This window comes from Cryobacterium sp. Y11, assembly GCF_002929535.1.
Lineage (GTDB): Bacteria > Actinomycetota > Actinomycetes > Actinomycetales > Microbacteriaceae > Cryobacterium.
The window spans coordinates 173,015-285,511 of sequence record NZ_PJJO01000057.1 but is presented as its reverse complement, the minus strand read 5'-3'; the positions used below and the strand labels follow the sequence as shown (position 1 = coordinate 285,511).

The 112,497-nt window shown below is 64.0% G+C and carries 109 protein-coding genes and 1 tRNA gene (2 of these 110 only partly in view); 36 read left to right on the top strand and 74 right to left on the bottom strand.

What is annotated here, in order from left to right; genetic code table 11:
• The 15 genes from dapF to thyX form a co-directional block, all read right to left on the bottom strand.
• Nucleotides 1–668 carry the 5' portion of a diaminopimelate epimerase gene (gene dapF / locus CXY75_RS11995; protein WP_104083034.1) on the bottom strand. The gene continues 214 nt to the left of window position 1, outside the view, so only the first 668 of its 882 coding nucleotides appear in the window; its start codon is at nucleotides 666–668; its stop codon lies off the left edge, out of view.
• Nucleotides 669–709: 41 nt separating this feature from the next.
• The gene (gene miaA / locus CXY75_RS11990; RefSeq protein WP_104083033.1) at nucleotides 710–1,657 is read right to left on the bottom strand and encodes a tRNA (adenosine(37)-N6)-dimethylallyltransferase MiaA; all 948 of its coding nucleotides are present in this window, start codon (nucleotides 1,655–1,657) and stop codon (nucleotides 710–712) included.
• A gap of 65 nt (nucleotides 1,658–1,722) precedes the next feature.
• Nucleotides 1,723–3,330, bottom strand: a complete 1,608-nt coding sequence (gene miaB / locus CXY75_RS11985) for a tRNA (N6-isopentenyl adenosine(37)-C2)-methylthiotransferase MiaB (RefSeq protein ID WP_104083032.1) — start codon at nucleotides 3,328–3,330, stop codon at nucleotides 1,723–1,725.
• A 61-nt stretch (nucleotides 3,331–3,391) separates the two neighbouring features.
• Nucleotides 3,392–4,039, bottom strand: a complete 648-nt coding sequence (locus CXY75_RS11980) for a regulatory protein RecX (protein WP_233201860.1) — start codon at nucleotides 4,037–4,039, stop codon at nucleotides 3,392–3,394.
• Between the two features lie 137 nt (nucleotides 4,040–4,176).
• Nucleotides 4,177–5,322 (bottom strand): recombinase RecA, encoded by a 1,146-nt coding sequence (gene recA / locus CXY75_RS11975; RefSeq protein ID WP_104083031.1) that lies wholly within the window; start codon nucleotides 5,320–5,322, stop codon nucleotides 4,177–4,179.
• Between the two features lie 344 nt (nucleotides 5,323–5,666).
• Nucleotides 5,667–5,891 carry a DUF3046 domain-containing protein gene (locus tag CXY75_RS11970; RefSeq protein WP_104083030.1) on the bottom strand — a complete coding sequence of 75 codons (225 nt, stop codon included), beginning with the start codon at nucleotides 5,889–5,891 and terminating at the stop codon, nucleotides 5,667–5,669.
• Between the two features lie 100 nt (nucleotides 5,892–5,991).
• Nucleotides 5,992–6,300 (bottom strand): helix-turn-helix domain-containing protein, encoded by a 309-nt coding sequence (locus tag CXY75_RS11965; protein WP_104083029.1) that lies wholly within the window; start codon nucleotides 6,298–6,300, stop codon nucleotides 5,992–5,994.
• A 155-nt stretch (nucleotides 6,301–6,455) separates the two neighbouring features.
• Nucleotides 6,456–6,974, bottom strand: a complete 519-nt coding sequence (locus CXY75_RS11960; RefSeq protein ID WP_233201859.1) for a CinA family protein — start codon at nucleotides 6,972–6,974, stop codon at nucleotides 6,456–6,458.
• Complete coding sequence (gene pgsA / locus CXY75_RS11955; protein WP_104083027.1) at nucleotides 6,967–7,560, bottom strand: CDP-diacylglycerol--glycerol-3-phosphate 3-phosphatidyltransferase; 594 nt, start codon at nucleotides 7,558–7,560, stop codon at nucleotides 6,967–6,969. Before pgsA ends, CXY75_RS11960 begins: the two co-directional genes overlap by 8 nt.
• Before the next feature lie 2 nt (nucleotides 7,561–7,562).
• The gene (locus CXY75_RS11950; protein WP_104083026.1) at nucleotides 7,563–10,469 is read right to left on the bottom strand and encodes a DNA translocase FtsK; all 2,907 of its coding nucleotides are present in this window, start codon (nucleotides 10,467–10,469) and stop codon (nucleotides 7,563–7,565) included.
• Nucleotides 10,470–10,572: 103 nt separating this feature from the next.
• Nucleotides 10,573–11,802: an ABC transporter permease gene (locus tag CXY75_RS11945; protein WP_233201858.1), complete on the bottom strand. Its 1,230-nt coding sequence runs from the start codon at nucleotides 11,800–11,802 to the stop codon at nucleotides 10,573–10,575.
• Nucleotides 11,799–12,494: an ABC transporter ATP-binding protein gene (locus CXY75_RS11940; RefSeq protein ID WP_104083025.1), complete on the bottom strand. Its 696-nt coding sequence runs from the start codon at nucleotides 12,492–12,494 to the stop codon at nucleotides 11,799–11,801. The genes CXY75_RS11945 and CXY75_RS11940 overlap by 4 nt, the downstream gene beginning before the upstream one ends.
• A complete protein-coding gene (locus CXY75_RS11935) occupies nucleotides 12,491–13,546 on the bottom strand; it encodes an efflux RND transporter periplasmic adaptor subunit (RefSeq protein ID WP_199182444.1) in 1,056 nt (351 codons plus the stop codon). The genes CXY75_RS11940 and CXY75_RS11935 overlap by 4 nt, the downstream gene beginning before the upstream one ends.
• Nucleotides 13,547–13,825: 279 nt before the next feature.
• Complete coding sequence (dapA, locus tag CXY75_RS11930) at nucleotides 13,826–14,803, bottom strand: 4-hydroxy-tetrahydrodipicolinate synthase (RefSeq protein ID WP_104083024.1); 978 nt, start codon at nucleotides 14,801–14,803, stop codon at nucleotides 13,826–13,828.
• A gap of 93 nt (nucleotides 14,804–14,896) precedes the next feature.
• On the bottom strand, nucleotides 14,897–15,607 hold the full coding sequence (gene thyX, locus CXY75_RS11925) for an FAD-dependent thymidylate synthase (protein WP_104083023.1): 711 nt from the start codon (nucleotides 15,605–15,607) through the stop codon (nucleotides 14,897–14,899).
• Nucleotides 15,608–15,780: 173 nt separating this feature from the next.
• Between thyX and CXY75_RS11920 the strand changes: the two genes are divergently transcribed.
• The 4 genes from CXY75_RS11920 to CXY75_RS11905 all read left to right on the top strand — a co-directional run bounded on the left by CXY75_RS11920 (nucleotide 15,781) and on the right by CXY75_RS11905 (nucleotide 18,276).
• Nucleotides 15,781–16,272 carry a thioredoxin family protein gene (locus CXY75_RS11920; protein WP_104083022.1) on the top strand — a complete coding sequence of 164 codons (492 nt, stop codon included), beginning with the start codon at nucleotides 15,781–15,783 and terminating at the stop codon, nucleotides 16,270–16,272.
• On the top strand, nucleotides 16,259–16,762 hold the full coding sequence (locus tag CXY75_RS11915; RefSeq protein WP_104083021.1) for a DUF4395 domain-containing protein: 504 nt from the start codon (nucleotides 16,259–16,261) through the stop codon (nucleotides 16,760–16,762). Before CXY75_RS11920 ends, CXY75_RS11915 begins: the two co-directional genes overlap by 14 nt.
• 184 nt (nucleotides 16,763–16,946) lie before the next feature.
• Nucleotides 16,947–17,378 carry an OsmC family peroxiredoxin gene (locus tag CXY75_RS11910; protein ID WP_104083020.1) on the top strand — a complete coding sequence of 144 codons (432 nt, stop codon included), beginning with the start codon at nucleotides 16,947–16,949 and terminating at the stop codon, nucleotides 17,376–17,378.
• A 7-nt stretch (nucleotides 17,379–17,385) separates the two neighbouring features.
• On the top strand, nucleotides 17,386–18,276 hold the full coding sequence (locus CXY75_RS11905; RefSeq protein WP_104083019.1) for a TIGR01777 family oxidoreductase: 891 nt from the start codon (nucleotides 17,386–17,388) through the stop codon (nucleotides 18,274–18,276).
• A gap of 104 nt (nucleotides 18,277–18,380) precedes the next feature.
• Here CXY75_RS11905 and CXY75_RS11900 read toward each other — a convergent pair whose 3' ends face one another.
• Entirely contained in the window at nucleotides 18,381–18,824 is a 444-nt protein-coding gene (locus CXY75_RS11900; RefSeq protein ID WP_104083018.1) for a hypothetical protein, read from the bottom strand.
• A complete protein-coding gene (gene dapB / locus CXY75_RS11895) occupies nucleotides 18,821–19,582 on the bottom strand; it encodes a 4-hydroxy-tetrahydrodipicolinate reductase (protein WP_104083017.1) in 762 nt (253 codons plus the stop codon). The genes CXY75_RS11900 and dapB overlap by 4 nt, the downstream gene beginning before the upstream one ends.
• A 57-nt stretch (nucleotides 19,583–19,639) precedes the next feature.
• Here dapB and CXY75_RS11890 point away from each other — a divergent pair, with 57 nt between their 5' ends.
• Nucleotides 19,640–20,161, top strand: a complete 522-nt coding sequence (locus tag CXY75_RS11890) for a GNAT family N-acetyltransferase (RefSeq protein ID WP_104083016.1) — start codon at nucleotides 19,640–19,642, stop codon at nucleotides 20,159–20,161.
• Nucleotides 20,162–20,168: 7 nt separating this feature from the next.
• On the opposite strand, the gene CXY75_RS11885 is transcribed toward CXY75_RS11890, so the two are convergent.
• Complete coding sequence (locus tag CXY75_RS11885; protein ID WP_104083015.1) at nucleotides 20,169–20,771, bottom strand: histidine phosphatase family protein; 603 nt, start codon at nucleotides 20,769–20,771, stop codon at nucleotides 20,169–20,171.
• 65 nt (nucleotides 20,772–20,836) lie between these two features.
• A complete protein-coding gene (locus CXY75_RS11880) occupies nucleotides 20,837–22,180 on the bottom strand; it encodes a pitrilysin family protein (protein ID WP_104083063.1) in 1,344 nt (447 codons plus the stop codon).
• A 255-nt stretch (nucleotides 22,181–22,435) separates the two neighbouring features.
• Between CXY75_RS11880 and CXY75_RS11875 the strand changes: the two genes are divergently transcribed.
• Nucleotides 22,436–23,026 (top strand): TetR/AcrR family transcriptional regulator, encoded by a 591-nt coding sequence (locus CXY75_RS11875; RefSeq protein ID WP_104083014.1) that lies wholly within the window; start codon nucleotides 22,436–22,438, stop codon nucleotides 23,024–23,026.
• 33 nt (nucleotides 23,027–23,059) lie between these two features.
• On the opposite strand, the gene CXY75_RS11870 is transcribed toward CXY75_RS11875, so the two are convergent.
• Nucleotides 23,060–24,058: an aldo/keto reductase gene (locus CXY75_RS11870; protein ID WP_104083013.1), complete on the bottom strand. Its 999-nt coding sequence runs from the start codon at nucleotides 24,056–24,058 to the stop codon at nucleotides 23,060–23,062.
• Between the two features lie 357 nt (nucleotides 24,059–24,415).
• Here CXY75_RS11870 and CXY75_RS11865 point away from each other — a divergent pair, with 357 nt between their 5' ends.
• Nucleotides 24,416–26,029 carry a peptide chain release factor 3 gene (locus CXY75_RS11865; protein ID WP_104083012.1) on the top strand — a complete coding sequence of 538 codons (1,614 nt, stop codon included), beginning with the start codon at nucleotides 24,416–24,418 and terminating at the stop codon, nucleotides 26,027–26,029.
• Between the two features lie 69 nt (nucleotides 26,030–26,098).
• On the opposite strand, the gene CXY75_RS11860 is transcribed toward CXY75_RS11865, so the two are convergent.
• Together CXY75_RS11860 and CXY75_RS11855 are read right to left on the bottom strand one after the other, a co-directional pair.
• Nucleotides 26,099–27,784 (bottom strand): ribonuclease J, encoded by a 1,686-nt coding sequence (locus CXY75_RS11860; protein WP_104083011.1) that lies wholly within the window; start codon nucleotides 27,782–27,784, stop codon nucleotides 26,099–26,101.
• Between the two features lie 279 nt (nucleotides 27,785–28,063).
• Nucleotides 28,064–28,282, bottom strand: coding sequence for a hypothetical protein (locus tag CXY75_RS11855; RefSeq protein ID WP_146069456.1), 219 nt, complete (start codon nucleotides 28,280–28,282; stop codon nucleotides 28,064–28,066).
• A gap of 301 nt (nucleotides 28,283–28,583) precedes the next feature.
• Between CXY75_RS11855 and CXY75_RS11850 the strand changes: the two genes are divergently transcribed.
• Nucleotides 28,584–29,087: a glutathione peroxidase gene (locus CXY75_RS11850; protein WP_104083009.1), complete on the top strand. Its 504-nt coding sequence runs from the start codon at nucleotides 28,584–28,586 to the stop codon at nucleotides 29,085–29,087.
• A gap of 89 nt (nucleotides 29,088–29,176) precedes the next feature.
• Here the strand turns inward: CXY75_RS11850 and CXY75_RS11845 are convergent, their stop codons facing one another.
• From CXY75_RS11845 to CXY75_RS11820, 6 genes are read right to left on the bottom strand one after another with little or no spacing between them, the layout of a single operon-like run.
• Nucleotides 29,177–30,040 carry a MurR/RpiR family transcriptional regulator gene (locus tag CXY75_RS11845; protein WP_104083008.1) on the bottom strand — a complete coding sequence of 288 codons (864 nt, stop codon included), beginning with the start codon at nucleotides 30,038–30,040 and terminating at the stop codon, nucleotides 29,177–29,179.
• Nucleotides 30,041–30,044: 4 nt separating this feature from the next.
• Nucleotides 30,045–30,836 (bottom strand): phosphonate ABC transporter, permease protein PhnE, encoded by a 792-nt coding sequence (gene phnE, locus CXY75_RS11840; protein ID WP_104083007.1) that lies wholly within the window; start codon nucleotides 30,834–30,836, stop codon nucleotides 30,045–30,047.
• Nucleotides 30,833–31,660 (bottom strand): phosphonate ABC transporter, permease protein PhnE, encoded by an 828-nt coding sequence (gene phnE / locus CXY75_RS11835; protein WP_104083006.1) that lies wholly within the window; start codon nucleotides 31,658–31,660, stop codon nucleotides 30,833–30,835. The genes phnE (CXY75_RS11840) and phnE (CXY75_RS11835) overlap by 4 nt, the downstream gene beginning before the upstream one ends.
• Nucleotides 31,657–32,412: a phosphonate ABC transporter ATP-binding protein gene (phnC, locus tag CXY75_RS11830; protein ID WP_233201867.1), complete on the bottom strand. Its 756-nt coding sequence runs from the start codon at nucleotides 32,410–32,412 to the stop codon at nucleotides 31,657–31,659. The genes phnE (CXY75_RS11835) and phnC overlap by 4 nt, the downstream gene beginning before the upstream one ends.
• Before the next feature lie 56 nt (nucleotides 32,413–32,468).
• A complete protein-coding gene (gene phnD / locus CXY75_RS11825) occupies nucleotides 32,469–33,437 on the bottom strand; it encodes a phosphate/phosphite/phosphonate ABC transporter substrate-binding protein (protein WP_104083004.1) in 969 nt (322 codons plus the stop codon).
• An 11-nt stretch (nucleotides 33,438–33,448) separates the two neighbouring features.
• Nucleotides 33,449–34,177, bottom strand: coding sequence for an HAD family hydrolase (locus CXY75_RS11820; protein ID WP_146069455.1), 729 nt, complete (start codon nucleotides 34,175–34,177; stop codon nucleotides 33,449–33,451).
• Nucleotides 34,178–34,309: 132 nt separating this feature from the next.
• On the opposite strand from CXY75_RS11820, the gene CXY75_RS11815 reads away from it, so the two are divergent.
• Nucleotides 34,310–35,020, top strand: coding sequence for an amino acid deaminase (locus CXY75_RS11815; RefSeq protein WP_104083002.1), 711 nt, complete (start codon nucleotides 34,310–34,312; stop codon nucleotides 35,018–35,020).
• Between the two features lie 105 nt (nucleotides 35,021–35,125).
• On the opposite strand, the gene CXY75_RS11810 is transcribed toward CXY75_RS11815, so the two are convergent.
• The 5 genes from CXY75_RS11810 to CXY75_RS11790 are packed head-to-tail and all read right to left on the bottom strand — an operon-like array spanning nucleotide 35,126 to nucleotide 41,405.
• The gene (locus tag CXY75_RS11810) at nucleotides 35,126–36,049 is read right to left on the bottom strand and encodes a CoA ester lyase (RefSeq protein ID WP_104083001.1); all 924 of its coding nucleotides are present in this window, start codon (nucleotides 36,047–36,049) and stop codon (nucleotides 35,126–35,128) included.
• Nucleotides 36,046–36,555, bottom strand: coding sequence for a MaoC family dehydratase (locus CXY75_RS11805; RefSeq protein ID WP_104083000.1), 510 nt, complete (start codon nucleotides 36,553–36,555; stop codon nucleotides 36,046–36,048). Before CXY75_RS11805 ends, CXY75_RS11810 begins: the two co-directional genes overlap by 4 nt.
• 22 nt (nucleotides 36,556–36,577) lie before the next feature.
• Complete coding sequence (locus CXY75_RS11800) at nucleotides 36,578–37,744, bottom strand: acyl-CoA dehydrogenase family protein (RefSeq protein ID WP_104082999.1); 1,167 nt, start codon at nucleotides 37,742–37,744, stop codon at nucleotides 36,578–36,580.
• On the bottom strand, nucleotides 37,741–39,801 hold the full coding sequence (locus CXY75_RS11795; protein ID WP_104082998.1) for a biotin carboxylase N-terminal domain-containing protein: 2,061 nt from the start codon (nucleotides 39,799–39,801) through the stop codon (nucleotides 37,741–37,743). The genes CXY75_RS11800 and CXY75_RS11795 overlap by 4 nt, the downstream gene beginning before the upstream one ends.
• On the bottom strand, nucleotides 39,798–41,405 hold the full coding sequence (locus CXY75_RS11790; protein WP_104083062.1) for a carboxyl transferase domain-containing protein: 1,608 nt from the start codon (nucleotides 41,403–41,405) through the stop codon (nucleotides 39,798–39,800). Before CXY75_RS11790 ends, CXY75_RS11795 begins: the two co-directional genes overlap by 4 nt.
• Nucleotides 41,406–41,518: 113 nt before the next feature.
• Between CXY75_RS11790 and CXY75_RS11785 the strand changes: the two genes are divergently transcribed.
• Nucleotides 41,519–42,121, top strand: a complete 603-nt coding sequence (locus tag CXY75_RS11785; protein WP_104082997.1) for a TetR/AcrR family transcriptional regulator — start codon at nucleotides 41,519–41,521, stop codon at nucleotides 42,119–42,121.
• A gap of 425 nt (nucleotides 42,122–42,546) precedes the next feature.
• On the opposite strand, the gene CXY75_RS11780 is transcribed toward CXY75_RS11785, so the two are convergent.
• From CXY75_RS11780 to pdhA, 4 genes are all read right to left on the bottom strand, one after another.
• Nucleotides 42,547–43,209 carry a VOC family protein gene (locus CXY75_RS11780; RefSeq protein WP_104082996.1) on the bottom strand — a complete coding sequence of 221 codons (663 nt, stop codon included), beginning with the start codon at nucleotides 43,207–43,209 and terminating at the stop codon, nucleotides 42,547–42,549.
• A 319-nt stretch (nucleotides 43,210–43,528) separates the two neighbouring features.
• The gene (locus tag CXY75_RS11775) at nucleotides 43,529–44,977 is read right to left on the bottom strand and encodes a dihydrolipoamide acetyltransferase family protein (protein WP_104082995.1); all 1,449 of its coding nucleotides are present in this window, start codon (nucleotides 44,975–44,977) and stop codon (nucleotides 43,529–43,531) included.
• Nucleotides 44,974–45,999, bottom strand: coding sequence for an alpha-ketoacid dehydrogenase subunit beta (locus CXY75_RS11770; protein ID WP_104083061.1), 1,026 nt, complete (start codon nucleotides 45,997–45,999; stop codon nucleotides 44,974–44,976). The genes CXY75_RS11775 and CXY75_RS11770 overlap by 4 nt, the downstream gene beginning before the upstream one ends.
• A gap of 32 nt (nucleotides 46,000–46,031) precedes the next feature.
• Entirely contained in the window at nucleotides 46,032–47,120 is a 1,089-nt protein-coding gene (gene pdhA / locus CXY75_RS11765) for a pyruvate dehydrogenase (acetyl-transferring) E1 component subunit alpha (protein WP_104082994.1), read from the bottom strand.
• A 131-nt stretch (nucleotides 47,121–47,251) separates the two neighbouring features.
• On the opposite strand from pdhA, the gene CXY75_RS11760 reads away from it, so the two are divergent.
• From CXY75_RS11760 to CXY75_RS11730, 7 genes are all read left to right on the top strand, one after another.
• A complete protein-coding gene (locus CXY75_RS11760) occupies nucleotides 47,252–47,716 on the top strand; it encodes an Lrp/AsnC family transcriptional regulator (protein ID WP_104082993.1) in 465 nt (154 codons plus the stop codon).
• 195 nt (nucleotides 47,717–47,911) lie between these two features.
• The gene (locus CXY75_RS11755; protein ID WP_104082992.1) at nucleotides 47,912–48,397 is read left to right on the top strand and encodes an NADH-quinone oxidoreductase subunit B family protein; all 486 of its coding nucleotides are present in this window, start codon (nucleotides 47,912–47,914) and stop codon (nucleotides 48,395–48,397) included.
• Complete coding sequence (locus tag CXY75_RS11750) at nucleotides 48,394–50,472, top strand: proton-conducting transporter membrane subunit (RefSeq protein WP_233201857.1); 2,079 nt, start codon at nucleotides 48,394–48,396, stop codon at nucleotides 50,470–50,472. The genes CXY75_RS11755 and CXY75_RS11750 overlap by 4 nt, the downstream gene beginning before the upstream one ends.
• Before the next feature lie 82 nt (nucleotides 50,473–50,554).
• On the top strand, nucleotides 50,555–51,511 hold the full coding sequence (locus tag CXY75_RS11745; protein ID WP_104082991.1) for a respiratory chain complex I subunit 1 family protein: 957 nt from the start codon (nucleotides 50,555–50,557) through the stop codon (nucleotides 51,509–51,511).
• Between the two features lie 9 nt (nucleotides 51,512–51,520).
• Complete coding sequence (locus CXY75_RS11740) at nucleotides 51,521–52,180, top strand: hypothetical protein (RefSeq protein WP_104082990.1); 660 nt, start codon at nucleotides 51,521–51,523, stop codon at nucleotides 52,178–52,180.
• Nucleotides 52,180–53,628, top strand: a complete 1,449-nt coding sequence (locus tag CXY75_RS11735) for a proton-conducting transporter membrane subunit (RefSeq protein ID WP_104082989.1) — start codon at nucleotides 52,180–52,182, stop codon at nucleotides 53,626–53,628. Before CXY75_RS11740 ends, CXY75_RS11735 begins: the two co-directional genes overlap by 1 nt.
• The gene (locus CXY75_RS11730) at nucleotides 53,628–55,229 is read left to right on the top strand and encodes an NADH-quinone oxidoreductase subunit C (protein ID WP_104082988.1); all 1,602 of its coding nucleotides are present in this window, start codon (nucleotides 53,628–53,630) and stop codon (nucleotides 55,227–55,229) included. The genes CXY75_RS11735 and CXY75_RS11730 overlap by 1 nt, the downstream gene beginning before the upstream one ends.
• Nucleotides 55,230–55,815: 586 nt before the next feature.
• Here the strand turns inward: CXY75_RS11730 and CXY75_RS11725 are convergent.
• The 5 genes from CXY75_RS11725 to CXY75_RS11705 all read right to left on the bottom strand — a co-directional run bounded on the left by CXY75_RS11725 (nucleotide 55,816) and on the right by CXY75_RS11705 (nucleotide 61,434).
• The gene (locus CXY75_RS11725) at nucleotides 55,816–56,151 is read right to left on the bottom strand and encodes a helix-turn-helix transcriptional regulator (RefSeq protein ID WP_199182442.1); all 336 of its coding nucleotides are present in this window, start codon (nucleotides 56,149–56,151) and stop codon (nucleotides 55,816–55,818) included.
• Nucleotides 56,152–56,197: 46 nt separating this feature from the next.
• A complete protein-coding gene (locus CXY75_RS11720) occupies nucleotides 56,198–57,055 on the bottom strand; it encodes an SGNH/GDSL hydrolase family protein (RefSeq protein WP_158251190.1) in 858 nt (285 codons plus the stop codon).
• 166 nt (nucleotides 57,056–57,221) lie between these two features.
• Nucleotides 57,222–59,513 (bottom strand): polyribonucleotide nucleotidyltransferase, encoded by a 2,292-nt coding sequence (locus tag CXY75_RS11715; RefSeq protein ID WP_104082986.1) that lies wholly within the window; start codon nucleotides 59,511–59,513, stop codon nucleotides 57,222–57,224.
• A 125-nt stretch (nucleotides 59,514–59,638) separates the two neighbouring features.
• Nucleotides 59,639–60,256, bottom strand: coding sequence for an FMN reductase (locus CXY75_RS11710; protein WP_199182441.1), 618 nt, complete (start codon nucleotides 60,254–60,256; stop codon nucleotides 59,639–59,641).
• 2 nt (nucleotides 60,257–60,258) lie between these two features.
• Nucleotides 60,259–61,434, bottom strand: a complete 1,176-nt coding sequence (locus tag CXY75_RS11705; RefSeq protein WP_104082984.1) for an LLM class flavin-dependent oxidoreductase — start codon at nucleotides 61,432–61,434, stop codon at nucleotides 60,259–60,261.
• Between the two features lie 172 nt (nucleotides 61,435–61,606).
• Here CXY75_RS11705 and CXY75_RS11700 point away from each other — a divergent pair, with 172 nt between their 5' ends.
• Nucleotides 61,607–62,827 carry an SGNH/GDSL hydrolase family protein gene (locus CXY75_RS11700; RefSeq protein ID WP_104082983.1) on the top strand — a complete coding sequence of 407 codons (1,221 nt, stop codon included), beginning with the start codon at nucleotides 61,607–61,609 and terminating at the stop codon, nucleotides 62,825–62,827.
• Here the strand turns inward: CXY75_RS11700 and CXY75_RS11695 are convergent.
• From CXY75_RS11695 to rpsO, 3 genes are all read right to left on the bottom strand, one after another.
• Nucleotides 62,824–64,353: an amino acid permease gene (locus CXY75_RS11695; protein WP_104082982.1), complete on the bottom strand. Its 1,530-nt coding sequence runs from the start codon at nucleotides 64,351–64,353 to the stop codon at nucleotides 62,824–62,826. The two genes, CXY75_RS11700 and CXY75_RS11695, sit on opposite strands and share 4 nt — an antisense overlap.
• A 54-nt stretch (nucleotides 64,354–64,407) precedes the next feature.
• The gene (locus tag CXY75_RS11690; protein WP_104083058.1) at nucleotides 64,408–65,502 is read right to left on the bottom strand and encodes an LLM class flavin-dependent oxidoreductase; all 1,095 of its coding nucleotides are present in this window, start codon (nucleotides 65,500–65,502) and stop codon (nucleotides 64,408–64,410) included.
• A gap of 566 nt (nucleotides 65,503–66,068) precedes the next feature.
• The gene (gene rpsO, locus CXY75_RS11685) at nucleotides 66,069–66,338 is read right to left on the bottom strand and encodes a 30S ribosomal protein S15 (RefSeq protein WP_092112143.1); all 270 of its coding nucleotides are present in this window, start codon (nucleotides 66,336–66,338) and stop codon (nucleotides 66,069–66,071) included.
• 208 nt (nucleotides 66,339–66,546) lie between these two features.
• On the opposite strand from rpsO, the gene CXY75_RS11680 reads away from it, so the two are divergent.
• Nucleotides 66,547–66,879 (top strand): ATP-dependent DNA ligase, encoded by a 333-nt coding sequence (locus CXY75_RS11680; protein WP_104082981.1) that lies wholly within the window; start codon nucleotides 66,547–66,549, stop codon nucleotides 66,877–66,879.
• Nucleotides 66,880–66,902: 23 nt separating this feature from the next.
• Here CXY75_RS11680 and CXY75_RS11675 read toward each other — a convergent pair whose 3' ends face one another.
• From CXY75_RS11675 to CXY75_RS11665, 3 genes are all read right to left on the bottom strand, one after another.
• A complete protein-coding gene (locus tag CXY75_RS11675) occupies nucleotides 66,903–69,854 on the bottom strand; it encodes an aminotransferase (RefSeq protein ID WP_104082980.1) in 2,952 nt (983 codons plus the stop codon).
• A 36-nt stretch (nucleotides 69,855–69,890) separates the two neighbouring features.
• Nucleotides 69,891–71,012 carry an AI-2E family transporter gene (locus CXY75_RS11670; protein WP_104082979.1) on the bottom strand — a complete coding sequence of 374 codons (1,122 nt, stop codon included), beginning with the start codon at nucleotides 71,010–71,012 and terminating at the stop codon, nucleotides 69,891–69,893.
• Between the two features lie 76 nt (nucleotides 71,013–71,088).
• Nucleotides 71,089–71,994: an LLM class flavin-dependent oxidoreductase gene (locus CXY75_RS11665; protein WP_104082978.1), complete on the bottom strand. Its 906-nt coding sequence runs from the start codon at nucleotides 71,992–71,994 to the stop codon at nucleotides 71,089–71,091.
• Between the two features lie 69 nt (nucleotides 71,995–72,063).
• Here CXY75_RS11665 and CXY75_RS11660 point away from each other — a divergent pair, with 69 nt between their 5' ends.
• Both CXY75_RS11660 and CXY75_RS11655 read left to right on the top strand, forming a co-directional pair.
• Complete coding sequence (locus CXY75_RS11660) at nucleotides 72,064–73,269, top strand: M4 family metallopeptidase (RefSeq protein WP_104082977.1); 1,206 nt, start codon at nucleotides 72,064–72,066, stop codon at nucleotides 73,267–73,269.
• A 9-nt stretch (nucleotides 73,270–73,278) separates the two neighbouring features.
• Nucleotides 73,279–73,545 (top strand): protealysin inhibitor emfourin, encoded by a 267-nt coding sequence (locus tag CXY75_RS11655; RefSeq protein WP_146069453.1) that lies wholly within the window; start codon nucleotides 73,279–73,281, stop codon nucleotides 73,543–73,545.
• 400 nt (nucleotides 73,546–73,945) lie between these two features.
• On the opposite strand, the gene CXY75_RS11650 is transcribed toward CXY75_RS11655, so the two are convergent.
• Nucleotides 73,946–75,187 (bottom strand): MFS transporter, encoded by a 1,242-nt coding sequence (locus CXY75_RS11650; RefSeq protein ID WP_104082975.1) that lies wholly within the window; start codon nucleotides 75,185–75,187, stop codon nucleotides 73,946–73,948.
• A gap of 246 nt (nucleotides 75,188–75,433) precedes the next feature.
• On the opposite strand from CXY75_RS11650, the gene CXY75_RS11645 reads away from it, so the two are divergent.
• Both CXY75_RS11645 and CXY75_RS11635 read left to right on the top strand, forming a co-directional pair.
• On the top strand, nucleotides 75,434–75,709 hold the full coding sequence (locus tag CXY75_RS11645) for a type II toxin-antitoxin system Phd/YefM family antitoxin (RefSeq protein WP_104082974.1): 276 nt from the start codon (nucleotides 75,434–75,436) through the stop codon (nucleotides 75,707–75,709).
• Between the two features lie 305 nt (nucleotides 75,710–76,014).
• The gene (locus CXY75_RS11635) at nucleotides 76,015–76,305 is read left to right on the top strand and encodes an antibiotic biosynthesis monooxygenase (protein ID WP_104082973.1); all 291 of its coding nucleotides are present in this window, start codon (nucleotides 76,015–76,017) and stop codon (nucleotides 76,303–76,305) included.
• Here CXY75_RS11635 and CXY75_RS11630 read toward each other — a convergent pair.
• Complete coding sequence (locus CXY75_RS11630; protein ID WP_104082972.1) at nucleotides 76,211–76,831, bottom strand: GNAT family N-acetyltransferase; 621 nt, start codon at nucleotides 76,829–76,831, stop codon at nucleotides 76,211–76,213. The genes CXY75_RS11635 and CXY75_RS11630 overlap by 95 nt on opposite strands.
• Nucleotides 76,832–77,818: 987 nt before the next feature.
• On the opposite strand from CXY75_RS11630, the gene CXY75_RS20540 reads away from it, so the two are divergent.
• On the top strand, nucleotides 77,819–78,091 hold the full coding sequence (locus tag CXY75_RS20540; RefSeq protein WP_233201856.1) for a helix-turn-helix transcriptional regulator: 273 nt from the start codon (nucleotides 77,819–77,821) through the stop codon (nucleotides 78,089–78,091).
• Nucleotides 78,092–78,484: 393 nt separating this feature from the next.
• Here CXY75_RS20540 and CXY75_RS11620 read toward each other — a convergent pair whose 3' ends face one another.
• From CXY75_RS11620 to CXY75_RS11605, 4 genes are all read right to left on the bottom strand, one after another.
• Nucleotides 78,485–78,832, bottom strand: coding sequence for a DUF3140 domain-containing protein (locus CXY75_RS11620; protein WP_104082970.1), 348 nt, complete (start codon nucleotides 78,830–78,832; stop codon nucleotides 78,485–78,487).
• A 405-nt stretch (nucleotides 78,833–79,237) separates the two neighbouring features.
• Nucleotides 79,238–80,548, bottom strand: a complete 1,311-nt coding sequence (locus CXY75_RS11615; protein ID WP_233201865.1) for a PhoH family protein — start codon at nucleotides 80,546–80,548, stop codon at nucleotides 79,238–79,240.
• Between the two features lie 271 nt (nucleotides 80,549–80,819).
• Nucleotides 80,820–81,941, bottom strand: a complete 1,122-nt coding sequence (locus tag CXY75_RS11610) for an aminotransferase class V-fold PLP-dependent enzyme (protein WP_104082969.1) — start codon at nucleotides 81,939–81,941, stop codon at nucleotides 80,820–80,822.
• A gap of 36 nt (nucleotides 81,942–81,977) precedes the next feature.
• On the bottom strand, nucleotides 81,978–82,763 hold the full coding sequence (locus CXY75_RS11605) for an isoprenyl transferase (RefSeq protein ID WP_104082968.1): 786 nt from the start codon (nucleotides 82,761–82,763) through the stop codon (nucleotides 81,978–81,980).
• A gap of 57 nt (nucleotides 82,764–82,820) precedes the next feature.
• Here CXY75_RS11605 and CXY75_RS11600 point away from each other — a divergent pair, with 57 nt between their 5' ends.
• Nucleotides 82,821–83,522, top strand: coding sequence for a hemolysin III family protein (locus CXY75_RS11600; RefSeq protein WP_104082967.1), 702 nt, complete (start codon nucleotides 82,821–82,823; stop codon nucleotides 83,520–83,522).
• Nucleotides 83,523–83,547: 25 nt separating this feature from the next.
• Here CXY75_RS11600 and CXY75_RS11595 read toward each other — a convergent pair whose 3' ends face one another.
• Both CXY75_RS11595 and mca read right to left on the bottom strand, forming a co-directional pair.
• On the bottom strand, nucleotides 83,548–83,832 hold the full coding sequence (locus CXY75_RS11595) for a hypothetical protein (RefSeq protein ID WP_199182440.1): 285 nt from the start codon (nucleotides 83,830–83,832) through the stop codon (nucleotides 83,548–83,550).
• A complete protein-coding gene (mca, locus tag CXY75_RS11590) occupies nucleotides 83,829–84,677 on the bottom strand; it encodes a mycothiol conjugate amidase Mca (RefSeq protein ID WP_104083056.1) in 849 nt (282 codons plus the stop codon). The genes CXY75_RS11595 and mca overlap by 4 nt, the downstream gene beginning before the upstream one ends.
• A 100-nt stretch (nucleotides 84,678–84,777) precedes the next feature.
• On the opposite strand from mca, the gene CXY75_RS11585 reads away from it, so the two are divergent.
• Together CXY75_RS11585 and greA are read left to right on the top strand one after the other, a co-directional pair.
• Nucleotides 84,778–85,263, top strand: coding sequence for a DUF4307 domain-containing protein (locus tag CXY75_RS11585; RefSeq protein ID WP_158251189.1), 486 nt, complete (start codon nucleotides 84,778–84,780; stop codon nucleotides 85,261–85,263).
• Nucleotides 85,264–85,361: 98 nt separating this feature from the next.
• Nucleotides 85,362–85,853: a transcription elongation factor GreA gene (greA, locus tag CXY75_RS11580; RefSeq protein WP_104082965.1), complete on the top strand. Its 492-nt coding sequence runs from the start codon at nucleotides 85,362–85,364 to the stop codon at nucleotides 85,851–85,853.
• 111 nt (nucleotides 85,854–85,964) lie between these two features.
• On the opposite strand, the gene ilvA is transcribed toward greA, so the two are convergent.
• From ilvA to CXY75_RS11550, 6 genes are read right to left on the bottom strand one after another with little or no spacing between them, the layout of a single operon-like run.
• On the bottom strand, nucleotides 85,965–87,200 hold the full coding sequence (gene ilvA / locus CXY75_RS11575; protein WP_104082964.1) for a threonine ammonia-lyase: 1,236 nt from the start codon (nucleotides 87,198–87,200) through the stop codon (nucleotides 85,965–85,967).
• Nucleotides 87,201–87,203: 3 nt separating this feature from the next.
• A complete protein-coding gene (locus tag CXY75_RS11570; RefSeq protein WP_233201855.1) occupies nucleotides 87,204–88,613 on the bottom strand; it encodes an AI-2E family transporter in 1,410 nt (469 codons plus the stop codon).
• 21 nt (nucleotides 88,614–88,634) lie between these two features.
• A complete protein-coding gene (locus tag CXY75_RS11565; RefSeq protein WP_104082962.1) occupies nucleotides 88,635–89,738 on the bottom strand; it encodes an ABC transporter ATP-binding protein in 1,104 nt (367 codons plus the stop codon).
• Complete coding sequence (locus CXY75_RS11560; protein WP_104082961.1) at nucleotides 89,735–90,583, bottom strand: ABC transporter permease; 849 nt, start codon at nucleotides 90,581–90,583, stop codon at nucleotides 89,735–89,737. Before CXY75_RS11560 ends, CXY75_RS11565 begins: the two co-directional genes overlap by 4 nt.
• Nucleotides 90,580–91,428 carry an ABC transporter permease subunit gene (locus CXY75_RS11555; protein WP_104083055.1) on the bottom strand — a complete coding sequence of 283 codons (849 nt, stop codon included), beginning with the start codon at nucleotides 91,426–91,428 and terminating at the stop codon, nucleotides 90,580–90,582. The genes CXY75_RS11560 and CXY75_RS11555 overlap by 4 nt, the downstream gene beginning before the upstream one ends.
• Before the next feature lies 1 nt (nucleotide 91,429).
• Nucleotides 91,430–92,560 (bottom strand): ABC transporter substrate-binding protein, encoded by a 1,131-nt coding sequence (locus CXY75_RS11550; RefSeq protein WP_104082960.1) that lies wholly within the window; start codon nucleotides 92,558–92,560, stop codon nucleotides 91,430–91,432.
• 170 nt (nucleotides 92,561–92,730) lie between these two features.
• On the opposite strand from CXY75_RS11550, the gene CXY75_RS11545 reads away from it, so the two are divergent.
• Entirely contained in the window at nucleotides 92,731–93,936 is a 1,206-nt protein-coding gene (locus CXY75_RS11545; protein ID WP_104082959.1) for a winged helix-turn-helix domain-containing protein, read from the top strand.
• Between the two features lie 35 nt (nucleotides 93,937–93,971).
• Here the strand turns inward: CXY75_RS11545 and CXY75_RS11540 are convergent, their stop codons facing one another.
• The 4 genes from CXY75_RS11540 to CXY75_RS11525 form a co-directional block, all read right to left on the bottom strand.
• Nucleotides 93,972–94,856, bottom strand: coding sequence for a M48 family metalloprotease (locus CXY75_RS11540; RefSeq protein WP_104082958.1), 885 nt, complete (start codon nucleotides 94,854–94,856; stop codon nucleotides 93,972–93,974).
• Nucleotides 94,857–94,869: 13 nt separating this feature from the next.
• A complete protein-coding gene (locus CXY75_RS11535; RefSeq protein ID WP_104082957.1) occupies nucleotides 94,870–95,436 on the bottom strand; it encodes a LemA family protein in 567 nt (188 codons plus the stop codon).
• A gap of 138 nt (nucleotides 95,437–95,574) precedes the next feature.
• Nucleotides 95,575–96,030, bottom strand: coding sequence for a VOC family protein (locus CXY75_RS11530; protein ID WP_199182439.1), 456 nt, complete (start codon nucleotides 96,028–96,030; stop codon nucleotides 95,575–95,577).
• Nucleotides 96,027–96,518, bottom strand: coding sequence for a GNAT family N-acetyltransferase (locus tag CXY75_RS11525; RefSeq protein ID WP_199182438.1), 492 nt, complete (start codon nucleotides 96,516–96,518; stop codon nucleotides 96,027–96,029). Before CXY75_RS11525 ends, CXY75_RS11530 begins: the two co-directional genes overlap by 4 nt.
• Before the next feature lie 435 nt (nucleotides 96,519–96,953).
• Here CXY75_RS11525 and CXY75_RS11520 point away from each other — a divergent pair, with 435 nt between their 5' ends.
• From CXY75_RS11520 to CXY75_RS11515, 3 genes are all read left to right on the top strand, one after another.
• A complete protein-coding gene (locus tag CXY75_RS11520) occupies nucleotides 96,954–97,484 on the top strand; it encodes an ATP-binding cassette domain-containing protein (protein ID WP_369826718.1) in 531 nt (176 codons plus the stop codon).
• Between the two features lie 57 nt (nucleotides 97,485–97,541).
• Complete coding sequence (locus tag CXY75_RS21045) at nucleotides 97,542–97,706, top strand: hypothetical protein (protein WP_369826717.1); 165 nt, start codon at nucleotides 97,542–97,544, stop codon at nucleotides 97,704–97,706.
• Nucleotides 97,707–97,842: 136 nt separating this feature from the next.
• The gene (locus CXY75_RS11515; RefSeq protein ID WP_369826716.1) at nucleotides 97,843–98,355 is read left to right on the top strand and encodes an ABC transporter permease; all 513 of its coding nucleotides are present in this window, start codon (nucleotides 97,843–97,845) and stop codon (nucleotides 98,353–98,355) included.
• A gap of 116 nt (nucleotides 98,356–98,471) precedes the next feature.
• Here the strand turns inward: CXY75_RS11515 and CXY75_RS11510 are convergent, their stop codons facing one another.
• Entirely contained in the window at nucleotides 98,472–99,938 is a 1,467-nt protein-coding gene (locus CXY75_RS11510) for a glycoside hydrolase family 1 protein (RefSeq protein WP_104082956.1), read from the bottom strand.
• 187 nt (nucleotides 99,939–100,125) lie between these two features.
• On the opposite strand from CXY75_RS11510, the gene CXY75_RS11505 reads away from it, so the two are divergent.
• The 4 genes from CXY75_RS11505 to CXY75_RS11490 are packed head-to-tail and all read left to right on the top strand — an operon-like array spanning nucleotide 100,126 to nucleotide 104,352.
• Nucleotides 100,126–102,408 carry a hypothetical protein gene (locus CXY75_RS11505; protein WP_104082955.1) on the top strand — a complete coding sequence of 761 codons (2,283 nt, stop codon included), beginning with the start codon at nucleotides 100,126–100,128 and terminating at the stop codon, nucleotides 102,406–102,408.
• Nucleotides 102,409–102,434: 26 nt separating this feature from the next.
• Nucleotides 102,435–103,361 carry a Ppx/GppA phosphatase family protein gene (locus CXY75_RS11500; RefSeq protein ID WP_104082954.1) on the top strand — a complete coding sequence of 309 codons (927 nt, stop codon included), beginning with the start codon at nucleotides 102,435–102,437 and terminating at the stop codon, nucleotides 103,359–103,361.
• Nucleotides 103,362–103,395: 34 nt separating this feature from the next.
• A complete protein-coding gene (locus CXY75_RS11495; RefSeq protein ID WP_104082953.1) occupies nucleotides 103,396–103,947 on the top strand; it encodes a dihydrofolate reductase family protein in 552 nt (183 codons plus the stop codon).
• Nucleotides 103,948–103,959: 12 nt separating this feature from the next.
• The gene (locus tag CXY75_RS11490) at nucleotides 103,960–104,352 is read left to right on the top strand and encodes a RidA family protein (protein ID WP_104082952.1); all 393 of its coding nucleotides are present in this window, start codon (nucleotides 103,960–103,962) and stop codon (nucleotides 104,350–104,352) included.
• 173 nt (nucleotides 104,353–104,525) lie between these two features.
• Here the strand turns inward: CXY75_RS11490 and CXY75_RS11485 are convergent.
• The 7 genes from CXY75_RS11485 to hisS form a co-directional block, all read right to left on the bottom strand.
• Nucleotides 104,526–104,599: transfer RNA gene (locus tag CXY75_RS11485), tRNA-Leu, on the bottom strand.
• 74 nt (nucleotides 104,600–104,673) lie between these two features.
• A complete protein-coding gene (locus CXY75_RS11480) occupies nucleotides 104,674–106,161 on the bottom strand; it encodes an NAD(P)/FAD-dependent oxidoreductase (RefSeq protein ID WP_104082951.1) in 1,488 nt (495 codons plus the stop codon).
• Nucleotides 106,162–106,183: 22 nt separating this feature from the next.
• A complete protein-coding gene (locus CXY75_RS11475) occupies nucleotides 106,184–107,530 on the bottom strand; it encodes a S8 family serine peptidase (RefSeq protein WP_369826715.1) in 1,347 nt (448 codons plus the stop codon).
• Nucleotides 107,527–108,084, bottom strand: a complete 558-nt coding sequence (locus tag CXY75_RS11470) for a DUF501 domain-containing protein (RefSeq protein WP_104082949.1) — start codon at nucleotides 108,082–108,084, stop codon at nucleotides 107,527–107,529. Before CXY75_RS11470 ends, CXY75_RS11475 begins: the two co-directional genes overlap by 4 nt.
• Nucleotides 108,081–108,713, bottom strand: coding sequence for a septum formation initiator family protein (locus CXY75_RS11465; protein ID WP_233201854.1), 633 nt, complete (start codon nucleotides 108,711–108,713; stop codon nucleotides 108,081–108,083). Before CXY75_RS11465 ends, CXY75_RS11470 begins: the two co-directional genes overlap by 4 nt.
• Before the next feature lie 184 nt (nucleotides 108,714–108,897).
• Nucleotides 108,898–110,178 carry a phosphopyruvate hydratase gene (eno, locus tag CXY75_RS11455; RefSeq protein ID WP_104082946.1) on the bottom strand — a complete coding sequence of 427 codons (1,281 nt, stop codon included), beginning with the start codon at nucleotides 110,176–110,178 and terminating at the stop codon, nucleotides 108,898–108,900.
• A gap of 147 nt (nucleotides 110,179–110,325) precedes the next feature.
• On the bottom strand, nucleotides 110,326–111,594 hold the full coding sequence (gene hisS / locus CXY75_RS11450; protein ID WP_104082945.1) for a histidine--tRNA ligase: 1,269 nt from the start codon (nucleotides 111,592–111,594) through the stop codon (nucleotides 110,326–110,328).
• 74 nt (nucleotides 111,595–111,668) lie between these two features.
• Here hisS and CXY75_RS11445 point away from each other — a divergent pair, with 74 nt between their 5' ends.
• Nucleotides 111,669–112,497, top strand: the 5' portion of a protein-coding gene (locus CXY75_RS11445; RefSeq protein WP_233201853.1) for an ABC transporter ATP-binding protein. It continues 173 nt past the right edge of the window; the window shows 829 of its 1,002 coding nt (coding positions 1–829); its start codon is at nucleotides 111,669–111,671; its stop codon lies off the right edge, out of view.

Genomic DNA, 112,497 nt, shown 5'->3' with positions numbered 1-112,497 from the left:
CGCTCGTGTACCCGCATGCGGAAACGGCCAACGCCGTTTACGACGAGAGGGTCGTTCGGCACAACGAATTCAATGTTGACCCCGCCGACCGGTTCGGGGTCAAGCTGGGGAATGAAGGTGAGGTCAGCAGCATCCAGCTCGTCGTCATCGGCAAGAGCGACCACCGTGTGCGGGTTACCGACATTGATGCCGAGGCCGGGGCGGGCGACCGGCAGGTTCTTGGTGCGCACGAGTGTCTCAGTGCCGTCCAGCTTCCACCGGCCGAGGTCAACCTGAAAGCCGCTGGCATTGCGCTGCACGTCGCGCACGCCGCCGCGAGTGCCGATGGTGAGGGTGTCGCCCGGCAGCAGCTCGGCGAGGTTGTTCTCAATCAAAAACTTGGCGTAGACGCGAATGCCGTTGCCGCACATCTCCGAGACCGTGCCGTCGGCGTTCCAGTAGTCCATGAACCACTCGGCGGCGTCGTCTTCGGCGAGGGCGGCGGCGCCGTCCACCAGGTTCTTGCTGCGCACGGCGCGGATGATGCCATCGGCGCCGACGCCGAACTTGCGGTCACAGACGGCGCGAATCTGCGCGGGGGTGAGCTCCATCTGTCCATCCGGATCAGCGAACAGCACGAAGTCGTTGCCTGTGCCGTGGCCCTTGGTGAAGTTCAACGTGATGCCCATGCTGCCAGTTTACGGGGCAGCCGCGCAGCGCATTCCCGAACTCAGGGCGCACTACCCCGATCGACGTGCGCGAGGGCATCGTCGACCCGGTCGGCCGCGTCGGATTCGAGCCACTGAGTGTGGGCGTAGCGCTTGAACCAGCTGACCTGCCGACGAGCGTAGCGGCGGGTGAGCTGCTGAGTAGCTTCAATTGCCTCGGCCTCGCTGAAAGTGCCGTGCACCTGGCCGAGGGCCTGAGCGTAACCGATCGCGCGGCTAGCCGTAACACCACTCTCAATGCCGGCAACGAGCAGGCCGCGCGCTTCATCGACGATGCCGGCCGCCCACATCCGCTCCACCCGAGCATCAAGCCGGGAGGTGAGCAGCTCGCGTGGTGTGCGTAATCCGAGTAGCACGCTGGCGCGCCAGTACACCGGCTCGTCCGGCAGGGCGGCCAGGTGCGGGGCCCCGGTGAGCTCGACGATCTCGAGCGCGCGCACCAGCCGACGACCGTTGCTCGGGCCGATGCGCAGCGCGGCTTGCGGGTCGATCTTCTGCAGCCGGGCGTACATCAGACCCGGACCAACGACGACCAATTCGGCTTCGAGGCGGGCGCGCAGAACCGGGTCCGTTCCCGGAAACCGAAAGTCGAATACGACCGAGGACACGTAGAGCCCTGAGCCGCCGACCAGGATCGGCACAGCGCCGCGGCTGAGGATGTCGGTAACAACAGCGCGGGCATCCGCTTGGAAGTTGCTGACCGTTGCCTCGTCGGTCACGTCGAGAACGTCGAGCAGGTGGTGCGGAATGCCGCGACGCTCGGCGGGGCTGAGCTTCGCGGTACCGATGTCCATGCCTCGGTACAGCTGCATGGCATCGGCGTTGACAATTTCGGCTGGCTGCCCACGCTGAATTAAACGTTCAGCCAGGTCGAGGGACAACTCAGACTTGCCGGTGCCGGTCGACCCGACGATCGCAATCAGAACGGGCGTTGCTGCGTGGACCGACATTGCGCTTGGAACCGGCGCAGCTGCCTGTGATACGGCTCGCGCCGGTGGTTCAGGTGACACCGTTCCTAGCGCTCGTCGTCGTTCACGTTGTAAATGGGGATGGTGCTCGAGCCGCTCTCGAACCGCAGGCCGATGGTCGGCAGGCCGAGGGAGACTGGGCCGGTGCCGCCGGCCGTTCCGCCGTGCGCCGGAACTCCACAGGATTCGGCGTCGATACGGTCCCAGGCATCGCCGGCGCGGGTTGAACGGATGCGCAGGGGCGCCCCGTCGGTCGAGTCGGCGATGAGGTGGAACGGCGCTGCCTGAGTGACTACAACCGTGACCATGTCGCCGGGCCGGGGCCGGGCTGAGCCGGCCGGCACGTCGAAGTGCACGAGGCGGCTGTCGGGGGCGCGCCCGCTCATGCGGTGCGTGTCGCTGTCCTTGCGACCCTCGCCGTTGGCGACAAGCAGTTCAACCTCACGGCCGATGATCGTCTGGTTCTCTTCGAGGGAGATGCGCTCCTGCACGGCGGCCAGGCGTTCGTAACGGTCCTGCACGACGGCCTTAGGAACCTGGTCTGGCATGGTCGCGGCGGGGGTGCCAGGGCGAATCGAGTACTGGAAGGTGAACGCAGTCGCAAAACGGGCCTGCTCGACCACGCGTAGGGTTTCTTGAAAATCATCCTCGGTTTCGCCGGGGAAGCCGACGATAATGTCGGTGCTGATGGCCGCGTTCGGCATTTGTGCGCGCACGCGGTCGAGGATGCCAAGGAATTTCGCCCCGCGATAGGAGCGGCGCATCGACTTGAGAATGCGGTCAGACCCGGACTGCAACGGCATGTGCAGCTGAGGCATGACGGCGGGCGTCTCGGCCATGGCATCGATGACGTCGTCGGTGAAGGCCGCGGGGTGCGGGCTGGTGAAGCGAATGCGTTCCAGCCCCTCGATCTTGCCCGCTGCACGCAGCAGCTTGCCGAAGGCGAGGCGGTCGCCGAACTCAACACCGTACGAGTTCACGTTCTGCCCCAGCAGGGTGACCTCGATGGCACCGTCGTCGACGAGTGCCTGGATCTCGGCAAGGATCTCGCCTGGACGGCGGTCCTTTTCCTTGCCGCGCAGGGCAGGAACGATGCAGAAGGTGCAGGTGTTGTTGCAGCCGACCGAGATGGAGACCCAGCCGCTATAGCTGGAGTCCCGCTTGGTGGGCAGGGTTGAGGGGAAGGTCTCCAGGGAGTCAAGAATCTCGAGCTGAGCCTCACCGTTGTGGCGGGCGCGTTCGAGCAGGCTCGGCAGGGACCCCATGTTGTGGGTGCCGAAGACGACATCCACCCACGGGGCCTTCTCGAGGATGGTGTTCTTGTCTTTCTGAGCGAGACAGCCGCCAACGGCGATCTGCATGCCTTCGTGCTTACGCTTCACCGATGCCAGGTAGCCGAGGTTGCCGTAGAGCTTATTGTCGGCATTCTCCCGCACGGCGCAGGTGTTGATCACGACGATGTCGGCTTCGCCGCCATTGGCCGAAACGTACCCGGCCGCTTCGAGCGATCCGCTCAGTCGTTCGGAGTCGTGAACATTCATCTGGCAGCCGAAGGTGCGCACCTCATAGGTGCGCGCACGCCCCGCGGCGTCGATCGCGGCTACCGAGGGGGTGATCACGGTTCGGCGGGCAAGTTCGGAGGCAACGATACTCATAGTGGGTATAGTTTACGCGAGCAATTCGGTGTGCGAGCCGTGTGCTCCACCTCGCAGGGTTTCAACGAAAGCGCACCCGCGAACCGCCGCCACCGCCGCGGCTGTCCATGGCCGCCTTGACCGCCAATCGCACGGCGGCCGAGCCGTAGCCCTTGCGCATGAGAAACCCGGTGAGTCGGCGGTCAATGGTCTGGTCGTCGTAGCGTTCCATCTGCCCAATGCGCTTGGTGGCCAGGTCGATGGCGCGCTCGGCTTCGTCGTCGGGAAGCTCTTCGAGTTTGTCCATCATGACGCTCGGGTCGAGCTTGCGCCGACGCATTTCAGCCTCGACACCGGTGCGACCAAGACCCTTGCGCACGTTATGGCTATGGATGATCTGATCGGCAAGCTTGCCCTCGTCGAGGTACTGCAGCTGAATGAACTTCTCGATGATTTCGCTCGCCTCACCGGAGTCAATCCCGGTGCCGTTCAAGACGAGCAGGGCCTCGACGGTGGAGAGCGAGCGGCCACGCAACCGGTGCAGCAACACCTTCTCGGCCCGCTCACGCTGGTCGAGTGCGTCGGCGTCCGCGTTGATCTCGACGTCGGCCTCCGCGTCGGTGTCGGTGTCGGCGTTGATCTCAGCGTCGGCCTCGGTAGCGCGGGCGGGGGTCGGCGGCAGCGGTGAGCGGCGTTTCATGCCCGGTGCCGCACCGGGTAGGTAGGTCACGGGAGCCAAACCGGCGTCTGCTTGCGGTGCTGCGTGGTCTGTGGGTTCAAAATGAACCATTCCCGTGACCTGCCTTTCATCGTCGTGCTCGTGTTGGTGCAGTTGCTAGGTGTTGCGCTGCAGCGTTGGTACCAAAGCTAGGCGCTCTTGCGTACTGCCGATGCCTTGACTGCGACCGGACCGCCGGCCAGCACCGCCGCAGCATCCGCTTCAGCCTTAGCCTTCGCTTCAGCCTCGGCCACGATGGCCGCAGCTGCCTTCTCGGCAGCCTTGGCCGCGATGCCCTCTGGACCAATGCCGAGCTTGATCAGAATCTTGCGCTCGATCTCGTTGGCCATATCGGGGTTCTTGAGCAGAAAGTTGCGAGAGTTTTCTTTACCCTGGCCCAACTGGTCGCCGTCGTAGGTGTACCAGGCTCCGGACTTCTTGACGATGCCCTGGTCGACACCGAAGTCGATCAGGCTGCCCTCGCGGGAGATGCCGATGCCGTAGATGATGTCGAACTCGGCCTGCTTGAAGGGCGGCGCCATCTTGTTCTTGACGACCTTGACCCTGGTGCGGTTACCGACGGCTTCCGTGCCGTCTTTGAGTGTTTCGATGCGGCGAATGTCGAGCCGAACGGAGGCGTAGAACTTGAGTGCCTTACCGCCAGAGGTGGTCTCCGGGCTGCCGAAGAACACGCCGATCTTTTCGCGGAGCTGGTTGATGAAAATCATGGTGGTGTTGGTCTGGCTCAGGCCACCGGTGAGCTTGCGTAGCGCTTGGGACATGAGGCGTGCCTGCAGGCCGACATGGGAGTCACCCATCTCGCCTTCGATCTCGGCGCGCGGCACGAGGGCGGCGACCGAGTCGATAACGATGAGGTCAATAGACCCGCTTCGCACGAGCATGTCGGCAATTTCGAGGGCCTGCTCACCCGTGTCTGGCTGCGATACGAGCAGAGCGTCGATGTCCACGCCAAGCTTTTTGGCGTACTCCGGGTCGAGAGCGTGCTCGGCGTCGATGAAGGCGGCGATGCCACCGTTCTTCTGCGCGTTCGCTATCGCGTGCAGGGTAAGGGTTGTCTTTCCCGAGGACTCCGGGCCGTAGATCTCCACGATGCGACCGCGCGGCAGCCCACCAACACCGAGCGCGACGTCGAGGGCGATCGAACCGGTCGAGATAGTTTCGACGGGAGCGCGCTCGTCGCTGCCGAGGCGCATGATCGAGCCCTTGCCGAACTGACGGTCAATTTGTGCGAGGGCGGTTTCGAGGGCCTTCTCGCGGTTCGCTTGTGATGCCATGGTCGTGATCTCCTTGGGTTCTGCACAGCTCCGTTTTTCGGGGTGTGCATGGTGGCGCCTGTAGGCTGTCAGACCGGGCATCGGGACAACCCCGGTGCCTGATTCGACAAGGCATTTACTGACTTTCTTTGACAAATTCGACTGTACGCGCCGCCTCCGACATTGGCCGAGAGCACGATCGAACGGTGGAGAACTCGTCAGAGTGTCTGCTGTGGAGGAGCCTATCAAGACCGAACAGGTATTCGATCATTGCCGGACATGTTTTCTGGCGTGTCGAAATGTCGGCCTAACCCAAAGTTCGACTAGGCGGGAGGCGCTCGGACCAGACCCGATCGATCGGTGCCCTACTGGCGAGGCGCGGGGATTCCCGCGCCGTACCAGCGACTGCGTGGAACATCGACCTCAACGCAGAGCGCAAGCCAAACGTCGCGGGCGGGAACGCCGTCGACAATAGCCTGGTCGGCCGTACGCCCCCCCAAAGGCGTCAGCACCAGATCGTGTGTGAGTACCCGCCCGTAGGCCTCACCGAACTCGAGCTTGAGTGCGGTGCGAAATTCACTCAACCGCATAATTCTCCCCTGGATGACACTGGCACGGCACTCCTGACAGACAACCACCGCCGACACAAGGTGTCGGCGGTGGTGTTTTGTGACTAAAATGCGAGGGCGACTACCGCACCATCAGATTGGAATCAAACGTGGTGACGAAGTCGTCGGGTACCGTATCGGGAAACTGGTCTATTCCCTCGATGACGGCGAGACGGTCACCAACTTCACGCATGATGACCGAAATCGGAGTCTCCAGTGCGTCAGCCACGGACGCGAGAATCTCCGAAGATGCTTCTTTCTGTCCACGTTCTACCTCGCTGAGGTAGCCGAGCGCGACGCTGGCTTTACTTGCGACCTGACGCAGGGTACGCCCCTTTTGCAGGCGGAAGTCCCTGAGTACATCGCCGATTTCCTGACGAACAAGAATCATCGGAACCTCCTTCTTATGCCTAATAATGTAAACCCAAATTATTGTATTACCAGTTGTTGCCTACACTACGTCATTCATCTGACTAGCTGACACTAACCGAAAAACATTGGGCTTTACTTGTGAATTCCCTCGATGTAACCAGCCTGTAACACGAACTATTCCGCGTCACGCTGGGCTATCAGCGCACGCACAGCAACGATGGCCTGGCGCACGGTTTCGGTGCGAATCTCGGTGCGGTCGCCGTCGAGTTGCAAGGGAATGGCCCAGGAGCCCGTGCCCGTGGAGAGTCCGATAAAGACGGTTCCGGCCGGGTGGCTACCGTCTGGGCCTGGTCCGGCCACTCCGGTGGTGGAGACACCAACGTCGGCGCGCACCTCGTTCACTGCCAGGAGGGTACGTACGCCGCTCGCCATTTGCTTAGCGACGTCGGCGTGCACAGGGCCGTACACGTTGAGCACGCTGCTGTCGACCTGCAACAAGCTGCGTTTGAGGGCGGAGTCGTACGCCACCACTCCCCCGCGCACCACAACGGATGCTCCGGGAATGCGCACGAGTTCGGCCACGAGCAGTCCCCCGGTCAATGACTCGGCCACGGCGATGGTGAGGTGGCGGGTGGTGAGTTCCGCGATCAACTCGGCCGTGGCATCCGCTGGTTGGGCGGACGGATCAGGCATCGTCATGCTTGCGCAGGCGCCAGGCCGAGAGCAGGTAGTCGAGGCCGGAAACGACGGTGAGAACGAGAGCAATCGTCATGGTCGCCGTGTTGAGCCAGTCCACCCAGTCGCCGAAGACCAGCTGGAACGGGAGTAGCGCGAGCGAGATAGCCACGGACTGGGCAATGGTCTTGAGCTTGCCGCCGCGGCTGGCCGGAATGACCCGGTCACGCAGCATGACGAACCGAAACACGGTGATGCCGATTTCGCGAACGAGGATGACGATGGTCACCCACCAGGGCAGCTCGTCGAGGATGGACAGACAGACCAAGGCCCCGCCGGTAAGGATCTTGTCGGCGATCGGGTCGAGAATCTTGCCGAGGTCAGTCACCAGATTATGTCGCCGGGCAATCATGCCGTCGATGCCGTCGGTGGCGATCGCGATGATGAATAGTACGGCGGCGGCCCAGCGCAGGGCGTCGAGCTCGCCATTGTCGGCCAGGAGCATCCAGATGAAAACCGGGGCCAGCAGAATGCGCACGACCGTGATCAGGTTGGGCAGGTTCCAGTTGCTGGGGCGGGCGACGGATGCTTGCGATGTCGCCATGTTCAGTCCCTGCCCGTTAGTTTCCAAGCATCCTCGTCGTCAGAGGTACCGTCCACCTCAGGATACCCCTGTGACATTTTCTCCACCGGATCGTCCGCGTAGCGCGAGTCGGGTGCCGACGCGGCACGGGAGTCGTCGGATTGCGCCTTCAGGGCGTGCTGTTCATCGTCGGAGCCCCGCAGACGAGCGAGCACGCTCGGCAGCTGCTCGGCGGTGACGAGAACGTCCCTGGCCTTGGAACCCTCGGAAGGGCCAACAATTTCGCGGGATTCGAGCAGGTCCATCAGTCGGCCGGCCTTGGCGAAACCGACCCGCAGCTTGCGCTGCAGCATCGAGGTCGACCCGAACTGGGTCGACACGACGAGTTCGGCCGCGGCGAGGAGCACCTCAAGGTCGTCACCGATATCAGAGTCGATCTCCTTGCGCGGAGCAACCATGGAGACATCGGGCCGGTAGTCCGGCCTGGCCTGCATGGTGACATGCTTGACAACCTTCTCGATCTCATCCTCGGTGACCCAGGCGCCCTGCACACGCACGGCTTTGGAGGCGCCCATTGGCAGGAACAACGCGTCACCCTGACCGATGAGCTTGTCAGCGCCGGGCTGGTCGAGGATGACCCGGGAGTCGGTGACGCTCGTGACGGCGAAGGCCAACCGTGACGGCACGTTGGCCTTGATCAGCCCGGTGACCACGTCGACGCTCGGTCGCTGAGTGGCGAGTACGAGGTGAATTCCGGAGGCACGTGCTAGCTGGGTGATGCGCACGATGGAGTCTTCAACGTCGCGCGGGGCGACCATCATGAGGTCCGCCAACTCATCGACGACGACCAACAGGTACGGGTAGGGCTTGAGCTTTCGTTCGCTGCCAACCGGCAGCACGAGCTCGCCGTTGACGACGGCCTTGTTGAAGTCGTCGATGTGGCGAAAACCGAAGCTTGCAAGGTCGTCGTAACGCATGTCCATCTCTTTCACGACCCACTGCAGCGCCTCGGCCGCTTTCTTCGGGTTGGTGATGATGGGCGTGATGAGGTGCGGTACGCCGGCATAGGCGGCGAGCTCGACCCGTTTCGGGTCGATCAGCACCATGCGCACGTCGCTCGGCTTCGCGCGCATCAGCAGGCTCGTGATCATGGAGTTGACGAAGCTCGACTTACCAGAGCCGGTCGAACCGGCCACGAGCAGGTGGGGCATCTTCGCAAGGTTGGCGATGACGAAACCGCCGCCCACGTCCTTACCGACGCCGATGGTCATCGGGTGGGTGGCGTTGGTGGCGGTGCTCGACCGCAGTACGTCGCCGAGGGTCACGATCTCACGGTCGGTATTGGGAATCTCGATGCCGATGGCACTCTTGCCGGGAATGGGCGAAAGAATGCGCACCTCGTTCGAGGCGACCGCGTAGGAGAGATTCTTGCTCAGCGCGGTGACCCGCTCGACCTTCACGCCGGGGCCGAGCTCGATCTCGTACTGGGTGACCGTCGGCCCGCGGGAGAATCCGGTGACCTTGGCATCGACCGAGAACTGGCGCAGCACCTCGGTGATCGACTTGACGACGTCATCGTTGGCGGCCGAGCGGGCCTTGGCCGGCGGGCCGGCCGTCAGAGTGGATGCCGCTGGCACGAGATACGGAATGGCCGGGTGGGGGTCAGTGGAGGCGAGGGGTGGCAGTGCCGCGCCATCGGCATCCACTGCCTGGCTCAATTCAGGGAAAATATCGTCAAAGCCGGGGAGCACCTCGGTGTGCCCAGCCGGGTCGTCGGAGCGCAGGCCGGTGGAAGCCCCGCCGAGGTCGACCTCGCCGGTGAAGCGCTTGACGGCGAGTTCGGCCTTGCGCAGGTCTTCGAGCACCTCGGTGCCGTAATGGTCTTCTTCGGGCGGCGTCGTGTGGTCGGTGACCTCGGATTCGATGGCGCTGTCGAAGCCGCCCCGCGACTGGCCTCCGCCGAGCAGCACGCTCATCGGGTCGGCGGCGTCTGCGGCTGCGGTTTTGGCGTCGGTGCCGCTCTTTTCGGTCGACAACGCACTGCCGAAATTGGGGTCTTCTTCCCGCTTGCTGTTGTTGCGGCGCCACCAGGGCAGTGCGCCCTCTGTGCCGTCATCGTCGTCGACGCCATCTAGTTCGATCTGAACGGTCTTGCCCGACTTGGCACCCTTGCTGCTAGCCACGTGCTCGTCGGCGTCGCTCAGCTGTGCGCCGAATAGCCATTCGTAGAGCTCGCGGGAGCGATGACCAATGCGGTTAGGCGGGGTTTTCGTGATGATGAACAGGCTCAGCAGCAACGACAGGATGACGATGATGGTTGCGCCGATGGACGTGGTCAGCAGGATGAGCGGGGCGGCGATCATCCAGCCGATCACTCCGCCGGCCAGGGCGAGGGCCGGCATGCCGTCTTGCGGCTCTGGCTGCACACCAAAGATGTGGCAGAGCCCGGAAATGGTGACAAGCAGCAGGCTGAGCCCGATGCCGATGCGGCCGTTATCGTGCACCGAACTCGGTTTGCGAAACAGCCAGATGGCGAACAGCAGCAAAATGACCGGCAGGGCAAAGGCGACCCGGCCGAACAGTCCGCCAAAGGTGTACGCATCGAGCTGTTGAGCCACGACGTTGTTAATGAGAAACCATTCGATGATGGCGCCGGAGATGGCCAGCAGCACGAGAAAGAACGGCAGGCCGTCACGGCGTTCGTCTTTGGAGAGCTTTTCGAGGCCGAGGGCACGGGCGGCCCCGCCGGTGAGGTGGGCTAGGCCCATCCAGGCGCGGGCTCCCGCACTCGGTTTAACCTCGACCGCGGTGAACTTGACGGTCTTCTGCGCGGCAGTCTGGCCGCCACCCCGCGCCTGGGGTTTGCGCGCCGGAGCGCCCTTCGCTGCCGGGGTGCGGGAACGCCCGGTCGACTTAGTGCTCGTAGCCATGAAATAACGCTACCAAGCACCGGTGACATTCCCGTGCCCCACGCCCACGCCCGGCGCGACTGACCTGCGAAAGCCGTGCCAGCGCATCCGTTTGACCGACCAGTTAGTAGCGGATGGCGTCGATCACCTTCACCCGTACCGCCACGAGCGCGGGGATAAGACCGGCGAGGGCGCCGACGGCCGTGGCACAGACCAGGCCGAGAACGGCCGCTTCTACCGGGAATGGAGGAAAGTCGGTGACCTGGCCTTGGCTGATGAAGTCCTCGACGAACGGGCTCTTGACGATAAGCACGGCGGCGATCACCCCGACGATTCCGGCCACAACTGTCGCGACAACGCTTTCCATCATGACGGCAAAGAACACCCGGCTGGCGGTCGCGCCGAAGCTGCGCCGAATACCGATCTCCCGAATGCGTTGCTTGAGGGTGACCAAGGCGATATTGACCAGGCCGAGCGCACCGAGCAGCAGCACGAGCCCGGCGATGGCTCCGACCGTGAGCTTGAGCGAGAGAAACGGGTCGCTGTCTTGGAACGCAGCGTAGTCCTGCCGGTTCACTGAAACGGATGCCTCACGTCCGAGGGCACCCTGCACGTCGCGTTGCAGCGCGATCACCAGCTGCTCTGACACGTCAACGGGCACCCACAGCTCGTAGGATGGCGGCCCGAATTGTTGGAGGTTCGGGTCACTGACAACGGGCGTGATGGCGGTGAGTGCGTCGGCGAGCATGTACATGGCCGGTTCGGTTTCCCACGAGAGTGCAGGGTAGACGCCGGTGACGACGGCCGTCGTGGTGCGGTCACCGATCAGGGTCGTTGTCGGGTGGGTGTCGAGGTCTGGTCTACCGAGACGGTCGTAGAAGATGGAGTTGACCAGCACGGCAGGGGCGAGCCTCGCCTGGTCGTTGTCGGTAAACCAGGCGCCCTCCTCGACGGTGATGCGGTGCATGGTGCCGTAGGGCGCGTCGACGCCGACGGTCTGTACCGGCACGGCGCCGTCGGAGAACTGCACCGTCTGGCTGGTGTGAACGACCCGGCTGGCGTAGTCGATCTGGTAGCGATCAAGGGCCGTACGCCAGATTTCCGGCATTCCCGGCGGGGTGGAGCCATCGTTCATCGACGCCGACAGAAACAGGCTCGCCGCACGCCCGCCGGAACGTTCGCTCGATTCGACGGTCGCCTGCTGGGCGACCGCGCCGAGCCCGACCACTGTGGTGATGGCGCAGACGGCGACGGCGACACCGATCAGCGACAGCATGACCCGGGTTTTGTGGATGCGCAGTTCTTGCCAGGCTTCGATGACCGAGCCAACCAGGTTGGTCACGACGCGCTTCACGCCAGCACCGTGCCACTGACTTGCAGCACACCGTGGTCAAGCCGGAGGTGTGTGGTCGCCCGGGCTGCGATGGCGGGGTCGTGCGTGATGGTCACCAGGGCTGCCCCGGATTCGGTGGCGACTTGATCAATGAGGTCCATTACCGTTTCGCCGGTTTCGAGGTCGAGGGCGCCGGTGGGTTCGTCGGCGAGAATCAGCCGCGGGCCGCGCACGAGCGAGCGAGCGATCGCGACGCGCTGCTGCTCACCACCACTCAATCGGTCGGGCAGCGACCCGAGCCGGTCACCGAGGCCGACCCGTTCGAGCATCTCGCTGGCGATTCTGGATCGCTGCCAGAACTGACGTCCCTCGGCATAGAGCAGCGGGGTCATCACGTTTTCCAGGGCGGTGCGGCCCTGCAGCAGGTTGAACTGCTGAAAGATGAAGCCAACTTCGCGGCCGCGCAGGCGGTCGCGAGCGCCCGAGGACAACTCCTGTACCGGTTGGTCTTCGAACAGCATGATGCCGCTCGTGGGGTTGTCGAGCAGCCCGAGCAGGTTGAGCAGGGTGGTCTTGCCCGAACCGGAACGGCCGACGATCGAGACGCGGTCCCCCACGTTTACGGTGAGGTCGACGCCGGAGAGAATCGTCAGCGGCGGCGCATCGATGAGCTGCACGGTACGAGTCACGCCTTCGAGGTGCAGCAGGGTCATCCGGAGATCCCGAAACTCGAGATGCTGGGACCGAAGCAGATTTCACTGCCGTCCGGCTGCAGCGCGCAGCCCGAGTCGCCGCCGGCGACTGCACCCGGTACGAACTGGTTGATCAGATCGCCCTCGACGAGTCCGTCGACGACCTGCACGTTGACGCCGTCGGTCATGCCGAGCGTCACGGGGCGTTCCTCGGTGCCGCCGTCGGGCAACACGAACCAGACGACTCCGGTTTGGGCGGAGCCCTCGACGGCGGTCGTCGGCACGACGAGTACGTTTTCGGCCAGGCCGGCGGCGATCGTGATCTGCGCCGCGAGGCCGGAAAACACCGTGACTTCGGCGGGAATCGCGCAGGTCACCGTCGTGCCGCTCGCACCCGTCACACCACCGGACCCGTCGCCGCCGGCCGCCTCCCCGGCCAGCGGGGTGCTGATGGCCAGCCCGGTGCAGGTGAACGGCGCCGGCCCGTTGGTGATGGCGACGGATGCTTCGGTCGGCTTGGTCAGCAGCCGATACTGCTGCTCGGGGCTGAGCGAGCCGCTCACCGAGAAGCTCGGCGGCGCGACCTGTCCGGTGGCGTCACCGACGGCCACGGTCTGACCGTGGATTACCGTGAGCGAGCTGAGGATTCCGGTAGTTGGGGCGAGCACCTTGGCGAAGGTGATCACCGGTTTGGGCTGGGTGATGGTGACGAAACCGTCGGCATCCGTTGTTTCGACCGGGTCCTTGATCGTCTCAACCCGAATGTCGTAAATTTTGTCGTCCTTATTCACCGCCTGACCGGCCGCGATGAAGATTTCATCGACCGTGCCGATGGCGGTCGCCTTGACGCCGACGGCCGGATCGGCACTAACCGTTCCGGGCAGGGTCACATCGTTGCTGATCGTGCCGAGGGCGACCGGAATCTGTGGTTCGACGATGACGCCGGTCGGTTCGGCGGGATTGCTGTCGGCGGCGGTATCAGGGTAGAAGGCGATCTTGACCAAGGCAACGGCAATGGCCGCAATCACGATCAATCGAAGAATGGGAAAAACCCATTTACGTGCAATGTTCACGAGACTCCCCCACCCGGCCGACCGGACCTGGTCAAGCTCGATGGCCTGAGCCTAGCGGTACGTGTGCAGCTGCGTCTTGGTCAAGCCCGCTGACCGAGGCGCGAGTTTGCGAACGATTGAGATGCTGGGTCTCGACCAGCAGGGAAGGCACTGTGTGCAAGTCGCTCGCCGGGTTGAACGGACTCGCGGCACGTGTGGCGGCCCGCAACGGGGCTCGCGGCACCTGTTACGGTTCGTGGCACCGCTACCAACGAGTGCCACGAGCCCACGATCAGGGGGTTAGCGGGTGGTGCCGGCGACCTTGGGGAGTGATCCGCCGGCGGCGGCGTTGCGGTCTGGGCGGAAGTTGGAGAAGTCTACGCCGGGAATGTTCTGCACCAAGGAGAGCTCGTCTTCGATCTGGGCTGCCTCGGAGTCCTCGGGGCCGACCAGGGGCAGGCGCACCCGCGGGCTGCCGATGCGACCGAGGCCGTGCAGGATGTACTTCACGGCAACCGTGCCGGGAACGTGGGTCATCACGGCCCGGACGAGCGGTTCGAGCTGCTGATGGGCTGCGGTGGCGACCTTGAGCTCGCCGCGGTTGACCGCGTCAACCATCTGCCGGTACGGGGCGGCCGTGATGTTGCTGGTGACCCCGATCAGGCCGGTCGCACCGATCGACAGGTGGGCCAGCACGTTGGGGTCGTCGCCCGAGAAGTACATGAGGCCGGTCTGGTTGAGCACCCGGCTGACCTGGGCGAAGTCGCCCTTGGCATCTTTGATGGCCAGAATATTGGGGTGCTTGGCGGCGCGCAGGATGGTCTCGTACGCGATGGCGACGCCGGTGCGCCCGGGGATGTCGTAGAGAATCACGGGAAGGTCGGTGGCATCGGCGATCATGCGGAAGTGGGTGAGGATGCCAGCTTGAGTGGGCTTGTTGTAGTACGGGGTGACGATCATATTGCCGTCCGCACCGGCCTTCTCACTCTGGCGGGCCAGCTGCATGGCGTGTGCGGTCTCGTTGGAGCCACCGCCGGTGATGATCTTGGCCCGGCCGTTGGCGACCGACTTGCCCACCTCGACCAGACGGATCTTCTCCGGGTCGGTCAGGGTGCTGGTTTCACCGGTCGTTCCGGTGACGACAATGCCATCAGCGCCAGCATTAATGACGTCGTCGATGTGCTTCTCCACCCCAGCCCAGTCCACTTCGCCATCAAAGGTAAACGGGGTGACCAGTGCGACCAGCACCTGGCCAAAGGGATTCGTAGAGGTAGACACGACTTACAGGCTATCGTCTCCGTGTCCTTCGTTCCGCGAGAGCGCAAAAAAGTGCCCCGACGAACCAATCATCGGGGCACTTCTCGCGAAACATTATGGGGAGACTCGGCCGTTTTTGTTGAAGGCGGCGTAGGTCAGCGGCATGAGCTTCTCGAAATGGGTTTCCATCTGCTCGGCGCACATCTCGATCTCGCGCTGCGGGAACGACGGAAACGATGAGCCCTCGCGCTTGGTGCGCAGACTCAGAAAATTCATCAGCGAGCGAGCGTTGAGCGTGACGTACATCGAGGAGTAGATGTTCAGCGGCAGCACGATGCGGGCGACCTCACGCGCGACGCCGGCTTCGAGCATTCGCTGATATGCCTCGTAGGCGCCAATCGCGGCGGCACGGGTCTGCTGCTGCACCAGCGCGGTCTGCTCGGCGGTGCCGGGCAAAAAATCATAGGCACCCGCCTTGCCCACCTGCACAAGGTTCCGCTCGGCAGCGGGAACGTAGAACACCGGGTTCAGCTCCCGGTAGCGACCCGATTCTTCGTTGTAGGAGGCAATGCGGTGGCGCATGAACTCGCGAAACACGAAGATGGGTGCGCGCACGTAAAACGTCATGGAGTTGTGCTCGAACGGCGAGCCGTGGCGGTCGCGCATGAGAAAGTTGATCAGGCCACGATCGCGTTTGGCGTCTCCCTCGCTCTCGGACCCATCAAGCTGGCTCTGCTCCAGGGTCTGCTCCCCCAGGGTCGAGACCCGGGCGGCAAACAACACGTCGGAGTCGTGGGCGCTCGCGCGGACAAGCTCGACGGTCATGTCGGATCGAAACTCAATTTCAGAGCGTGACGCTGGTTCGGGAGAAGAATTAGTATCAGACACTTGCTCAGGTTAGCCTCATCCATCCGCGCTCGCCGCCAGACGCTCCGCGAGCGTGCGTAATCTCTCGTCATACTGCGCATTCGCCTGCGCGCCCACGTAGCGTTGAAGCTATGAACCCCCTCGAAGCGATCGGCCTGGTGGCTGCACTACTCGCGGCCACGACCGTACTTGGACTGTTATGGAGAGCCCGGCAGGGGCGTGTGGCCCGCGTCGCGGGCACGATGATTTCGGCAGCTGATGTCGCGGCCACGATCCCCTTCGGCACTGCGGCGACCCTGCTGCAGTTTTCGACCGAGTTGTGCGCTCGTTGCCCCGGCACCCGGCGCCTGCTGCGCACCGTGGCGGATTCCCGACCCGGTGTGGTGCACGTGGATGTGGACCTGACCCGCCGCGCCGACCTGGCCAACCGGTACAAGATTTCACAAACACCGACCACGCTGATTCTGGACGGGGCAGGCCGGGTGTGCGCCCACGTGGGCGGGGTACCGAACCGGGCCGACATTGTGGCAGCGCTGGACGACCTCGGGTCAGCGCCGCGCGGCTCGTCCCCCCTCGTAAAAAGCACGGCAACAACCCTCAGGAGCCCCCATGTCGCGCGCTAATTCGTCCACTACGGCGTCAACACCGACCCGTCCCCTGCTCGATCCGCGCGGGCCACGGTTTGGTGCCATGATCACCGCGGTGCTGCTGCTGGTCGTGCTCTTTCTATCGCTGACAGGGGCATCCACTGCCGCGCTGATATTGCTCGCCCTCATCACGGCCCTGTTTGCCTGGGGCACACTAGCCGGTGCCGGGCGGCATCCGTATGGCGCGCTGTTTCGGAAATTCGTCCGACCACGACTGGCTGCCCCGAGCGAACTCGAAGACGCGGCGCCGCCAACCTTCGCCCAGGGCGTCGGCCTGGCGGTGACCCTCGTTGGCATGGTACTCGGGCTGGCCGGGGTGCCCGGCGCGGTCGGCGTTGCCGCAGCCGCAGCGTTCGTCGCGGCCTTTCTGAACGCGGTCTTCGACTACTGCCTCGGTTGCCAGATATATCTGCTGCTCGTGCGATTCGGACTGCTGAACCGGGGCGCTCAGGTGAGAGACGCCTGAATCTCGCCTTCTCCTACCGCCCTGCGTTCCGGGACCGGAACGCAGGGCCACGAGAGAAATTAAGCCCCTGGTCGGAAGGTTGGCCAAGCGTGACGAGCCGGCTCCCATAAAATTCCCAGACCAGACTGTTTCACCGAGCAGGTCTGGCGGATAGGGTGGGATCCAATCATCTGGAGGAAACACCATGCCTACGACGCTCACGAGTGAAGCCACCACCGTCTGGACCGGCGATCTTTCGTCCGGTTCCGGTACCGTCACCCTCAATTCCTCCCACTCCGCCGAATTCTCGGTAAATTGGAAGGCTAGAACCGAAGGCGTCTCCAACACCACCAACCCGGAAGAATTGCTGGGCGCCGCCCACGCCTCCTGCTTCTCCATGGCCCTCGCCAACGCGCTCAGCGCGGCCGGCCACACCCCAGAGAGCATTCAGACTACCGCCGCCGTCACCTTCGCCGTCGGCACCGGCGTTATCGGTAGCCATCTGCTGGTCAGCGCGAAGATTCCCGGACTGACCGAGGCCGAGTTCGAGGCCTTCGCGCAAGACGCCAAGGAGAACTGCCCGATCTCCAAGGCACTCGCCGGGATTCCGATCACCATTGAAGCTGAACTGGCCTAGGTCACAGGTGCGCGTTCTCATTGCCGGAGCCTCCGGTCTCATCGGTCGTGAGCTCGGCCGCCAACTGGCCGCAGCCGGGCACACCCCCGTTCGGCTGGTGCGGCGAGCAGCCCTGGGCCACAACGAAATTCGTTGGGATCCAGCCGCCTTGGTTCTGGATCCCAGCGTGCTCGACAATGTGGACGCCGTCGTGAACCTGTCGGGGGCGTCACTGGCCCGGCTACCGTGGACGAGCGGGTACCGCAAGGAAATCCTGCAATCCCGCTTGCATGCCACCCGCACACTGACCGACGCTTTACGGCGGGCTTCGAGTCCGCCGACCGTTCTGTTGAACGGCTCCGCGGTGGGAATCTATGGAAATCGGCCGGCGGAAGTGCTGAGCGAAGCATCCGCTCACGGCACCGACTTTCTCGCGGAGGTCGTCACTCGTTGGGAGGTTGAGGCGCAACTCGCGCCGGAGCCGACCCGGGTCGTCGCCCTGCGCACCGGGCTGGTACTAGCCAAGGGCGGGGCGCTTAAGCCCCTGCTTCCGCTCGCCAAACTCGGCCTCGCCGGGCCGCTCGGCGGCGGAACACAGCACTGGGCCTGGGTGAGCCTGCACGACGAGGCCGCGGCCATCGTGCACCTACTCACCTCGACGTTGTCCGGCCCGGTCAACTTGGTGGGCCCGACGCCCGCGACGGCCAACGACATCATCAGCACTCTCGCCGCAGCGTTGCACCGACCATTCCGTCTGCCGGTACCCCGGGCGATGCTGACCCTGCTGCTGCAAGATGCCGCCCGCCAGCTGCTGCTCGCTGACCAGCAGGTCAGCTCCGGCAAGCTGCAGGACGACGGATTTGAGTTCGCCCACCGCACGCCGGCCACCGCGATCGACTGGATGCTGCGCCAGCCGTAGCCGCGGGTGCCGAAGGCTCCGTGCAGACTGCAGCCATCTGCGCGAATCGGGCCGTGATGGGCGCCATCGCCGCTCACGTCCGCAGGTGTGAACGGCGCTCGGTGCTAATTCGGGGTGCGTTCCAGGGCGATCGCGGTGCGGATGGCGCCGCGAGCGCGTTTGCGGTCGCCGGAGGCGTCGTAGGCCAGGCCGAGGCGCAACCAGGCCTGCCAGTTCTTGGGCTCGGCGTCAACCTCGGCCTGGAAGGTCGGAAATTGAGCGTCGGCGGCGTCCCGATAGGGGCGGCCGCTCGGGCGAGTGGGTAGATTGGCCTCGGGCAACTCGCCCAGCTGCTCAAGTTGACGTACCAGGCGCTCGGAGCGGATACCGAACAGAACTTCACGCGCGAGCGCCCAGAATCCGATCAACGGGAGGATGAGCAGCGCGAGCCCGATCGCGATGCCGACCGGTTGCCCACTCTGAATGAATGCAACGGCGCGCACGCCAGCCAGGACAAGGTAGAAAACGAGCAGTACCGCCATGACAGTGACGGCGATTTTGCCCTTCATTTGGAAGTTCCGTCGGTGTCCGAGCCGAATCCCAGGTCGACGATCTGGTCGAGACCGACTGTGACTCCCGTTGCGGTTCTGGTCGCGGCGAGGGCAAGCAGAATTCCGCTCTCATAGGCGGTCGGCGACAGGGTGTTATGGCTGATCGTGAGTGTTTCGCCGGTGCCACCGAGAATAACGTCCTGCCGGGCCAGGAGTCCGGCCAGCCGCAGGCTGTGCACTGGCACGCTCGAGATCTGCTGCCCGCGGGCACGCTGGTCGGTGTGCGGAGCCGAAACGGGGCCTAGTTCGGCGCGCGCCCGTCCGATCAGTTCGGCGGTGCGCACGGCCGTGCCAGAGGGCGAATCGACCTTGCCGGGTTGGTGCGCCTCGACAATCTCGATCGAGTCATAGAACCGGGCGGCCAGCGCGGCGAAGGTGCTCGCGAGCACGGACCCGATCGAAAAGTTGGGAATGATGATGACGCCGGTGTCGTCGCGGTCGGTGAGGCGACGAGCCAGCGAGTTGATGCCCTCCTGGTTCCAGCCCGAGGTACCCACGAGTACCCGCAGTCCGTGCTCGGTGGCAAAGTCCACGACGGTGCGGCTGACGTCGGGTCGGGTGAGGTCGACGGCGATCTCGGCGCCGAGCATCTCGTCGAGATCGCTGTGCGAGTCGAGCCGAGCGACGACCTCGTAGCCCTCGGTTCGGTCGATTAGGTCGGAGACCAGGCGGCCCATCTTGCCCGTTGCGCCGATGATAGCCACCCGTGTTGTCATGAGACCAATCTACCAATTGATCACTGCGCCCCTCACCGGGCGCAATACTCTAGGGCTATGCCTCAGTTTCATGCCGTATCGGTAGCGGATGCGCACGCCCTCACCCTGCTCACTGAATATTTCAGCAGCCCGGAACTGTCGTTTCGGCAGTCCCAGGGCGCGTATCAGCCGACTTTTCCGCTGGCGGAGCAGTTCGTGGCGCCGCAGGGAGTGTTTCTGGTCGTGCTCGATCCGGCCTCGGGCGAAGACGCCGCAGGCCGACGGTATATCGGGTGCGGGGGCATCCGTCGGTTGGACGGTATCAACTTGGAGCGTGCCGAAAACGAACCGGTGCGATTCGAGGTGAAGCACCTATGGATGCAGCCGCGAGCTCGGGGTCGAGGGTGGGGGCGACTGCTGTTAGCCGAGCTGGAGCAACGCGCGGCGTCGTGGGGTGCCGCCGAGGTCGTGCTCGACACGAATAAGAGCCTTGCCGCTGCCGGCGCGCTCTATGCGAGCACCGGCTATACCAAAATCGAGGCCTACAACGACAATCCCAACGCGACGCACTGGTATCGCAAACGTCTCGGCACCAATTAATGCGGCCCTAAAACATCAGCGGTTCGGGTAAACCGGTGCGCAGCTCAACCGGCAGATGGCCGAGGTCGTTATGGGTGACTAGGGTCCACGGGCGGCCGGGCTTTTGCTGAAGCACGGTCAACCCGCAGTTGGCCTGATTGATGCCGACCCAGCGCCAGTCGGGAGCTCCGAGCACCTCGCGCACAAACCAGGCGATCACGAAATTGTGGGTGATCAGCAGGTCGTGGCGCTGGCTGCGCCGCGGCTGCAGAAACTCGGCAACGGCGTCTTCCATCTGAGCGCGCCCGGCGGCGATTTCATCGTCGGTGACCGAGCCGAAAAACGGGTCGTAGGCCGAGGGCGTTTCGGCGGCCCGGCCAGAGGGAATGCAGTCGAACAGCAGCGCAGACGATTCGCTGTGCACCGACGGTAACCGCTCAGCCATGATCTGCGCGGTTTCGGCGGCACGCTGCAGCGGGGAATGCCACGCGCCGGTGAAGGGAACGCCACTCAGGCGATCGGCAATAAGCAGGGCCTGACGCTTTCCCCGCGGCGACAGCGGGCCATCATGTAGCCCGTGTTCGGCGTCTTGCTGCTCGCCGTGGCGTACCAAATAGATGTACTGGGGCATCGTTGTCCATTTCGAAGTTCAGAAGTCCGACGGATGCGGACAGTGCAAAGACTTTGTGGCTGCGGTCAGCCAGGGAGGATCGCCGCGAAGGCGTCATCCTTGAGAGCCCCAACCGCACAGATCGACACGGGACCGCTCGCGAGCTCGGCGGCGAGCTCTTGCACGTCATCCGCTGTGACGAGCGCGAGGCGGCGCAGAGCCTCGTCGAGGTCGGCGAACTCACCGAGGGTGATTTCGGAACGACCCAGCCGCGACATGCGTGTGTCCGAGTCTTCCAGGGCGAGAGCGGATGCCCCGCTCAGTTGGCCGGACGCCCGCTTCATCTCGTCGGCGGTCACACCGTGCTCGGCGAGGCGATGCAGTTCGCTGAGCATGAGCTCGGCGACCTGGCCGGCCTTGGCCGGCGTGCACCCGGCATACATGCCGAACAGGCCAGCGTCAGAGTAGCCGGGAGCGAAGGAGTAAACCGAGTAGGCGAGGCCGCGCTTCTCCCGCACCTCCTGAAACAAACGGCTCGACATGCCGCCGCCGAAGATCGAGGTGAGCACGCTCATGGTGACCCGACGGTCGTCGGTGGCGAGCAGCCCGGGCATACCCACCAGGAGGTTGGCCTGTTCGAGCGGTCGCTTGACGATGGTGAGAGCCTGGCCCTGCGCAATATCTGCTGGCGCCCCGCCACGCCGGCTCACCGGGCTCTGGGCAACGCCCAGGTCCCAGCCGGCCCGTTCCAGGGCGCTGCTGACAGCGGCGACGAGCACATCGTGGTCGACGGCCCCGGCAACGGTGACGACGAGGTCTTGCGGGCGGTAGTTGGCCTGGTAGTGCTCCCACACTGCCGAGCGGGTGGCGCCGCGAATGTCGTCGGCGCTGCCGCCGATGGGGCGGCCGAGCGGGTGCGTGCCCAGCACGGCTTCAAAGAAACGCTCATTAGCGACATCGGCCGGGTCATCATCGGCCATGGCGAGTTCTTCGAGAATGACGCCGCGCTCGGTTTCGAACTCACCGGCATCCAGTTGTGAGGAGGTCAGCATGTCGGTGAGCACGTCGATCGCCATACCGAGGTCGCGGTCTTGCACCTTGGCGTAGTAGCAGGTGTATTCCTTCGCGGTCATGGCGTTGTGTTCGCCACCGACAGCGTCGAAGGAGATGGCGATGTCCAGCGCCGACCGAGTGGGGGTGCCCTTAAACAGGAGGTGCTCAAGAAAGTGGGTGGAGCCGAAATGGCCGGGCTGTTCATCACGCGACCCGACGGCTACCCAGTAGCCGATGGTGAGGCTGCGGGCGCCCGGTACTTGCTCGCTGAGAATGCGCACCCCGCTCGGCAGAACGGTTCGACGCACGCGGGCATCACCGGCGGCCCGAAACGAGAGTTCGGCCTGGTCTAGGGGAAAGTCGACTGCACCGTTCATATCATCCATAACCTTACTTGACCGCTCCGGTCACGCCAGCGTGCCGGTGTCAGCTCGGTCGAAGAAACCGATACCAGTAAGTGCCCGACTGAACACCAGTAGCGTTGGCACCCCCAGTTGGACCAAATCGCAGGAAGCGCCCAGATTCGACAGACTGATCTGTCTAGCCTGTGTTACAGTCTGGAAGCTGACCGGCCCAAACCCTCGGTTTTGCGCCGGTCAGGGCCCCATACGGCCCCCGATAAAGGAGCCAGAATGACCACGCCGACAGATGAGGCCGTTCGGCCGGCGACACACGCCAAGGTGCGGATTCTCGCCACCGCCGACCGCCTGTTCTATGCCGAGGGTGTGCACACCGTTGGTGTGGACCGAATCATCAGTGAATCCAAGGTCACCAAGGCCACCTTCTATAAGTACTACCGCTCCAAGGACGCTCTCATCGTCGTCTATCTGCAGGGGCGGGACCGCCTGGCCCGCGAGCTTCTCGCCGCGCTTGAGCTACGCTGTGACACCCCCGAGCAACTCCTGCGCGGTGTTGTGGCCGAAATTTCAGCTCAGGTAATACGCGACGGGTTCCACGGCTGCCCGTTCATCAATGCGGCCGCCCAGTTCACCGACCCGACGCATCCAGTGCGTCAGGCCGTTGCCGCGCACCGCGATTGGTACGGGCGCAGCGTCGAAGACCTGTTCCGGGGCATGGGCCATGCCCGTCCGGGTGACGCGTCAGACGATTTCCTTCTGGCCCGTGACGGCGCTTTTGCCGGCGCCAACCTCGGCGACCCGATCGGCGCCCACACGGCTCTTGTGCGTGCAATGCAGCGCGTGCTTGACGAGTCGGTCGCCTAGCAGTCAGGTAGCTAGCAATCAGGTAACGAGCAGTTACCGCATACGTATGCTGCTCGACACCCGATCCAGGTCGGCCAGGTCGGCACGACCGAGACGGATGCTTGCCGCCGCCAGGAGAGACGCCACCTGATCGGGTTGCCCAGCTCCGGCGATCGGCGCCACCACATCGGGTCGCGCCAGCAACCAGGCCAGCGCAATCGTCGCGGGGGCGACGCGGTGCACGGCGGCGATGCGATCGACAACGGCGAGCACGCGCAGGGACCGTCGGTTGAGATAGGCCCGCGCGAGCTGTCCGCGGGCGGTGCCGGCGGCATCCGCTTTGGTGCGGTAGGCGCCGGCCAGAAAACCGTGCGCGAGAGCAAATCCCGGCATGATGCCGAGATTCTGCGCACGAGCGGCGACCGCGATGCTCGATTCAAGTTCGGAACGGTGCACGAGGTTGTACGGGGTTTCGACGGCGACGAACTTGGGCAAGCCGACGGCCGACAGCACCCGCGCTTCCATCAACCGTTCCGCGGAGAAATTGGACGCCCCGAGGTACCGCACCTTGCCGGCCTGCACGAGCGCATCAGCGGCAACAAGGCTTTGCTCGAGGGCAACGGACGTGTCGTCGAAGTGAAAATAGAGCAGGTCGAGGTAGTCGGTGCCGAGCCGGGCGAGACTGGCTTCGACCGCGCCGACGATGCTGTGCTGGCTGAGCCCGGGATTATCCAGGTTGTGGCCAATCTTGGTGGCAATAATGGTTTCGGCGCGGGAACCGCGCGAACGGAGCCAGCCCCCGATGATGACCTCGCTGCGGCCAGCGGCGAAGCTGTCTGCGGTGTCGAGAAAATTGCCGCCGAGATCGCGGTGAAGATCGAGGATCGCGCTGCTGGTGTTACCGTCGGCCGTCCAACCGAAGGCATTGCAGCCTAGGGCGAGCGGATGCACGAACAGCTCGGTCCCCGGAATTTGGCGGCGAACCGGTTGCGCGTCGACCGGATTAACCTCGGAACGTACCACGGAGGAAGGTGAGACGGCCAGTCTGGTCATCGGTTTCTCCTCACTCGGAACGCCAGCACCGTGAACTCTGGCACTGGGCGTTTTACTGCTGCCGAACTGTTCTTGGCCCGATAGTAGGGGACAGCACCGACATTTTCTGACGACGCGCTAAACCGTTACCAAAACGTGCGCCGGTTCGGAGCAAAATGCACTTTTTAGCCCCTGACCAATTCACCACACAGTCGGTACTGGCGAAAGTCGTTCCCCGCATGATTTGTTAGACTAACAATTGCGCGAAAATTGGGCTCACGGTGCAGGTGCACATCCGCCCTGGGCCACCGGCTATCGAATTGACTGTTCGATCGGCTGGCGAGGTAACCTGCCCAAATCAGCCGCAGGAAAGCAGCCATGACCACCGACGCCTCCGTGCCCAACCCTCAGGTTCCCCGCGAGGCTCGTAGGCGCCGCACCTTTGCCGTGATCTCCCACCCCGACGCCGGCAAGTCCACCTTGACCGAAGCCCTGCTGCTGCACGCCCGCGCGATCACCTCCGCTGGAGCCACGCACGGCAAGGCCGGTCGCAGCGGCACCGTCTCGGACTGGATGGAGATGGAAAAGGCCCGCGGCATCTCCGTGACGAGCGCCGCGATTCAGTTCGAATACCACGACGCCGTGATCAACCTGGTCGACACCCCCGGCCACGCCGACTTCTCCGAGGACACCTTTCGAGTGCTCTCCGCAGTGGATGCCGCGGTGATGCTCGTCGACGCAGCTAAGGGTCTCGAGCCGCAGACCATGAAGCTGTTCGCCGTGTGCAAGCAGCGCGGGCTTCCCGTTATTACCGTCATCAACAAGTGGGACCGCCCCGGCGACACTCCCCTGGCCCTGATGGATGAGATTCAGACCCGCACCGGTCTGCTGCCGACTCCGCTGAACTGGCCGGTCGGCGAGGCCGGCGACCTACGCGGCGTGCTCGATCGCCGCTCCGGCGACTTCCTCCGTTACACGCGCACAGCGGGTGGAGCAACGGTGGCCGAATCGGTGCGGTTGGATGCGGCCGACGCGGCGCGCGAGGAGGGCCCGGCGTGGGCATCCGCTGTGGAAGAATCTGAGCTGCTGGATGCAGAATCGCAAAATCACGACTCCGAGCTCTTTCTCGACGGGCAGACCACCCCAGTGCTGTTCTGCGCGGCAGTGGCGAACTTCGGCGTGCAGCAGCTGCTCGACACCCTGGTCGAATTCGCGCCACCCGCCGAAGCCCGCATCGACATCGACGGCAATCCGCGCAAGGTCACCTCGCCGTTCTCCGGTTTCGTGTTCAAGGTGCAGTCCGGTATGAACTCGGCGCACCGCGACCACGTGGCCTTCGTGCGCGTGTGTTCCGGCGAATTTCGCCGCGGCATGATCGTCACCCACGCCGCGACCGGCCGCCCCTTTGCGACCAAGTATGCCCAGCAGCTGTTCGGCAAGGAACGCACCGTCACCGACCAGGCCTGGCCGGGCGACATCGTCGGGCTCGTCAACGCGTCGGCGCTGCGGGTCGGTGACTCGATCTTCGAAGACGAACGGGTGGAATTTCCGCCGCTGCCGTTGTTCTCCCCGGAACATTTTCGGGCGATTCGCCCGGTCGACAGCAGCAAACACAAGCAGTTTCGCCGCGGTATCGACCAGCTCGACCATGAGGGCGTCATCCAGGTGATGCGCTCCGAGGTGCGCGGCGAGCAGGCCCCGGTGCTCGGCGCCGTCGGACCGATGCAGTTTGAGGTGGTCGAAGACCGCATGGTGCACGATTTTCATGCGGATATTCGCATGGAAGCGTTGCCGTACCAGGTGGCCCGCAAGACCGACAAGGAGAGCGCCCTCGTGCTCGCCGGAACCCGTCAGGTGGAGGTGTTCACCCGCTCGGACGGAACGCTGCTCGCCCTGTTCAGCACACCGTGGCGACTGCAGGCGATCGCCAAGGAAAACCCGAAGCTCGTGCTGATCGACATCGCGAACGCAACGGCCGACGACTTTATGTAGCGTTTTTGCACAACCAGAAAGGCCGCATCCTCATCGAGGATGCGGCCTTTCTGGTTGTGTCGGTGCTGGTTACGCGTCGACCACCACGGAGGTGATGACGGGGCTGCGACGGTACTTGCGGTTCATCCAGCGGCTCACGGACTGCGTGAAGAGGTCTTCGAGCTCGGCGCCGTCGACGATCTTGATGCGGTTCGCGGCCTTCATAGCCTCATCGATGACCTTGGTGGCGCCCTTGACCCACTCGTCGTCGTGCACGAATCCGCGCGCCAGGAACTCAACCGGCTCGGAGAGCGTGCCGGTCTTGGCGTTGAGAATTCCGAGGATGGTGATGGTGCCGTCCTCCGCGAGCTTGCGACGGTCTTCCATCGCGGCAGATGCTGCCCCGCCGACGGTCATGCCGTCAACGAAGACGTAGTCGGCGACGACACGGCCGGTGACCTTGGCGTGGCCGTCGACGAGGTCAACGACGACGCCGTCTTCGACGACGACGACGTTGTCCGAAGGGACGCCGGTCGCGATAGCGAGGTCGGCGTTGGCCGTGAGGTGACGCCATTCACCGTGAACCGGCATGACGTTGACCGGCTTGACGATGTTGTAGCAGTAGACGAGTTCGCCGGCACTCGCGTGGCCGGAGACGTGAACCTTGGCGTTGCCCTTGTGCACGACGTTCGCGCCCCAACGGATCAGGCCGTTGATGACACGGTAGATGGAGTTTTCGTTGCCGGGAATGAGCGAGCTCGCGAGCAGCACGGTGTCACCCTCGCCGATCTTGATGACGTGCTCGCGGTTGGCCATGCGCGAGAGCGCTGCCATCGGCTCACCCTGCGAACCCGTGCAGATGAGAACAACCTTGTCGTCCTTCATCCGCTCAAGTGCCTTCATATCAACCAGCAGACCCTTGGGAATGTTGAGGTAACCAAGCTCGCTGGCGATCCCCATGTTGCGCACCATGGAGCGGCCGACGAAGGCCACCTTGCGGTTGTGCTTGACGGCGGCGTCAATGACCTGCTGGATGCGGTGCACGTGGCTCGCGAAGCTTGACACGATGATGCGGCGCGGCGAGGTGCGAAACACGGTGTCGATTGCCGGTCCGATGTCTTTCTCGGCGGTAGTAAAACCGGGAACCTCGGCATTGGTCGAGTCCGTCAGGAACAGATCGACACCCTCTTCGGCCAGACGCGCAAAGGCGCCGAGGTCGGTGAGGCGCTTGTCGAGCGGAAACTGGTCCATCTTGAAGTCACCGGTGTGCAGCACGAGGCCTGCTTCGGTGCGGATGGCGATGGCTAGGCCGTCGGGGATGGAGTGGTTGACGGCGACGAATTCGAGGTCGAACTGGCCGATGGTGCGACGCTCGCCCTCCTTCACCTCGATGAAGTTCTGGCTGAGGCGGTGCTCCTGCAGCTTGGCGGCGAGGAAGGCCAAGGTGAGCTTGGAGCCGACGACGGGAATATCGCCGCGTTCCTTGAGCAGGTACGGCACGGCGCCGATGTGGTCTTCGTGACCGTGGGTGAGCACGATGGCCTCGATGTCCTGCAGGCGATCGCGAATGGCCGTGAAGTCGGGCAGGATGACGTTGATGCCGGGCTGGTTGTCCTCAGGAAAGAGAACGCCGCAGTCGATGATGAGCAGCTTTCCCTTGTGCTCGAAGACGGTCATGTTGCGGCCGATCTCGCCGAGTCCACCGAGCGGAATGATGCGCATGCCGCGGGCCGGTAGGGCCGGCGGAGTGCTCAGGTCGAGGTAGTGGGTATTCATGAATCTCATTTCGTTGTCTGCGGTACTGCATGTCCAGGTGTGTGGGGAGCGCGGGGGGGCATACGGAAAGCCAGCGAGGAATACTCGGGAGCCTCAGCGCGCGTGCGCGTGCCTCGTGTCATCTCTGGCGGGCAAGCAAAATACCGGCCAAATATCTTCTTAGTGTACCGATACCGAGCGATCGGCGTTTCGGTGCGGTTGTCACTACGACAAAAGAGGGACCCCGCTTGGCGGGGTCCCTCTGTGAGTGTTGCGCGTGCCGGTGGTACCCGGAACGCGTTAGGCTGCCGTGGCCAAGTGCCTGCCGTTAGCCGCCTGCGGCTGGAGGACACGGATCGCCGCGGTCGCCGTGGGGTGCGACACGTACTCGCCGGCGTCCTGGTGCCGCACGGTTCCGCTGATGTAGCCGGTTCCCGCGAGCATCCGCCGAGCGGCGTGGGAAATGTACTCGTTGGGCACGGTAGTGGTTTGTGAGTTGTGCGAAATGTAAGAATTCATGATGCTCCTGGTGCGGTCTACTAATAGCGGATGCCGACGGGAACCCTGAGCACTGACTCGTGACGCGATCACTCGACTGCGCTCCTAGAGGGGAGTGATTCGAATGAAGCTGGGGTGGTGACCCGTTCGACGGGAAGTATGCGCTGCGCCGCGCGGGCTCGGGAGTCCGGATCCGATAGTGGACCGCCATGACTTCTGAACTTCTACTAGACTACGCGACCGTGTGACCCGTTGGGGGAAACGCACGATCTACACAGGGATTGTGCAGGCAGCTTGGATTCGGCATCGATAATGTTTTCGAATGACTTCTTCTGCACTGTACGACATTCCCCTTACCCTCATCGATGGAACGGAAACCACCTTCGGCGCCTTCGACGGTAAAGCCGTACTCGTCGTCAACGTTGCATCAAAATGCGGCTTCACCCCGCAGTACGCGGGGCTGGAGGCCCTCTACCAGCGCTACGCCAACGATGGCTTGGTCGTGTTGGGATTACCGAGCAACCAGTTCATGCGCCAGGAACCCGGCACCGAAGCAGACATCGTCGAATTCTGCGGCATGACCTACGGCGTGAGCTTTCCAATGACGGCCAAAGTCGATGTGCGAGGTAAGCACCAGCATCCGCTCTATGCGGAGCTGACGAAGTTCAAGCAGAGCATGCTGCCTGGCCTGGTCAAGTGGAACTTCGAAAAGTTTCTGGTGAGCCCGACCGGCGAGATTGTGGACCGCTTTGCCTCCGCGGTGGAGCCGGAGTCGACCGAAATCGTCGACGCGATCGAGAAAGTTCTGGCCGCCAAGGCCGCCTAGCCCCCGCGCCTCTATCGCCCGAGCCCGGAAACGGGGCCCATCACAGATCATGGGCCCCGGACTCTACGGTGAACCCTGCACGGGAGCGGCTATTCGTCGCTGAGGTTATCGCTCAGGATGCTCAGCACGGTTGATCGTGCTGCCCGAGAGGCCTCCCCCAATCGCCCGGACACAATTTCGACGAGGGACTCGATCAAAATTGTGTGTGGAACGCGGGACGTGTACTCCAGTTCGTGGCGGAAGGATCCGTGCGCGGGAGCGACTACGAGTGCGATGTCGGCGAGGGACACCAACGGGGAACTCGCAAACGACGTCACCACGACCAGCACGGCATTCGCTGCGCGCGCCGACCGGGCGGCTTTGATGCTCGACTCATTGGCGCCGCTACCGCTGATGACGATGCAGGCATCTGCTGGTCCTAACTGGCGTGCTGAAATCTGCTGCCCAATCGGATCGGAGACGAATTCCGTGGGTCGCCCGACGGCGGTCAATCGCATCGCCAGATCAGATGCCAACGGCGCCGACAGCCCGTTAGCGAGCGCCAACACCCGGTGTGCCGACGTGATGCGCTGCACGGCCTCTTCGACCGCGCTTTCGGTGAGGGCATCGGCAATCTGCGGAAGCGCCGTCGACAATGCGAAAATATCGGCTCGAATTCGTCCGAGGGCAGACGAACCGTAATCTGCCACCGCGCTTTTCGACTGGGCCAGTTCTCGCGCCAGGGCAACGCGCAGTTGCGGATACCCCCGATAGCCCAGGGCTTGACAGGTGCGGATGACCGTGGAGCGGGCAACGCCGATGCGTTCGGCAAGTTCCTGCGCTGTGAGTTCGACGATTATTTCCATATCGGCGAGGATGCCTTCGACCACTCGACGTTCCGTGCGTTGCAGGGAATTGACCACCGTGGCCATGCGGGTGCTTGGAGTCGCCTCGTCACTTCCGGTCCAAGCCATCGGCCTACGTCCCTTCTACAATCCGGCGCCGAATGGCACCAGAGATCGCGTCGATGCCCATCGTTACGATGACCACGACGATGATAAGCACCCCGACGGTCGACCACTCCCGAAATTGAGTGTACGAGGTGAGCATGTCGCCAATGCCCCCCACGCCGATGAGGCCGAGCACAGCCGAGGAGCGAACGTTGATTTCAAATCGATAGAGCCAAAACGAGATGAAGTCCGGCGTCGCCGACGGCCACACCCCCCACCGTAAGATTTGAGCGATGTTTCCTCCAGATGCCCGGGTCGCCTCGATGGGACCAGGGTCGACACCTTCGATGGCCTCGTACCCCCATTTTCCCAGTGTGCCCACGCTTCCAATCGCCAGTGCCAGAGCCCCCGTGAGTGGGGTCAGTCCGGTTACTGACAGGATGGCGATCGCAATAATGATTTCCGGAACGGCGCGAATGATCGCAAACACGAGCCTCATGCTCCACCGCACGGGGGCTGGTGAAAAGCCGCGGGCCGCGAGGAACCCCAGAGGGAACGACACCAGAATTCCGATGACCGTACCTACCCACGCCATCGCCACCGACTTCCAGGTCTGACCGAGGGCCTCGGGGACTTTGGACCAATCCGGATCGGAAAACATGAGCCACAGGTAGTGGACTATTTGTGCAGGCAATTCCCCGAGCCGTGCCCAGTTCACGTCGACCGACCAGAACGCCCCGATCACGATCGCACCCACAATGATCACGGCGGTGCTGCGTCGCCAGTCACGTCGCCGACTCGGTATTGTCACGGTGCTCATACCAGCCTCCGACGCACGGCATTGCTCAGCACATCAAGGGCCATGACGACCATCAAAATCTCCAGAATGATCAAGGACAGCTGGTCGTAGCGATAAAACGTGCGTACCGCGTCGATGAGGAGACCGAGTCCGCCTGCTCCAACGAGACCGAGCACCGACGATGCTCGCACGTTGAGCTCAAGTACGTAGAGGGTCTGGTTGATAAAACTCGGCATGATGTCGGGCAGCGCCGTGGCTCGATTGATCTGGAGTTGATTTCCACCCGCGGCTCTGCCCGCTTCGAGCGCACCGGGATCGTTCGCCTCGATGGATTCGGACACCATTTTCACGATGATTCCGACATTGAAGAGCACGAGCGCGATGATGCCGGGCAGCGCGCCCACTCCGACCATCGCCACGAGGATCGCGGCATACAGCAGATCGGGGATCGACCGCACCACATTGAGCAGCGCGCGCACGATGCTCCGGCTGGCCCCGTTCGGGTTGGTCAGACGGGCGGTGGCTAGGCTCAATGGCAGAGACACTCCCGCCGCCACAAAGGTGGCGATAACCGCCATCTGCAGCGTTTCAACCAGCGCAGGAACGGTCCGCGGAAAAAAACTCCAGTCGGGAACCAACAGCTGCAGGATCTTTTCGGCGCCGTTCTGCCAGTTGCGAGCTATGGCGTCGAGGCTGAAAGCGATTCCCCATTGTGGACTCAGCGTGATGGCCGTGATGATTACCACCACACCCACCGCACACCAGGACTTCCATCGGCCCCCTGGTCGTGTCGGGAGGTCGAGACCGGCGGTTGTGCCGGCCACGCTGGAGCCAGTGGCACTCATAGACCGAGCACGTCCGCCGACTCAACCGAACGACCGTAAATCTCGGAAAACACGGAGTCGCTCGCTGAATCGACCGGTCCGTCAAAAACCACTTCGCCAGCCCGGAGACCAATAATTCGAGTGCCATAGCTTCGGGCAAGATCGATGAGGTGCAGGTTGGTCACGACCGTGATTCCCAAGTCCTGGTTGATTCTCCGAAGGTCGCCCATCACCTCGTGCGCTGTCGGCGGGTCCAGGCTCGCGACCGGTTCGTCCGCCAGAACGAGGCGAGGCTCTTGACACAGAGCACGGGCGATGGCGACTCGCTGCTGCTGACCTCCGGACAGGCTCGATGCGCGGTCCCAGACCTTCGAGAGAATTCCTACCCGATCGAGGGCTTCGAAGGCAATCTGTCGGTCGGACGCTCGGTAGGCGCCCAGCAGAGTGCGCAGCGTCGTCGTGTGTGCAAGCCTCCCCACCAGCACGTTATTGAGAACACTTGTGCGTTTGGCCAGATTGAATCCCTGAAAAATCATTCCGATTTCACCCCGCAAACGCCTGAGCTCACCGGCGCGGGCGGTTTCTAGTTGAAAACCGCCCACGCGCAATGATCCGGACGTTATCGGAACCAGCCCGTTGATGCTGCGAATCAGGCTGCTCTTGCCGGATCCGGAGAGCCCCACCACAGAGACCATCTCCCCTGGTCGAATATCGAGCGACACGCTCTTCAAGGCGACCACGCCATTGGCGTAGCGCACGGTGACATCCCGCATGCTCACCGACCACGGCGATGCTGTGACCGTTGGGAACGAGTGCTCGACCACCATGGCTACTGCAGCCCGAGTTGCGTGGCCGCGTCGGCCACAACGTCGAGGGAGGACGGATCGGCGAGGGCCAGCTTGCTGATCGAATAGACACTCATGAGTGCCGCAGACCCCTCTGCTGTCGAGGAATAGTCGGCGAGGGCTGTTGTTATTTTGTCCTGCAGTTCTTGCGATAGCCCCTTAGTGAGGGCGACACCATCGTTAGGGATTTCGCCAGTCAGGGCAAAGACGACAACTTTCTGTCCAACATCCGGCACGTCCTTGGACACAATGTCGCGCGCGTCCCAGAAGCTGAATCCCACTTCAGCATCGCCGTTGTAGACGGCGAGAACGGATGCGTCGTTGGCCGTGACCGGAATCGCGTCGATATCCGTATCAATGTTCAGTCCCGCATTTTTCAGCGCAAGCATGGGATAGATGTAGCCGGCCGGTGACCCCGGACCGAGCATTGCAACCGTTGCACCGGTCATTTTCTCAATCGCGTCCAGTCCGGCTGGGCCCACGAGTGCGTCCGCCCCGTTGCAGAAGAGCTTACCGTCGCGTTCAACGGGCGCATCAGCGCAATACTTGTCGGGATTGTTGGTCATGAATTGGGCAGGGTAGCTAATGTTGCCATTGCGTTCGGTCTGTAAAACCACGGATGCCCCGTACATGTCGCTCGCCTGGTACAACTGGAGCGACGGCAGGAAGCCGATCTGCGCCTGCTCGGCACCCATCGCTTCGACGGCAGCCTGGTAGTCCTTCGCCACCACCCCGGTGACGGGGATACCGAGGGCCTCCGTGAGCATGTCGGTGAGAGGCTTGGCCGTGTCGACGAGACCGGCCTGGTCTTGCGAAGGAACGAGAGCCAGGGTCAGTGACGTCGGATCGGTCTCGGGCGTCGCAGTCGTTGCAGCCTCGGCGGAACATCCCGCTAGGGCGACGGAGGCCACCATCATGAGTCCTGCCAGGGAAAGGGTCTTCGTGGATATCACAGTGTCTGCCTTCAGTTCTGGAAATGCGGGATAGGAGCAATCGCACCCGGCGCCTCATGGGAGAGCCAGGCCGTGATGACCGGGAAGAGCTCGTCAAGACGCTCGGCCTGGTACGTGGGGGTGGCGCCAGGTGGCGCGGTAGAACCGATGAGGGCCGTCTGGAAACCCTGGAGAAAAGCCGGCTGGAGGTCATTAACCCAGACGTCTCCTATGCTCAGGAGACGCAAACTGCGGTCCAGAGAGGCTGTGCGGAGCCGCTCCAAGACACGCCCTAACCCGACGGGCTTTCCCACCGACGTGATCACGTCGTCGAAGGCGTCGTGCAGGTCCAAGGTGTCGAGGGCGTCAGAAATGCGCGTGGCCGGCGCATTCGTGGCCAGGACCAGAAACGCCTCACTGCGAACGCCGCGAAGAAAATTTGCCAGCCCGGGAACGGCTTCGATCGGCGCCAATGCACCGGCAAGATCCAGGCGTGATTGCAGGTAGGCCTGGCTGAGGGCCTCAGCAGGTATCGAGAACAATGCTGCGGCCAGCCGAATGGCATCGTAATCGTCGCGGGGGCGCATCGCTGACGAGTTCACGCAACCGATCTTCTGTTCCTCAACCGCATGGAGAAAGCTGCTGCGGGCGCCGCTCGAGAGTGATTGCGCGACACACTCGGCATAGCGCGCGACGGGTCCGTCGCCGAGCGAGATCGTTCCATCAAAATCAAACAACAACACCCGACTATTACGGTGCACGTGTGCCTCCTCCGTCATTCTTGACGCCCTGTGGACGTTGCGTCCAGATTATTAGTCATAGTTGGACGGAATGTCGTTATCTCGTAAACAACAGATGAACGATTGCCGCCCTGTGGCCCCTACGCTGAGGAGATGGTGACCGAACACTCCGCCGGTCGACTGCGCGACCTTCTGGCGGCATCCGCTCTGATCGGGCGCGGAGCACCAATTGAAGAAACCCTGGACCAATGGACGCCCTACCTCCTGCCGCAGATCGCGGCCGATCGAGCGGCTGACGAATTTGACCACTGGGGGCAATCCACGGTTCTCGACGAGAACACGGGGACGCCAGTGCTCCCCCGGGCGCTGTGCGAAACCCTCCATGCCCACGCCGGTCTCCCATCGTCGTGGCCGGTTGGAAACGCCGGGGTGCTGCATGTCTACGGCTACCTGCTGTCGACGGTTGCAACGCCCTACGGCTTCAAGCGGGAGCGTTGGACGGGCGGAGGCCTGGCTGATGCTCTCGGGCGGGATCCGACGCATTTTCTTCCGTGGGATGCCAATCCGGACACCTTGCTGCGGCGGGTAACCGAAGCCGTTCTCCCAGTTCTCATCGAGAATCCGCCCGGGTCCACCACTGTGATGCGGTTCGATGAGGCTGTCGGCACGGTGGGCGATGCGTTTTTTCGCACCGCGATTGTCAGCAACCGGAGCAATGACCACTCCGCGTTGATCTACGGAGTGGGTCAGGGATCGGACATCAGAGTCGTGACGGCTTTTCCGGTCGCCCAACCGACGGATGCCTGGCTCACGGATCTGCGCAGCGAACCACCGCGACCGCGCTACAACGTAGCGACTGGGTGATGAGGCTGCCTGACTCGCGTTCCTCCCCGTTTCCGGGCCCAGTCCCGGACACGGGGCCCGTGATAGATCATGGGCCCAGGACTCTCAGGTGGGCCCCGGTGAATTTTAGCGGGCGGCCCGGCGCAGCACGGCCTCGGCGTGACGCAAGACGGGGCCGTCGATCATGCGGCCCTCGTGCTGGAAGACACCGCGCGAACTCGCGGCGGCTTCCAGCAGCCCCAGGGCATAGTCCACCTCGGCGGGGGTCGGCTGGTAGGCGGCACGAATGCTCTCGACCTGGGTGGGGTGAATGCATGCTGTCGCGGTGAACCCGCTCGCGACGGCATCCGCTGCCTCGAGCTCGAGCCCGGTCGTGTCGGTGATGTCGAGGTGTACGGCATCGATCGCCGCCTTGTCGTTGGCTCGGGCGGCGAGCAACACCATCGACCGCGCCTGGCGGGCGACGTCACGATAGCGTCCATCGGCGAAACGGCTCGACGTGCCGCCGAGCGAGGCGACGAGGTCTTCGGCGCCCCACATAAGGGCAACGACGTTTCGTGCGGCAGCAATTTCGGCCGCTGCAAGAATGCCGGCGGCGGTTTCGCACAGCGCGATCACCCGATAACCACCAAGCATCTCGACGTGGCCGGAGCAGACGGTCTTGGCGAGCATGATGGTGCGGTAGTCCGTGCGCTCCAGCGCGGCCAGATCGAGCGCGAAGTCCGCGGTGTCGGCCGGGTTGATGCGCACGATCGTGCGGGCAGGGTCGAGCGGATGCTCCAGCAGCGCGCGCCGCGCGGCCACTCGGGCAGTCGGCGTCACAGCGTCTTCGAGGTCGAGAACGACCGCGTCGGCGCGATCAGCCGCCTTTGCATAGCGTTCGGGCCGGTCGGCCGGGCAGAACAGCAGTGCTGGGCCGAGGGTGAATGGTGCAGGGGTGAACGGGCTCAGCCCGGTTGGACTGTCGTCGAAGGGGTCTGGGCCGGCCGACTCGAGGTTGTCGTCGAATTGACCTGAATCGAACGAGTCTGAATCGAACGGGTCGCTCATGCTGCTGCCTCCCGGCACCAAACCAGCACGGTACGCACGGCTGTACCGACAACGACACCGTCTTGGTTGCGGCCGGTGTGTTCGAGCGTGATGACACCCTGCCCTGGTCGGCTCCTCGAGCGCCGTTTGTCGGTGACGATGGTCTCCGAGTACAGGGTGTCGCCGTGATGCAGCGGATGCGGAAACGTCACGGCCGAAAATCCCAGGTTCGCCACGATCGTGCCCTGGGTCAACTGGGCGACCGAGCTGCCCACCATGGTCGAGAGGGTAAACATGGAATTGACCAGGCGTTCGCCAAACGGCTGCGTCGCCGACCACGCCGCATCGAGATGTAACGCCTGCGTGTTCATGGTCATCGTCGTAAACAGTACGTTGTCGGCCTCGGTCACGGTGCGGCCGGGACGGTGCTGGTACAGCGCGGCCAGGTCGAACTCCTCGAAGTAGAGGCCGCGCTGTTCGACCGGGTTGCGCTTCGGCGGGCCGTCTTCGGTACCGGGGTCTGGCATCCACTTCTCCGATTCAGTCAGGTCAGGCCGCGAAACCGAGTGAACGGGCAATGACCATGAGTTGCACCTCGGTTGTGCCCTCGCCGAGCTCGAGCACCTTGGAATCACGATAGTGCCGCGCGACCGGATTCTCATTCAGAAAGCCGTATCCGCCGAAGATCTGCGTAGCATCGCGGGCGTTGTCCATGGCCGCTTCGCTGCCGACCATCTTGGCGATCGAGGCCTCCATCTTGAACGACTTGCCAGTGATCATTTTCAGCGCCGCATCGTAGTAGGCCAGGCGGGCGGTGTGCACACGCGCCTGCATCCGCGCAATCTTGAACGCGATGTGCTGATTGGAGCCGATCGAGCGGCCGAAGACATTACGGCTGTTCGCGTAGCGGATCGACTCCTCGAGGCAGCCCTGCGCCGCGCCGGTGCACAGCGCTGCAAAGGCAATGCGGCCCTCATCGAGTGTCTGCACGAAGTTCGCGAAGCCGCGGCCGCGCTCACCGAGCAGGTTGGCCTCCGGCACGCGCACGTTGTCAAACACGAGCGGGTGGGTGTCCGAGGTGTGCCAGCCGACCTTGTCGTATGGCGGCAGTGCTGTGAAACCGGGGGTCGGTGTCGGTACCAGGATGGCGGTGAGTTCCTTCTTGATCGAACCATCGGCGCGGGTGGACTGCCCCGTCACCGCAGTGACCGTGACGAGGCGCGTGATGTCCGAACCGGAATTGGTGATGAACTGCTTCGTTCCGTTGATGACCCATTCGCCGCCCGTGAGCTCGGCGGTGGTCTTGGTACCCGCCGCGTCGGATCCGGCATCCGCTTCGGTGAGGCCGAACGCGGCGAGCGCCGAGCCACTTGCGAGGCGCGGAACCCACTCGTGTTTCTGAGCCTCGGTGCCGCTGCGGTACACCGGCATGATGCCCAGGCCCACGCCGGCCTCGAGCGTGACGGCGATGCTCTGGTCGACGCGCGCGAGCTGCTCCACGGCGAGGCAGAGCGCGAAATAGTCCTTGCCCTGGCCGCCGTACTCGACGGGGAACGGCAGTCCGAACAAGCCCATCTCACCCATCTGGGCGATGATGCCATAGGGCAGGCTGCGCGAGGTGTCGTATTCGTAGGCGGCGGGGGCGACGACGGTGTCGGCGAAGTCGCGCACGGAGTCACTGAGAGTCTGGTATTCGGGGGTGAGTTCGTAGCTCATTCTGGGTCTTCCTTGTCTGTAATGGTGACGGTAGCGACGATCTGGTCGAGGGCCACGAGGTCGCCGGTCTTGAGATTCACGGTGACGCGGCCCGCCGTGGCGGCCACGAGTTTGTGCTCCATCTTCATGGCCTCGACCACGAGGATGGTTTGCCCAGCTGTGACGGTGTCGCCGGTGGCGGCGTGCACGGCGATGACGGTGCCGGGCATTGGCGAGCGCACGTCGGGGCTGACCGCCCCTGGCACGCGGCTCGGGGCTTCGAGGTGTTCCGCGAGCTGTTCAACTCGGGAACGGTGCCGCAGCTCGAGGGAGAAGCCATCGGCGCCGATGTGTACGTGCGCCCCGGACTGCTCGATGGCAAACACGCGGGTCTCGCCGACGTAGTCGACGCTGAATGCGCCAGCGCGGCCTTCGACCGGCGCTAGGCCAGCCGACACAGCGGGCCCGTCACCGACCGACACGGATGCCGCCCCCGGCTCCCCGACGACCCGCAGGTCGACGAATTCGGTCGCGCTCACCCCCAGGGAGTACCGCACCGGGAACGGTGAACCGATCCGCCACCCGCTCGGTCGCGTCCACACGCCGTTCCCGCCGGCCAGATGAGACGCGGCTAGATCGGACCGGGCTACCGCACGCCCGTGCAGGAACAGCGCAGCGGCCGCGAGCAGGTGCTGGTCGGCGCCGCGAAACGTGAGGCCCAGAAGCTTGCGCTCAATCAGGCCGGTGTCGAGGCGACCGGCGCGCACGTCGGCATCCGCCAACAGAAGCCGCAGGTACTCGATATTGGTGTGCACGCCGAGCACGACGGTGTCGGCGAGCGCCCGGTCGAGTCGGCTGAGTGCCTCGAGACGGGTGGGAGCCCAGGCGATTACCTTGGCGAGCATCGGGTCGTAGTGCGAGGCGATGGTGAGACCCGGGGCCAGCGAACTGTCGACCCGCACGCCCTCGCCGGTGGCCTCGTGCAACTGCAGAACGGTGCCAGTGGTCGGCAGGAATCCGCGCGCGGGGTTCTCGGCGTATACCCGCGCTTCGATCGCATGCCCGGTAAGGCATATGTCTGATTGTTTGATCGTGAGCGGCTCCCCCGCTGCGATGCGCAGCTGCCAGTCAACGAGGTCGAGGCCGGTGACCATCTCGGTGACCGGGTGTTCTACCTGCAGGCGCGTGTTCATCTCCATAAAGAAGAAGTCGTCTGGCGCGGCCGCGGCTACCAGAAATTCCACCGTGCCGACGCCGCTGTAGCCCACGCTGCGGGCGGCGGCACAGGCCGCCTCGCCGATGCGCGCCCGGACAGCCTCGTCGAGCAGGGGCGAGGGCGCCTCCTCGATCACCTTCTGGTGCCGTCGCTGCAACGAGCACTCACGCTCGCCGAGGTGGATGACGGCGCCGTGGTTGTCGGCGAGCACCTGCACCTCGATATGCCGCGGGGTCGCCACGAGGCGTTCGAGCAGCAGGGTGTCGTCGCCGAACGCGCCGAGCGCCACCCGCCGTGCGGTTTCGAGGGTGGCCGGCAGGTCTTCAGCCCGTTCCACCACGTGCATGCCCTTGCCGCCGCCGCCAGCTGAAGGCTTGATCAGCATCGGGTAGCCAACGTCGACGGCTGCCTCGATGAGTTGCGCGTTGCTAAGGCCCGGCTGCGCAACGCCTGGAATGATCGGCACCCCGTAGCCGGCCACATGGTTCTTCGAGCGGATCTTGTCGCCCATCACGGCCAGCGCGTGCACGCTTGGCCCGATGAACACGATCCCGGCCGCCGCGCAGGCCTGCGCAAAGGCCTGGTTCTCGCTCAGGAAACCGTAGCCGGGGTGGATTGCCTGCGCGCCGGTTCGGGCCGCAGCGGCCAAAACGGCTGGGGCGTTGAGGTAGCTGTCGGCCGGGGCGGCGCCGCCGAGGCGCACCGCGGCATCCGCTAGCGACACATGACGAGCGTGAACGTCGGCGTCGCTGTAGACGGCAATGGAGCGGATGCCCCGGTCACGCAGCGTGCGGATGATGCGGCAGGCGATTTCGCCGCGATTGGCGACCAGGACGGTGTCAAAAAGCACGGTGTCACTCACATTCGAAAGAGGCCGAAGGCGGACTCGCCAAGCGGCGCGCTGGCGCAGACGGACAGCGCGAGGCCCAGGACCGTGCGGGTGTCGGCGGGGTCAATGACGCCGTCGTCCCAGAGCCGGGCGGTCGAGTAGTACGGGCCGCCCTGGGTCTCGTACTTTTCCAGGATCGGCTCCTTGAACGCGGCCTCGGCCTCGGCCGACCACTCGTCACCGCCACCCTCGATCTGTTCGCGTTTCACGGTCGCCAGCACGGACGATGCTTGCGGGCCGCCCATCACGGAGATTCGGCTGCCGGGCCACATCCAGAGGAAGCGCGGCGAGTACGCCCGGCCGCACATGGAGTAGTTGCCGGCGCCGAAGGAGCCGCCGATGACGACGGTGAGTTTGGGCACGCGGGACGTCGCGACGGCGGTGACCATTTTGGCGCCGTGCTTGGCAATGCCGCCGGCCTCAGCGTTCTTGCCCACCATGAACCCGGAGATGTTCTGCAGGAAGATCAGCGGAATACCCCGCTGGTCGCAGAGCTCGATGAAATGCGCGCCCTTCTGCGCAGACTCGGCGAACAGGATGCCATTGTTGGCGACGATACCCACCGGATGGCCGTGGATGTGAGCGAATCCGGTCACGAGCGTGGTGGCATACTCACGCTTGAATTCGTGGAATTCGCTTCGGTCGACGATGCGCGCGATCACCTCGTGCACGTCGTACTGGCCCTGCACGTCGACTGGGACAGCTCCGTAGAGTTCGCACTCGTCGGCGACCGGGGCGACGGTGGGGATCACATCCCAGGCCGGGGCCTGGGCGCGCGGCAGGGTCGAGACGATGTCGCGCACGATTTGCAGGGCATGCTCGTCGTTGTCGGCGAGGTGGTCGGTGACGCCGGAGACGCGGGCGTGCAGGTCTCCGCCGCCGAGCTCCTCCGCGGTGACGATCTCGCCGATCGCTGCCTTCACGAGCGGCGGGCCGCCGAGAAAAATGGTGCCCTGACCGCGCACGATCACGGTCTCGTCGCTCATCGCTGGCACGTAGGCGCCACCGGCGGTGCACGAACCGAGCACCGCGGCGATCTGCGGAATCTTGGCCGCGGACATCCGTGCCTGGTTGTAGAAGATGCGGCCGAAGTGGTCGCGGTCGGGGAAGACCTCATCTTGCAGGGGCAGGAACGCTCCACCGGAGTCGACCAGATAGACGCACAGCAGCCGGTTCTCGAGGGCGATTTCCTGGGCTCGCAGGTGCTTTTTCACCGTCATCGGGTAGTAGGTGCCGCCCTTGACGGTGGCGTCGTTGGAGATCACCAGTACGTAGCGGCCGTGCACGAGACCGATGCCGGCGATGAGGCCAGCTCCGGGGCTGTCGTCGTTGTACAGGCCAGTCGCAGCGAGCGGCGCGATCTCAAGAAATGGGCTGCCCTCATCGAGCAACTGGTCGATGCGCTCGCGCGGCAGCAGCTTGCCGCGGGCGAGGTGGCGCTGACGAGACTTCTCCGGGCCACCCAAAGCGGCCGTGGCGAGGCGCTGCTTCAGGTCGGCCACGAGCTGCCGCTGAGCGTGGTCGTTGGTCTGGAACGCCTGAGCAGAGGAGTCGAGCTGACTCACGAGTGTCTCCATCGACATCTTCCCATTGGTGAGGCCGGAGGGCCCGGCATCAACTACAGTTAGTGTTTACTAACTGAAATTCAGGTTAGCCAGAACTAACTGAAATGTCTAGTTGAAAGGCTCGCATGAGCTCACCGACCGAAGCCACGCCGCGCAGCCAGGCCAAGGCGGATCGTCGTTCGGCCCTACTCACCGCCGCTGCCACGCTCTTCGCCCAGTCGGGATTCAACGGCGTCTCCATTGAAGACCTCGGCGCTGCCGTCGGAGTGAGCGGGCCGGCCGTCTACCGCCACTTCAGCGGAAAGCAGGCCGTGCTCGCCGCGCTCCTGGTTGGTGTCAGCGATGACCTGTTTCGTGGCGGCCAAGACGTGATGTCCCTGGCAGCGGATGCCGACAGCGCGCTCACCACACTCATCGGCTTTCACGTGGACTTCGCACTGTCGAACCCCGATGTCATCCGCGTGCAGGACCGCGACCTCGACAGCCTCGCCGAGGCCGACCGACACCGGGTGCGGGTACTACAGCGCGAATACGTGGAACTCTGGGTCGACGTGTTGCACCGGGTGCACCCTGCAGTCGAAACCGCACAGTTGCGCCTGCGCGCCCATGCAACGTTCGGGCTGATCAACTCCACACCGTACAGCGCGGTTGTGACGCTGCCTACCGACGTGCGCCGACTGCTGACCGAGATGGCACTTGCGGCGCTGACCCCGGCCAGCCCGAGGTGACCAGTGCATCGTGACCAGGTCGTCATCTTCTGAGGGCAGCTTGAGAACGTACTCCCCTCCGCGTTCCGCCGCGACCAGAATGCCCGTGTCGACGATCAATCGTCGAGCCACGGTGGCTCCTCGCTCATGACGGCATCGCGCCGCCCGCACCTCGGCAGCAAAGTCCTCATCAATTGCGCCTGAGGCCATCAGCACGATGAACTGGGCACCGTTACTCACAGTGCCGGCCCGATGGTCGCGATTCGACGACCGCCGCGAGTGATGATCACGGTCTCACCGCGCTCGGCCTCGCTGCGAAGCGAAGCGCAGCGCAGGAGCGACTCGCTTCGGTTGTCGTCACGATGTGCATGGCATCATAATTATCCGATTGAGCAGGACAGTTCAATCAACTGTTGGCCAGGGTTCATGATCGGGTGCCCTACCGATCAAAACGCGGCGGTGCAGACGCAGAGCTCGTTGCCCTCGACGTCGGCGAGCACCCACCAGTCGGGTGCGTGCTCGTCGGCGAGCACCACGCCACCGGCCTCGAGCACGGCCGCGACCCGGTCTTCGGCATCGTCGCTCGGCACGTAGACGTCGATGTGGATGCGGTTGCGGTCAGTGCGGGCGATTTCCATATTCTGAAACCAGACCTTGGGGGCGAGGCCGCGGGGGTCGACCAGCTCGATCCCGTCGTCGCCGGCAACCTCGGCATAGCCGAGCCCGACCCGCCAAAATGGGCGCACGGCATCCGCATCGGTGCAATCGATCGCGATGTCATATCGGGTCGGCTGTTGATCGCCCGTCGTGGCGCCCAGGGTGTCGGCGATTTGCTGCACCCGAGCGGCGAGGTCGAGGTCGCGACTGGTCACTCCCCCCGCGTCGTGCGAAGTGAGGGTGAACCAGACCGTGCCGTAGCCGAGGCGCACGTCGGGGTGGTGGCTCATCTGCTCGGCCACCTCACCGACCCGGTTGACCAGTTCGAGGGCAGAAGCGAAGTCCTGGGTGCGAAAATTGGCATGCAGGCATCCGTCTAGGTGCACGAAAGCGGTGCCGGTCAACTGTTTCTTTGTCGTGAAGGGGGCCAGAAGTGCTCCATGAGCGTCCATGCGTCCACTCTGCTACGCCTCACCACCCCGGTCAACCGCCCACCCGGTGCCTAACTCCTGCAATCAGCCGGTTCGAAATTTGCCAGCCCCGGAATTCCGCGGAACTTTGCGGGCACTGTTACAAATTGCAGGAGTTATGCGCCACGAGGTGGGTATGAACAACTGGTGCAGGAGATGAAGGCAGAAATGCCGGTCCGCCGTGTGGCCAATTCAGGAAAATCGTCGGCTAACCATCCGAGAATCGCACGTCGAGCCAAATTTTGGCCGGATTTCCTGATTTAGCCACCGCGGGCGGGGGTAAGGGCGGATCGGGCGGGCGCTACACCATGGTGAGGACACGGGCTGGGTCGGCGAGGATGGTGCCGATGTCGGCGAGAAAGCGCGAGCCCTGCTCACCGTCGACCAGACGGTGATCGAACGACAGGCTGAGCGTGAGTACCTTGCGCAGGGCGACCGTGCCGCGATACTCCCACGGCCGCAAACGGATGGCGCCCATCGCCAGGATCGCCGCCTCCCCCGGGTTCAATATGGGTGTGCCGGCGTCGATGCCGAACACCCCGATGTTTGTGATGGTGACCGTGCCGCCCGACAGCGCGGCCGGCGCCGTAGTGCCGGCCCTGGCCGCCGTGGTGAGTTCGGCGATCGCCGCGGCGAGGCCGCGCAAGTCGAGCCGGTCGGCGTCGACGATGTTGGGTACCAGTAGTCCACGCGGGGTCGCCGCAGCGATTCCGAGATTGACGTCGTGGAACTGCACGATTTCGCCGGCGGGTTCGTCCCAGCGGGTGTTCACCGCGGGGGTGCGGCCAACGGCCAGGCAGAGCGCCTTGGCTACAACGGCCAGGATTCCGATGCCGGCGTCAGCAAACGCCCGGTCGGCGCGAAGCGAGTCGAGCAGTTCCACGGTCGGTGTGACGTCGATGGTGAGAAACTCGGTCACGTGCGGCGCCGTGAACGCGCTCTGCACCATGGCCTTGGCCGTGAGTTTGCGCAGGCTCTTGATCGGCGAACGAGTCTCGCGCTCGAACGCTTCGGGCCCGGATCGGTCGGGCGCCGTCGCGGGAAGACCGGTGGCCGGCACGGACTGGGTCAGGTGAGCGCTCACGTCGTCCCGCGTGATCAGGCCGTCACGCCCCGTTCCGGTTACGGTCCTGAGGTCGATACCGAGGTCGCGGGCCAGGGCGCGCACCGGCGGTGTCGAGCGCGGGCGCTCCGCAACGGATGCCGCGGCAGGCTGTCCGGCGGATGCCGCGGCCGGCGTCACCTGGTCGACACCAGCGACGACAGTCTGTGTCGAAGCGGCCGATTCGGCGGCGCCCAACGGGCCTACACCGGGGCGTAGTCGGCGCTGGGGGTGGCCGCCGCGTTCGACGGCGGGGCCGTAGCCGACCAGGTTAGCCTCGCGCTTCTCTGCTGGCGCGGTGGCTGCGGCCGGGACCGAGGCGGCGGCCGGGACCGGAGCTGGAGCTGGAGCCTGGGCCGCAGCATCCACTGCACCGGCATCTGCACCGGCATCGAGGGTGTCGGCGTCGCCGCCGATATCGAAGCTGACAATTGGTTCACCGACGTGCACGACCACACCGGCCGGCTGGTGCAGCACGCTCACCACTCCGGCAAACGGGCTCGGCAGCTCGACCACGGCCTTGGCCGTTTCGACGTCGGCAATGTGCTGGTTGAGCGTGACCTCGTCACCCGGCGCGACCAGCCAGGCCACAATCTCACTCTCGGTGAGCCCCTCACCGAGGTCAGGCAGCTTGAACACCTTGATCATCGTCGCCCCATGACCCGGTCGACGCCGTCGAGAATGCGGTCAAGATCGGGCAGGTGGTGACTTTCGAGCTTGGCCGGCGGATAGGGCACGTCGAAGCCGGTCACCCGCACCGGCGCAGATTCCAGAAAGCTGAAGCAGCGCTCGGTGACGGTCGCGATAATCTCGCCGCCGAGCCCGCCCGACCGGGCCGCCTCATGGGTCACAACGAGGCGCCCGGTTTTACGAACGGATGCCTCCACCACCGCATAATCCACCGGTGACAGTGAGCGCAGGTCAATGACTTCGATCGATACGCCCTCATCGAAAGCGGCGAGCGCCGCATCCTTCGCGGTCGACACGAGCGCGCCATAGGTGAGGAGCGTAACATCCGTTCCCGGAGTCACAATGACGGCCTGCTCCATCGGAGCGCCCAGCTCTGGCACGACCTCGCCCTTGACGTGATATCGGCGCTTGGGTTCGAAGTAGAGCACCGGGTCGTCGCTGGCGATGGCCTGCCGAATGAGGCTGTAGGCATCCTGGGCATTGGAAACGGCGATCACGCGCAGGCCAGAGGTGTGGCTGAAGTAGGCCTCTGGCGATTCGGAGTGGTGTTCGGCCGCGCCGATGCCGCCGCCGAACGGCACCCGAACGGTGATCGGCATGCGCACGGCGCCCTGGGTGCGGTAATGAAATTTAGCGACCTGGCTGACGATCTGGTCGAAGCCGGGAAAGATGAAGCCGTCGAACTGAATTTCGCAGACCGGGCGGTAGCCGCGGTAGGCCAGGCCCACGGCGGTGCCGATGATGCCGGATTCGGCCAGCGGTGTGTCGATCACGCGGCGAGCGCCGAACTGGGCGAGCAGGTCGCTCGTGACGCGAAAGACACCGCCGAGGGCTCCGATGTCTTCGCCGAGCAGTACGACCTTGGGGTCGTCGAGCATGGCCTGACGAAGCCCCTCGTTGATGGCCTTGCCCAGCGTCAGGGTTTTGGTCTCGGTCAGGGGGGTGGGGGCCGGCGCTGTCAGGCCGGGAAGCGTCGCCATGGTTGAGGGGGTCATCAGGGTAGTCATGGTCATCACTCTTTTCCGTTGCCGAAGCTCGTCAGATAGTCGGCGTAGTCGGTGCGCTGGCGCTCGAGGGTCGCGTTCGGGGTCGCATAAACGTGGTCAAAAACGCTGAGCGGCTCGGGGTCTGGGAGGCCAATGCAGCCGACCCGCAACTCAGCGGCAGCGGCATCGGCTCTGGCCTGGGTGTCGGCTTCGACCTCGGGGGTGATTTCACCGAGGTAGGTGAGTAGCCGGTGCAGCCGCAGCAGGGGGTCGCGGGTCTTCCACTCGGCGAGTTCGGCCGGATCGCGGTAGCGGGTGGGGTCATCCGCTGTGGTGTGCGGACCCATTCGGTAGGTGACGGCCTCGATAAACGTGGGTCCATCGCCGGTGCGGGCCCGGTCGAGGGCCATGCGGGTCGCCGCCATCACCGCGATGACGTCGTTGCCATCGACGCGCAGACTCGGAATGCCAAAGCCCGGTGCCCGGTCGGCGATATTGCGGTGCGCCTGCACCCCGACCGGCTCGGAGATGGCCCACTGGTTGTTCTGGCAGAAGAACACGACCGGGGCCTGGAAGCTCGCCGCGAAGACCATGGCCTCGTTAACGTCGCCCTGACTCGTGGCTCCGTCGCCGAAATAGGTGAAGGCAACGGAATCCACCTCGTCGCGCTGGGCACCGAGCGCCCAGCCGGTGGCGTGCAGGGTCTGCGCGCCGATGATGATCGCCGGAGTCGCCATGTTGACCGTGTACGGGTCCCAGCCGGACTGGGCGTTGCCCCGCCAGACCTTGACGATGTCGGTCAGGTTCACGCCGCGACAGTAGGCCACCGCGTTCTCGCGGTAGCTCGGAAAGATGAAATCGTCGCTGCGCAGGGCGCGGGCCGAACCGATCTGGGCGGCTTCCTGACCGAGCAACGGCGGCCAAAGGCCGAGTTCACCCTGGCGTTGCAGGGCGGTCGCCTCGGTATCGATGCGGCGCACCACGACCATGTCGCGGTACAGGGCGAGGAGGGCCGGCCCATCGAGATCTTCGACCCACTTATCGAAATCGCCGTGGGGCATCCGCTCGCCGTCAAGCGAGAGAAGCTGCACGGGTTGGGGGGAGAAATCAATCATGGTTAGCTCCAAGCGTCATTGCTAAAGTTGACGTGAGCCTATGTCGAGGCGACAAGGAGCACAACCACTGTCGAAATTAGTGAGCAGAACGCTCTATTCAGACTCGTCGCACCGTGTTAATATTTTGCATTATGTATAGCCTTGACAAGACCGACACCAAGCTACTTCAAGCGCTTTCCGCCGACCCGCGCAGCACCTTTGTTGCGCTCGCCGACACCCTGGGATTGTCGCGCAACACCGTGCAGGCCCGAATGAAGCGCTTGGACGATTCGGGCGCCTTTCTCGGCTTCGATCGTCGCATCAATCCGGCGGCGCTCGGCTACCCGCTGACCGCGTTCATCGAGGTACACGTGCAGCAGAAACGGCTCGCCCAGATCGTTCTAGACCTCGCGCAGATTCCCGAAATTGTGCAGGCGCACGGCATGAGCGGGCAGGCCGATCTGCTGGTGCGGGTGGTCTGCACGGATGCCGCGGATCTGTTTCGCATCGACGGCACGATCCTCGCCTGTGACGGTGTGGAACGTACCGAGACGTCGCTCGCGATGGGCGAGGTCATCCCCTATCGGCTGACGCCGCTGCTTGACCGACGGGCATGACCGGCTCGCATCCGTCGATCTATTTGCTAAATTCTTCATATAGATATATAAAGAAGTAATGAAGTTATTTGCGCTGGTAACCTGGCAATCAACCAGACGCCCCGCAAAATCCGTCGCCTGTACTTCCTCCTTCGACTTCGCGCTCCCCAGAGAAGGCCGCAGCTTCGTGAATATGCATGTTTGCCAGGAACTCCGATGAGCTTTCTTCGATTAGCCACCCTTATTCGTCACGGCGAACGCATTGCCGAACCCGCCCCGACCGCCCCGCCCCTATTTCCGGGCGCGGAAGTCTTCGGCGGCAGCGTGCAGGTGCGCTACATTAACGCTGGCGGCTGCAACGATTGCGCGCTCGAGGTGTCGGCCGCATTTGGCCCGGTCTACGACGTGGAGCGCTACGGCGTGCGCCTCGTTCCCTCGCCCCGGCACGCCGACGTGGTGCTGATCGTCGGCAGCGTCACCCGCAATATGGCCGAGCCGATGCGCCGCACGATCGAGGCCACCCCAACTCCCCGGTTTGTGATCGCGGTCGGCGACTGCGCCCTACACGGCGGCCCGTTTCGTGAGGGCTACGGCATCATCGGGCCCGTCTCTGACTTCGTACACGTTGATATCGAGGTGCCGGGCAGTCCGCCGGAACCGGCCGACATCGTGCGGGCACTGCGCCGGATGACCGGCCGATGACCGGCATCGGAGCCGGACTCCTGCTGCACACCGAGACCGGAACGGGCCTGCTCATGCAAACCGGCATCGGAGTGGGACTGATCTTACAACTAGGCCTCGGCGCGCTGGCCGTGGTGACCGCCTTGCTGGCGGCACCGTCTGTGCGGTCGCGGGCCGGCGGCATCCTCTCTACCCTCATCGCCGTGACCGGCTTCGTTACCGGTCTCGCCGCGATGCTTGGCAGCACCGGCGGGCTGGTCATACCGATCGCACTGCCGATGGATCCGCTCGTGCTGGCGCCCGACCGTCTCGGTGGCCTGTTCATGCTCATCGTCTCCGGCGTTGGCATTCTCGTCTCGCTCTACTCAATGAGCTCGACCCGCGGTCCAGACGCGAGCCGCACTGCCTGGGTGGCCATGCCGGTCTTCCTCGTTGGTATGCAGCTCGTACCCGCCGCCACCGACTCGGTCTCGTTTCTACTGGCCTGGGAGGTCATGACCCTCGGCTCCACCGTTCTGCTGCTGGCCGATCACGCCAGCCGCGCCTCGGTCGCCTCGGCCGGAATCTGGTACTCAGCCATGTCGCAACTGAGCTTCTTTTTCATTCTCGCCGGATTCGCCGTGCTCGCCGCTGCCTCCGGCGGAACCAGCTTCATCAACCTGCAGGCCATCGAACCCGGCTCCGCGGCAGCAAACGTTGCATTCGTACTGTTTCTGCTCGGCTTCGGCGGCAAGGCTGAACTCGTACCACTACACGTCTGGGTACCCCGGGTACTGCCAGAAGCGCCCAGCCATGTCTCGGCTGCGATGAGTGGCGCCATGGTCAAGATCGGCGTCTACGGCGGTCTGCTGGTCTGCGTGCGCCTGCTCCCAGACGGCCCGGCCTGGTGGGGCATCGCGATCATGCTCGTCGGCGGCGCCTCAGCCCTGTATGGCATTTTGCAAGCCTCGGTCTCAAGCGACCTCAAGGTTTTGCTCGCCTATTCCACCACCGAAAACATGGGCCTGGTCTTTCTCGGCCTCGGCGCGAGCATGCTGTTGCGCGGCTACGATGCCACAGCGGCAGCGGATGCCGCGCTCGTCGCTGCCCTGCTGCTCGCCGTCAGCCACGCCGCGTTCAAATCAACGCTGTTCCTCGGCGCCGGTGCCATCATTCACGCCACCGGTGAGCGCAACCTCGACCGGCTCGGCGGACTCGGCTCCCGCATGCCCGTTACAGCGGCTGCGTTTGGCATCGCGAGCCTCGGCGCGGCCGCCATCCCGGTCACGAGCGGTTTCGTCGCCGAATGGATGCTGCTGCAGTCACTCATTCACGGCGGTCGCCAAGACGGGGCGGTCGTCTCTGTCGCGGCATCCGTTGCCATGCCACTGGCAGTCGCGGTGATCGCGCTCACCGCCGGCCTCGCCCTGCTCACCTTCGTGAAGGCCTACGGCATCGCTTTTCTCGCACGGCCGCGCAGCCCCGAAGCCGCGGACTCCCGCGAGGTGCCGTACCTGATGCGCATCTCGCTGATTCTCGGCGCGCTCGCCGTGCTCGCCCTCGGACTACTGCCCGGGCCGATCGCCGCCCTCGTGGCCACCACGGTCAGCCGGGATCCCGCCAGCGCCGTGCAGGCGGTCGGCCTCGGCGGCGTCTCCCTGCCGGGCATCGGCGCGGTGCTCGACCCGATCATGCTCGTCGTTCTGTCTGCCCTGGTTGCCATCCCGGTGCTGGTGGCCATCATCATCTCGGCCCGTCGGTATCCGCATCGCACGGTTGACCTGCCCTGGGGTGGCGGCGGATCCCGAGCGAGGCCCCGCATGCAGTACACCGCGACCTCCTATGCCGAGCCGCTCATGCGAGTTTTTGACGACGTGCTCAAACCATCGCGCGACGTTCAGGTCACCCACGTGGCGGAGTCTCGTTACCTGGTGGAACGCGTTCGGGTCGAACAAACCGTCTCCGACGTGATTGAAATCCGACTCTATCGGCCGGTGCTCAACCTGTTTCAGCGCTACGGCGTTGTTGTTCGCCACGTCGCCAACGGCAGCATTCACCGCTACCTCTCCTATTCCTTTGTCGCGCTGCTGATCGTGCTGATTGTGGTCTCCCTATGAACAATTACGACACGAACACTCACGACGCGAACAACTACGCCTTCGTCGCACTGTCCCAACGCGTACTGACGGCGGCCGCCCGATGAACGCCACCGATGTGAGCGCCATCGTCATCGCGCTCGTGCAGGTCGTGCTGTTTGTGCTCCTCGCCCCCGTGCTGATCGGTGTGATCCGCCAGGTGCGGGCCAGAATCGAAGGCCGTGCCGGAGCTGGAATCTGGCAGCCCTGGCGCGACCTGCGCAAGCTGCTCGCGAAAAACCCGGTGCGCGGCATCGACAGTAGCTGGATGCTTCGGGTCGGCCCGGTCGCCCTGGTCGTGTCCAGCCTCATACTCTGCGTGCTGCTGCCATTGGTGGGCACCATTGGATTCACGTTGGTTCCCAGCGACCTGTTCGTCATCGTTTCCATCATGCTGATCGGTGTCGTCGCCCTAGCCCTCGTCGGCCTGGACGGCGGAACGGCCTTTGGCGGCATGGGCTCAAGCCGGCACATGACGGTTGCGGCGCTCGTTGAGCCGACCCTACTACTGTCGGTCTACGCGTTTTCGATCCCGGCCGGAACCAGCACCCTGTCGGCCATCGTTGAAACCCGGATGCTCTCCCCCGAGCTCATCATCTCACCGGTCAGTGTGCTCGCCCTCGTCGCCCTGTCGATCGCTATCATGGCCGAGACCGCGAGGCTGCCCATCGACAATCCAGGCACCCATCTTGAGGTGACCATGCTGCACGAGGCGATGACGCTCGAAGCGAGCGGTCGAGACCTCGCCTGGCTCGAGGTCGGCTCCTGGCTCAAACTCGCCGTCCTGCTTGGACTGGTCAGTAACCTGATCGTGCCGTGGGGGGTCGTCACCGACTTCAGCGTGCTCGGCCTCTTGATTGGCGTCGTCACCATCACGGTGAAAGTGTTGCTGCTGGGCGTGCTGCTCAGTGTCGGTGAGATCTTTCTCGCTAAGGCGCGCCTGTTTCAGGTGCCCGAGCTGCTCGCTGGCTCGTTTGCCCTCGCCTTCCTCGCCGTCACCGCCTCCTACCTGGTCGCCTGAGGAGCATCCGTGTTTGAGAACATCTACCCCCAACTAATCGGCCTGTGCACCGGATCCCTCTTGCTGACCAGCGCACTCATGGTCTGGCGGCACTCCCTGCTCGCCTCGATTCGGTTGCTCGCTTTGCAAGGCATTGCGCTTGCGGCGCTCGTGGCCGTCATTGGCATCGCCGAGGGTGAGGTTGAGGTCATTGTGGTGTCGCTGCTCATCCTTTCGGTCAAGGGCATCGGTCTGCCCTGGGTGCTCTCCCACCAGTCCAAGGCTGCAATCAAACACGTTCAAGAGTCGCCCCGACTCAACCCGACCGCTGCTCTCCTCGCCGTCACTTTGCTGACCATCCTCAGCTACGTGGTCGTCAGCCGCGTCGTCGGGCTTGGAAACACCAGTACCGGTCATGCCGCACCAATCGGACTCGCCATGGTGCTGATCGGCTTTCTACTTCTGATCAGCCGGCGCCGCGCCCGCTCACAACTCATCGGCTTTTTGCTGCTCGACAACGGTATTGCCACCGTCACCTTTCTCACCAGCGGTGGGGTGCCCATTCTGCTCGAATTCGCGTTCTCCCTCGACGTGCTGCTGGTCGTGCTCATTTTGCACGTATTCACGCGCCGCATGAGTACCAAGTTCGGCGGCACAGCCGTCGATCAGCTGAGGGAGTTGCACGATTGATGTCAGTAGTTCTGTGGATTCCCCTGGTCGGCCCGGTCGCTCTCGCCGGACTCAGCCTGCTGCTGCGTACGTCGTCATTACGGCGCTTTGTCGGTGTGGCCGCCTCAAGCGCGGTGCTGGTCTCCGGCTTGCTACTGGTGGGTGCTGTGCTGAATGGTGCTGTGCCCGCAAGTGGCGACGGGCTGCTCCGCGCCGACGCCCTCTCCGCCTACATGATCAGCGTCGTCGGAGCCGTCGGCCTCATTTCGACCTGGGGCGGGCTCAGCAGCGCTGCCTCCAGCCGCACCAAGGATGCCGCCAGTTACGAGGCACTGATCGCCCTGTTCTTGGCGGCTATGTCCCTCGCTGTTCTCGCCGATAGCATCGGTCTCATGTGGGCGGCCGTTGAGGCCACCACTATTGCCACAGCGTTCCTCGTCGGTCACCACCGCACGCGTCGCTCACTGGAAGCCGCCTGGAAGTACGTCATTCTCGGTTCGGTCGGCGTGGCTATTGCGCTGCTGGGCATCGGCTTCATCTACGCCGCCTCCGTCGGCACCGACACTCCCACGCTGTCCTGGCTGCTGCTCAGTCAAGCAAACCTCGGTCTCGACCCGGCACTGATCACGGCCGGCGGCGCCCTCGCCGTGCTCGGTTTCGCCACCAAGGCCGGCCTGGCACCGATGCACAGTTGGCTTCCGGATGCCCACAGTCAGGCCCCGGCGCCGGTATCCGGCCTCATGTCTGGTGTGCTGCTCTCGGTCGCTCTTTACGCCATTTTGCGCATCCAGTCGATCACCAACCTCGTGATCGGTCCGGAGTTTCTGCGCGCCATGCTCAGCATCGCCGGCCTGCTCTCCCTGCTCGTGGCCGCCTCTTTGCTCATTCGGCAGCGCGACTACAAACGGATGCTGGCTTACTCCAGCATCGAACACATGGGCCTGATGGCGATCGGTGTCGCCATCGGCCCGGCCGCCCTGCCCGCGGTGCTGCTGTACATTCTCGGCCATGGCCTGATCAAGGCGACCCTGTTCGTGATCTCCGGACGCATCCTGAAAATCGAGGGAACCCCAGTAATTTCCGACGTACGCGCCCTACTCGTGCGACGGCCAGGGCTGGCCATTCCCTGGCTCATCGCCATGGCCGCGATCGTCGGCTTTCCCCCGTTCAGCATCTTCTTCTCCGAGGTCGGCATCATCATGGCTGGCTGGTCGGTAGGCCTGGGTGGAGTCGTTGGCACGGCCCTCGTCTTGCTGCTCGTGATCTTCGCCGCCTTTACCCGCCTCACCGTGCAGATGACCATCGGTGCTCCCCCGACGGAGGTTGCCGTGACGCCGGACTATTCCACTCATGGGCCGATTCTGCCCATCATCCTGGCCCTCGCGACCACGGCAACGATCGCCTTCGTCGCCGAACCGGTCGGCACGCTGCTGCGTGCAGCCACAGCCGTTCTTGGAGGTACACACTGATGCGCGACGAGCGACGACTCCATGACATCACGGCCCAAGACCGAGCCGCCGACGAGTTGGCGGCGGGCGGCCAGAGCAACGGCGGTTTGGCCGCTGGCGACGGCGCCGAGCTGCGACAGGTCGACCGTTCGCGCCTGGCCATGGCTGCTAGCGCACTGTTGGATGCCGGCAGTCGCTTAGCCCTCGTCGCCTGTCACGAGGACGCGGACGCGGACCAGTTTCGCATTGTTTATTCTTTCGTCGGGGCCGACCCCACTGCGCCCCTCGACCGGACAGGGCGCGCGGATCTCTCGGTGAGCGTGCCGCGCTCGGATGCCTGGATCCCCAGCCTCGCCGAGGTGTCGTTTTCGGCTGGAAATTTCGAACGTGAAATGCGCGACCTGTACGGTGTGGAGCCGCGAAACCACCCGCAGCCACACCGCCTGGTGCGCCACGGCCACTGGCCGCGTGGCTGGTATCCGATGCTAAAGGCCAATACCGTCGTGCCCGAGTTCGAGCCCGACGTCGAGTCGTTTCCGTTTGCTCCGGTCGAAGGACCCGGAGTCTATGAGATCGCCGTCGGCCCCATTCACGCTGGCATCATCGAGCCGGGCCACTTTCGTTTCTCCGTAGTCGGCGAAACGATCGTGCGCATGGAAGCGCGCCAGTGGTATCTGCACCGCGGCGTTGAGAAGGTTTTCGAGGGCAAGACCGCGGCAGAAGGCGTGCTGCTCGCGGAGCAAATCAGCGGTGACACCACCATCGGCCACTCCCTGGCATTTATCATGGCCGTCGAACAAGCTGCTGGCATCGAGGTTTCCGAGCCAGACCGGCTACTGCGCGCCCTGCTCCTCGAGCTCGAACGGTTCTACAACCATGTGACCGACCTCGGCTCGCTCGCCAATGACGTAGGTTTTGGCATCATCGACGCCAAGGCCCAGGGCCTGCGCGAGCAACTCATGCGCATCAACAAGTCCGTTACCGGGCACCGCCTACTCCGCGGAGCCCTGTGTGTCGGTGGCACCAGGGTCATCGCCCTGCCCAAAGCAGACGATCTGACCCGGATAGCGGCATCCATGGCGGAACTGGCCAGCATTACCCTTGGCCATGCCATCGTTCGCGGCCGCTTCACCGGCACGGCGCGGCTGCCACGGGCGCACGCCATCGCGATCGGAACGCTCGGCTACGTTGGGCGCGCCTCGGGCATCGACACCGACGCCCGCCGTGAGCATCCGTTTGTGAGTCTCGGGGAAGCATTTCATGTGGTCACCGAGGACGGAGGCGACGTGCTCGCCCGGTACACGGTGCGGGCCCGCGAAGTTGAGGTGTCCGCCGCGCTCGTGCTCGACCTGCTGCGGCGTTTGCAGGGGCACACCGGCACCGCGTTCAGCGTGAACCCGACAACGGCTGGCACCGGGCTGGCCCTGGTCGAAGCCTGGAGAGGGACAGCAACGCACCGGGTCGAGCTTGCCGCCGACGGAACGCTTGCCAGGGTCAAGATCGTCGACCCGTCGTTCTTGAACTGGCCCGCAGTGCCGGTCGCGCTTTCAGAAACGATCGTTCCCGACTTTCCACTCGCCAACAAGAGTTTCAACCTGTCCTACGCCGGCAACGACCTATAAACCGGGTCACGCCGGTCTATGGCGGTCTCGGCAAGCTCGACCAGCGGGATACGAACCATCCCGAGGCCGGGTCACACCGGTCTATGGCGGTCTATGGCGGTCTATGGCGGTCTATGGCGGTCTTGCACGCTCGACCGTCGGGGTGGCAGCGGTTCGCAGACACAGTCACCGTGGTCGATGGGCCTTTCTAGGGCACAAGCGGCCTAATACGTTGGCGGAATGGCTCTGTTCCGAGCGCGGCGGCGTGTCAGTGGCCACCACGTCACGCCGCGTGGGAGTTACGCCGCTACGCGGGAAGCCCAACTCCCGCGCAGCGGCGCAGCTCCCGCGCGACGCGGTACGCGGGGGTTCTGGCCACGCCATAGCTCCCGCGTACCGGCGTAGCTCCCGCGTACCGGCGTAGCTCCCGCGCCGGGGGGCTAGCCCAAACATGCGCAAGGACTAGACGGGGCCTCACCCGTCGAGAGAAGCGACTGGCGAGGTCCCGCCGCACCAGCATCCGCTGATCGTGTCTCGACGAGCTCGACTACCGAGTGGACATTGCCATGGCTATAAAGTTCGGCAGCCCACCGGCAACAGGCGGGCGCTATTCCTGTTCTAGGTGGCGGAGCAGGGCATGCGAGTCGGCGAGGTTGGCCAGCACCATGCGCTTGGCGGCGGCCAGTAGCTCGACCGCTCCCTGGTCCCGCAAGGCGTAGAAGATGGAGTTGCCCTCGCGGCGAGTCACGACAATGCCGGCCCGCCGCAGCACTCCAAGTTGCTGGGACAGGTTGGACAGCTCACAGCCGAGCGCCTCGGCGAGAGACCCCACCGAGCGTTCACCGGCTACGAGCTGTTCCAATACCTGCACGCGCAATGGATGCCCGAGTGACTTGAACAGGTCGGACTTCAATTGGGCGGCGGGCAAACCAGAAGACAACACAGGTTTAGTATATCGCTACCTAATGATTCCTTCAACTAGATAGCTGCTACCGGAAGCGCAGCACCCCGTCATTCACGAGGGCACGCGCATAGCCGAGGCTATTGCCGAGCGCATTGGGGTGAAAATTGGCCGGAGCGAACGGGTTCAACGGATCAAAGGCGAAGAACGGAACCCGCGACCCGATGCCGTGGGCAGCGAATTCCTGCGAGACGTCAACAAAATGGATGCGCGGAGTCGCCATCGCTGCGACGGACCCGGCAATAGCGATGTTCAACGCGTCGGTGGCGCCATTGAGCACGTCGCCCAGTGGGGAGAACCCTGGTTTGAACTGCCGCGGATAGCTGAGCACCGCGATCTTCGCCTGCGGTAACGTCCCCGCCACGAGCCCGTAGGTCCCGACGAGCTTGGGGACCAAAATGCTCAACTGGGCCACGCTGTCGTTGATGGCACCGCGGCAGACCGTGCTGGCTGGGTCCGCTGCACAGGACGCGAGGACGATGTTGGATCCGGCATCGATGCCGCCGACGGTCAGGGTAACCAGCGCGGTGTTGCGGTTAACACCGGCAAGCTGCTGGGGGATTTCCGCTGTGCTCGCGCCGGAACAGGCGTTGTTCGAGGTGAGCCTATAGGGACTGACCAGGTCGGCGAAGATCGGGTAGCTGGCGCGTTTGGAACGCAGGCACGCGGGATCGTCCAATACGTACGGTGGAGCGCCTTGGCCGGAGGTGAACGAGTCACCAAGGGCGACGTATCCGGTAGCGGACGCGGCAACCTTGGCTGAGCGACCCGTGTCGGTCTGCGCGAGCGCAGGGGCTGTCATTGTGCCAGCGAGCAGGGCGGCCGTGAGCACGGCGACGGCGCCCAGGCGCGGCAGGAATCGTGAAGTTACCCGTTGATTTGTCATGCCACGTACCGTAGCCCCGGACATCAGGCACGACAAGGCGTGCACAGGCTGCATTTCACGCAACGGACGCGAAAAGGCCCGCACTGCAAGCAGTGCGGGCCTTCCGTCTACCCGACCGACCTGGCGAGAGGTGATCGGGAGATCTATTGGGGCTGGCTAGACCTTGTTACTCCGCCTCGGTCGATGCGTCTACGCTGTCGGAAGCCGCAGCGCGGCCCTCCGTGTCGGCAGCCTCGTCGAGAACCGGGGCGAGCGACAGCTTGCCACGGTCATCGATCTTCGTGATTTCCACGAGAACCTTCTGGCCGACACCGAGCACGTCTTCGACGTTTTCGACGCGCTTACCACCTGCAAGTTTACGCACCTCACTGATGTGCAGCAGACCATCCTTGCCGGGGAGCAGCGAGACGAAGGCGCCGAACGCGGCGATCTTGACGACGGTTCCGAGGAACTGCTCGCCAACCTCGGGGTTGGTCGGGTTGGCGATGGCGTTGACCTGGGCGCGAGCGGCCTCGGCCGACGGTCCGTCGACGGCGCCGATGTACACGGTGCCGTCTTCCTCGATCGAGATGTCGGCACCGGTGGTGTCCTGGATCGAGTTGATCGTCTTGCCCTTCGGGCCGATCAGCTCGCCGATCTTGTCGACGGGGATCTGCACGCTGATGACGCGCGGCGCTGTCGGCGCCATCTCGTCCGGAGCGTCGATCGCCGCGTTCAATACGGAAAGGATCGTGGTGCGGGCGTCTTTCGCCTGCGTCAGCGCACCGGCCAAGACCGAGGCGGGGATGCCGTCGAGCTTGGTGTCGAGCTGAATCGCGGTGATGAATTCGCTCGTGCCGGCAACCTTGAAGTCCATGTCGCCGAGGGCGTCTTCGGCGCCGAGGATGTCAGTCAGGGCCGCGTAGCGGGTCTGACCGTCGACGGTGTCGCTGATCAGGCCCATGGCGATGCCGGCGACCGGGGCGCGCAGCGGCACTCCGGCGTTCAGCAGCGACAGGGTGGAAGCGCAGACGGAACCCATCGAGGTGGATCCGTTGGAGCTGAGCGCTTCGGAAACCTGACGGATGGCGTACGGAAATTCTTCACGCGTCGGCAGCACGGGAACCAGTGCACGCTCAGCGAGCGCTCCGTGGCCGATCTCGCGGCGCTTCGGCGTTCCGACTCGACCGGTTTCACCGGTCGAGTACGGCGGGAAGTTGTAGTTGTGCATGTAACGTTTCTTGGTGACCGGGTTCAGCGAGTCGATCGACTGCTCCAGCTTGAGCATGTTCAGCGTGGTGACGCCCAGAATCTGGGTTTCGCCGCGCTGGAAGATGGCCGAGCCGTGCACGCGCGGGATGACCGCGACCTCAGCGTCGAGCGGACGGATGTCTGCCAGCCCACGACCGTCGATGCGGATGCCTTCGTTGAGCACGCGGGAGCGCACCACGAGCTTGGTGACCGACTTGTATGCCGCGTTGACCTGGTTGTTAGCGCTCGCGTCGAGCTCACCGGCGTCAACCTTGGCCGCGATGGCGGTCTTGACGGATGCCTTGAGCGCGTCGTCGGCGTTCTGACGTTCGACCTTGTCGGCAATCGTGTAGACCGTCTTGAGCTGGTCGTAGGACAGCGCGGCGACGGCGTCGTAGGTGGCCGGCTGGTACGGAGGGAACAACGCGAAGTCGGCGGTCGGCTTGGCGGCGGCATCCGCTACCTGCTGCTGCGCGAAGACGAGCTGCTTGATGAAGGGCTTGGACGCCTCGATGCCCTGAGCAACGACGGCTTCGTTTGGCGCAATGGCGCCACCCTTGATCAGGTTCCAGGCTGCGTCGGTCGCTTCTGCCTCGATCATCATGATCGCGACGTCTTGCGTACCGGTGGCATCCGTGACAACGCGGCCGGCGACGACCATGCTGAATACGGCGTCGTCCAGCTGCGAGTGCTTCGGGAAGGCAACCCACTGGCCGCCACCGTTCTCGTCGGGAATGAGGGCGACGCGAACGCCACCGATCGGTCCGGAGAACGGCAGACCAGCGAGCTGCGTCGACATGGACGCCGCGTTAATCGCGAGCACGTCGTAGAGTTCGTCTGGCTCGATGGCCAGAACGGTGATGACAACCTGGATCTCGTTGCGCAGGCCGTCGACGAACGACGGGCGCAGCGGCCGGTCGATCAGGCGGCAGGTGAGGATCGCGTCGGTCGATGGGCGACCTTCGCGGCGAAAGAAGCTGCCCGGGATGCGGCCGGCAGCGTACATGCGCTCTTCAACGTCGATGGTGAGCGGGAAGAAGTCGAAGTTGTCCTTCGGCTGCTTGCTGACGCTCGTGGCGGAGAGCAGCATCGTCTCGTCGTCAATGTACGCGGCGGCAGAACCCTGCGCCTGCTGGGCGAGACGCCCGGTTTCAAAACGGATGGTGCGCTTGCCGTACTTGCCGTTATCGATAACGGTTTCGGCGAACGTGATTTCTGGACCCTCCATGTGGGGGTTTTCTCCTTTAAGTTTGCTTCTCGCCATGCTGGCGACGAAGGTTCGCGTGCCCGGATGACAGGCGAGTTGGACAGGTCAATATCATAAAATCAACCCCCGCAACTCTAACAGACCTGTCAGAAACCGCCCGTCACGCTAAAGGAGGAATCAAGGGCGAACGGATCGCGGATCTGGCTGGAGCGGTCAGAGTTGACCATCAGCGCGGCCAGTTCGCCCGCCGCCCGATCGATCCGGTCGGACAGCGCCTTGATCTTGTCTGCTCCGCTCCCCCAGTCCTCTGACGCGGCGAACACCGTGGTTGGAACGACAACCGCGTGCAAGTAGGTGAACATCGGGCGGATCGCATAGTCCAGCGCGAGCGAGTGACGGGCCGTACCAGCGGTCGCGCCGATCACGACGGGCATGTCGGTCAGCGACCGGTTGTCGATAACGTCGAAGAACGATTTGAACAGACCACTGAAACTGGTCGTGAAGATTGGCGTGACAGCGATGAGACCATCGGCGCCGGTCACGGCTTCGATCACGGCGTCGAGCCTGGGGCTCGGAAAGCCCGTCAGCATATTATTCGTCACGTCCTGCGCGTAATCACGCAAATCACAGCTGAGCACTTCGGTTTCACAGCCGAGTTCGGTCAGTCGGGAGTCGACTGCGACAGCGATCTTGTCGGCCAGCATTCGAGTGGATGACGGCTGGCTGAGTCCAGCAGAGAGCACCGCAAGTTTGCGCAGGGGCATGATTAGACGCCCTTCTTGCCGGTGCCGACGGATGCCGGATCGACCGAGAGCCCGAACGCCGCGCCCGACGCTGCCGAGCCGGTGGTGCGCTCGTCCGCTGCCCGAACCCTGGCCGCTGCGAGCAGCGATGCGTGAGTGGGGGCATTGGGAACATCGGCCGGACGGTTCTTAGCGAATTCGGCGCGGAGCACCGGAACGACCTCACCGCCCAAAATATCGAGCTGCTCCAGCACGGTCTTCAGCGGCAAGCCGGCATGGTCCATCAGCCAGAGCTGGCGTTGGTAGTCACCAACGTAGTCGCGGAAGCCGAGCGTGCGGTCGATGACCTCCTGCGGGCTGCCAACCGTCAGCGGGGTCTGTGAAGTGAAGTCCTCCATACTCGGACCGTGGCCGTAGACCGGGGCGTTGTCGAAGTACGGACGGAACTTCGTAACAGCGTCCTGCGAGTTCTTGCTCATGAATACCTGGCCGCCAAGTCCGACGATCGCCTGTGCCCCCGTGCCATGACCGTAGTGCTCGAAGCGCTGGCGGTAGTAGGTGATCATCTTCGCGGTGTGGTCGGCGGGCCAGAAGATGTGATTGGAGAAGAAACCGTCGCCATAGTACGCGGCCTGCTCGGCGATTTCAGGACTACGGATACTGCCGTGCCAGACGAAGGGCGGCACACCGTCCAGTGGGCGCGGGGTGGACTGGAAGCCCTGCAGTGGCGTGCGGAACTGACCTTCCCAGTCCACGAAGTCCTCGCGCCAGAGGCGGCGGAGCAGCGCGTAGTTCTCGAGCGCGAGCGGGATGCCCTGGCGAATATCCTGCCCGAACCACGGGTACACCGGACCGGTGTTGCCGCGGCCCAGAGTGAGGTCGACGCGACCGTCAGCGATGACCTGCAGCATCGCGAAGTCTTCCGCAATCTTTACCGGGTCGCTGGTGGTGATCAGGGTGGTCGCGGTGGAGAGGATGATTTTCTCCGTCTTGGCCGCGAGGTAGCCCAGCATGGTCGTCGGGCTCGACGGCACAAACGGCGGGTTGTGGTGCTCACCGGTGGCGAAGACGTCAAGACCGACTTCTTCGGCGTGTTGGGCGATGGTCAGCATGGCCTTGATGCGCTCGGCGTCGGTGGGTGTCTGGCCGGTCGTGGGGTCGGTTGTGGCATCGCCGACGGTGAAGATTCCGAACTGCATTTTTCAGCCTTTCAATTTCAATGCGTTTGCATTGACATGTTCGACAACCGCCGCGCGGCTGACCTTATTCCCGCCTGCGACAACGAGTCTGCCCCGAACTGGTGCCATGAAAGTGGGTGGCACTCGATCCGGTGTCGGGCAGAGTGTTCATGACTGGAACGGGGACGGATCGATGCAGGGACTCGCGCGGGTGGCGGCAGCCGGAATGATGCGTACCTGGGCTGCGATCAGTATGCAGGGCAGCGTCACCGTTCCGCAGCCCAGCGACACCCCCCAGGCCCACTCTCCCGGTCTCGACAGCGATCGCATTCTCCTTCTCGGCAGCGGACCCGCCGCCGGCTGGGGGGTCCGTAGTCACGACCTGGCGTTGCCGGGCTCGCTCGCTCGCGCCCTGTCTACCCGCACCCGGCGCGGGGCCGACGTTGCCCTGATCGCCAGCTCGATCGGGCTAATAGCGTCGGCCCAAGTACAATTGCGATCAACCGATTTGCGGCGCGTCGACGCAGTCGTCATCCTGCTGGGCGTCGGTGACGCCCTCCACCTCACGGCGCAGCATACCTGGCAGCTTCACTTGACCAGACTGCTGAATTTTCTCGAACGACATACAAATGACAGCGTGTACATTTACGTGCAGGGCATCCAACCCATTCGCGCCCTTCCAATCTTTGACAGCCTCGGCGGCTCCATCGCGGATCGGCACGCTCGCTCGCTGAACGCGATCACCGAACGGGTCTGCCTGTCGATGCGACGCTGCGTGTTCGTGCCCGAACCGGAAAAAGCGTTTGTGGCGCCCTCTGGCCTGTACGATTCCACCGACTATCGGCATTGGGCCGAGTTTCTGGCGGAGAAAATGTTCGGGCGGCTAAACGTCATGCCGCGCGCCTTCTTCCCGGTTTCGCTCGGATCCACGCAGGCACCGCAGCGGCCGGTCCCGATCCGCGGCGAGGGCACTGGCCAGATCGAACGCGGCCGCGACGCGCGGTTGAATCATATTGTGGCGCTCGCGCAGCAGTCTTTCGGTACGGCATCCGCTCTGTTCGCTGTGCGGGATAGGGCGAGCGTTCACATTCGGTCGATCGCCGGCCCGAGCCTGTGTGGTCCAGCCTGGAACGATTCAATTTCCGCGATAGTCGTGCGCGCACGCGGTGTCGTCGTCGTACCCGACACACTCGCCGATCGCCGCTTGCGGCGCAAGTCCTACGTCATCGGCGCGCCGTACATGCGTTTCTACGCCGGCTTTCCCATTGAATCGGCGTCCGGCGAGCGCATTGGCACTCTCGGCGTGTTTGACCCAAAACCGCGTCCGGACTCCGGGATCGATGCCGTTTTGTTGCGCCAGCTCGCCCTCATGGTTCAGGAGGAAATGAACGCGAGCGGTGATGTAACGCGCTAGCCGACCGGCTTCGTCGCGGAAACCGACTCGGCCCTGGCCGCTTCGTCTGCTGCCGCACGTTGCTTAATACCGAGCACGGAATGGCTGCGTCCGTAGGCGAAATAGACGATGAATCCGATGACCAGCCACACCAAGAACCGCACCCAGGTGAGGGTTGTGAGGTTGAGCATCAGCCAAACGCACAGCACGGCCGAGAGAACCGGCAACACGGGCGAGAACGGCACCTTGAACGCGCGTGGCAGGTCTGGGCGTTTCTTGCGCAGCACCACGACGGCGATGCTCACGAGCACAAAGGCCGACAGCGTGCCGATATTGATCATCTCTTCGAGCACACCGACATCGGTGAGTCCGGCGATCAGGGCAACAACCGCGCCCGAAAGAATCTGGATGCGCGCCGGCGTGCGGCGTTTGTCGCTGGTGACGCTGAGCCACCGCGGCAGCAGACCGTCGCGACTCATGGCGAACAACACGCGGGACAGGCCGAGCAAGAGCACCATAATGACGGTCGTGAGCCCCACCAGAATTCCGATGGAGATGACCTGTGCGGCCCAGCCAGCCCCGACGGAGATGAACGCTGTCGCGAGGGAGGCATTCGGGTCGTCGGCCAGCACGGTGTACGGCACCATGCCAGTCAGCACGAGGCTGACGCCGAGGTAGAGCACCGTGACGATGGCCAGGCCCGCGAAGATGCCGCGCGGTAGGGTCTTCTGCGGATTCTTCACCTCTTCGGCGCTCGTGGCGACGACATCGAAACCGATGAAGGCGAAGAAGACCAGCGAGGCACCGGCCAGCAGGCCGAACACGCCGTACTGGGCGGGGGCCGCACCGGTCATGAAGGAGAAGAGGGACTGCATCCACACGTCGCCCTCGCCTTGGGTCGAGGGAACTTCAGCCGGAATGAACGGCGTGTAGTTCGCCGGGTTGATGAAGAACGCACCGACGATGATGACAAACACGACGATGGCGACCTTGATGATCGTGAACACACTCGCGACCCGCGCCGACAGCTGGGTACCAAGCACGAGCAGGGCAGTGAAGATCGCCACGATGACGAATGCTCCCCAGCTCACGCCAAGACCGAGCACGCTGATCGTGGATGGAATATCCCATCCGGCCAGATCGAAGACGGTGCTCAGGTAGATACCCCAGTACTTGGCGATCACGGCGGCAGCGGTGAGCATCTCGAGAATGAGGTCCCAGCCGATGATCCAGGCGAGCAATTCGCCCAGGGTGGCGTAGGTGAAGGTGTAGGCGGAGCCGGCGACTGGCACTGCCGAGGCGAATTCGGCGTAGCACATGATAGCGAGGGCGCAGGTGAACGCGGCCAGCAGAAAAGCGAGGGTGACGGACGGGCCGGCATAGCTCCCGGCCGCTTTGGCACCGACAGAGAAGATTCCGGCGCCGACCGCTACGGCCACCCCCATGATCATGAGGTCCCAGGTGCCGAGGGTGCGTTTAAGACTGTGGCCCTTTTCGAGCGAATCGGCTATCGAATCTTCAATACTCTTGGTGCGCCAGAGACTCATGCGTGGTGGGGTCCGATCCGTGTGTGCCAAATCTCATGATAGTGCCCGGCCGTTCTACCCCCACGGGCGCACAAAATTCGCCGCAGCGTCGGCGCTCGGTTCGAGCAGTTGTTCTGCCAACAACTCAAGCGCACGAACGCGATCGGGTGACGTCATCGGGTCGGCGTCGGCGTGAGCGGATGCTTCCGGCCCGACCATGACCTCATCGACGCCGAATTTGGCGGCCAGTTCACGAATGCGTGCTGCCGCTTCGGCCGGCTCTCCGATGACCCAATTTTTCTCCATCAGATCAATCATGTCTTGTTGCGACGGTGTCATCTGCGTCGCCGCGGCCTCTTCAACCGTGGCCAGTGCGCTCAGCTTCTGACCACTGCGCAGACGCGCCATCTGCTGCATCTGAGGCAGCGCCAGGGCGTTTGCCTCCCGGGTCGTATCGGCCACTGACACGTTGACCGTGAGAAAGGTGCGGGGTTCAGCGAGCAGTTCGGATGGCTGGAACTTGCGGCGGTAGGCATCGAGGGCTTGGGTGGTGGCATCGCCCTGAAAGTGGTTCGCGAAGACATACGGCATGCCCTCGCTCGCAGCGAGGTTGGCCGAATACTCGCTCGAGCCGAGCAGCCAGACCATCGGCGTTCCGACGGCTCGTGGGGTCGCACGCACTTCGTAGGTTCGGCCACCGTGCAGGCCGAGGCTCGCACCGTCTGGGTGCAACAACGCGGCGATGTCGCCGATATTGCGTGGGAAGGCATCCACTTCACTGACGGCTCCGCTGGAGCGCAGCAACGAGGTGATCACGGGGTCGCTGCCCGGCGCCCGGCCGATTCCCAGATCGATGCGTCCCGGAAACGCGGCCTCCAGAATGCCGAACTGCTCGGCGATGACGAGCGGTGCGTGGTTGGGGAGCATGACTCCCCCCGAGCCGACCCGGATCCGCTGCGTGTTCGCCGCAATGATGCCGATGAGCACCGGTGGATTGGTGGAGACGACGGAGGGCATGTTGTGGTGTTCCGCCACCCAATAGCGGCGGTATCCCAGCTCGTCGGCGCGTTGCGCGAGAGCGATGGACGCTGCAATCGCGTCGCTGGAATTCTGAGTGCTGCGAACGGGTATGAGATCGAGCACGGAAAGGCTCAGCGGCGAATTAGTCATCACCGGGGCGAACCATCTGGAGGACTCGGATATTCCGACGTGCAGCAGGCGCACAACCGAGCACTTGCCAACTGACTTGTGGCGCCCCGACCCGGCCGGGAGAGATGAGGGTATTCGAATCAGTCCGCGAATTGCACCATCATCTCTAGCAGGTCGCGAGTGAGAGCGTCCCACACAACCCCGTAGCCGGTCCTCGCGTAGTTGGGACCTTGCATCACACGACGACCGAACCACGTTCGTATGGCAGACGGCCGATGTGACGAACGCTCAAGCGTACGCCAGGCGCACTGCGGCGGGCCTTGCCCTGTACGCCCGCCGTGAAAACGAGATCGGGTGTTTACATTGCTCAGAAATAGCTAGTCTCACCCCCCGGATACCCCCAAAATGGAGGCGAAGCTGCGGCGTGGAGCGTGCCGACGCGGCGGAATATGCCTGCGGGCGCGGTATCCGCTATGCACGAATCGAGGGTTAAACAGAACGGGCCGCCACCCGAAAGGTGACGACCCGTTTGTAAGAAGTTCGCGTTATCAACGCTGCGTTTCTTCCTGCAGATTAATTGCGGGAAATTAGCGACGCAGGCCGAGGCTGCCGATCAGTGTGCGGTACCGAGTGATATCGATGTCCGACAGGTAGCCGAGCAGACGGCGACGCTGACCAACCATAAGAAGCAGGCCACGACGTGAGTGGTGGTCGTGCTTGTGCTCTTTCAGGTGCTCCGTGAGGTCGAGAATGCGCTGCGTGAGCATGGCAATCTGAACTTCCGGGGACCCGGTGTCGCCTGGGTGGGTAGCGTACTTTTCGATGATCGCCTTCTTAGCATCTGGTTCGAGTGCCATAAAGTGGGATCCCCTTTCTCTCACTGCGCGGTGCCCTTGGCCAAATGCCTGAGCTCTCTTTATCCGCGGCCGTTGAACGGCAACCTTCATACTTTAGCAGAATAAGCTCCCGGAGCGGCCACCCGGGCGAATTCGGCGTGGATCACCCTGTCTGTCCCCTCCCGCACCTAGCGCTACAGTGAGGAGATAATCCAGTGGGGGTACACAAATGGGAACGCTGCTCTACGGTAATCAGGGCATCGTCATCAACTTCGATGACCGCGCCCTGACGCATCTGCAGATCGTGATCAGCACCAAACTGCGTCGGCGGGAAAGTTTCATCTTCACCTGGTCTGATTCCGCCGATGAAGGTAGCGGGCGCAGCGCAATCTGGCTCGACCCGACCAGCACCCTGCACTACCGCTACTTCGGCAGCCGCACTCCCGCAATCAACCGAGAATGGATCGAAGCGCTCATGCTCTCGGCCAACAGCACCGGCGGCCTGGTCCTCATCGCCGAGCCTGTGCCGTCACCGATCACCACCGCCAAGATGCGGCGCTAGCCCGCCGGCATCCGTCTGGCCGCTCACGAGTCTGAGTGCTCGAGCGCGTCGGCTAATGCGGCCAGAAAGTGATCGGCACTGTCGATGGTGAGGCACAGCGGCGGCTTGATCTTGAGCACGTTTTTGAAGTCGCCGGTGGGTTGCACGATGCAGCCCCGCACTAACAGCTCGTCACAGAGCCGGGCAGCGGCGCCCGTCGCCGGGGTGAAGGCCCGCCGGTCACTTACGAGTTCAACGCCGAGGTACAGCCCCATTCCATAGACGGCGCCGACAATATTGAATCGTTCGCCGAGCTGTTCCAGCCCGTGCTTCAGGTGTCTGCCGACGACGTCGGCGTTTTGCTGCAGGCCTTCGTCGCGCATAATGTCGAGCACGGTCAGGCCGATGCGGCAACTGAGGGGGCTTCCACCGGCCGAGGAGAAAAACGGTCCCTCCTCAGCAAAACGTTCCGCAATATCACGGCGGGTGATGACCGCTCCGAGCGGATGCCCGTTGCCCATCGCTTTGGCGATGGTGATAATGTCCGGAACCACGTCTTGCTGCTCTGTCCCCCAGAAGTGTTTGCCGAGGCGTCCATAGCTCACCTGCACTTCGTCGGCGATGCAGAGTCCGCCGCGGGCACGCACCTTCTCATAGACGCCGGCCAAGTATCCGTCTGGCAGCAGCACGCCGCCCGCATTGCCGAACACCGGTTCGGCGATGAACGCCGCGATGGTGCGACCCGCGTCGTCGAGGTTCTGCAGATCGCCGTCGAGATCGTCAAGGTACTGCGGAGCCGACTGCATGCCCCGATACTTACCGCGCACGGCGTTCGGCGCCTCCAATAGGTGCACCCAGTCGGGCCGGGTACCGAGTGCCCGAGGATTGTCCGCAACCGAGGAGGAAACGGCATCCGCTGCCATCGACCAACCGTGATAAGCCTCCCGAACGGCCAGCACGGTGTTCTGGCCGGTGTAGCTGAGGGCGAGGCGCAGGGCGAGGTCGACGGCCTCGGTGCCGCTGTTGACCAGAAAAACGGTATCGAGCGGGTCGGGGGCGAGCTCGGCGAGGCGTTCAGTGAAGCGCACGAGCTCTTCGTAGTGAAAACGCGAGTTGGTATTGAGTAGCGACCACTGGCTGCGCGCGGCCTCGGCAATGCGCGGATGTCCGTGTCCGACGGTCGTGACATTGTTGACCATATCGACGTAGGACTGCCCGTGAGTGTCGATGAGATGATGTTTCCACCCGCGTTCGATCTGCGGCGGGGCCTGATAGTAGTGTTCCTGCACGCGCGCAAAGGACTGGTCGCGGCGCTGTAACAGGGCGTCGGGATCGGCCAGTGGGCTGGTCGGTTCGAGCCCGAGCAGCGCTGACGGGTCCGGGCAGACTCGCTGCCAGAGCGCAGCGCTTGACGGCGGTGCGAAAAACGGCGGGCGGATGCCGCGGAGCCGGCTGATCTGTACGGTCACTTGGGCCAGATGACTGCCGAGCCGGGCTGCGGCCGTGCCATCAGGGCTCGGTGCGACGGTGCCGAGTGCCGTGCCAACGACCGTGCCTGCCTCGACGGCTTGGCCGTCGAGGTCAGTCGTGTCAAGGCCAGTCAGCCAGAGGTCGTAGTCGGGCGCCTCGAGCCGCACCGTGCCAGGATCGACGACGACGACGATCGCGTCGATCGGCGCGATGATCGCACTTCCGGCCGGGAGATACAGCTCGACGCCGAGGGCAAGGGTGGCCGATTCCTGGGCCGTGTTGATGCGGGTTTGGGAGAGTCGGAATTCCCCGTAGCGGGTGACGGCGTGGCCGAGGCTGGCCGCGGCATCCGCTGCAACGCGCTCGTCGATACCCGAATCCAGCCAGACGCCCGCGTCCAAAAGGGCGCTGGTCACGGACAGGTCGATAATCGCCGCCGGATCGAGCGGGCCTGCGGCGGGGTGCTCGGTGGATATTTTCGGCGCGTCAACGTCGGTCAGCGTGAACCGAATGAGGGCTTCAACCTCGGCACCATCGAGGTCGGCGGCGGTCTCGAACGCGCGCCACTCGCGGGCGCGGTTCGCGTCGGCGTAGTCATTGTCACCGTCCAAGCGCACCTGCTGTTCGCCGCTGACGACGAGCACGGCGCAGCGCAGCACGATCAACGGCCAGAGAGCACTGATTTCGCTATCGGTCAGCGGAACCTGTGCGGCGAAGGCCCTGATCGTGTCCAGTATGGCGAGCGGATACTGCTGGCTGCGGTAGAGAACACAGGCGCAGGTCGCGGCGAGCTCGGCCACGAGCCAGCCCTGGGCCACGTCGCCAAAGTCGATGACGCCGGTGATCGTGTCGGCCGATTCGCTATCAGTTCCGTGACTGACGACGTTGTCGTCGGTCAGATCACCATGAATCGTCTGCACTCGTAGGTCACGAGCGGCCAGCTCGAGCCGGTGCCTGACCGCATCGGTGACCCCCCGCACGCGATCGCGGCGGTTGTCGTCGTCAACGAAGTCGAGGAGTGCATCGATCACCTCCCCGCCGCGGCGCAGGTCCCACTGCAAAACGCGGTCGGTTCCTGGGTGGTCGAAGTTGTGGAGGCCACGACTGATGCGCCCGGCTACGTCGCCGAGCGAGCGGATTTGCTCGCCCGTCAGTCGGGGCGAGTCGGCCAGCGGCTTTCCCTCTATATAGCTGAACAGGCGTAGGTCAAGGGTTTGCTCGTCGATCGTGACTCGCTGCATCGCGCCGCCGTCGATCCCGGGCAGGGCGACCGCCAGATCGAGGCCGATGCCGTGCAGGTGCGCCAGAGCGGCGTTCTGCGCCTCGAGTTCGACGCGCGCAATGGCCGGGTTGGAGACCTTCAGAACGAACGTGGCGGCATCCGTTTGAATACGAAAGTTGCGGTCTTGGTGGCTGCCGAGCTCCGTGACAGCTCCCCCGACACCGAACCGTTCGCGGGCGAGCAGGGCAGCCTGCGCCAGTGACAATCGCGGGCGCGGGAGATGAAATGGACTCGGCTCTGTCATGGTTCTCCAGTCACGCGGGCGGCAGCGGAATGCAGATTAGCGCTTGCGAACGCGACGTTTCGATTGATTCACCGGCGGCACAGGGCGCGGGGTCTCCGGTGAATTCCATGCCTTGGCGATGGCCCAGGCGACGGCAGCTATCGGCACCGAAAGCACGGCTCCGACGATGCCACCGAGGATAGTTCCAGCCGTCAAGCCGACCAGAATAACGAGCGGATGCAGTTTGAGTGACTGCGCCATGACGACCGGCTGCAAAAAATTGCCCTCGAGCTGGTTGACGGCGATCACGATGATGAGCACGATGAGCGCCACAACCGGCCCGCTCGCGACGAGGGCGACCAGGGCTGCGAGAACGCCAGCGGCGGTCGCACCGATCAGGGGGATGAACGCTCCGAGAAAGACGATGATGGCTAGTGGCAGGGCCAGCGGCACCTGCAGGATGGCCAGTCCGATGCCGATTGCCGTGGCATCAACGGCGGCAACGATCGCCGTGCCGCGCACGTAGCCGCCGAGCACCCGCAGCGAGGTGTGGCCGATGCGGCGTCCGCGGGCGAGGCGCTCGCCTGTGAACGGGGTCAGAAAGAAGTTCCAGATCTGGCCGCCGTCTTTAAGAAAGAAGAACAATATGACAACCAGCAGCACGGCGCCGGTGACCAACTCGAAGACAGCGGATGCCCCGGCCAGCGCCCCGGTGCCGAACTGGCTGCTGGTCAGAAAGTCGACAACACCATTGCGGGCGTCGTTGATCTGTTGCTCGTTGACCTCGATCGGTCCGTCGATGAGAAACTGCTGGAGTTTGTCGATGCCCTCTGAGGCGGAGGAGAATAGCTCGTTCCACTGGTCGCGCACAGCGAAGACGATGAGCGTGATGATGCCGCCGAACACGGTGATGCCGCCGAGCAGGGTGATCCAGGTGGCCAGGATTGCCGCGACGCCGCGCTTACGCAGTGCGTTTATAACCGGGCTGAGCGCGGAGGCAAGAATGATGGCGATTAGCACCGGGATGACAACAAGCTTGAGCTGCACGAGGCCATAAATGACGGCGGAAGCGAGGACGATGAACAGCAGAATCTGTCCACTGCGCAATCCGAGCCAGCCGAGATGGTCGTTCAGTGGGGTGCGAGGAACCGATGGTGTGTGGTCGTCTTGTGCGCGCATAGACCCAGCCTAGACATCCGCTGCGTGTATACCCGGAATGACCGGCGTATATGTCAGTGTGCGCCGTGCACAACTGTTACGCACCCCGAAGCCGGTCGAGCGTACCCGCGACCGCTTCGAGGGTGGAAGCGTCGCCAGCGTAGATGCCGCTTTCGCGGGGCCAATGGCTGATCACATCGGTGAAACCGAGCTCGCTGGCGCGACCGACGGCATCCTCAAAGGCATTCATGCTGTGTAAGGAATATGTTCCGCCACTATCGAGCGAGAGGTAGCGGTCGATGGTCGCCGGGTCGCGGCCCGCGATGCTCGCAACGTCGTCCAGCCGATGCGTGAGACCACGAACGCTCGCCCACCACGCCTGGCCTGTTGTTCCTTCCTGGCCGGTCGTCACCCAGCCCTGCCCGAAGCGACTGACGAGCCCGAGGCCTTTGGTGCCGTTCGCGGCGATAATAAATGGCATGCGTTGGCGCTCAGGAGCTACCGGCCGGACCGGCACCATGCGAGCGTTGACGGCCGTGTACCACTCGCCCGCGAAACTGATTCCCGCGGTGGAGCCCTCCGGCTCTCCGCGCAGTAGCAGGTCGAGGTCGGTAACGAATTCGGCGAAACGTTCGTGCCGAAGCCGCGGCGTCAGCTCCGGCTGCCCCAGAACGGTGGCGTCGAATCCGGTGCCGCCCGACCCGACGCCCAGCAGAAACCGCCCGTTCGACACGTCGTCGACGGTCGCCAGATCCTTGGCGAACGGCACCGGATGCCGAAAGTTCGGTGACGAGACAAAGGTGCCAAGCGCAATGCGTTCGGTCACGGCCGCCGCCGCGGTCAGGATCGGAATGGTCGCATTCCACGGTTCATCGGCAAGCGACCGCCACGACAGGTGGTCGTAGGTCCAGGCATGGTCGAAGCCGAACTGCTCGGCACCGAGCCACTTCGCGCGCGCACGCGACCACGGGTCTTGCGGGAGAATGACGATTCCACAACGCATGAGGCGAGTCTATGCATCCGGTAACATCCGCGCTGTTGCAATGTCCGTGGCCGGTGCCAGACTCTGCACATGGACACTCCGCTGATCACCGCAGACTGCACGATCGTTCCGCCGTACCTACTCACGCGGTTGGCCAAACTCGACGATCCCCGATTCGCGCACGCCGCCGCTGCTGCCAGGGACTCCCTGTTGCGGGACTCTCGGATTCGGCAACTGCGTGATGGAACGCATCCACTGGCTCAACCGGGAGCGCGCAACGTTCCCACCCGCACGCCCGGGGAATCCGATCGCACCATCTCGGATGCCGGCGGCCAGGAGCGCCTGCCCGGACGCCGGGTACGAAGCGAGGGTCAGCCCGCGGGAACCGACTCGGCCGTCACCGAGGCGTATGACGGGCTCGGCGCGACCCATGCCCTGTTTTGGAAACGGTTTGGCCGCGACAGCATTGATGACAGCGGGCTGCCAATGAACGCAACTGTGCATTACGGCCAGAAATACGACAACGCGTTCTGGGACGGCGAACGGATGGTGTTCGGCGACGGTGACGGCCAGGTCTTCAACCGGTTCACAATTTCACCGAGCGTGATCGGGCACGAACTCACGCACGGTGTCACCCAGTTCACGACAAATCTTATTTACCACGGCCAGTCGGGAGCGCTCAACGAGTCCATCTCCGATGTGTTCGGAGCGCTCGTCGAACAGAACGCGAAGGGACAGTCCACGAGCGAGGCAAGTTGGCTGATCGGCGAAGGTCTCTTCACTGATCACGTCGAGGGAACCGCTCTGCGCTCGATGAAAGCGCCAGGCACGGCCTACGACGACGACGTACTGGGAAAGGATCCACAGCCGGACAGCATGGCAGACTACGTCGAAACCGACGACGACAACGGCGGAGTGCACCTCAACTCGGGCATTCCCAACCGGGCGTTCTATCTGGTCGCCGATGCCATCGGCGGGAACGCGTGGGAAACGCCCGGTCGCATTTGGTACGACACGCTCACCGGAACGGCGCTGACCGCACAGAGCAACTTCGCTGCCTTCGCGGCCGCCACGGCCGACACCGCAGCCCGACTGTACGGAAACGGTTCCCCTGCCCACGACGCGGTTTTGCGGGCCTGGGCCACGGTCGGAGTGGTGGGGGACGTGCCAGTACCCCCGCCGAGCACGACCGGCACATCACTTCCGCCCGCCTATCCGTCTTCGACGGTCGAACCGGTGAAACCGCTCAGGCCGCCGACGCCGCACGGGCCGACCGCCGGGCACCCAGCGGAGTAGCATTTCGTTATGAAAGTCATCGTCTCGAGAAGCGGAGGAATGGCGGGAATCCGCCTCACCTGGGAAGTGCGGGTCGAAGACCAGCCCGACCCCGGCACCTGGGCAGAATTCCTTAATTCGCTGCCGTGGGACGACGTCACCGACAGCGTGGCAGCCCCCGACCGGTTCGCCTACCGAATTCGCTGCGCTCCACACGAGGTGATGCTCGCCGAGCCCCAGGTGAACGGACCCTGGCGGGACCTACTCAATCGAGTCAAGGCCGCCAACGGAATGTAGCCGCTCGCACTCCCTAACGCGCAGCTGGCGGCGGCTCCAGCCACGGTGACAGGGTGCACAAGAACGTCAATTTCGGTAGTCGTCGTGGGGACGACCTGGTCGCAGGTCGTCCCCACGCCGTTGGTCGAGCCTGCCGATACCGCCATCCCGTGATGCGCCGTGGTCTGCCGTACCCGCCACGGGCGTAGTTGACGCCGGCTGGTTGCGTGCGAGTGGTGCCTGCATAAGCGGGTTCTTGCTGGGCAGGGCGATGAGAGTTTGTTCGGGGTCGATCTCGATTGGGGGTTGGAGCCAATAATCGAAACGAGCGCCACGATGACCAGAACAATCAGCAGAATCGAGACTGTGCTCCACGCGACCGGATCAAGGAGGTGCTTCGTGACACTGAGCCGGTGGAAAATCAGCGAGTCAGTCTTACTGACAGTGCTTGGATCCGGCGAAAGGCCAGAACAGAGGCCCCGGTGAGAATAAGCACGGCTAGTGCTCCGATCGCCAGGAAGGATGCGTTCACCCCGGCGATCTGAACCACGATTCCGGCCAGTGCACTTCCGGCAGCGGCGCCAATATTGTGGCTGGTATTGACCCACGTTGTCGATTCAGTTCTGCGATGGTCGCCGCCGAAATCATTGGCAGCAAAATAGGCCACGATCATCACCGGCGAAAAGAAGGCGCCAGCGCCCACGACGGTCACGGTCATCCACACAGTGTTACCCGTCAAGCCGATCGCTGACGAGAGCGCCACAAGAATTACCGCGATAGCAATAACCTGGAACCGGGCGCGCCCCGGAACCTGCAGCGCACCAAAGATCAGCCCGCCCACCGCGCTCCCCCCAGCGAATAGGCCGAGGACGATCCCGGCTGCGGCCGTACCGCTGGTGCCCGGAAAGGCGGCAGGAATCGCGATCGTCAGGTTGCCCGACACCAGGCCCGCGACCAAAGCTGGCAGCAGCAGCCCGATGAAATGCGTGTTTCCGAGCAGCGTAGGGCCTCGAACGGTGGACGGTGCAGACGTCGAGTGGCCTGCATTCCGAGTGCGCGGGGCGTGGCGAATGGCCGGGGATGAAACGAACAGCCCCGTTCCGAGAACGACCAGCACGGCCGGAACCAGCAAGACCAGGCCGGGCTCGATGATTACAAGCGCGAAGCCAGCGGCAGCCGGGCCTACAAGATAGAGGAGTTCCTCCACGACGGCATCGAAACTGAGCGCCTTTCGCAGCAAGACAGGCTCTTGCGCCAACTCGGCCCAGGCGACGCGCATTGCCGGCCCCAACGGCGGAGCCACGGAACCCGCCAGCCCGGCCAAGACCACCATCGTGGCACCGGTCCACGCTGCGAAGGCTCCGACCGCGAGGGCTATGAGCACCCCTCCAAAAGCCACCGAGAGGAGGAGCAAGACCGGCCGGCGTCCATGCCGATCGATGAGTCGCGCGCGAAATGGCGCCAGAAATGAGGCAGTGACACCGTACGCGGCGACAGCGATCCCCGCCGTTGCGACGGATCCGCTCGTTGCTTGCACGGCAAACAGCAGAGGCAAGATCACGAGGGCATAAGCCGAGCGACCGACCAGCGCGCTCAGGAAAGTCAAGCGAACATGAGGCAATTTGAGCACGTCGATATAGCGGGCATTCCGTGTGGAAGGCATGAGAAAATCTCCAAGCTGACAGGCGCAAACGGGCGCGGTGAAGGATGGGTCAAGTTGCCAAGAAAAGGCGCGACCAATCAATCACGTTCGGAGAACATGCGCCGAGCCTAGCGTGACCCGCAAGAGGTCTCTGTCGCCCGCGTGATGATGAGCGTGGCACGCCGGTCGATCGGCGCGAAATACGGGACGCCAGTTGTACTCGCTACCCCGCCTTGGACATCTCTGCACGGAACGTACGGGTGAGGCATGTCGACCATAATTCCCGTCACGGTCTCTGTCCCACGCGAACAACTCGCATCGATCATCGACCAGGTTTGTTCCGAGCACGAGCCCGTTTTCCTGTCGCGTCGAGGTCGTCGAGTCGCGACCATCATCGACGCCGATGACCTGGAGCGACTCATTGAACTTGCCGAAGACACGGCCGACATTCGTGCCGCTGAGGAGTCCCGTGAGGAAATACGCCACACGGAAAATGAACCGACTCCGGGGGACCAGATGCAGGCAGATCTCGGCCTCGCATGACGTACTCCGTACGGAATGCACCTACCGTACAGCGGCAGTTGCGCACATTTGGTCCCCGTCCACCGTCGCATCCCAGCAGTGACCTTCTGGCCCAAGATCCACGACCACCGAAAGCGATTCAACGCGTCGGCGGCTCCGGTGAATGGCGGACCCGCACCGGTGACTACCGCATCATTTGCGAGAATCACGACGTGCAGATGCTCGTGCTTCGGCTCGGACTCGGACTCGGACCCGGACTCGGACTCGGACATCATCGCGAAATCTACGAACCCCGATAGGCGAACCCTGAATGGGACACTGTTCAAGTGATAACAGAACATGCTCTCTTGCCCGTAATTCCCGGTCGTGAAGTTGAATTCGAGCGTGCCTTCACCACGGCGCGGGCCATCATTTCGTCAATTCCCGGCTTTCGTAGTCTGACGCTGGCGCGTTCGATCGAGTCTCCGAGCACATACCTTTTGCTCGTTGAGTGGGAGCGGCTCGACGACCACACGATCGGCTTCAGGCAATCTGCCTCTTACCAGGAATGGCGAGCCCTACTGCACCATTTCTATGAACCTTTTCCACTGGTCGAGCACTTCCAAACCGTTCCGTAAATCGAACGTCCTCAAGACCTGGCGCTTCAACCTGGGCAACCATCTGCATTCGGCGCCCATATCGGTCAAGCCCAAGTTCGCGCTCGATGCCGACGAGGGTACGGTGAAATTGCGTTGTTGGTTTTGCCTCCACAAAACCGGCGCTCGCGTAGAACGGGGCGTTCCAAGGGATGTCCGCGTAGGTGCGAAGCGAAATGCGGTGGTAGCCGCGCTTCTGCGCTTGAATTTTGGCGGCCTCCACGAGCGCTCGACCCCAGCCCTGTCGGGTATCCCCCGGGGCTACGGACAGCTGCTCCAAGTGACAGATGCCGTCGACCTCGAGAACATGGACAAAGCCGGCTACGTGACCGTCGTCGAGCTCAGCGACGAGGATGAAGCCGGGCTCTGATGCACGAGCAGCGCCCGTGGGCGCGGCAGCCCAGTCATCTGGCTTGAGTTTGTTGATCAAGAGTCGATCAGCGTCGTTTTCAATCTTCTCGATGGCATCGAGGTCTCGCGCTCGGGCGAGGCGGATGCTGGCTGCCATGTGACAAGTGTACGGACCGGAACGTCCCTCAAGTTGACCTGCGGTGAATCACGACCACCACGAATGGGGGCACGAACACCAAACTGATCAAGAGAATGGCGCCCGATCCCCAGACAATGAGTATGAAAGTACCCCAATTCCGACGAGGAGCGTAATGCTCAACTGTCGTGTAGTGCGCATAATCGACCTCCACGTCTCGATACGACTGAATCCTCCTCGCATCGACATGATGAGAGATCGCTAACCGACCAGTCTGCACGAGTGCCAAGCGTCCTGCCTCAGAGGTACGTCCGTTGCAGCCGAATCACTGTCCTCCAATGACCGGCATCAGTGCCTGTAAGTCGAACCCCGTGCGGGACGGCATACCGACGCCGATTCACGAAGGCGCTCAATGCTTCAGATCAACTACGATTCCCCGTGAAATCTGGTTCGCATTTTTTTCTTCGAGACTGGGCCGGCAGGATCAGGCGCCAGACTCCGACGAGGATTCGGCGGGAGAAGAAGAGCAGCGGCAGTATCCCGGACGGATTGCACTGCCGCGCGACGATGGAAACCAAGAGGGCCACGATCACGTCTCTGTAGGACGAAGGGTTAGGGAGATTTACGCGATCGAAGAGCCACCCGACCGGCAGGCACAACGACCAAACCTCCGGCGCAGAGGAGCACGAGCCAGTTTCCAGTCCCCCAGCCCACCCACAAACCGACCCCGAGAATCACCACACTGTAGACGATCCCGAAAATCCATATCCTGCGTCGCGATGAACGGATCTGATCCGATGACATGCCTTCAGGCTATCTACATGCAAGCAACGAGCGAAAGCCCACAGGCCGAAAGAGTGTCGGACACTCTGCACGACTTGGCAATACGCCAGCATGACAAGCCCGCCTGACACGACAACGGCTGTAAAGCATGCTTGTCACATGGAGTCTGCGATACGAGTTAGGCGTCAAGTCGCTGGCCTGTCCCAAGCCTCACTTGGTGCGGTCTTGGGAGTTTCTCGCCAGACCATAAATGCCATCGAGACCGGGCGCTACGATCCATCTCTGGTTCTGGCAGTTCGCCTGGCCGATACTTTGATTCCACCGTTGAAGAAGTGTTTCACCTCGCAGACTAATAACCGTTCACCCATCTCGACCACCAACATCGTCTTGGTTAGCACGCTCTTTGCTGGAACGATTGTTGCGGTTCTCACACAAAATTGGTTCGGTGCGATTCTATTGCTCGCTCTCGGTTTGTTTGGGCTCGGCGCTGCGGTGTAGGCGCGCCGCCCGCAGAAGAAGTAGCAGCACGACCCTCGTCGAGTGTTGCCGTTTCGCCTCCCGGCGACATCGGCAACACTCGACGTCGTTATTGGTAGTGGTGCAACTAGGAAGATGCCGCCGTCTCGCTCGAACCCGGCTTGGCACCCAGCCCCCGCTTTACCGACCACGGTTCGCACGCATCCTGACGCACTACTTCTCGCACGGTGCCTGGCTAGCCCGATGCAACCCTGCACGTGATCGGTGCGAGGGCCATCAGGGTAACGATGAAATAACCGAGCGGATGCTCGCCGCCGCCCGCCGCTTCGCCGACGCGCCCTGAGCCTCGATCCACCGGTGAGCTTTGAGTGCGCGGCGTCCAAGCTTGACCTGCACGTGCACTCTATTGTGATGTCACACCTTTTTTAGGGGATCATTTCCCCAGTTCATTAACGAGTATCGCCATCGTGAGTGCTCGACGTCGGAGTCTGGTCCTTGTGCTCTATGCCGCTTCACGTAGCCGACCACCTTATGCATGTGCTCGATATCGGACGCGGTCAGATCGGCCTTTTTCGTTCCAAGAATTGTCACGATCCTGCGTCCGGACCTATGGCCGATGGATTCCCCGCTGCCATCGTCCTTCTGTCCGACGTCCTTGGATTCGTCCGTGTCGAGCCACGACGTGATCTCACTCGCGGTCATCGTGACCGTCTCTTTCCAGTCATCCCAGATCGCATCGATATCGTTTGCCTTATCTGCCATAGCTCAATCATTGCGGTGATGATGCACGGTGACAAGGCGTCGTCACGCTTCGTGGTTTAATCTCCACGTCAACGACAGGATCCAGACAAACCGTCGATCTCTTTCTTCGTTTGCGCAATTGATCACAACGGTGTGCGGGACAGCGGTCGGCCCGAGATGGCGCGTCGAATCATGTGAGATTTCCGCATCCCGCACTCCCGAGTGAAGCATCGCCGCCGGAGGCGCAGCTCTGCGAGAACCACGTCATCCTGCTCACAAAGTCGACAGGTCTGCCGCAGTCCTCGCTCGCCGGGCCAGTGCGAGCTGTTTGTGGTGCACGACCGTCGGGGTGGAGAGCGAATGAGCTCGCGCAGCTGTCCGCACCAGCGACCACGCGACCCACAAACATCCGCTCCCCCGCCGAAACTACATAACCTCGTTGCCCTCCAACATCTCCGTCACGAGCGCCGCGATCGCACTGCGCTCCGACCGGGTCAAGGTCATGTGCGCGAACAGCGGATGCCCCTTCAGCGTTTCAATCACGCTGGCCACGCCGTCGAAGCGGCCGACCCGCAGGTTGTCGCGCTGGGCGACGTCGTGGGTGAGTACAACGCGCGAGTTCTGACCGATGCGGCTCAGCACGGTCAGCAGCACGTTGCGCTCGAGCGACTGCGCCTCGTCAACGATCACGAAGGCATCGTGCAGGGAACGGCCGCGAATGTGAGTGAGCGGCAACACCTCGAGGATGCCGCGCTCCATTACCTCCTCGACCACATTCTCCGAGACGATCGCGCCGAGCGTGTCGAAGACCGCCTGAGCCCACGGCCCCATTTTCTCGCCCTGGTCCCCCGGCAGAAAGCCGAGATCCTGGCCGCCGACCGCATACAGCGGCCGAAACACCATGATCTTGCGGTACTGCTGACGCTCCAGCACCGCTTCCAGGCCCGCGCAGAGGGCGAGCGCCGACTTGCCCGTTCCGGCTCGGCCTCCCAGCGACAGAATGCCGATCTCCGGGTCGAGCAGCAGGTCGATGGCGAGTCGCTGCTCGGCTGACCGACCGTGCAGGCCGAAGACGTCTCGGTCGCCGCGCACGAGTTTGAGCGTGCCGCGGCTGGTCACCCGGCCGAGGGCAGAGCCGCGATCGGAGTGGATCACAAGCCCCGTATTGATAGGCATGTCTTGCACGGTGCGCGAATCGAGCGTCTCCTTGTCGTAGAGCACGCTCATCTGCTCGGCGCTGAGGGTGATCTCGTCCATCCCGGTCCAGCCCGAATCCACGGCGAGCTCGTGCCGATATTCGTCGGCGGTTAGGCCGAGAGAGGCGGCTTTCACCCGCAGGGGCAGGTCTTTGGAGACGACCGTCACGGCCATTCCATCGTTGGCTAGGTTCAGGGCCACGGCCAGAATGCGCGAGTCGTTGTCGCCCAGTTGCAAGCCAGAGGGCAGCACCGACATGTTGGAGTGGTTCAGCTCTACCCGCAGGGTGCCGCCATCGCCGACCGGAATCGGAAAGTCGAGGCGCTCGTGCTTGAGCCGCAACTCGTCGAGGTTGCGCAGGGCCTGCCTGGCGAAATATCCGATCTCCGGGTCGTTTCGCTTGGATTCCAGTTCGCTGATCACCACCACGGGCAACACAACGGCATGTTCGGCAAAGCGAAAAATTGCCTTCGGATCTGAGAGAAGCACCGAGGTATCGAGCACATACGTGCGTTCGACTTGCGAAGCGGATGCCTGCACCGGGACAGTCCATACCCGGTCAGTCGCCTGGTGCTCGGTTTGATTAGCGGTCACAGCCACTCCCACCCTGCGTCACGAGGACGCGGATCACGTTGGCGAGCTGGCCATCAAGCAATTCTCGAGCCGTGCTTATATGGCCGTCTCGATCAGGTGCCGTACCTGATGCAAGTGACGCTACGACCTGCGGGCGAAAAAAGAAACCCGACACGCCAACCAAAATCTGTCGTTCACCTTACGTTGGGGAAGATGACGGGTTCGCGGTCGCGCGATGCTAATAAGTTGCTGAGCGGGCGTAGTCGGTGAGCGCACTCCTGAGCATGGTCACCGTGTCTGGATCAAGGGCCGCGTGCACGCTCAGGCGCACCGTTCCGCCGCGCGTTGTCGCGGTGATGCCGTGGTTGTGCAGGCTCGCCACGAGCGTGGTCAGCAGCTCGGCCGGCGGCTCGAGCACGACGATTCCGGCCCGTGAGCTGGCATCCCGTGGCGAAACGATGTCAATGACGAATTCGTCGACGAGCTCGATGATCTGAGACACGTTTTCGGTCATCGCTTTCTGGATCACATCGACGCCGACGCCCGCGGTCTGTTCCAACGCAGCCGCGAAGCGCGCCTGGGCGATAGCGTCCCCGTTGGTCACCCGAAAGGCTCTGGCGGCATGGCTCGGCGGCGTGACCTCATCCCACGGATCAACCGTGTCGGTGCCGACGTAGCCGGAGTAGACCGGCACGAGGCGCTTCAGCGCGCGGTCGCTCAAGGCGAGAAACCCACTGCCCCAGCCGGCCCGCGCCCATTTCTGACCACCGGACGCGACGACATCCGCTGCCTCGTAGGCGGCATCGACGACACCGAAGCCCTGGATAGCGTCGACGATCAGCAGGCGATCGCCGATGACCTGACGAATGCCGTCAAGGTCGGCCCGGTACCCGGTGCGGGAATCCACCAGGCAGACCGCGACGGCGGCAACTGCCGGGGTGAGCTGGTCGCGAATCTGGCCCGGCGTGACCCGGCCATGATCGGTCGAGAGCCACAGCGGGGTGACGACGTGCAGGGCCTCGGCGGCGCGCACCGCTGCGAAAGGAACGCTCGGAAAGTCGCCAGGCGACAGCAGTACCGAACCGGTCAGGCCGAACAGGGCCTGCATCAGGCCGGAACTCGTGTTGGGCTGCAGAACGATCTGATCTGGGGTGAAACCGGTGAGCACGGACACCGCGGTGCGGGCCCGCAGGTCTTGCGCGTCGAGGTGGTCGAGACTGCCGTGGCGGGCCCGCGAGAGCACCTCGGTCTGGCCGAGCGTCTCGGCAACGACAACCTCGGACAGCGGGCCAACCCGACCGAAGTCGAGGTAGCCCGGTTCCTCCCGAAAACCGTCGGTGAAGCTCAGGAGTGAATTCATGTGCGCGGGTCCAATCGGTTATCAAACACGGGGTACTTACCCCCCATAGCGGCGCTGCCGACGGGAAAAGTCTCGGAGGGCCCGCAGAAAGTCGATCTGACGCAGATCGGGCCCGAGAGCCTCCACGAAGTAGAACTCGCTGTGCGCGCTTTGCCAGAGCATGAAGTCGCTGAGCCGCTGCTCGCCAGAGGTTCGGATGACCAGGTCGGGGTCTGGCTGACCGCCGGTATAGAGGTGCTGACCGATGAGTTCCGGCGTGAGGGTCTCTGCGAGGTCCTCCAGGGTGCCGCCGTGCGCGTGGTGGGTGGCGACGATGCTGCGCATGGCGTCGGTGATCTCGGTGCGGCCGCCATAGCCGACGGCGAGGTTAACGTGCAGGCCGTTACGGTCGCCGGTGCGGGCATCCGCTGCGTCGAGCGCTGCAATCAGCGGCTCGGGCAGGCCGGCCTTCGACCCGACCTGCTGCACCCGCCAGTTGCGGTAGTGCGAGAGCTCCTCGGCGAGGTCGGCGATGATCTCGATCAGGTCGGCGAGTTCGTCAGTTGGCCGCTGGGTGAGGTTATCGGAGGAAAGAAGGTACAGGGTGACCACTGAAATGCCGAGGTCATCGCACCATTCCAAAAATTCGCGCATCTTGGCGGCACCGGCGCGGTGGCCGTGCGCGGCGGTCTCAAAGCCCAGCTGCCGAGCCCAACGCCGGTTTCCGTCGATGATCATGGCGACGTGTCGAGGCATGTGCTCCGGGGTGAGTCCTCGTCTCAGCCGACGCTGATACAGCCCATAGAGGATGCCGCGCGGCGAGGGTACCTGGGGTTTCTGCACACAATTACGCTAGTCCACTCCCCGAGCGTTCGCGGCACGCTGCCGTATCCTTGCAGCATGGCCACCGAGCATGACATCCCTAATCTGCCGCTGATCGAGGCGGCCGACGCCCACCCGGAGGACGTTAAGCCCACCTGGCGCGGCTGGATTCACGCGGGAACGTTTCCCGTGACGATCGTGGCCGGCATCGTGCTGCTCGTCGTGGCCGAAGGCTCGGCGGCGAAGATCAGCTCGGCCGTATTCGTGCTTAGTTCAATGTTGCTGTTTGGTAATTCGGCGCTGTATCACCGCTTCAATTGGAAGCCGCGCACCCGCATCCTGCTCAAACGCATCGACCACGCCAATATTTTTCTGCTGATTGCCGGCTCGTACACGCCGATCACCGTGCTCGCGCTACCGCCCGAAAAGGCGACCCTGCTGCTCTGGTTGGTGTGGGGTGGAGCCGGGCTGGGCATCCTCTTTCGCGTGTTCTGGATTCACGCCCCGCGCTGGCTGTATGTGCCGCTGTACCTGCTGCTTGGCTACGGCGCGCTGCTATTCATCGTCGATTTCTTTCAGGCCAACGCGGCCATGATGACGCTTATTCTGATCGGAGGGCTCTGCTACACGGTCGGCGCGGTCATCTACGGGCTGAAGAAACCTAATCCAATTCCGGGCGTGTTCGGCTTTCACGAAATCTTCCACACGTTAACTGTCGTGGCGTTCCTGTGTCATTTCGCGGCGATAGTGCTGATCGCCACGCATCCGCTCTACCCGTAGGCGCGGCCCTATTCGGCCGTAGCGGCTATTCGGACTTGGCGGCCCCGTCGGCCCCGTCGGCCCCGTCGACCGGCTTATCGGGGTTCGCCGCGTTGCGCTGGGCCAGCTCGGCTTCGAGCCGCGCGCTGATTTCGGCGCGATACGTGGTGCGACGGATGCGGCGAGTCAGGTCGATGCCAAGCAGCAGGGTCGCGAGGCCCACCACGGCGATCGCGATGAACCCGACGACACCGGGAGAGACGGTGTTGGGGTCGATCTCGGGGGCTGGCGTTGGAGTCGCTGCGAGCACGACATTGATCAATTGGATCATTCCTGGTCCTCGATTCCGGCGAACAGATCGGATTCGGGCATAGCGCTGTCTACTTTCGATTCGATGAGTTGGAAGTCTTCGTACGGCCAGGCCTCGCGCACGAGGTCGTTGGGCCAGAAGAAAAAGCTGCTCTCCGGTGAGACCTGGCTCGCGTGCGAGCGCAATGCTGCATCACGCGCTTCGAGAAAATTGCCGGCCGGAACGTGCGATGTGGCCAGCTTTGGGTAGTTCGCCATGCGTTCGCGTGCCTCACCGAGCGCCTCCAGCAGCGGAGAATCGGGCTCGGCCACGCTGAGTGCGAGATACATCGCATCGATACGTTCGAGGTTGAAAATGCGGTCGTAGTAGACCTTGTCTATCTGCCAGGGTTCGCCGATGCGCGGGTAGCGACTCGGGTCTGCAGCGGCGCGATAGGCCTCCATAGAGACCTCATGACAGCGGATGTGGTCCGGGTGCGGGTAGCCGCCGTTCTCGTCGTAGGTGATGAGCACCTGCGGCCGAAACTCCCGAATTAAGTTTACGAGCGGTTCAGCAGAGTATTCGAGCGGAATAGCGGCGAAGCTGTTCGGCGGCGCCGGTTGGCCCTCGTCCATCCCGGAATCCTCGTAGCCCAGCCAGCGGTGTTGTATGCCTAATGCGTGTTGGGCACCCAGCATTTCCAGCCGACGCAGCCCGGGCAGGTCGCGTTCGGCCATGGCGTGCCCGGTCAAAGCCGGGTTCAGGATGCTGCCGCGCTCGCCTCCCGTGCAGCTCACGATCAGCACCTCAGCGCCGAGGCTGCGATAGTACGCGTACGTTGCCGCACCCTTGCTTGACTCATCGTCGGGATGGGCATGCACAGCCATCAATCGCAGCGTCACCATACTCCTCAGGAATGCCGGATAACCTTAGGCCAGATAACCTAGTTACCAGCCTAATCGCTCAGTCGGAAGTGTGAAATCGCCAGTGCCCCCCAGCAGCACGCCTATCGGAGTTCAGCCGAACCACGAGCCCTACCGTCTCGACGAAACTGAGATCCTCGTAGCGCCGGCGCTCGAGAGTGCCGTGATCCAATCACGCTACGGGCGCACACCCACGCGCAAGCGTCGAGACCGCCGCATACTTTGGGGGCTCGGCGGTATTTTTGTGTTGGTGCTGGGAGCGTGGGTGCTGTGGACCGGTCTGGATGGGGCATCCACTCAAATCGAAGCGCGCGATATCGCGCACACCATCATCGACGAGCACAGCGTGAGTGTGACCTTCGAGGTAGCTTTACCGGTCAATCGCACCGCGAGTTGCGCGGTACAGGCCCTCAACCAAAGCTACTCGGTCGTGGGCTGGAAGATCATCGATCTGCCGCCCTCAACCCTGTACAACCGGTCATTCACCGAGGTTCTGCGCACCACCGACCTGAGCAACACGGGTTTGATTTACCAGTGCTGGCTGACCTAAACTGACATATTCGCCTCGGCATACGCCCGGGCGGCGACTACATCTGCGCGGCCATCACCCCGCCATGCTGCGCTCGAGCGTATTGAAGGAGATCATTCGTGACTACCGACACAACGGTCACCTGGCTAACTCAGGCGGCCCACGACCGCCTCGCGGCGGAACTAGCGTCACTGAGCAACTTTGGCCGGGGCGACATCGCGAAGAAGATCGAGTCCGCGCGTGAAGAGGGTGACCTCAAAGAGAACTCCGGCTACCACGCGGCGAAAGAAGAGCAGGGCAAGATGGAGGCGCGCATTCGCACCCTCACCCTGTTGCTGCGCACCGCGGAGGTCGGTCACGCCCCCGAGAGCAACGGCATCGTCATGCCCGGCACCGTCATTACCGCCACCATCGCCGGCGACGAGAGCCGCTTCCTAATCGGAAGCCGAGAGATCGCTGCCAATAGCGACCTCGACGTCTACAGCGAGCAAAGCCCCCTCGGCGCGGCGATCATTGGGCTCAAGGTCGGCGCCAAGACCAGCTACACCACGCCGAACGGCAAGGAAATCAGCGTGCAGATCTCCAACGTGGAAACGTTCACCGGCGCCTGACTTCAATATTTAAACCCCGCGTCTGAAGCGGGAACCAGTACTGGCAGCTCGCCCGGCGCGAACTGCCAGCTTTGGCCCCATGAGGCCCTTCCGCTGGCCCCCCGGCGAGTTCTAGTCGACTTGGGGGTCGTAACCGGCCGCGCGCAGGGTGTCCACGACGTGCTGGCGGTGCTCCGGCCCGCGAGTTTCGACGCTGACGTCGAGTTCGACTTCGCTGATCTGCCGGCCCACCCCGTGCCTGGTGTGCAACACCTCGATGACGTTGGCCGTCGCCTCGGCGAGCAGCTCGGAGATGCGGGCGAGCTGGCCGGGGCGGTCGGGCAGCATGATGCGCAGCGTGAGGTAACGCCCGGAAGCGGCGAGCCCATGGCTGATCACGCGTTGCATCAGCAGCGGGTCGATATTCCCGCCCGAGAGGATGGCGACGGTCGGCCCGGTCGCGGTGATCTTGCCAGCCAAAATTGCGGCAACCGCAACGGCGCCTGCCGGTTCAACGACGAGCTTGGCCCGTTCCAGCAGCACCAGAAGCGCACGAGCGGTGTCGTCCTCGGTGACGGTGACGATCTCGTCGACGGTGTCACGCACAATTTCGAAGTTGAGCAGGCCCGGCTTGGCGACAGCGATGCCATCGGCGATGGTCGGCAGGATGCTGATGGCCACTGCCTCGCCGGCCGCCAGCGAGGGCGGGTAGGCGGCAGCGTTCTCGGCCTGTACCCCGATGACCCGGATACGACGCCCGTCCCGTGCCGCGCGTTGCTTGAGCGCACTGGCCACCCCGGAGATTAGTCCGCCGCCACCGATGGGAACGATGACCGTTTCGAGATCGGGAACCTGGTCGAGAATTTCAAGCCCCAGCGTGCCCTGCCCGGTGACGACATCCGCATGATCGAACGGCGGAATCAGTATCGCGCCCGTCTCTTGAGCGTATTCGGCCGCGGCAAGCAGCGGTTCGGTGACGGTCGTTCCGCGCAGAATGACCTCGGCCCCGTAGTCGCGCGTTGCCGACAGCTTCGGCAGTGCGACCCCGACCGGCATGAAGATGGTGGCCTTGATGCCGAGCTCGCGCGCGGCAAATGCCACGCCCTGGGCGTGGTTTCCGGCCGAGGCGGCGACAACGCCCCGCGACTTCTCGTCGTCGGTCAGCTTCGACAATCGGTTGTAGGCCCCGCGAATCTTGTATGACCCGGTGCGCTGCAAATTTTCGCACTTCAGGTACACCGGCGCGCCCAATACATCGGCAAGGTAACGCGAGCTCTCCATCGGGGTCACATCCGCAACCAGGGCGACAACGGCGCGCGCTGCTTCAAATTCGGCGAGGGTCGGTCCAACGAGGGTGGTCTCTGGCATATTTCAGTTCTCCGAATTGTCGTGCGGAGCGCCGGGTGCGCTCAAATCTGAGGGGGTCGTTTGAGCCGATCCGCGCCGCAACGTTGCAATCCTGCGCGGGCGCAGCCGTGCGGTACGCACCGCTGCGCCGGACGGGCGGTAACCCGGTCGGCTCTGCGGAACGGTCCGCCAGAGCACCGACCCGGTCGCCGGTTCCGGAGCTGGCGGACTCGACCGCCAGGTACCGCCGGCAATGTAACTGGTCATCGCGTTTAACACCGCAGCAATGGGAACGGCGAACAGTGCCCCCGGAATTCCAGCGAGCAAGGCGCCAGCGGCAACCACGAGAACGACGGCGAGCGGATGCACCTTGACCGCGGTTCCCATGATCAGCGGCTGCAGAACGTGCCCCTCGACCTGTTGCACGAGCAGCACGACGCCGAGCATCGCTAGGGCGATGGCCCAATTGTTGAAGATCAGGGCAATCACAATCGCCACGGATCCGGTAGCCACCGCGCCGACGATGGGAATGAAGGAGCCCAGGAAGACCAAAATGCCGATCGGTACGGCCATCGGCACCCCGAGCAGAGCCGCACCGACGCCAATGCCGACCGCATCAATCGACGCAACCAAAATTTGAACCCGAGCAAAGTTGCCCAGGGTCGTCCACCCGGCGACACCGGCACCATCCAGGGCCGCGCGGGCGCGCTGCGGGAAGAGTCTCACGATCCAGGCCCAGATCGACTTACCGTCAATGAGAATAAACAGCAGGCTGAACATGGTCAACAGAACACCAGCGAGCAGATGCCCGAGAGTTGTCCCCACCGAGAGGGCACCACTAATGAAGACAGCGCTGTCGTTTTGAATAGCCGTCCACGCCTGTTGCAGGTAAGTGTTGATCTCCGCTTCGGTCAGTTGCAGGGCAGAACCGGCCAGAAACGACTTCAATGCCGCATACGAGGTCGCCAGACGATCGCTCAGGCCAACGCTGCCCTCGGCAATTTGCGTTGCAGCCAGGGTGACGAGGCCGGCGACGACCACGAGCGTGCCGACAATCGCGATCGCGACGGCGAGGCCCTTGGGCCAGTGATGCCGCACCAGGAAGGCCACAAACGGAACGAGCAGTGCCGACACCAGCACGGCGACCAGCAGCGGAATAACAATCAGGCGCAGCTGAATGATGAGAAAGATCAGAATGGCAATGGCGGCGGCAATCACGATCAAGCGCCAGGACCACGCTCCGGCTAAGCGGATGCCGGACGGCAGGTTCTCGCCGACGCCGTTGCGCGGCGACCCGTCGGGCACCACCTCAATAGGTGTGACGACAATCTTTGAAGCGGCCTGATCGGCGCTCTCTCGCGCTCGCTCGGCCAAACGCCGGCGGCGCAGCCGAAGCAGCGCGCGCGCTTCTGGACTACCGGTGGATTCGCTCACCAGACCAGTCTAAGACTGCCGTCAGGGCTGTTGCGGCGCCGCACTGACGGCCGCGAGCTGCTCGGTCGAGACCGGTGCCCCGGTGAATTTGAGAAACACGGTTTCGCCTGCTGCGGGGCGTACGCGTACGCCATGCTGGAGAAACAAAATGGTGCCGTCGACCAGACGCACGGTCGTGCGGCGCAGCGAGCCCAAAAAACTCGACGCGACCACGGTGGCGGCCAGACCCTCGAGCGCAAACTCAATGTCCTCGGGGCGGATGGAGACCCGCACGGCACCGTCTGGCGTTGCGGGGTCGATGAGGGGCAGTTTGGTTCCGTACACCTCAGCCCGCGCAGACCGCACGACACCGTCGATGCGGTTACTGAGCCCGACGAAGTCCGCAATGAACGGGGTAGCCGGCCGAGAATATAGTTCCTCGGGCGTGCCGACCTGTTCGATATTGCCCGCACGCATCACGGCAACACGGTCCGCGACGGCGAGCGCCTCGTCCTGATCGTGAGTGACGAACAGGGTCGTGATGCCGAGCTCGGTTTGAATGCGTCGAATCTCGTCACGCAATTGCACGCGCACCTTGGCGTCGAGCGCTGAAAGTGGTTCGTCGAGCAGCAGCACGCGCGGTTCGGTCACGAGCGCTCGAGCCAGCGCCACCCGCTGCTGCTGACCGCCGGAGAGCTGGTGCGCAAAGCGATCGAAATGATCATCGAGACCGACCATGGCCAGGGAAGCCGCAGCCCGGCGACGACGCTCGGCCGGCTTGATCTTGCGCATCCGTAGCCCGAATTCCACGTTTTCACCCGCGCTGAGATGCGGAAAGAGCGAGTACGACTGAAACACCATGCCCATGTCACGTTTGCTGGTGGAGAGCGTCGACACGTCGACGCCGTCGATGGTGATGCTGCCGGCAGTGGTGGATTCCAGGCCGGCCAGAACGCGCAGGGCCGTGGTCTTGCCGCTCCCACTTGGGCCAAGCAGCGCCACGAACTCGCCGGCGTGCAGGGTGAGGTTGAAACCGTCCAGGGCGCGCATCCCGGAAAATTCCTTCACGACGCCCGTGAACTCGACGACCGTTCCCGGGCGAGCGGATGCTGTCGGCTGCGGATTATTCAACGGGAGGGCGGTCATGCTGGGCCTTTCACGGTGGTACGGCGGCGCGAGGTTCGGGTGCGCGGGGCCCCGAGTCGTCCGATGACGAGAAGCAGCAGAAACGCAAAGGCAAGAGCCAACAGCGATAAAATAACGGCCGTGTACGGGTCGACCTTGCTGACAACGACGAGCGCGGTCTGCAGGTTGACGCGGTTCAGCAATGACGCAATGGTGAATTCGCCGAGCACAACAGCCACGGCAATGAAGGCACCCGCCAGGATGCCTCGGCGCAGGTTCGGCACGAGCACGCGCACGAGTATGCTGCCCCAGCCTGCCCCGAGAGTCCGTGCCGCTTCGGTCAGCGTTTTCACGTCGACGCCGTCGAGGTTGGATTGAATGGCCCGGTAAGCGAACGGCAACACTGTGATGCCGTAGGCAAAGGCGAGGGTCCAGACCCCGCTGCCGAGCAGTCTGGCCACAATCGCGTACACCGGCGCGAGCCCCACCACGAGCACAATTGCCGGAATGGTGATGGGTAAAATACAGATGAATTCCAGTCCGCGGCGCAGCCGGGGAAAGCGGATGTGCACGAGCAGCATCGTGGGAACCAGCAGCAGCAGCACGATTACGACCGTGCCGATGGCCAGCGCCACCGAGTTACCAAGCGCTACCAGAACCGGTCGGTAGACCCCGGTGAAGCCGCTCTGAAACAGGGCGACCCAGCGATCGACATTGTAGCCGCCGACGAGCCCTGCTCGGAGCGTGAATTCGATCATGGCCACGATGGGCACGGCGAAGATCAGACCAACCAGGCCAAGAATGACGGTGCGCACCGTGCGCGACGGCGCGTGTGCGACGCCGCCGGCCGTGAAGCCGCCGCTCATTGCTGCCACCGGGCAGCTCGTGATTGCAGGGCCGAATAGACGACCATGACGATGGCCATCACCACGATCATGCCGAGGGCGAGCGCACCGGCGAGGTTTTCTCGACCGAGCAACGTTTCACTGGTGAGAGCCGCCCGAATCTGCAGGGGCACGATCTGCGATCCCTGACTGACCAGCGCTGCCGCCGTGGCATAGGACGAAAACGCGTTGGCAAACAACAACAACAGACTGCCAATAAACGACGGGGCCAGCACAGGGAAGGCGATGCGCAACCAATAGCTAGCGGTGCTACCGCCCAGGGTGGCGTTCGCCTCTGCCCACTGCGGTTTCAACGCTTGCAGTGCCGGCATGAAGGTGATGATCATCAGCGGCACCTGAAAGTAGATGTAGGGCAAGATGAGGCCGGTCGTGGAATAGAGCCAGACCCCGTTTTCAAATATGTCCACGCCAAAGCTATCGCGCAAATACAGGGTCACCATGCCCTGGATTCCAATGGTCGCAACGAAGGCGAAGGCGAGCATGACGCCGCCGAACTGGGCCAGCACACCGCTGAGCGAATCGATCGTGGTGCGGAGCGGCCCGTCTGGGCGGGTACCGAGCAGGGCATAACAGACCACTGCGCCAACGACCGCGCCGACGACGGCTGTCAGCGCGGACAACCAGAAGGAGTTGAAGAAGGTGGACAGCACCACCGGGTCACCGAGGGCGGCGACCGTGGCCAGGGTGAAGGCGCCGGTATTGTCGAAAAAGCCCGTGCCAATAGCAATCAGGGTCGGCACAGCCAGGAACAACAACACATACACCGCGAAGGGCAGCAGCCCGAAGGCTGCTGCCCGACCACGGATATTACTGGACAGCCGCGGCCCACTTTTCGCCGAGAAGCGTGGCGGCCGCCGTGCTCTGCTCTTCGGTCGGAACGACGGTGTCGCTCGGAGCCTTCGGCAGCGCGTCGAACAACTCGGTGTCGATGGTGCCGGCCTCGGCCATGGCCTCGGCCCGCGCCGGGCGCGCGCCGCCGGCCAGCCACAGGTTTTGTGCTTCATCGCTGTACAGGAATTCCTGCCAGAGCCGCGCTGCAGCCGGGTGCGGGGCATCCTTGTTGATTGCCTGGTTGTAATAGCCCGCGTAGCCGACGCCATCAAATACGACGATTTTCCAGTTGCGCTGGCCCTCCAGCTGAGCGCCATAGCCGACATTCAGGTAATCCCAGTCGAATACCACCGGCGTCTCGCCGGACGCGACGGTCGCCGTCGTCGGGTTGACCTTCAGAAAGTTACCGGCAGCATTGAGCTCGGAGAAGAAGTCGATGCCGGGCTGAAAGTCATCGACCGTTCCGCCGCTCTGCACGGTAGCGAGGCCAACAGCGGCAAACGCCGCACCGGCCTGGGTCGGGTCACCGTTCATCGCGACCTTGCCCTTGTAGGCATCATCGAGCAGATCGGAGAGTTCCTTCGGCTCCGGCACGACGTCGGGGTCGTAGCCCACCGACAGGTATCCGCCGTAGTCGCCGACGTAGAGTCCGGAGGCCTCCTTGAGCGCGTCGGGAATGTCGGCCCAGTTGGCAACCTGGTACGGAGCGAAACGGTCGGTACTGGAGAGGGCGACGGCCAGGCCGAGGTCGAAGACATCCGGAGCCGTGTCCTGGCCCTTGAGGTTGTCGGCAGCCTGAATTTCCTCGGCGCTCGAGCCATCGGGAGATGCCTCCGTGAGTGAAATCTCGGGGTACTTCTCGGCGAACAGATCGAGTATGGCGCCGTAATTTGCCCAGTCGCGGGGCAGGGCGATCACGTTCAATGCGCCTTCCGCAATCGCGGCTTCTTCGAGCCCGGCCAGATCACCGAAGGCCTCGAGGTTGGTTGCCGTCGATGCGTCGACTCCCGAAGCCGGAGCCTCGGAAGCGGTGGAACATGCGGTGAGCGTCAGCGCGAGAGCTGCCGCGGCGGCCAGGGACACCGTCAGAGTGCGTTTGAGAGACAATTTTCCTCCATTATGACCGGTTCCGGAACGTTTGATTACTGTGCAAACGCGCCGGGGAAACAGGATATGGGCAGGGTGAGCCGGTCGCCCGACACTACGAAGATTACATGGCGACTAAACGTTTTCCACCTTAACGGCAGGTGAACGGGGGTGCAGCTAGAGTGAGACGAATGGTCACCACGGTTACACCCGCACTGGCGCGGCGGATTGCCCTCGCGAGCCAGGGATTCGGCGCCCGGTCGACGACGACCGTCGGCATCCGCCAGCTCACCGCCCTGGTGAACCGGCTCGAACTGCTGCAAATCGACTCCGTCAACGTGTTCGAACGTAGCCACTACATGCCGGCATTCAGCCGACTGGGCCCATACGACAAGACCCAGCTCGACCGGCTCACCACCGGGAGCCAGTCGCGCTTCACCGAATATTGGGCGCACGAAGCCTCGTTTCTTCCGATCGATGTCTGGCCGCTGTTTCGTTGGCGCATGCAACACAGTCGCGACCGCTCGGCCAGCGCACCAGACGATTGGTCACAAAGCAATCGGTCGATGCTCGACTGGCTGCTCGCCGAGCTCGCCGCCAACGGCCCGATGCGAGCGAGCGCGATCGAACACGACGCCAACAAACGCAGTGGCCCGTGGTGGGGCTGGTCCGAGGTGAAGACCGGCCTGGAAGTCTTGTTTAGCTGGGGAGATGTGGTCAGCGCCGGCCGCATCCGCTTTGAACGCGTCTACGCCCTGCCGGAACAGGTCTTCTCCCCCGAGCTGCTCGGCACCGAAATTTCATCAGCGGATGCCCACCGCGAGCTGATTCGCCGCTCGGCTCGTGCCCACGGTATCGGCACCGCGAAGGATTTCGCGGATTACTTTCGACTGAAGGCTGCTCCAGCCCTCGCCGCCATTGTCGATCTGGAGGAGTCCGGGGAGCTGATTCCGGTGGCGGTGCCGGGTTGGGGCGCGCGGGGCGCTGCTGGCGCGGCCTGGCTGCACCGGGACGCGCGGCTACCGCGCACGATGGACGCGCAAGCGATATTGTCGCCGTTTGACCCCGTGGTCTGGGAACGCGCCCGCGCCCTGCGCTTGTTTAAATTTCATTACCGCATCGAGATTTACACGCCGGAACCCAAACGTGTGTTCGGCTACTACTCGCTGCCGATTTTGCTCGGCGACATGGTCGTCGGACGGGTTGACCTGAAGAACGACCGGCAGGCCGGCGTGCTGCGGGTACAGTCGGCCTGGGCTGAGCCGGCCGCGCCAACGGATGCTGCAGCGCGGCTCGCGCACGTGCTGCGGGAAGCGGCGCTCTGGCAGGGCCTGGGGGAGATCGTCGTCGCACCGCGCGGCAACCTAGCAAACGGTCTCGCCGCCGAACTGCGGTAGATCTGTCATCGCGTCAAAAAGTCAAAGGTGTCGGTCTAGAACTTGCGGCCCATCGCGGTCAAGCGCTCGATGCGCTCCTCGATCGGCGGATGCGTCGCAAACAGCTTGCCCATGGCGCCCTTCTTCAGCGGATCGGAGATCCACAGGTGCGCCATCGAGCTGTTCTGCTTCTGCATCGGGCGACCGTACTCGCCGAGTTTGGCCAGGGCGGAGGCGAGGGCATCCGGATGCCGCGTCGTTAACGCGCTCGTCGCATCCGCTAAATATTCGCGCTGGCGAGAAATAGCGAGCTGCACGACCGTCGCGATAAGCGGAGCCACGATCATGGCCACGAGGCCGAAGACCATGACGACGGGGTTGCCGTTGCTGTTGTTATTGCGGCCGAAGAAGGCCATGCGCAAAAACATATCGGAGATGAACCCGATCGCGACGACGAGGCCGAACACGACCATCGAGACGCGAATATCGTAGTTGCGCACGTGGCCGATCTCGTGGGCCATGACCCCTTCGAGTTCGGAATCATCCATAATGTCGAGAAGGCCGGTGGTCGCTGCGACGATGGCGTGCTTGGGGTCGCGGCCGGTGGCGAAGGCATTTGGCGCCGGATCGTTGATGATGTAGACCTCGGGCATGGGCGTTCCGGTCGTGATCGACAGGTTCTCCACGATGCGCCAGAGCCGCGGGTGGTCGGCCTTACTGTTGACCCTGATACCACCGCTCATTGAGATGGCCTGGCGACCAGCTGCATAGTACTGAATGAGCACGTACAGAGCTGTGATAACGACCGTGGCGATGAGGATGCCGTAGCCGCCCGCGCCATAGACGGCGTTCGCAAGCCACCCGAGCCCCGCGATGATCACGAAGAAGAGCACCATAATGAAGACGGTATTGCGTTTGTTCTTAGCTATCGCGCTGTACATCGACTAAGCCCGGTTAGAACTGCACGCGGGGTGGCTCCGCAATCGCTGCGGTATCGGCCACCTCGAAAAAGTCGCGTTCGGTGAAGCCAAGGTTCACGGCGAACAGGTGGTTCGGGAAGACCTTGATTTTAGTGTTCATTTCACGCACGCCACCGTTGTAGAAACGGCGTGCGGCCTGGATCTTGTCTTCGGTGTCGACCAGCTCGCCCTGCAGCTGCAGGTAGTTCTGGCTGGCCTGCAGCTGCGGGTAAGCCTCGGCAACGGCAAAAATGCTTTTCAGCGCGGTCTGCATGTGATTCTCTGCGGCGGATGCGTCGGCCGGGCCTTGTGCAGACAGGGTCTCGGCCCGAGCACGGGTCACGTTTTCAAACACGTTCTTCTCGTGTGCTGCGTAGCCCTTCACCGTTTCAATCAGGTTGGGCAGCAGGTCGGCACGACGCTTGAGCATCACCGTGATGTCGCTCCACGCCTCGTCGACGCGCACGTTGAGCGTCACGAGCGAGTTGTACGTCGACCACAGGTAGATACCCACGATGGCGACGAGTGCAACAACGATCAGAACCGGGATGAGCCATTCCATGGCAGCGTCTCCTTGCAAATTGGCTAGGTAGGTGGGCACGGCGACAAAACCAGGCCACAACAACCCCCGCGCGTACCTGCCAATACTAACGGCGACCTCGGAGGCTCCCACCCGCTTCCCATAACACTCCTAGCAAGCTCAAGGCGTGCGGGGAGCCACGGCGACGGGGCGCTGGCCCGTCGCCGCTTGGAATCGGATCAAGTATCCGTCCGGGTCCTGCACCAGAAACTGCGCTACGCCAGCTTCGGTTTCTCCCGTTCGGTACCATTTTGTTTCCGACTCCATAAAGAGCGGCCAGTCGGCCACGCGAAAAGCCTGCACGAGCGGGTCAATCGACGGCACCGCGATCTGAAAGTTGATGCCCCGGCCAAACGGCGGGTCTAACACCGCCGGTATCCAGTTTCGCCCAGCGCCCCGTTGCTCGAGCATAATCTGCGCCGTGCCCCTGCTGATGTAGGCAAACCGGTCGTTTGGGCGGTCGTACAGCACCTCGAATCCGCAGAGGCGGCACCAGAAATCCAGGCTCTGCTCGAGCGAGGTGACCAGAAGCTCCGGGACGAGGTCGGGCGCCGGCATGCTGCGCACATCGGTCATCGCAGTTCCTTTCGAAACCAGTGGTTGGCATACGGGTCAGCGTTGTGCGCTTCGCCCTCGATGAAGCCAACTGATGCGTAGAGACCGCGCGCCTCGACGAGGTCGGTTCGCGTATCGAGCCGCATGGCGGTGAGGCCCAGAGCGCGGGATTCACGTTCTAGATTCCCCATGAGCAGTCGGCCGACGCCATGACCGCGGGCATCCGGTTCGACGAAAACCCTGGTTATTTCGCCGATCTGGCCCGGGCGAATCCGCATTCCGGCGCAGCCGAGCACGGTGCGCCCCTGGCGGGCGAGCAGGAGCAGCCCTGTCGGCGGAACCAGGTCACCGCTGGGATACCCGGCCTGGGCGTCCAAAATTTCCGGCCGCAGCGCGGGTCGCCCGTGGTAGCGACTGACAATATCGTCGTAGTACCGAAACGACACGCTCTCGGCTTCAGCGGATGTCGGCGCCGCGGCAGACACACGGATCGGCAGCGCACACATCATGCGTTCCACCCTACTGGTCGTGCCAGCAGCCTGCGCGGGAGTTCCGGCGTCGGTGCGGTGACGGCGAAGCACGCTGCGCGGGAGCTGTGGCAGTGCGCGGGAGTTCTGGCGTCGCCGCCGTGACGGTGAAGCACGCTGCGCGGGATCTGTGGCAATGTGCGGGAGTTTGAGTGTGGCCGCAGCTCCCGCGCCTCGCGACGCGCGGGAGCTGCGTCAGTGCGCGGGAGTTCGGCCTCCCGCGCAGCGGCGCAACACCCGCGCACCGTGAAGTACCGCGATCAGCGACGCTCCACGCCACGCTCCGCACCACCACCACCACCACCACCACCACACCCCCCGCCCCATCCCCTCCCCCCGCCGCTGCCGCTGCCGCTGAGACGAACTAACGCCCATTGTGGGCTTGACAGGGATCGCGCCACGGCAGAGAGTGCGGACATGATGAACACATCCGCCCTCGCGGTCGAGGTGACCGATCTGCAGGTGCGGCGGGGAAAACATCCGGTGCTACAGGGGCTCTCGGTCAACGTTGCTCGCGGAGTCGTGGTGGGACTGCTCGGCCCGAGCGGATGCGGCAAGACCACCCTCCTGAGATCGATCGTCGGCGTTCAGGTAGTGCAGTCCGGCACCGTCACCGTGCTCGGCGCCCCGGCCGGATCGGCGTCGCTGCGGCACCGCGTTGGCTCTGTCACGCAGGATGCGAGCGTGTATGACGACCTCACCGCGTGGCGGAACCTGCGCTATTTTCGCGCCGTGCTCGGTGCGCCGCAGAGCGACATCGACCGCGTGCTCGCCCTGGCCGACCTGACTAATCAAGCCGGTCAGCTCGTCGGGTCGCTCTCCGGCGGGCAGCGGAGTCGGGTGTCACTGGCCGGAGCGTTGCTCGGCTCCCCCGACCTGCTCGTGCTCGTGCTCGTGCTCGACGAACCGACCGTCGGCCTCGACCCGGTGCTGCGGGTCGAACTCTAAACTCCGTTTCATCAGCTCCCCGCCTCGGGAACGAGCCTGCTCGTTTCCAGTCACGTGATGGACGAGGCCAGCCGCTGCGACCGGTTGCTGCTCATGCGCGACGGCGAGATTCTGGCCGATGACAGGCCGGTTGGACTGCTCGCGGCGATCGGACCCAGCGATACCGAGGGAGCCTTCCTGGCGCTGATTGCGCGGCATCCGCTTGAGAATTCGAGCCGCTGATTGCGCGGCATCCGCACGCTGACGATTCACTGCGTGATTCGAGCCCCTGATGACCCCGCAGCGCCCTCTCGCGGCGGCCGGCCGGGTACTCAGCTAGGTGCGGCACGACCCGCGCGCAATCGTACTGTTGCTCGTGGTGCCGAGCCTGTTGATTGGACTGGTGGCCTGGATCTTCTCGGACACCGTGGTGTTCGCCGCGATCGGGCCGGGCATGATCGCGCTCTTCCCGTTCATCGTGATGTTTCTCGTGACGAGCATCACGACCCTGCGCGAACGCCGCACCGGCACGCTCGAGCGGCTGCTGTCGATGCCGCTCGGCACGGATGATCTCATTCTGGGGCACACGCTCGCGGTGGCGCAGTCGGCCGTCGCCGTGGCGTCTACGGTCTGGGTGTGCAGGCTTGAGATCTCCGGGTCGACCTGGCTGTTGCTCGCTGTCGCGGTAGCGGATGCCGTGCTCGGCACGACCCTTGGCCTGCTCGCGAGCGCGTTCGCCCGCACGGAATTTCAGGTCGTGCAGTTCATACCGGCGCTGGTGTTTTCGCACATTCTGCTCGGCGGCATCTTTCTGCCGCGCGCGCAGCTGCCCGATGTGTTGCGTGCGATCAGCGACGGGCTACCGCTGTCGCACGCGATCGACACGCTGTAGGCGGTCGCTGCCGATTCGAACGACGCCGCCCATGTCGGCGGGGAGCTGCTGATCATTGGGGCGTGGATTGTGGGAATCGTCGTGCTCGGGTCGGTAACGCGGCGGCGGCGCACGCCCTAGCGGTTCGCCAGGGCGTGCTGCAGCCAGCGGTAGCTCGATTTGGGGGTGCGCGTGCGGCGGTCGTTGGCGAAGTCAACGTGCACGAGGCCGGTCGGCTGGGTGTAGCCGGCGTTCCACTCGAACGCGTCGAGCAGCGACCAGAAGGCGACGCCAGCGAGGTCGATAGCGGCGGCAGGGGATCCGGAAGTCGTGGCGTCGAGGGCGGCAACGAGGTGTTCGGCGAGGTAGTCGATGCGGGCTGGATCGTGCACGAAGTGGCGGGCATCCGCTTGATCGAAGAAGGCGCCGCCGGCCAGCGACAGGTAGACGGGTGGTAGCGCGGGGTAGCGTTTGGCCAGTTCGGCGAGCGCGACGGCGACGTACTCGGGCGCGTTGACGGCGCCGGTGGCGGTGGTGGGGTGTTCGCGGAAGGGCTCGAGGTGGAACGGCCAGGACGTGACGGGGATCGGCTGCCCGTCTGGGGCCGTGAGCGTCGTCGGGCCGGCGGCGATGCGAGCTGGCTCGGTGTAGTTCACGCCGTAGAAGTCGAGCGGCTGGTGGATCGTGCGCAGATCGTCTGGGTCGGTCTCAAGCAGGGTGCGCAGCTCCACCGCGAACGGTTCGAGCGGGTCCGGATAGTGGCCGAGCAGCACGGGATCGGCGAACACGCGGTTCGCCAGCAGATCGTAGAGGGCGGCGTAGGAGCGGTCCTGATCCCGGTCGGTCGCCGACTGCACGGGAGTGTGGGTGTTCACGAGGCCGATGCGTCCACGCACGTCAGCGGCGCGCAGGCCTTGTACGGCCAGTCCGTGCGCGAGCAGCTGGTGGTGCACGGTGGGCAACGCGTCGAACAGCAGGGTGCGGCCGGGCGCGTGGATGCCGAGCGCATAGCCCTTGATGGTGACCGTGGCCGGCTGGGCGATGGTCACCCAGGCATCGATGCGGTCGCCGAACGCCTCTCCCACGGCGTTGACATAGTCGGCGAAACGGCCGGCGGTGTCGCGGTTCAGCCAGCCACCGCGGAGGGCCGCCGGAAGGTCAAAGTGCGAGAGAGTGGCGGTCGAACGGATGCCGTCGGCCAGCAACGCGTCGAGCAAACGGTCGTAGAACGCCAATCCATTGCGGTTCAGGGCACCCCGCCCCTCCGGCTGGAGTCTGGTCCAGCCGAGCGAGAACCGGTAGGAATCGACGCCGAGATCGCGCAGCAGGGCGGCATCCGTTTCGTAATTCTTGACGTGGTCGGTCGAGATGGACGCGTTCGACCCGTCGCGGATGCGACCGGGCTGTTGGCTGAAGGAGTCCCAGACGCTGTCGCCGCGGCCACCATCGCGGGCTGCACCCTCGATCTGAAAGGCGGAGGTAGCCACGGCCACCTCGAACCCGCCCGCAAGACGATCGCCGAACTCGCCGGCGCGGTGTTCCCAGTCCCGCGCGGCTACGGCGCGCGTCGAGAGTGATGTGGGGGTGCGAAGCGTGGGATTCATCGGGGTGCGGCTTTCTTCGGCGGTCTCATGCTGGGCATCCGCTTCGTATTAAGCGTGTCATGTTTATGAGCCGGCGGCGGCAGCAGACGTTGAAGCGCAAAGAATTCCCCCAGTTTGTTACTTTATGCGCGCGCGGGAGGTTGACTTTACCGCGCTCTCCCCCTCAAATTGGGGCAGGGGGTGAATCATGTTCGCATCAAATCGTGTCGCAGCGTCGGGCGCAGCGACACGCCAGCGACGCTCCCGCGGCTTGGCGGCCGTCACCACCTTGCTGCTGGGCTGTGCCATCGCCCTGTTTGCCCCCACGCTCTTCTCTGCCGAGGCCAGCGAGGCTCCGTCAGCCTCCGAGCCACCGGCCACGTCGCAGGCCACGACTTCGCTGCTCACGACGCCGGAACCTACTGCGACCGCGGAGCCAATTCCGAAGGCAGTACCGGAGGTTGCTGCCAGCCCAGCGATTACGAGCCCAGGCACCGGGCAGTTCATTGGCAGCAATAACACGAGCGTGTCGGGAACGAAGTCTGTCGACCAGGAGATTCAACTGCTGTCGCCGTTCGGCGCAGACCCCCTGTGCATCGTCGCCGACGCCACAACGTCGTGGAGTTGCGAGAACGTGTACCTGCCGGACGGTCCCACCATCACCCTGCGTGTCGTCGTGACCGGGGATTCGAGCCTGAGCGATGAGATGTCGGTCGCCGTGCTCGGCGCTCCGACGATGCTCGGCGGACGAACGAGCGACGTGTCAGACGGCTGGGTTCGCGGAACCGCATACCCGCAGGCCACCGTCACCGCGTCGCTGTCGAACGGGGCGCGCTGCACGAGCAGCGCCGACACCTCTGGAGCGTGGGCCTGCCTGTTTTCGGGCCTGGATGACGGCAGCTGGGACGTCACGGCGAGCCAGAGCACGACGTTCAGCAGCCCGTCGACGTCGAATTCGAGTGCACCAGTGACGATCGTGTTCGACGTGACAGCACCGGACGCCCCCGTCGTTTCGACTCCGAGCACCGGCGCTCAGATTCCCGTCACCGGCACCGAATACAGCGGCACCGGGGAGACGGGGGCCGTGGTCACGGTATTCGCCGGGCCATACTCGCTCTGCTCCGCGCCGGTGAACGGCACACTCTGGAGCTGTTCGGCCGGCGAAGTGGCTGCCGGGTCGTACTCGATCATGGCCGTTCAGCAGGACCCCGCCGGCAACGTCGGCCCGAGCAGCACGCCAATAGCGGTCAGCTACGTCGCTGCCACTACACCGACACCGACGCCGACCGCGTCCGCCGCGGCAACGCCACCGGGCACGCAACCGGGCACGCCGGCGCCGAGCGAATCGGCCTCGGCAACGCCGGACGACTCGGCGGTTGTGCCCGCTGTACCCGCCCCGCCGTCGTCAGGGCCTGATTCCGCGGAACCAACGCCGGACGATGCCACGGCAGCGCCGGAGCGGGAGGAGGCCGGGGCATCCGTTTTTCGTGACCAGTGGAACGATCCAACGCGTTTCGCCGCGACCATCGGCCCGACAGCAAACGGTTCACCGTTTCCGTGGATGCAGGCCGCGCTGCTCGCCCTCGGGGCGATGCTGCTCATCGCCCTGCCGCTGCGGATGCTGGCCGGCACCATTTCGCGCGCGCGCGGCGGACGACCGCTTGGGCCGCTGCCGTCATTGGCGGGGCGTAATCGGGAAAAGGAAGAATTTGAGGTGGCACCGACCGTGAAACTGAACCGGTGGACGCGCGGCGGCGCGGCGCTGGTGGCTGCCGCTACCTTCGTGATGCTTTCCGGGCCGGTCGTGGATCAGCCCGCCTACCTGCGACTGCTCGCTGGGGTGATTATCGGTCTGGTTCTGGTCAATGCGGTCGCCATTCTGGTGCCGCTCTGGTGGAGCTCACGGGTGCTCGGCCTGCATGGATCTGCCACATTTCTGCCGCGCTACCTGCTGATTATTGCGGCTGCCGCGATCGCGTCCCGACTGTTCGACGTGCACCCCGCTCTGCTCTTCGGGCTGCTCGGCAGTGTCATGCTGACCGCCAAAACGGATGCTGCCGGCCAAGCCGGCGCGCAGCCAACGCCCGCGCAGAGCGGCCAGCTCGCCCTGGTTCGCGTCGGCAGCCTAATAGTCCTCGCCGTTCTCGCCTGGTCGCTCGGGGCGCTGCTGCCGAGCCCGACCGATTTCGTGACCTCGCTGGCCGCGGAGACGGTCAACACGATCGTGCTCACTTCGATCGGCTCGGCCGTACTCGTGCTGGTGCCGGTCGGACACACCAGCGGACGAAGCATGCTCGCCTGGTCATGGCCGCTCTGGACCAGCCTGACCGTGCTGACCTACACACTGCTGTTCGGAGCTCTCGCGCCGGTCGTTGAGCAGCTGCAGAGTGACGGCGGCGCAACGGTGCTCTGGATTGTTGCCGCGGCCTTTGCCACGCTGTGCGGCAGCGTCTGGGTGTGGCAGCGGTTCGTCGCGCCGAACCAGCGCTAGACCGCTGCAGGCTGTATCGTGCACATGTGCGCCTAGGAGTTCTCGACGTCGGTTCGAATACCGTCCACCTGTTGGTTGTCGACGCGCACGAAGGCGCTCCGCCCGTGCCGATGGCCGCCGACAAGAGCGTGCTGCGCCTCATGCGCTACATCACGCCGGACGGCGCGATCAACGACGAGGGCGTCGCTGCGGTGCTGTCCGCCGTGCAGCATGCAGCGGATGTCGCCCAGCAGCACAACATAGACGAGCTGCTGCCCTTCGCCACCTCGGCGCTACGCGACGCGACTAACGGGCCCGAATTGCTCGTCCGAGTCGAACGCGAGACCGGTGTTGCCCTGCAGGTATTGTCGGGCGAAGACGAGGCCCGGCTGACTTTTTTGGCGGTTCGGCGCTGGTATGGCTGGTCGGCCGGCAACATTTTGCTGTTCGACATTGGTGGCGGCTCGCTGGAGATCGCTGCCGGCGGCAGCGAATTTCCCGAGGTCGCCCTGTCGCTTCCACTGGGCGCTGGTCGCAGCACGATCGGATTTCTGCACCACGATCCGCCGCTGCCGGACGAGGTGTCTGCGTTGCGGCAGCACGCGGCATCCGTTTTGCGAGAGGCCGTCGGCTCCTTCTCGCAGTTGCCCGCCCCGCACCACATTGTCGGCTCGTCGAAGGCGATTCGCTCGCTGGCCCGTCTGGCCGGCACGACCTCGGATGGCGTCGGCGCCACCGACCGGCTGCGGCTGGGCCGTACCGAGCTCAACGATTGGGTGCCGCGCCTCGCTCGCATTCCGGCGGAGGCGCGCCCTGCACTGCCCGGAATCACGGCCGACCGCACATTTCAGATCGTCGCTGGCGGCATTGTTCTTGGCGCTGCGATGGCGGCATTTGGGGCCGCTGAGCTCGAAGTGTCGCCGTGGGCGCTACGGGAGGGGGTCATCCTGCGTTACCTCGACCGACTGCGCTAGCCGTTTACATTCATCGATCCTAGGAGAGATTCGCATGCGAAAACTGACCGCCGGCCTATTCATGTCGCTCGACGGCGTCGTGGAGTCGCCAAACTTGTGGCAGTTCGACAGCTTCGACGAAGAACTCGGCGTCGAAATGAGCGCCATGATGACACGGGTCGATACCGTACTTCTCGGCCGCGTCGGCTACGAACAGTGGGCCAGCTATTGGCCGAATGCCGACAAGGATGACCCGTTCGGTGCCTTCATCAATCCCGTTCCCAAGTTCGTCGCGTCCCGTACCCTCACCGGTGACCTGGCTTGGCAGAATTCCACGCTCATTCCGGGTGATGTGAACGAGTTCGCGACCGAGCTCAAGAACACCGCAGGCGGCGAGATTTCAGTGGTCGGCGGAATTTCACTGGTGCGCCATCTGCTGTTCGCTGGCCTGCTCGACTCCCTCACCGTGATGATGCACCCCGTCATCGCTGGCGAGGGCCGACATTTGTTCGAGCCGACCGACCCGGTGACCCGGCTGACGTTGCAGACATCTTTGATGACGAGCAAGGGAAATGCCCTGCTTACCTACGGCATGCGCACGAGCTGACGGGACAGTACCGTGATTTCGTACCCCACACCGATCGACCCGCCCGAACTTTTTCAGAGCCCAGCCTTTGCCCAAGGCATGATTGCTCCCGCTGGACGCACACTCTATGTCGGCGGGCAGAATGGAACGGACAGCACTGGCGCCCTGGCCGACGGGCTCGGAGCGCAAACCGCACTCGCCCTGCGCAATGTGCTCGCCGTGCTTGCTGAGGCCGGAAGCAGTCCGGAGCACGTGGTCAAACTGACCATTTATCTCGCGACCGGCATCGACCCGGGGGAAGCGTACGCCGCCACCGCTACGGTGTGGGGAGACCGCCGCACCGCCGTCAGTGTGCTCGCTATCACTCCGGCACGGCCCGGCGCTCTCGTTGAGATCGAGGCCGTGGCGGCAGTTCCCGATAACTGAGGCAACCGCGGGGCGGGGCGTTACCGTGTTTCGCGAACTGCCACAGATGCCCCCTACGCTCGCGCGACCCGCCATTAGTGGCATCTCGCGGGCGCTCCGACGCGAATGCCAGCCGTTCCGAGGACTCCGTTTTCTCAGAACCTGCAGAAAATGGTGTCAGCAACTACAACCAGTGCCCCCACTGGGACTTGAACCCAGACTGTGACGATTTTAAGTCGTCTGCCTCTGCCAATTGGGCTATGGGGGCGTGCCCGAAGACGGACGGTTAAAGCATAGGTGCTGCCGGACGATGGAATCGCCCCGCAGCACCTACCGCGACAACTACTTCGAAGCGGATGCCTCAGCGGCCGACTTCTCGGCGACGGGCGCCGCGGTCGTGGAAGCGGCTTCTGCAGCCTTCACCGCGGGCTTGCGCGGTGCACGGGGCGCACGCGGAGCCGCCGGAGCCTTGGCGGCGGGCGCGGCAGCCGGGGCTGCGGCGGGAGCTGGCGGCTTGGGACGTGAAGCGAACTCGACGAACGTGGCGCGCGGGTTCTCGGTGGCGCTGAGCGAGACGGCGTCGCGACCGAGGAAGAAGTTATTCACCCAGCCCCAGACCACGCGCAGCTTGCGCTCCCAGCTCGGCATGGCCAGACCGTGGTATCCGCGGTGCGCGAACCAGGCCGGCAGGCCCGTCATCGCGAACTTGCTGTTCTGGAACACTCCAATGCCAACACCGAGTCCGGCGACGGCGCCCAGGTTCTTGTGGAAGTACTGCACGGGCGCTTCGCCCCGGAGCACGGCGACGATGTTCTTGGCCAGCAGCTTGCCCTGACGAACAGCGTGCTGGGCGTTGGGCACGCAGTTGCCGCCGACGCCGCCGCCACTCAGGTCGGGAACGCAGCTCACATCGCCGGCGCCCCAGGCGTCAACGATGATGTCGTCTTCGGTTCCGACACGGAGGTCGGCGCGAACCTGCAGGCGGCCACGCTCTTCGATGGGAAGGTCGGTGTGACGCACGATCGTCGGGTTCGCCATGACGCCAGCGGTCCAGACGATGAGGTCGGTTTCATAGGTCTCTCCGGTGGAGAGCTCAATCTTGCCGTCGACCGCGCTGGTCAGCTGGGTGTCGAGGTGAATCTGGGCACCGCGGCCAGCGAGGTTGTCGATGACCCAGAGGCTTGTCTTGAGCGAGACCTCCGGCATAATGCGGCCCATCGCCTCGATGAGGTGAAAGCTGGTGTCATCGAAGCTGATCTCGGGGTACAGGGTGAGCAGCGAGGTAGCGAACGAGCGCAGCTCGGCGAACACCTCGATGCCGGCGAAACCGCCACCGACGACGACGAAGGTGAGCAGACGATCGCGCTCTGGGCCGGCCGGCAGCGCGGCTGCCCTGTCGAAGTTGGTCAGTACGCGGTCGCGGATCGCGACGGCCTCTTCGATGGTCTTGAGGCCGATCGCCTGGTCTGCAACGCCCGGAATCGGGAATGTGCGCGACACGGCCCCAGCGGTGACCACGATGATGTCGTACTTGAACTCGTACGGCTCGCCGGTGGGCGGGGTGATCGTGGCGGTCTTCTCGGCGTGATTCACGTGAGTGACCTTGGCGGTGACGACGTTGGTCTTCTTGAGGTGACGGCGGTGCGACACGACCGCGTGACGCGGTTCGATGGAGCCGGCAGCGACCTCCGGCAGGAAGGGCTGGTACGTCATGTATGGCAGCGGGTCAACCATGGTGACATCGGCTTCGCCGGATCGCAGCCACTTCTCGAGCTTCCATGCCGTGTAAAAACCGGCGTAGCCGCCACCAACAATGAGAATTTTGGGCACGATGAGAAGGCCTCCTACAGAATTATGACGGTGCGAAATCTTTGGGGTTGGGTCGAATTCGCTTGAAGTGCCGGGAGGCCCCAATGCCTACCAGCGTTACTAGGATACCAAACCCCACGAGTACAGCGAGCGGCAGACTGATATAGGTCAATGTCAGTTGGTTCGGGACCCAGGCGGTGAGCACGTTTTGGGCAGGTAGTGCCGGGTCAGCTGCTGCGGCGACCGGCGCCTCGGCCACCGGAGCCTCGGTCGGAACCACCGCAATCTCGGCGCGGCGGTGGAGCGTGATCCACTCCGTGAGCAGCTCGGTGGGGGTCGCCCCGGTCGCCGGCGCTACATAGCGGGTAACGGCGGCGGCGGCATCGATCAGGCCGTTGCCATAGATCGGGCTCGGCACTGAATGCCCGTTCGGGTTGGCCGTGGCGATGATCCGATTCATGACGCCGGCGGCATCCAGATACGGATAAGCGGCGCGCACCAGGGCCACGAGACCCGACACGAGTGGTGTCGCAGCACTCGTACCGTCCCACTGCACGTACGTCGAATCGGGCAGCACCCCGACCAGTTTCTCACTCGGTGCGGCGACGGCGATGGTGATGCCCTGCGACGATGCGTCAAAGCTGGCCGATTTGTTGCGGTCAACGCCGGCAACGGTCAGCACGCCCGGGATGGTGGCAGGGGCCCCGACCTCTGTGGTGCCACTCCCCCGGTTTCCGGCGGCGGCCACGACGACCACATCGTTCTTGAAGGCATAGAGAAAAGCATCGTCCCAGCTCTCCGGCCAGTACAGCGTGTTACGGGTGAGCGACATGTTGATCACGTCCGCCCCGTTGTCGACGGCCCAACGGATGCCCTGAGCGATCTGGTCGTCGTTGCTCACGGCGGAACGAGTGCTGCCAAACCCAACCGACACAGCCAAAATGGATGCCTCCGGCGCAACGCCGATCAGACCGGTACCCTCTCCGGTGCCGCGACCGGCCAGAAGCGAGGCAACCAGGGTGCCGTGTTCGCCGTCATCATCGTCGCCGGCGACCGGGGTTTGTCCGTCGGCGGAGCCGAGCCCTGAGACATCCGTTCCCCCGATGACAACGCCGGCCAGCTCGGCGACGCTGCCGTCGATTCCGGAATCGATGACGGCGACCGTGACGCCGGCTCCCCGGGTGGTGTTCCATGCCTCGGTAAAGCCATAGTCGGTGAGCCAATACTGCAAGTCACGAATCTGGTCGGCCTGGGCTGCCGTCGCGTCGAGCAGGACGGAGCCAGCAACGGTGCCGCCAAACAGCGTCGTGGCCAGCGCGAGCCCGACGGCCGCCGTGACTCGACTCCCCCTCACCCGACGCCGACTGACCCGTTGCGCTGTCTGGGTCACGCCGAAACCGGCCCGGCCTCGATGGGCGGTGGCACCGCGGCCTCGATAGAATAGTCCAGACACTCGCAGACCGCGGGCGACCAGGTGGCGCGTTCCAGCGCGAAGTCGCCGATCGGATTCACGCCGGGACCCGCCGCGAGGGAATGTGCGGCGAGGGCGTGCAAGCATTTGACCCGACTGGGCATGCCGCCAGAGGAGATTCCGGCGATTTCCGGAACACTGCCGAGCTGGTCTCGGTCGAATAGAAAGCTGTCGTGCGCGGCCTGGTAGGCGGCGCGCACCTCGTCATCGTCGGCGAGCAGGTCGTTGTATTCGTTCATGACCTGGGTAGCCTCCAGCGACGAGATCGCTGCGGTGGCCGCGGGATGGCAGAGGTAGTACAGGGTGGGAAATGGGGTGCCGTCGGCGAGCCGCGGCGCGGTAGCAACGACGGTCGGTGCACCGCAGACGCACCGGGCGGCAATGCCGACCACGTTGCGGGCCGGGCGCCCGAGCTGGGCAGAGACAAGGTCGATGTCGGCCGCGGTGAAGGCGTCGAACGGCGGCCGGGTCACGGCGCCACCGTTTCGGGGGTGTCGGATTCCGGTGTTAATGTGGCCGGTGTTGATGTGGATGGCGCTGCGGCTTGCGGCGCGAGGCCAACGGTCATGGTGGAGGCGAACAAGGAACCCAGCCAATCAATCTTGGTGCTTTGGATATTGCTGCTGACCGGGGCGGCATCCGCTTCACGTGCGGCCACCACCGCCAGGTCGTTATAGACGAGAAAACTGATATCGCCTGGCATCACGTACGACAGTCGTTCGCGCGCCTGGGTGGTGACATAGGTGCGGTCGTTCCAGCGTTCGCGTTGGCTGTTGAGCCGGTCGACTTCGCTCTGCTGGTCGGCAACGGTCACGCTCAGCTGGCTGATCTGCTGCCGCTGCTCGGCGTAGGTACGCAGGCTCGGTGCAAGAATCACGACGGCAAGCACCAGAATGACCATCATCACGAGCGAAAAACCCGAAAAGCGGATGCCGCGCAGCCAGCCGCCGGTGGGTGTTTCCGTCGCCGAGACCCCAGGTTGCCGCAGGACTGGTTGCCGCTGGGCCTGCGGGCGTTGGGCCTGGACCGACTTGGCCTGGCCCGACTTGGCCTGGCCCGACTGGGGCTGGGACGACGTCTGCTGAGGTCGCTTCGGCGCCATCACGGCTCCTTTCACTGGTCGGCCTACTGATCGGTCATACTCGTCGGTACGTGTGGTGGATACTGCTGAAAATGCTACCAAGCGAAAGCTGTGGGCCCCCGACCAACCGAAACAATCGGTGATCGAGGACCCGATGACGCTACTGCTGCTTAGTGCTCTGGTGTTCGTGTGGTGTTGGTATCAACTACGCGATGAAGCGGGGAAACGCGGTGCGGCCAGCGTAAACCGCGCCCTCGCCGAGTTCTTCTTCGATGCGCAGAAGCTGGTTGTACTTGGCAACGCGCTCGCTACGGGCCGGGGCGCCAGTCTTGATTTGACCGGCATCCGTTGCCACTGCGAGGTCGGCGATGAAAGTGTCTTCGGTCTCGCCCGAGCGGTGCGAGATGATCGCGGTGTAGCCGGCGCGCTGGGCGAGGGAAACGGCATCCATTGTCTCAGTCAGGGTGCCGATCTGGTTGACCTTGACCAGAATCGAGTTCGCGGCCTTAAGCTCGAGGCCCTTGGCCAAGCGCACGGGGTTGGTCACGAACAGGTCGTCTCCAACAATCTGTACCGCGCCGCCGAGTTCGGTGGTGAGGTGCACCCAGCCATCCCAGTCGTCTTCCTGCAGCGGGTCCTCGATCGATACCAGGGGGTAGTCGGTGACGAGCTTGGCGTAGTAAGAAACGAGTTCCTCGGCGGAGAGCTTCTTGCCCTCGAAGTTGTAGCTGCCGTCCTTGAAGAATTCGCTCGCAGCGACATCGAGGGCAAGGGCGATGTCCTTTCCGGGAACGTAACCGGCGTTTTCGATTGCTTCCACGATGAGGTCGAGCGCTGCCCGGTTGCTCGGTAGGTTGGGGGCGAATCCGCCCTCGTCGCCGAGGCCGGTGGACAGGCCCTTGGACTGCAGCAGCGCCTTGAGGCAGTGGTAGACCTCGACGCCCCAGCGCAGGGCCTCGCTAAACGACTCGGCGCCGAGCGGAACGATCATGAATTCTTGGATGTCGACATCGTTGTCGGCGTGCGATCCGCCGTTGATGATGTTCATCAGGGGCACCGGCAGGGTGTGTGCGTTCGGGCCACCGAGGTAGCGGAACAGCGGCAGTCCGGCCGAGCTGGCGGCGGCCTTGGCCACGGCCAGGCTCACGCCGAGGATGGCGTTGGCGCCGAGGCGTTCCTTGTTGTCTGTACCGTCGGTTTCGATCAAGACGAGGTCGACGATGCGCTGGTCGGTCGCGTCGATGTCTTCGACCGCTGGGCCAAGGTCGTCAATGACGGCTTCGACGGCCTTGAGCACGCCCTTGCCCTGGTAGCGGGCCTTGTCGCCGTCGCGCAGCTCATAGGCCTCGAACACGCCGGTAGACGCGCCGGAGGGCACAGCGGCACGGCTGACCGTTCCGTCGCCGAGCAAAACCTCGACCTCGATGGTGGGGTTGCCTCGGGAGTCGAGAATTTCGCGTGCGTCTACTGCCTCAATTAGGGCCACAACTGTCTCCTGTTTTGTCGGGATTAACGCCTGGTTGGACGTCGGGGTATGCGTCATGTGAAAGGTCGGGGTGCACCGGTGATCCGAGCAAATTCAGTCTAACCACAGCGTCAGACACGGTCGCTCGCTCGCTCGCCAGAGCGCAGGTCAGGCGCCTAGCGGCTTGAAGTCGAGATCGTCGACCGATGCGGTGTCGGCCATGACAAACGCGAACCGCCCATAACCGGCCTCGCCCGCTCGGTCGAGCAGCGCCTTGAGGTTCTTGGTGCGGCGCTCAAGCCGTACGCGCAGCCCGGTGGCCACGAGGTCACGCTTGAGGGCGACCAGGCCGGCCGGATCGGCGTCTTTGTCGTGCACGAGCACAACGGCCAGATCAGCGGATGCTGCATCCGCTTGTAGCAGGTCAACGATGCGTTCGAAACCGATCGAGAATCCGCAGGCCGGCACGTCGGTGCCGAGGAAGCGACCGATCATGCCGTCGTAGCGTCCGCCGCCGCCCAGCGAATAGCCGAGATCGGGGTGCGAGATTTCGAAGATGGTGCCGGTGTAATAGCCCATGCCGCGCACCAGGGTGGGGTCGAAGATCAGGTCAACGCCGGGCAGGGCTTCGCGCAGGGCGGCCAGGTCGGCGAACGCTGCGGGGTCAAGCCAGGCCGGTGCGCTGCCGCCCGAAGCGTCGTCGCCGAGGGCCCAGCCACCGGTGCCGAGCTCGGTGAGCAGGGCGGCGAGGCCCGGAGCATCGATGCCGAGGGCGCCGAGCTCGGTGGCTACGCCGTCGACGCCGATCTTGTCGAGCTTGTCGATCACGATCAGCGCCCGCTCGGTCAGCTCGGCGGCGACGCCCCAGTGGGCGAGAAGGGCACTGAGGATGCGGCGATCGTTGATGCGGATCGAGCAGCCCGTCAGCCCAAGCTTGGCCAGCGTCGCGGCCGTCGCTGTGATCAGTTCAATTTCGGCGAGCGCGCCCGCTTCGCCAATGATGTCGATATCGCACTGCATGAACTGGCGGTAGCGGCCCTTCTGCGGGCGTTCGGCTCGCCAGACCGGTGCGATCTGAATCGAGCGGAACACGGTGGGCAGCGCTGCGCGGTGGGTCGCATAAAAGCGTGCCAGCGGAACCGTGAGGTCGAATCGCAGTCCGAGGTCGGCCAGGGAGAGGAGGTCGTCCTGCTCGGCGGCGACCGCGACATCCGCTGGGCTGAGCCCGCGTTTGAGCACCGCGAAGGCGAGCTTCTCGTTGTCGCCGCCGAGGCCGGAGTGCAGGCGGGCGGAGTCTTCCATGACCGGGGTTTCGATCTCGTCGAAGCCGTGCGCACGAAAACTCTCGCGGATGATGCCGAGTGAGCGTTCACGCAGGGCCTTATCGGCGGGGAGAAAATCGCGCATGCCGCGCGGCGGGGTCACTGCAATAGCCATGCTGCAATTCTCTCAGCATGCCGACGGCGCGATTCACCGCCGCCCAAATAAGCCTGACCCGTAGACTCAGGGGCATGCCATTCACGACAGCACCGGGCCCGTCTGCGGCACGGTCGAGCTGGATCGAACCGACCGGAATCGTGGTCAGCGGGGTGAGCCGGTCGTTTGGCAGTGTCTTGGCGGTGCTCGATGCCACGCTGACCGTTCCGGCCGGGTCGGTCACGGCGCTAATCGGGCCAAACGGCTCGGGTAAGACGACGCTGCTGCTCATGCTGGCGACGCTGCTCACCCCGGATGCCGGCATCATTCGGATCAACGGTTTCGACCCGGCGACCGAGCCAGAACGCGTACGCGCCCTGATGGGATGGATGCCGGACACCCTCGGTTCCTGGCCGAGCCTGAGCGCCCGCGCCGCTTTGCAGACCACCGGGCGCATGTACCGGATGACCCGCGAACAGGCCGCTGTGCGCGCCGACGAACTGATCCGGTTGACCGACCTCACTGATTTCGCCGACCGACCGTCGCGGGTGCTCTCCCGCGGTCAGAAGCAGCGCCTGAGCCTGGCGCGCGCCCTCGTGCACTCCCCCAGCGTGCTCCTGCTCGACGAGCCGGCCTCTGGCCTCGACCCGGCGGCCCGCGCGGCGCTGCGCCAGCTGCTCCGTCGCCTGGGTGGCGATGGCACCGCCATTCTGGTGTCGAGCCACGTTCTGGCCGAACTCGACGAGATGGCCGATGCCGCGGTGTACCTCGCCGCTGGGCGCACGGCCAGCCCGGAGCAGGTCGCGGCGGCGGGCGCGAGCGCGCGAGCCTGGCGCATCCGTTCACTGGACGAGACTGCGCTGGACCGTGCCCTCGCCGCTCCCGGCGTACTCGGAGCGCTCGTCATGGTGCTCGGCGTCGACA

Bases quoted from the DNA above. Each gene is read 5' to 3' on its own strand.
- miaA (WP_104083033.1), bottom strand. From the start codon at position 1,657: ATGTCGGTCCACGCAGCAACGCCCGTTCTGATTGCGATCGTCGGGTCG.
- miaB (WP_104083032.1), bottom strand. From the start codon at position 3,330: ATGAGTATCGTTGCCTCCGAACTTGCCCGCCGAACCGTGATCACCCCC.
- recA (WP_104083031.1), bottom strand. From the start codon at position 5,322: ATGGCATCACAAGCGAACCGCGAGAAGGCCCTCGAAACCGCCCTCGCA.
- CXY75_RS11970 (WP_104083030.1), bottom strand. From the start codon at position 5,891: ATGCGGTTGAGTGAATTTCGCACCGCACTCAAGCTCGAGTTCGGTGAG.
- CXY75_RS11965 (WP_104083029.1), bottom strand. From the start codon at position 6,300: ATGATTCTTGTTCGTCAGGAAATCGGCGATGTACTCAGGGACTTCCGC.
- CXY75_RS11960 (WP_233201859.1), bottom strand. From the start codon at position 6,974: ATGCCTGATCCGTCCGCCCAACCAGCGGATGCCACGGCCGAGTTGATC.
- pgsA (WP_104083027.1), bottom strand. From the start codon at position 7,560: ATGGCGACATCGCAAGCATCCGTCGCCCGCCCCAGCAACTGGAACCTG.
- CXY75_RS11950 (WP_104083026.1), bottom strand. From the start codon at position 10,469: ATGGCTACGAGCACTAAGTCGACCGGGCGTTCCCGCACCCCGGCAGCG.
- CXY75_RS11940 (WP_104083025.1), bottom strand. From the start codon at position 12,494: ATGACCCTGCTGCACCTCGAAGGCGTGACTCGTACCGTGCAGCTCATC.
- thyX (WP_104083023.1), bottom strand. From the start codon at position 15,607: ATGACCGTCGAGCTTGTCCGCGCGAGCGCCCACGACTCCGACGTGTTG.
- CXY75_RS11920 (WP_104083022.1), top strand. From the start codon at position 15,781: ATGAACCCCCTCGAAGCGATCGGCCTGGTGGCTGCACTACTCGCGGCC.
- CXY75_RS11915 (WP_104083021.1), top strand. From the start codon at position 16,259: ATGTCGCGCGCTAATTCGTCCACTACGGCGTCAACACCGACCCGTCCC.
- CXY75_RS11910 (WP_104083020.1), top strand. From the start codon at position 16,947: ATGCCTACGACGCTCACGAGTGAAGCCACCACCGTCTGGACCGGCGAT.
- CXY75_RS11900 (WP_104083018.1), bottom strand. From the start codon at position 18,824: ATGAAGGGCAAAATCGCCGTCACTGTCATGGCGGTACTGCTCGTTTTC.
- dapB (WP_104083017.1), bottom strand. From the start codon at position 19,582: ATGACAACACGGGTGGCTATCATCGGCGCAACGGGCAAGATGGGCCGC.
- CXY75_RS11890 (WP_104083016.1), top strand. From the start codon at position 19,640: ATGCCTCAGTTTCATGCCGTATCGGTAGCGGATGCGCACGCCCTCACC.
- CXY75_RS11885 (WP_104083015.1), bottom strand. From the start codon at position 20,771: ATGCCCCAGTACATCTATTTGGTACGCCACGGCGAGCAGCAAGACGCC.
- CXY75_RS11880 (WP_104083063.1), bottom strand. From the start codon at position 22,180: ATGAACGGTGCAGTCGACTTTCCCCTAGACCAGGCCGAACTCTCGTTT.
- CXY75_RS11875 (WP_104083014.1), top strand. From the start codon at position 22,436: ATGACCACGCCGACAGATGAGGCCGTTCGGCCGGCGACACACGCCAAG.
- CXY75_RS11870 (WP_104083013.1), bottom strand. From the start codon at position 24,058: ATGACCAGACTGGCCGTCTCACCTTCCTCCGTGGTACGTTCCGAGGTT.
- CXY75_RS11865 (WP_104083012.1), top strand. From the start codon at position 24,416: ATGACCACCGACGCCTCCGTGCCCAACCCTCAGGTTCCCCGCGAGGCT.
- CXY75_RS11860 (WP_104083011.1), bottom strand. From the start codon at position 27,784: ATGAATACCCACTACCTCGACCTGAGCACTCCGCCGGCCCTACCGGCC.
- CXY75_RS11855 (WP_146069456.1), bottom strand. From the start codon at position 28,282: ATGAATTCTTACATTTCGCACAACTCACAAACCACTACCGTGCCCAAC.
- CXY75_RS11850 (WP_104083009.1), top strand. From the start codon at position 28,584: ATGACTTCTTCTGCACTGTACGACATTCCCCTTACCCTCATCGATGGA.
- CXY75_RS11845 (WP_104083008.1), bottom strand. From the start codon at position 30,040: ATGGCTTGGACCGGAAGTGACGAGGCGACTCCAAGCACCCGCATGGCC.
- phnE (WP_104083007.1), bottom strand. From the start codon at position 30,836: ATGAGCACCGTGACAATACCGAGTCGGCGACGTGACTGGCGACGCAGC.
- phnE (WP_104083006.1), bottom strand. From the start codon at position 31,660: ATGAGTGCCACTGGCTCCAGCGTGGCCGGCACAACCGCCGGTCTCGAC.
- phnC (WP_233201867.1), bottom strand. From the start codon at position 32,412: ATGCGGGATGTCACCGTGCGCTACGCCAATGGCGTGGTCGCCTTGAAG.
- CXY75_RS11815 (WP_104083002.1), top strand. From the start codon at position 34,310: ATGGTGACCGAACACTCCGCCGGTCGACTGCGCGACCTTCTGGCGGCA.
- CXY75_RS11810 (WP_104083001.1), bottom strand. From the start codon at position 36,049: ATGAGCGACCCGTTCGATTCAGACTCGTTCGATTCAGGTCAATTCGAC.
- CXY75_RS11805 (WP_104083000.1), bottom strand. From the start codon at position 36,555: ATGCCAGACCCCGGTACCGAAGACGGCCCGCCGAAGCGCAACCCGGTC.
- CXY75_RS11800 (WP_104082999.1), bottom strand. From the start codon at position 37,744: ATGAGCTACGAACTCACCCCCGAATACCAGACTCTCAGTGACTCCGTG.
- CXY75_RS11790 (WP_104083062.1), bottom strand. From the start codon at position 41,405: ATGGAGACACTCGTGAGTCAGCTCGACTCCTCTGCTCAGGCGTTCCAG.
- CXY75_RS11785 (WP_104082997.1), top strand. From the start codon at position 41,519: ATGAGCTCACCGACCGAAGCCACGCCGCGCAGCCAGGCCAAGGCGGAT.
- CXY75_RS11780 (WP_104082996.1), bottom strand. From the start codon at position 43,209: ATGGACGCTCATGGAGCACTTCTGGCCCCCTTCACGACAAAGAAACAG.
- CXY75_RS11775 (WP_104082995.1), bottom strand. From the start codon at position 44,977: ATGATCAAGGTGTTCAAGCTGCCTGACCTCGGTGAGGGGCTCACCGAG.
- CXY75_RS11770 (WP_104083061.1), bottom strand. From the start codon at position 45,999: ATGGCGACGCTTCCCGGCCTGACAGCGCCGGCCCCCACCCCCCTGACC.
- pdhA (WP_104082994.1), bottom strand. From the start codon at position 47,120: ATGATTGATTTCTCCCCCCAACCCGTGCAGCTTCTCTCGCTTGACGGC.
- CXY75_RS11760 (WP_104082993.1), top strand. From the start codon at position 47,252: ATGTATAGCCTTGACAAGACCGACACCAAGCTACTTCAAGCGCTTTCC.
- CXY75_RS11755 (WP_104082992.1), top strand. From the start codon at position 47,912: ATGAGCTTTCTTCGATTAGCCACCCTTATTCGTCACGGCGAACGCATT.
- CXY75_RS11750 (WP_233201857.1), top strand. From the start codon at position 48,394: ATGACCGGCATCGGAGCCGGACTCCTGCTGCACACCGAGACCGGAACG.
- CXY75_RS11745 (WP_104082991.1), top strand. From the start codon at position 50,555: ATGAACGCCACCGATGTGAGCGCCATCGTCATCGCGCTCGTGCAGGTC.
- CXY75_RS11735 (WP_104082989.1), top strand. From the start codon at position 52,180: ATGTCAGTAGTTCTGTGGATTCCCCTGGTCGGCCCGGTCGCTCTCGCC.
- CXY75_RS11730 (WP_104082988.1), top strand. From the start codon at position 53,628: ATGCGCGACGAGCGACGACTCCATGACATCACGGCCCAAGACCGAGCC.
- CXY75_RS11720 (WP_158251190.1), bottom strand. From the start codon at position 57,055: ATGACAAATCAACGGGTAACTTCACGATTCCTGCCGCGCCTGGGCGCC.
- CXY75_RS11715 (WP_104082986.1), bottom strand. From the start codon at position 59,513: ATGGAGGGTCCAGAAATCACGTTCGCCGAAACCGTTATCGATAACGGC.
- CXY75_RS11710 (WP_199182441.1), bottom strand. From the start codon at position 60,256: ATGCCCCTGCGCAAACTTGCGGTGCTCTCTGCTGGACTCAGCCAGCCG.
- CXY75_RS11705 (WP_104082984.1), bottom strand. From the start codon at position 61,434: ATGCAGTTCGGAATCTTCACCGTCGGCGATGCCACAACCGACCCCACG.
- CXY75_RS11700 (WP_104082983.1), top strand. From the start codon at position 61,607: ATGCAGGGACTCGCGCGGGTGGCGGCAGCCGGAATGATGCGTACCTGG.
- CXY75_RS11695 (WP_104082982.1), bottom strand. From the start codon at position 64,353: ATGAGTCTCTGGCGCACCAAGAGTATTGAAGATTCGATAGCCGATTCG.
- CXY75_RS11690 (WP_104083058.1), bottom strand. From the start codon at position 65,502: ATGACTAATTCGCCGCTGAGCCTTTCCGTGCTCGATCTCATACCCGTT.
- rpsO (WP_092112143.1), bottom strand. From the start codon at position 66,338: ATGGCACTCGAACCAGATGCTAAGAAGGCGATCATCGAAAAGTACGCT.
- CXY75_RS11680 (WP_104082981.1), top strand. From the start codon at position 66,547: ATGGGAACGCTGCTCTACGGTAATCAGGGCATCGTCATCAACTTCGAT.
- CXY75_RS11675 (WP_104082980.1), bottom strand. From the start codon at position 69,854: ATGACAGAGCCGAGTCCATTTCATCTCCCGCGCCCGCGATTGTCACTG.
- CXY75_RS11670 (WP_104082979.1), bottom strand. From the start codon at position 71,012: ATGCGCGCACAAGACGACCACACACCATCGGTTCCTCGCACCCCACTG.
- CXY75_RS11665 (WP_104082978.1), bottom strand. From the start codon at position 71,994: ATGCGTTGTGGAATCGTCATTCTCCCGCAAGACCCGTGGTCGCGTGCG.
- CXY75_RS11660 (WP_104082977.1), top strand. From the start codon at position 72,064: ATGGACACTCCGCTGATCACCGCAGACTGCACGATCGTTCCGCCGTAC.
- CXY75_RS11655 (WP_146069453.1), top strand. From the start codon at position 73,279: ATGAAAGTCATCGTCTCGAGAAGCGGAGGAATGGCGGGAATCCGCCTC.
- CXY75_RS11650 (WP_104082975.1), bottom strand. From the start codon at position 75,187: ATGCCTTCCACACGGAATGCCCGCTATATCGACGTGCTCAAATTGCCT.
- CXY75_RS11645 (WP_104082974.1), top strand. From the start codon at position 75,434: ATGTCGACCATAATTCCCGTCACGGTCTCTGTCCCACGCGAACAACTC.
- CXY75_RS11630 (WP_104082972.1), bottom strand. From the start codon at position 76,831: ATGGCAGCCAGCATCCGCCTCGCCCGAGCGCGAGACCTCGATGCCATC.
- CXY75_RS11620 (WP_104082970.1), bottom strand. From the start codon at position 78,832: ATGGCAGATAAGGCAAACGATATCGATGCGATCTGGGATGACTGGAAA.
- CXY75_RS11610 (WP_104082969.1), bottom strand. From the start codon at position 81,941: ATGAATTCACTCCTGAGCTTCACCGACGGTTTTCGGGAGGAACCGGGC.
- CXY75_RS11600 (WP_104082967.1), top strand. From the start codon at position 82,821: ATGGCCACCGAGCATGACATCCCTAATCTGCCGCTGATCGAGGCGGCC.
- CXY75_RS11595 (WP_199182440.1), bottom strand. From the start codon at position 83,832: ATGATCCAATTGATCAATGTCGTGCTCGCAGCGACTCCAACGCCAGCC.
- mca (WP_104083056.1), bottom strand. From the start codon at position 84,677: ATGGCTGTGCATGCCCATCCCGACGATGAGTCAAGCAAGGGTGCGGCA.
- ilvA (WP_104082964.1), bottom strand. From the start codon at position 87,200: ATGCCAGAGACCACCCTCGTTGGACCGACCCTCGCCGAATTTGAAGCA.
- CXY75_RS11565 (WP_104082962.1), bottom strand. From the start codon at position 89,738: ATGACCGCCCTCCCGTTGAATAATCCGCAGCCGACAGCATCCGCTCGC.
- CXY75_RS11560 (WP_104082961.1), bottom strand. From the start codon at position 90,583: ATGAGCGGCGGCTTCACGGCCGGCGGCGTCGCACACGCGCCGTCGCGC.
- CXY75_RS11545 (WP_104082959.1), top strand. From the start codon at position 92,731: ATGGTCACCACGGTTACACCCGCACTGGCGCGGCGGATTGCCCTCGCG.
- CXY75_RS11540 (WP_104082958.1), bottom strand. From the start codon at position 94,856: ATGTACAGCGCGATAGCTAAGAACAAACGCAATACCGTCTTCATTATG.
- CXY75_RS11535 (WP_104082957.1), bottom strand. From the start codon at position 95,436: ATGGAATGGCTCATCCCGGTTCTGATCGTTGTTGCACTCGTCGCCATC.
- CXY75_RS11530 (WP_199182439.1), bottom strand. From the start codon at position 96,030: ATGACCGATGTGCGCAGCATGCCGGCGCCCGACCTCGTCCCGGAGCTT.
- CXY75_RS11525 (WP_199182438.1), bottom strand. From the start codon at position 96,518: ATGATGTGTGCGCTGCCGATCCGTGTGTCTGCCGCGGCGCCGACATCC.
- CXY75_RS11520 (WP_369826718.1), top strand. From the start codon at position 96,954: ATGATGAACACATCCGCCCTCGCGGTCGAGGTGACCGATCTGCAGGTG.
- CXY75_RS21045 (WP_369826717.1), top strand. From the start codon at position 97,542: ATGGACGAGGCCAGCCGCTGCGACCGGTTGCTGCTCATGCGCGACGGC.
- CXY75_RS11510 (WP_104082956.1), bottom strand. From the start codon at position 99,938: ATGAATCCCACGCTTCGCACCCCCACATCACTCTCGACGCGCGCCGTA.
- CXY75_RS11505 (WP_104082955.1), top strand. From the start codon at position 100,126: ATGTTCGCATCAAATCGTGTCGCAGCGTCGGGCGCAGCGACACGCCAG.
- CXY75_RS11495 (WP_104082953.1), top strand. From the start codon at position 103,396: ATGCGAAAACTGACCGCCGGCCTATTCATGTCGCTCGACGGCGTCGTG.
- CXY75_RS11465 (WP_233201854.1), bottom strand. From the start codon at position 108,713: ATGGCGCCGAAGCGACCTCAGCAGACGTCGTCCCAGCCCCAGTCGGGC.
- hisS (WP_104082945.1), bottom strand. From the start codon at position 111,594: ATGGCTATTGCAGTGACCCCGCCGCGCGGCATGCGCGATTTTCTCCCC.